The 114,807-nt window shown below is 74.8% G+C and carries 100 protein-coding genes and 2 pseudogenes (1 of these 102 only partly in view); 64 read left to right on the top strand and 38 right to left on the bottom strand.

Annotated elements, in window-relative coordinates; translation table 11 throughout:
* Nucleotides 1-3,133, bottom strand: partial view of a non-ribosomal peptide synthetase gene (locus F8568_RS16145; RefSeq protein WP_151594363.1) — the start only. 6,440 nt of this gene lie to the left of the window's left edge; only the first 3,133 of its 9,573 coding nucleotides appear in the window; its start codon is at nt 3,131-3,133; its stop codon lies off the left edge, out of view.
* A 505-nt stretch (nt 3,134-3,638) separates the two neighbouring features.
* On the bottom strand, nt 3,639-5,153 hold the full coding sequence (locus F8568_RS16140; protein WP_151594362.1) for an amino acid adenylation domain-containing protein: 1,515 nt from the start codon (nt 5,151-5,153) through the stop codon (nt 3,639-3,641).
* A gap of 244 nt (nt 5,154-5,397) precedes the next feature.
* Between F8568_RS16140 and sbnA the strand changes: the two genes are divergently transcribed.
* Both sbnA and sbnB read left to right on the top strand, forming a co-directional pair.
* Complete coding sequence (sbnA, locus tag F8568_RS16135) at nt 5,398-6,387, top strand: 2,3-diaminopropionate biosynthesis protein SbnA (RefSeq protein WP_151594361.1); 990 nt, start codon at nt 5,398-5,400, stop codon at nt 6,385-6,387.
* A 29-nt stretch (nt 6,388-6,416) separates the two neighbouring features.
* Nucleotides 6,417-7,442, top strand: coding sequence for a 2,3-diaminopropionate biosynthesis protein SbnB (gene sbnB / locus F8568_RS16130; protein ID WP_151594360.1), 1,026 nt, complete (start codon nt 6,417-6,419; stop codon nt 7,440-7,442).
* Between the two features lie 22 nt (nt 7,443-7,464).
* On the opposite strand, the gene F8568_RS16125 is transcribed toward sbnB, so the two are convergent.
* Complete coding sequence (locus F8568_RS16125; protein ID WP_151594359.1) at nt 7,465-8,043, bottom strand: Uma2 family endonuclease; 579 nt, start codon at nt 8,041-8,043, stop codon at nt 7,465-7,467.
* Nucleotides 8,044-8,205: 162 nt separating this feature from the next.
* Here F8568_RS16125 and F8568_RS16120 point away from each other — a divergent pair, with 162 nt between their 5' ends.
* Together F8568_RS16120 and F8568_RS16115 are read left to right on the top strand one after the other, a co-directional pair.
* The gene (locus tag F8568_RS16120; protein WP_151594358.1) at nt 8,206-8,448 is read left to right on the top strand and encodes a hypothetical protein; all 243 of its coding nucleotides are present in this window, start codon (nt 8,206-8,208) and stop codon (nt 8,446-8,448) included.
* Nucleotides 8,449-8,550: 102 nt separating this feature from the next.
* Complete coding sequence (locus F8568_RS16115; protein ID WP_151594357.1) at nt 8,551-9,642, top strand: acyl-CoA dehydrogenase family protein; 1,092 nt, start codon at nt 8,551-8,553, stop codon at nt 9,640-9,642.
* Here the strand turns inward: F8568_RS16115 and F8568_RS16110 are convergent.
* Nucleotides 9,626-10,036 (bottom strand): DUF2000 domain-containing protein, encoded by a 411-nt coding sequence (locus tag F8568_RS16110; protein WP_151594356.1) that lies wholly within the window; start codon nt 10,034-10,036, stop codon nt 9,626-9,628. The genes F8568_RS16115 and F8568_RS16110 overlap by 17 nt on opposite strands.
* Nucleotides 10,037-10,104: 68 nt before the next feature.
* Here F8568_RS16110 and F8568_RS16105 point away from each other — a divergent pair, with 68 nt between their 5' ends.
* Nucleotides 10,105-10,911, top strand: a complete 807-nt coding sequence (locus F8568_RS16105) for an AraC family transcriptional regulator (RefSeq protein WP_328600904.1) — start codon at nt 10,105-10,107, stop codon at nt 10,909-10,911.
* A gap of 15 nt (nt 10,912-10,926) precedes the next feature.
* Nucleotides 10,927-11,925 (top strand): ADP-ribosylglycohydrolase family protein, encoded by a 999-nt coding sequence (locus F8568_RS16100; protein ID WP_236008803.1) that lies wholly within the window; start codon nt 10,927-10,929, stop codon nt 11,923-11,925.
* Here the strand turns inward: F8568_RS16100 and F8568_RS16095 are convergent.
* Nucleotides 11,922-12,350, bottom strand: a complete 429-nt coding sequence (locus F8568_RS16095) for a TIGR03668 family PPOX class F420-dependent oxidoreductase (protein WP_151594355.1) — start codon at nt 12,348-12,350, stop codon at nt 11,922-11,924. The genes F8568_RS16100 and F8568_RS16095 overlap by 4 nt on opposite strands.
* 238 nt (nt 12,351-12,588) lie before the next feature.
* On the opposite strand from F8568_RS16095, the gene F8568_RS49595 reads away from it, so the two are divergent.
* The gene (locus F8568_RS49595; protein WP_268896270.1) at nt 12,589-12,717 is read left to right on the top strand and encodes a hypothetical protein; all 129 of its coding nucleotides are present in this window, start codon (nt 12,589-12,591) and stop codon (nt 12,715-12,717) included.
* Here the strand turns inward: F8568_RS49595 and F8568_RS16090 are convergent.
* A complete protein-coding gene (locus tag F8568_RS16090; protein ID WP_151594354.1) occupies nt 12,707-13,501 on the bottom strand; it encodes an enoyl-CoA hydratase in 795 nt (264 codons plus the stop codon). The two genes, F8568_RS49595 and F8568_RS16090, sit on opposite strands and share 11 nt — an antisense overlap.
* 78 nt (nt 13,502-13,579) lie before the next feature.
* Nucleotides 13,580-14,224, bottom strand: a complete 645-nt coding sequence (locus F8568_RS16085; RefSeq protein ID WP_151594353.1) for a class II aldolase/adducin family protein — start codon at nt 14,222-14,224, stop codon at nt 13,580-13,582.
* 73 nt (nt 14,225-14,297) lie between these two features.
* Here F8568_RS16085 and F8568_RS16080 point away from each other — a divergent pair, with 73 nt between their 5' ends.
* On the top strand, nt 14,298-15,218 hold the full coding sequence (locus tag F8568_RS16080; protein WP_151594352.1) for a carbohydrate kinase family protein: 921 nt from the start codon (nt 14,298-14,300) through the stop codon (nt 15,216-15,218).
* 52 nt (nt 15,219-15,270) lie between these two features.
* Here the strand turns inward: F8568_RS16080 and F8568_RS16075 are convergent, their stop codons facing one another.
* Together F8568_RS16075 and F8568_RS16070 are read right to left on the bottom strand one after the other, a co-directional pair.
* Nucleotides 15,271-16,812 carry an AMP-binding protein gene (locus F8568_RS16075; protein ID WP_151594351.1) on the bottom strand — a complete coding sequence of 514 codons (1,542 nt, stop codon included), beginning with the start codon at nt 16,810-16,812 and terminating at the stop codon, nt 15,271-15,273.
* A gap of 75 nt (nt 16,813-16,887) precedes the next feature.
* Nucleotides 16,888-17,526 carry an ACT domain-containing protein gene (locus F8568_RS16070; protein ID WP_151594350.1) on the bottom strand — a complete coding sequence of 213 codons (639 nt, stop codon included), beginning with the start codon at nt 17,524-17,526 and terminating at the stop codon, nt 16,888-16,890.
* A gap of 182 nt (nt 17,527-17,708) precedes the next feature.
* On the opposite strand from F8568_RS16070, the gene F8568_RS16065 reads away from it, so the two are divergent.
* The 9 genes from F8568_RS16065 (at nt 17,709) to F8568_RS16025 (ending at nt 29,905) form a co-directional block, all read left to right on the top strand.
* Nucleotides 17,709-18,494, top strand: coding sequence for a nucleotide exchange factor GrpE (locus F8568_RS16065; protein WP_328600903.1), 786 nt, complete (start codon nt 17,709-17,711; stop codon nt 18,492-18,494).
* A 7-nt stretch (nt 18,495-18,501) separates the two neighbouring features.
* A complete protein-coding gene (locus F8568_RS16060) occupies nt 18,502-20,085 on the top strand; it encodes an Hsp70 family protein (RefSeq protein WP_151594349.1) in 1,584 nt (527 codons plus the stop codon).
* 16 nt (nt 20,086-20,101) lie between these two features.
* A complete protein-coding gene (locus F8568_RS16055; RefSeq protein ID WP_151594348.1) occupies nt 20,102-22,783 on the top strand; it encodes a hypothetical protein in 2,682 nt (893 codons plus the stop codon).
* The gene (locus F8568_RS16050) at nt 22,783-24,027 is read left to right on the top strand and encodes a TRAFAC clade GTPase domain-containing protein (RefSeq protein WP_151594347.1); all 1,245 of its coding nucleotides are present in this window, start codon (nt 22,783-22,785) and stop codon (nt 24,025-24,027) included. The genes F8568_RS16055 and F8568_RS16050 overlap by 1 nt, the downstream gene beginning before the upstream one ends.
* A gap of 2 nt (nt 24,028-24,029) precedes the next feature.
* Complete coding sequence (locus F8568_RS16045) at nt 24,030-26,378, top strand: GAP1-N2 domain-containing protein (RefSeq protein ID WP_151594346.1); 2,349 nt, start codon at nt 24,030-24,032, stop codon at nt 26,376-26,378.
* 4 nt (nt 26,379-26,382) lie between these two features.
* Nucleotides 26,383-28,107: a TRAFAC clade GTPase domain-containing protein gene (locus F8568_RS16040; protein WP_151594345.1), complete on the top strand. Its 1,725-nt coding sequence runs from the start codon at nt 26,383-26,385 to the stop codon at nt 28,105-28,107.
* Nucleotides 28,108-28,244: 137 nt separating this feature from the next.
* A complete protein-coding gene (locus F8568_RS16035) occupies nt 28,245-28,853 on the top strand; it encodes a malonic semialdehyde reductase (protein WP_151594344.1) in 609 nt (202 codons plus the stop codon).
* Complete coding sequence (locus tag F8568_RS16030) at nt 28,846-28,983, top strand: hypothetical protein (RefSeq protein ID WP_160573637.1); 138 nt, start codon at nt 28,846-28,848, stop codon at nt 28,981-28,983. The genes F8568_RS16035 and F8568_RS16030 overlap by 8 nt, the downstream gene beginning before the upstream one ends.
* Before the next feature lie 19 nt (nt 28,984-29,002).
* Nucleotides 29,003-29,905, top strand: a complete 903-nt coding sequence (locus tag F8568_RS16025; protein ID WP_151594343.1) for an LLM class flavin-dependent oxidoreductase — start codon at nt 29,003-29,005, stop codon at nt 29,903-29,905.
* Here the strand turns inward: F8568_RS16025 and F8568_RS16020 are convergent.
* Nucleotides 29,902-30,531, bottom strand: a complete 630-nt coding sequence (locus F8568_RS16020; RefSeq protein ID WP_151594342.1) for a TetR/AcrR family transcriptional regulator — start codon at nt 30,529-30,531, stop codon at nt 29,902-29,904. The genes F8568_RS16025 and F8568_RS16020 overlap by 4 nt on opposite strands.
* Nucleotides 30,532-30,632: 101 nt before the next feature.
* On the opposite strand from F8568_RS16020, the gene F8568_RS16015 reads away from it, so the two are divergent.
* From F8568_RS16015 to F8568_RS46805, 5 genes are all read left to right on the top strand, one after another.
* Nucleotides 30,633-31,613, top strand: coding sequence for a phosphotriesterase family protein (locus F8568_RS16015; protein WP_151594341.1), 981 nt, complete (start codon nt 30,633-30,635; stop codon nt 31,611-31,613).
* 136 nt (nt 31,614-31,749) lie between these two features.
* A complete protein-coding gene (locus F8568_RS16010) occupies nt 31,750-32,835 on the top strand; it encodes a S1C family serine protease (RefSeq protein ID WP_328600902.1) in 1,086 nt (361 codons plus the stop codon).
* Between the two features lie 108 nt (nt 32,836-32,943).
* Complete coding sequence (locus F8568_RS16005; RefSeq protein WP_151594340.1) at nt 32,944-35,220, top strand: FdhF/YdeP family oxidoreductase; 2,277 nt, start codon at nt 32,944-32,946, stop codon at nt 35,218-35,220.
* 75 nt (nt 35,221-35,295) lie between these two features.
* Nucleotides 35,296-35,949 carry a DUF1707 domain-containing protein gene (locus F8568_RS16000; protein WP_236008801.1) on the top strand — a complete coding sequence of 218 codons (654 nt, stop codon included), beginning with the start codon at nt 35,296-35,298 and terminating at the stop codon, nt 35,947-35,949.
* Between the two features lie 161 nt (nt 35,950-36,110).
* Entirely contained in the window at nt 36,111-36,305 is a 195-nt protein-coding gene (locus F8568_RS46805; RefSeq protein ID WP_202125010.1) for a hypothetical protein, read from the top strand.
* On the opposite strand, the gene F8568_RS15990 is transcribed toward F8568_RS46805, so the two are convergent.
* Entirely contained in the window at nt 36,295-36,990 is a 696-nt protein-coding gene (locus tag F8568_RS15990) for a TetR/AcrR family transcriptional regulator (protein WP_151594339.1), read from the bottom strand. The genes F8568_RS46805 and F8568_RS15990 overlap by 11 nt on opposite strands.
* Before the next feature lie 163 nt (nt 36,991-37,153).
* Here F8568_RS15990 and F8568_RS15985 point away from each other — a divergent pair, with 163 nt between their 5' ends.
* Entirely contained in the window at nt 37,154-38,167 is a 1,014-nt protein-coding gene (locus F8568_RS15985) for an alcohol dehydrogenase catalytic domain-containing protein (protein WP_151594338.1), read from the top strand.
* Here F8568_RS15985 and F8568_RS15980 read toward each other — a convergent pair.
* Both F8568_RS15980 and F8568_RS15975 read right to left on the bottom strand, forming a co-directional pair.
* The gene (locus tag F8568_RS15980) at nt 38,154-39,548 is read right to left on the bottom strand and encodes an amidase (protein ID WP_151594337.1); all 1,395 of its coding nucleotides are present in this window, start codon (nt 39,546-39,548) and stop codon (nt 38,154-38,156) included. The two genes, F8568_RS15985 and F8568_RS15980, sit on opposite strands and share 14 nt — an antisense overlap.
* Before the next feature lie 5 nt (nt 39,549-39,553).
* Entirely contained in the window at nt 39,554-40,582 is a 1,029-nt protein-coding gene (locus F8568_RS15975; RefSeq protein WP_151594336.1) for a D-2-hydroxyacid dehydrogenase, read from the bottom strand.
* Nucleotides 40,583-40,841: 259 nt separating this feature from the next.
* On the opposite strand from F8568_RS15975, the gene F8568_RS15970 reads away from it, so the two are divergent.
* From F8568_RS15970 to F8568_RS15945, 6 genes are all read left to right on the top strand, one after another.
* Nucleotides 40,842-41,324 (top strand): DUF3830 family protein, encoded by a 483-nt coding sequence (locus tag F8568_RS15970; protein WP_151594449.1) that lies wholly within the window; start codon nt 40,842-40,844, stop codon nt 41,322-41,324.
* Between the two features lie 16 nt (nt 41,325-41,340).
* A complete protein-coding gene (locus tag F8568_RS15965; protein WP_151594335.1) occupies nt 41,341-42,102 on the top strand; it encodes a maleate cis-trans isomerase family protein in 762 nt (253 codons plus the stop codon).
* A 35-nt stretch (nt 42,103-42,137) separates the two neighbouring features.
* A complete protein-coding gene (locus tag F8568_RS15960; RefSeq protein ID WP_160573636.1) occupies nt 42,138-42,977 on the top strand; it encodes a maleate cis-trans isomerase family protein in 840 nt (279 codons plus the stop codon).
* Between the two features lie 16 nt (nt 42,978-42,993).
* The gene (locus F8568_RS15955; protein WP_151594334.1) at nt 42,994-43,653 is read left to right on the top strand and encodes a GntR family transcriptional regulator; all 660 of its coding nucleotides are present in this window, start codon (nt 42,994-42,996) and stop codon (nt 43,651-43,653) included.
* A 69-nt stretch (nt 43,654-43,722) separates the two neighbouring features.
* Nucleotides 43,723-45,000: an aspartate aminotransferase family protein gene (locus F8568_RS15950; protein WP_151594333.1), complete on the top strand. Its 1,278-nt coding sequence runs from the start codon at nt 43,723-43,725 to the stop codon at nt 44,998-45,000.
* A 23-nt stretch (nt 45,001-45,023) separates the two neighbouring features.
* Nucleotides 45,024-45,716, top strand: coding sequence for a TetR/AcrR family transcriptional regulator (locus F8568_RS15945; protein WP_151594332.1), 693 nt, complete (start codon nt 45,024-45,026; stop codon nt 45,714-45,716).
* Nucleotides 45,717-45,795: 79 nt separating this feature from the next.
* Here the strand turns inward: F8568_RS15945 and F8568_RS15940 are convergent, their stop codons facing one another.
* Both F8568_RS15940 and F8568_RS15935 read right to left on the bottom strand, forming a co-directional pair.
* The gene (locus F8568_RS15940) at nt 45,796-46,653 is read right to left on the bottom strand and encodes an esterase/lipase family protein (protein WP_151594331.1); all 858 of its coding nucleotides are present in this window, start codon (nt 46,651-46,653) and stop codon (nt 45,796-45,798) included.
* Nucleotides 46,654-46,907: 254 nt separating this feature from the next.
* Nucleotides 46,908-47,567 (bottom strand): TetR/AcrR family transcriptional regulator, encoded by a 660-nt coding sequence (locus tag F8568_RS15935; RefSeq protein ID WP_151594330.1) that lies wholly within the window; start codon nt 47,565-47,567, stop codon nt 46,908-46,910.
* Between the two features lie 54 nt (nt 47,568-47,621).
* Between F8568_RS15935 and F8568_RS15930 the strand changes: the two genes are divergently transcribed.
* Nucleotides 47,622-49,094 (top strand): MFS transporter, encoded by a 1,473-nt coding sequence (locus F8568_RS15930; RefSeq protein ID WP_151594329.1) that lies wholly within the window; start codon nt 47,622-47,624, stop codon nt 49,092-49,094.
* Between the two features lie 83 nt (nt 49,095-49,177).
* Nucleotides 49,178-49,645 (top strand): hypothetical protein, encoded by a 468-nt coding sequence (locus F8568_RS15925; protein WP_151594328.1) that lies wholly within the window; start codon nt 49,178-49,180, stop codon nt 49,643-49,645.
* A 48-nt stretch (nt 49,646-49,693) separates the two neighbouring features.
* On the opposite strand, the gene F8568_RS15920 is transcribed toward F8568_RS15925, so the two are convergent.
* Together F8568_RS15920 and F8568_RS15915 are read right to left on the bottom strand one after the other, a co-directional pair.
* Nucleotides 49,694-50,836 (bottom strand): CaiB/BaiF CoA transferase family protein, encoded by a 1,143-nt coding sequence (locus tag F8568_RS15920; protein ID WP_151594327.1) that lies wholly within the window; start codon nt 50,834-50,836, stop codon nt 49,694-49,696.
* A gap of 118 nt (nt 50,837-50,954) precedes the next feature.
* Nucleotides 50,955-52,463 carry a hypothetical protein gene (locus F8568_RS15915; RefSeq protein WP_151594326.1) on the bottom strand — a complete coding sequence of 503 codons (1,509 nt, stop codon included), beginning with the start codon at nt 52,461-52,463 and terminating at the stop codon, nt 50,955-50,957.
* A 239-nt stretch (nt 52,464-52,702) separates the two neighbouring features.
* On the opposite strand from F8568_RS15915, the gene F8568_RS15910 reads away from it, so the two are divergent.
* Nucleotides 52,703-53,152, top strand: a complete 450-nt coding sequence (locus F8568_RS15910) for a hypothetical protein (RefSeq protein WP_151594325.1) — start codon at nt 52,703-52,705, stop codon at nt 53,150-53,152.
* Nucleotides 53,153-53,174: 22 nt separating this feature from the next.
* Here F8568_RS15910 and F8568_RS15905 read toward each other — a convergent pair whose 3' ends face one another.
* From F8568_RS15905 to F8568_RS15895, 3 genes are all read right to left on the bottom strand, one after another.
* Nucleotides 53,175-54,245 carry a threonine ammonia-lyase gene (locus tag F8568_RS15905; protein WP_202125009.1) on the bottom strand — a complete coding sequence of 357 codons (1,071 nt, stop codon included), beginning with the start codon at nt 54,243-54,245 and terminating at the stop codon, nt 53,175-53,177.
* 17 nt (nt 54,246-54,262) lie between these two features.
* Entirely contained in the window at nt 54,263-54,814 is a 552-nt protein-coding gene (locus F8568_RS15900) for a DUF4129 domain-containing protein (RefSeq protein WP_151594324.1), read from the bottom strand.
* A 130-nt stretch (nt 54,815-54,944) separates the two neighbouring features.
* On the bottom strand, nt 54,945-55,211 hold the full coding sequence (locus F8568_RS15895) for a hypothetical protein (RefSeq protein ID WP_151594323.1): 267 nt from the start codon (nt 55,209-55,211) through the stop codon (nt 54,945-54,947).
* A 424-nt stretch (nt 55,212-55,635) separates the two neighbouring features.
* Here F8568_RS15895 and F8568_RS15890 point away from each other — a divergent pair, with 424 nt between their 5' ends.
* The 6 genes from F8568_RS15890 to F8568_RS15865 all read left to right on the top strand — a co-directional run bounded on the left by F8568_RS15890 (nt 55,636) and on the right by F8568_RS15865 (nt 63,871).
* Nucleotides 55,636-56,382 carry a M50 family metallopeptidase gene (locus tag F8568_RS15890; RefSeq protein WP_151594322.1) on the top strand — a complete coding sequence of 249 codons (747 nt, stop codon included), beginning with the start codon at nt 55,636-55,638 and terminating at the stop codon, nt 56,380-56,382.
* Between the two features lie 68 nt (nt 56,383-56,450).
* A complete protein-coding gene (locus F8568_RS15885) occupies nt 56,451-57,749 on the top strand; it encodes an SWIM zinc finger family protein (protein WP_151594321.1) in 1,299 nt (432 codons plus the stop codon).
* On the top strand, nt 57,746-59,326 hold the full coding sequence (locus F8568_RS15880) for a DUF5691 domain-containing protein (protein WP_151594320.1): 1,581 nt from the start codon (nt 57,746-57,748) through the stop codon (nt 59,324-59,326). Before F8568_RS15885 ends, F8568_RS15880 begins: the two co-directional genes overlap by 4 nt.
* Complete coding sequence (locus F8568_RS15875) at nt 59,323-60,432, top strand: ATP-binding protein (protein ID WP_151594319.1); 1,110 nt, start codon at nt 59,323-59,325, stop codon at nt 60,430-60,432. The genes F8568_RS15880 and F8568_RS15875 overlap by 4 nt, the downstream gene beginning before the upstream one ends.
* Nucleotides 60,429-62,666: a DUF5682 family protein gene (locus F8568_RS15870; RefSeq protein WP_151594318.1), complete on the top strand. Its 2,238-nt coding sequence runs from the start codon at nt 60,429-60,431 to the stop codon at nt 62,664-62,666. Before F8568_RS15875 ends, F8568_RS15870 begins: the two co-directional genes overlap by 4 nt.
* 62 nt (nt 62,667-62,728) lie before the next feature.
* The gene (locus tag F8568_RS15865) at nt 62,729-63,871 is read left to right on the top strand and encodes a VWA domain-containing protein (RefSeq protein ID WP_151594447.1); all 1,143 of its coding nucleotides are present in this window, start codon (nt 62,729-62,731) and stop codon (nt 63,869-63,871) included.
* A 17-nt stretch (nt 63,872-63,888) separates the two neighbouring features.
* Here F8568_RS15865 and F8568_RS48150 read toward each other — a convergent pair whose 3' ends face one another.
* Entirely contained in the window at nt 63,889-65,628 is a 1,740-nt protein-coding gene (locus tag F8568_RS48150) for a serine/threonine-protein kinase (RefSeq protein WP_151594317.1), read from the bottom strand.
* A 133-nt stretch (nt 65,629-65,761) separates the two neighbouring features.
* On the opposite strand from F8568_RS48150, the gene F8568_RS15855 reads away from it, so the two are divergent.
* Genes F8568_RS15855 through F8568_RS15845 form a run of 3 tightly spaced genes read left to right on the top strand, consistent with a single transcriptional unit; the run spans nt 65,762 to nt 68,342 of the window.
* A complete protein-coding gene (locus F8568_RS15855; protein WP_151594316.1) occupies nt 65,762-66,910 on the top strand; it encodes a DUF6777 domain-containing protein in 1,149 nt (382 codons plus the stop codon).
* Nucleotides 66,911-66,933: 23 nt separating this feature from the next.
* Nucleotides 66,934-67,323 (top strand): ArsR/SmtB family transcription factor, encoded by a 390-nt coding sequence (locus F8568_RS15850; protein ID WP_151594315.1) that lies wholly within the window; start codon nt 66,934-66,936, stop codon nt 67,321-67,323.
* Nucleotides 67,320-68,342: a cation diffusion facilitator family transporter gene (locus F8568_RS15845; protein ID WP_151594314.1), complete on the top strand. Its 1,023-nt coding sequence runs from the start codon at nt 67,320-67,322 to the stop codon at nt 68,340-68,342. The genes F8568_RS15850 and F8568_RS15845 overlap by 4 nt, the downstream gene beginning before the upstream one ends.
* Before the next feature lie 22 nt (nt 68,343-68,364).
* On the opposite strand, the gene F8568_RS15840 is transcribed toward F8568_RS15845, so the two are convergent.
* Both F8568_RS15840 and F8568_RS15835 read right to left on the bottom strand, forming a co-directional pair.
* Nucleotides 68,365-69,252 (bottom strand): amidohydrolase family protein, encoded by an 888-nt coding sequence (locus F8568_RS15840; protein WP_151594313.1) that lies wholly within the window; start codon nt 69,250-69,252, stop codon nt 68,365-68,367.
* Nucleotides 69,253-69,293: 41 nt separating this feature from the next.
* On the bottom strand, nt 69,294-70,223 hold the full coding sequence (locus tag F8568_RS15835) for an alpha/beta hydrolase (protein ID WP_160573635.1): 930 nt from the start codon (nt 70,221-70,223) through the stop codon (nt 69,294-69,296).
* 165 nt (nt 70,224-70,388) lie between these two features.
* Here F8568_RS15835 and F8568_RS15830 point away from each other — a divergent pair, with 165 nt between their 5' ends.
* Nucleotides 70,389-71,375 carry a diacylglycerol/lipid kinase family protein gene (locus F8568_RS15830; protein ID WP_151594311.1) on the top strand — a complete coding sequence of 329 codons (987 nt, stop codon included), beginning with the start codon at nt 70,389-70,391 and terminating at the stop codon, nt 71,373-71,375.
* A gap of 29 nt (nt 71,376-71,404) precedes the next feature.
* Here the strand turns inward: F8568_RS15830 and F8568_RS15825 are convergent, their stop codons facing one another.
* From F8568_RS15825 to F8568_RS15800, 6 genes and pseudogenes are all read right to left on the bottom strand, one after another.
* Entirely contained in the window at nt 71,405-71,962 is a 558-nt protein-coding gene (locus tag F8568_RS15825) for a PadR family transcriptional regulator (protein ID WP_236008800.1), read from the bottom strand.
* A 69-nt stretch (nt 71,963-72,031) separates the two neighbouring features.
* A complete protein-coding gene (locus tag F8568_RS15820) occupies nt 72,032-72,172 on the bottom strand; it encodes a hypothetical protein (protein ID WP_407924470.1) in 141 nt (46 codons plus the stop codon).
* Between the two features lie 342 nt (nt 72,173-72,514).
* Nucleotides 72,515-74,845, bottom strand: a complete 2,331-nt coding sequence (locus F8568_RS15815) for a DUF4132 domain-containing protein (RefSeq protein ID WP_151594310.1) — start codon at nt 74,843-74,845, stop codon at nt 72,515-72,517.
* Complete coding sequence (locus F8568_RS15810; protein WP_151594309.1) at nt 74,842-76,350, bottom strand: DUF4132 domain-containing protein; 1,509 nt, start codon at nt 76,348-76,350, stop codon at nt 74,842-74,844. Before F8568_RS15810 ends, F8568_RS15815 begins: the two co-directional genes overlap by 4 nt.
* A gap of 50 nt (nt 76,351-76,400) precedes the next feature.
* Nucleotides 76,401-76,750, bottom strand: a pseudogene (locus tag F8568_RS51465) (DUF7737 domain-containing protein).
* Nucleotides 76,686-76,853, bottom strand: coding sequence for a hypothetical protein (locus F8568_RS15800; protein WP_160573633.1), 168 nt, complete (start codon nt 76,851-76,853; stop codon nt 76,686-76,688). The pseudogene F8568_RS51465 and the gene F8568_RS15800 overlap by 65 nt, the downstream one beginning before the upstream one ends.
* 467 nt (nt 76,854-77,320) lie before the next feature.
* Between F8568_RS15800 and F8568_RS15795 the strand changes: the two genes are divergently transcribed.
* From F8568_RS15795 to F8568_RS15770, 6 genes are all read left to right on the top strand, one after another.
* Nucleotides 77,321-78,778, top strand: a complete 1,458-nt coding sequence (locus tag F8568_RS15795) for a flavin-containing monooxygenase (RefSeq protein ID WP_151594308.1) — start codon at nt 77,321-77,323, stop codon at nt 78,776-78,778.
* A gap of 22 nt (nt 78,779-78,800) precedes the next feature.
* The gene (locus F8568_RS15790; protein ID WP_151594307.1) at nt 78,801-79,568 is read left to right on the top strand and encodes an SDR family NAD(P)-dependent oxidoreductase; all 768 of its coding nucleotides are present in this window, start codon (nt 78,801-78,803) and stop codon (nt 79,566-79,568) included.
* 123 nt (nt 79,569-79,691) lie between these two features.
* Nucleotides 79,692-80,648, top strand: a complete 957-nt coding sequence (locus tag F8568_RS15785) for a DMT family transporter (protein WP_151594306.1) — start codon at nt 79,692-79,694, stop codon at nt 80,646-80,648.
* A 17-nt stretch (nt 80,649-80,665) separates the two neighbouring features.
* The gene (locus F8568_RS15780) at nt 80,666-81,487 is read left to right on the top strand and encodes a serine protease (RefSeq protein ID WP_151594305.1); all 822 of its coding nucleotides are present in this window, start codon (nt 80,666-80,668) and stop codon (nt 81,485-81,487) included.
* 81 nt (nt 81,488-81,568) lie between these two features.
* Complete coding sequence (locus F8568_RS15775; RefSeq protein WP_151594304.1) at nt 81,569-82,477, top strand: NAD-dependent epimerase/dehydratase family protein; 909 nt, start codon at nt 81,569-81,571, stop codon at nt 82,475-82,477.
* A 10-nt stretch (nt 82,478-82,487) separates the two neighbouring features.
* The gene (locus F8568_RS15770; RefSeq protein ID WP_151594303.1) at nt 82,488-82,808 is read left to right on the top strand and encodes a GroES family chaperonin; all 321 of its coding nucleotides are present in this window, start codon (nt 82,488-82,490) and stop codon (nt 82,806-82,808) included.
* Nucleotides 82,809-83,042: 234 nt separating this feature from the next.
* Here the strand turns inward: F8568_RS15770 and F8568_RS15765 are convergent, their stop codons facing one another.
* The 3 genes from F8568_RS15765 to F8568_RS15755 form a co-directional block, all read right to left on the bottom strand.
* Complete coding sequence (locus F8568_RS15765; RefSeq protein ID WP_151594302.1) at nt 83,043-84,464, bottom strand: amidase; 1,422 nt, start codon at nt 84,462-84,464, stop codon at nt 83,043-83,045.
* A gap of 153 nt (nt 84,465-84,617) precedes the next feature.
* Nucleotides 84,618-85,370 carry a hypothetical protein gene (locus F8568_RS15760; protein WP_151594301.1) on the bottom strand — a complete coding sequence of 251 codons (753 nt, stop codon included), beginning with the start codon at nt 85,368-85,370 and terminating at the stop codon, nt 84,618-84,620.
* Between the two features lie 86 nt (nt 85,371-85,456).
* Nucleotides 85,457-85,654: a hypothetical protein gene (locus F8568_RS15755; protein ID WP_151594300.1), complete on the bottom strand. Its 198-nt coding sequence runs from the start codon at nt 85,652-85,654 to the stop codon at nt 85,457-85,459.
* Nucleotides 85,655-85,876: 222 nt separating this feature from the next.
* Between F8568_RS15755 and F8568_RS15750 the strand changes: the two genes are divergently transcribed.
* The 4 genes from F8568_RS15750 to F8568_RS15735 all read left to right on the top strand — a co-directional run bounded on the left by F8568_RS15750 (nt 85,877) and on the right by F8568_RS15735 (nt 90,871).
* Nucleotides 85,877-86,794 (top strand): hypothetical protein, encoded by a 918-nt coding sequence (locus tag F8568_RS15750; RefSeq protein WP_151594299.1) that lies wholly within the window; start codon nt 85,877-85,879, stop codon nt 86,792-86,794.
* Nucleotides 86,795-86,926: 132 nt separating this feature from the next.
* Nucleotides 86,927-89,401, top strand: coding sequence for an ATP-binding protein (locus F8568_RS15745; RefSeq protein ID WP_151594298.1), 2,475 nt, complete (start codon nt 86,927-86,929; stop codon nt 89,399-89,401).
* 149 nt (nt 89,402-89,550) lie between these two features.
* Nucleotides 89,551-89,919 (top strand): PH domain-containing protein, encoded by a 369-nt coding sequence (locus F8568_RS15740; protein WP_151541748.1) that lies wholly within the window; start codon nt 89,551-89,553, stop codon nt 89,917-89,919.
* Nucleotides 89,920-90,079: 160 nt separating this feature from the next.
* On the top strand, nt 90,080-90,871 hold the full coding sequence (locus F8568_RS15735; RefSeq protein WP_151594297.1) for an SAM-dependent methyltransferase: 792 nt from the start codon (nt 90,080-90,082) through the stop codon (nt 90,869-90,871).
* Nucleotides 90,872-90,903: 32 nt separating this feature from the next.
* On the opposite strand, the gene F8568_RS15730 is transcribed toward F8568_RS15735, so the two are convergent.
* Nucleotides 90,904-93,927: an AAA family ATPase gene (locus F8568_RS15730; RefSeq protein WP_151594296.1), complete on the bottom strand. Its 3,024-nt coding sequence runs from the start codon at nt 93,925-93,927 to the stop codon at nt 90,904-90,906.
* Complete coding sequence (locus F8568_RS15725; RefSeq protein ID WP_151594295.1) at nt 93,924-95,054, bottom strand: exonuclease SbcCD subunit D; 1,131 nt, start codon at nt 95,052-95,054, stop codon at nt 93,924-93,926. Before F8568_RS15725 ends, F8568_RS15730 begins: the two co-directional genes overlap by 4 nt.
* Nucleotides 95,055-95,491: 437 nt before the next feature.
* Between F8568_RS15725 and F8568_RS15720 the strand changes: the two genes are divergently transcribed.
* From F8568_RS15720 to F8568_RS15665, 12 genes are all read left to right on the top strand, one after another.
* Entirely contained in the window at nt 95,492-96,175 is a 684-nt protein-coding gene (locus F8568_RS15720; protein WP_151594294.1) for a RibD family protein, read from the top strand.
* Between the two features lie 7 nt (nt 96,176-96,182).
* On the top strand, nt 96,183-96,617 hold the full coding sequence (locus F8568_RS15715) for a deaminase (protein WP_151594445.1): 435 nt from the start codon (nt 96,183-96,185) through the stop codon (nt 96,615-96,617).
* Between the two features lie 122 nt (nt 96,618-96,739).
* A complete protein-coding gene (locus F8568_RS15710) occupies nt 96,740-98,173 on the top strand; it encodes an aldehyde dehydrogenase (protein WP_151594293.1) in 1,434 nt (477 codons plus the stop codon).
* A 184-nt stretch (nt 98,174-98,357) separates the two neighbouring features.
* Nucleotides 98,358-99,272, top strand: coding sequence for an ABC transporter ATP-binding protein (locus tag F8568_RS15705; RefSeq protein ID WP_151594292.1), 915 nt, complete (start codon nt 98,358-98,360; stop codon nt 99,270-99,272).
* 13 nt (nt 99,273-99,285) lie between these two features.
* Entirely contained in the window at nt 99,286-100,020 is a 735-nt protein-coding gene (locus F8568_RS15700; protein ID WP_151594291.1) for an ABC transporter permease, read from the top strand.
* A 1-nt stretch (nt 100,021) separates the two neighbouring features.
* On the top strand, nt 100,022-101,281 hold the full coding sequence (locus tag F8568_RS15695; protein ID WP_151594290.1) for a sensor histidine kinase: 1,260 nt from the start codon (nt 100,022-100,024) through the stop codon (nt 101,279-101,281).
* Nucleotides 101,278-101,949 (top strand): response regulator, encoded by a 672-nt coding sequence (locus F8568_RS15690; RefSeq protein WP_151594289.1) that lies wholly within the window; start codon nt 101,278-101,280, stop codon nt 101,947-101,949. Before F8568_RS15695 ends, F8568_RS15690 begins: the two co-directional genes overlap by 4 nt.
* A 204-nt stretch (nt 101,950-102,153) precedes the next feature.
* Nucleotides 102,154-103,359, top strand: coding sequence for a hypothetical protein (locus tag F8568_RS15685; RefSeq protein ID WP_151594288.1), 1,206 nt, complete (start codon nt 102,154-102,156; stop codon nt 103,357-103,359).
* Between the two features lie 2 nt (nt 103,360-103,361).
* A complete protein-coding gene (locus F8568_RS48145; protein WP_236008799.1) occupies nt 103,362-104,201 on the top strand; it encodes a hypothetical protein in 840 nt (279 codons plus the stop codon).
* Nucleotides 104,194-104,850, top strand: coding sequence for a DprA-like winged helix domain-containing protein (locus tag F8568_RS15675; protein ID WP_151594287.1), 657 nt, complete (start codon nt 104,194-104,196; stop codon nt 104,848-104,850). The genes F8568_RS48145 and F8568_RS15675 overlap by 8 nt, the downstream gene beginning before the upstream one ends.
* Entirely contained in the window at nt 104,847-108,017 is a 3,171-nt protein-coding gene (locus F8568_RS15670; RefSeq protein WP_202125008.1) for a coiled-coil domain-containing protein, read from the top strand. The genes F8568_RS15675 and F8568_RS15670 overlap by 4 nt, the downstream gene beginning before the upstream one ends.
* Before the next feature lie 42 nt (nt 108,018-108,059).
* On the top strand, nt 108,060-110,225 hold the full coding sequence (locus F8568_RS15665; RefSeq protein ID WP_151594286.1) for a hypothetical protein: 2,166 nt from the start codon (nt 108,060-108,062) through the stop codon (nt 110,223-110,225).
* A gap of 56 nt (nt 110,226-110,281) precedes the next feature.
* Here the strand turns inward: F8568_RS15665 and F8568_RS15660 are convergent, their stop codons facing one another.
* From F8568_RS15660 to iolD, 4 genes and pseudogenes are all read right to left on the bottom strand, one after another.
* On the bottom strand, nt 110,282-111,130 hold the full coding sequence (locus tag F8568_RS15660; protein ID WP_151594285.1) for an ATP-binding cassette domain-containing protein: 849 nt from the start codon (nt 111,128-111,130) through the stop codon (nt 110,282-110,284).
* Nucleotides 111,127-111,945: pseudogene (locus tag F8568_RS15655) on the bottom strand (ABC transporter permease). The gene F8568_RS15660 and the pseudogene F8568_RS15655 overlap by 4 nt, the downstream one beginning before the upstream one ends.
* A 230-nt stretch (nt 111,946-112,175) precedes the next feature.
* The gene (locus F8568_RS15650) at nt 112,176-113,177 is read right to left on the bottom strand and encodes a sugar ABC transporter substrate-binding protein (protein WP_328600900.1); all 1,002 of its coding nucleotides are present in this window, start codon (nt 113,175-113,177) and stop codon (nt 112,176-112,178) included.
* 62 nt (nt 113,178-113,239) lie between these two features.
* Nucleotides 113,240-114,807 (bottom strand): 3D-(3,5/4)-trihydroxycyclohexane-1,2-dione acylhydrolase (decyclizing) (gene iolD / locus F8568_RS15645; RefSeq protein WP_151594283.1); only part of this gene is annotated, 1,568 nt, incomplete at its 5' end.

Below are 114,807 nucleotides of genomic sequence, written 5' to 3'. Positions count from 1 at the left end.
GGTCGGGCCGCTCCATCGGCCGCACCGCCGGGCGCCGGGCGTCCGGCGCGGACGCGGCGATCCGCTCGGCGAGGCCCGCCACGGTCGGCGTCTCGAACAGCGCCCGGACGGGCAGCTCCACGCCGAGCGCGGCGCGCGCCCGCGCCACGACGCGGGTGGCCTTCAGCGAGTCGCCGCCGTGGTCGAAGAACCCGTCGTCGACGCCGATCCGCTCCACCCCGAGGACGTCGGCGACGATGCCGGCGAGGATCTCCTCGCGGGCGTCGCGCGGCGCGCGCGCGGACTCCGGCGCGGCGAGGTCGGGCTCGGGCAGCGCGGCCCGGTCGAGCTTCCCGGCCGGGTTGAGCGGCATGGCGTCCAGCACCACGATCGCGGACGGCACCATGTAGCCGGGCAGCGTCCGCCCGGCGAACTCGCGGAGGGCGGCGGGCTCGGGCGGGCCGCCCGCGGCGCCCACCACGTAGCCGACGAGGACGGTGTCGCCGGCGGCGTCGCGGCGCGCGACGACGACGCTCTGCGCCACGCCGGGATGCGCGGCGAGCACCGCCTCGATCTCGCCCAGCTCGATGCGGAAGCCGCGGACCTTCACCTGGTGGTCGAGGCGGCCGAGGTACTCCAGGTGCCCGTCGCGGTTCCAGCGGGCGAGGTCGCCCGTCCGGTACATCCGCTCGCCGGGCCCGCCGAACGGGCAGGCCACGAACCGGTCGGCGGTCAGCGACGGGCGGTGCAGGTACCCGCGCGACAGGCCGACGCCGGCCAGGTACAGCTCGCCGGGGACGCCGACGGGGACGGGCCGCAGCCGATCGTCCAGCACGTACGTGCGGGTGTTGGCCAGCGGCCCGCCGATGGGCGCGACCGCGGCTTCGTTGCCGTCGTCGAACCAGCCGGTCACGACGACCGTCGTCTCGGTCGGGCCGTAGATGTTGGAGATCCGCGCGTCCGGCAGCAGCGCCCGGACGTCCTTCAGCAGCCGCGGCGGCATCGCCTCGCCGCCGAGCGCCATGTCCTGGACGTCGAGCCGGAAGCCGCCGCGTCCGAGCAGCGCCGACATCGCCGACGGCACGCCGCCGATCAGCGAGCCCGACCAGCCGCCGCGCTCGGCGACCTCCAGCAGGTCGCGGACGACCTCGATCTCGCCGCCGACCGTCAGCGGGACCAGCCATTCGAGCACCGACAGGTCGAAGTTCAGCGACGTGGCGAACAGCACGCGGCGCAGCCGGCCGGCCCCGTAGGCCGCGAGCGCGCGGGCCTGGAAGCCGGCGAAGTTCTCATGCGAGATCGGGACGCCCTTCGGACGCCCCGTCGACCCCGAGGTGTAGATGATGTAGGCGAGGTTGCCGGGGCGCAGCGGCCGGACGCGCTCCGCGTCGGTCACGTTCTCGGCGGAGAGGCCACCGAGGTCGAGGGCGTCGAGCTCGACGCGCGGGGTGCCGCCGGGCAGCTCGGCGGAGCGCGTCGTGATGACGCAGGCGGGCGCGGCGTCGTCCAGCATGTAGGCGATCCGGTCCGCCGGGTAGGACAGGTCGATCGGCTGGTAGGCGGCGCCCGCCTTCAGCACGGCCAGCGCCGCGACGACGAGGTTCTCGTCGCGCGGGAGGGCGAGCGCGACGAAGTCCTCCGCGCCGACGCCGCGCGCGACGAGGTGCCGGGCGAGCCGGTTGGCGCGGGCGTTCAGGTCGGCGTAGGAGAGCCGCACGTCGCCGGCGACCACGGCCGTCCGGTCGGGGGTCCGCGCCGCCTGCGCCTCGATGAGGTCCGGGGCGACGCCGGGCGCGACCGGGTACGCCGTGTCGTTCCACTCGCGCAGGACGAGGTCGCGCTCGGCGCCGTCCAGCAGCTCCACGTCCCGCAGCGGGGTCGACGGGTCGACCTCGCCCAGCGTGCGCATGAACCGGATGTAGCGCCGGTGGTGCGCGGCGACCTGCTCCTCGGTGTACAGGTCGGGGTGCGCCTCGAAGTCGATGCGGGTCCCGGCGCCGTCGAGGTTGTCGTAGATGTTGATCGCGAGGTCGTCGATCGGGCCGATCGTGAGGGCGTGCATCCGCGCCGGCAGCCCGGCGAAGTCGAGCCGGTAGTCGAACGCCATGATGTTGATGACGGGCCCGTAGAGCCGGCGGCGCTCGCCGAGCAGCTTCAGGTCGCGCAGCAGGTCCTCGCGGCGGTACCGCTGGTGCCGCAGCGCCCGCGCGCTCGCCCGCGTCGCCGCGCGGACCAGCTCGTCGACCGTCATGTCCGGCCGGACCCGCACGCGCAGCGGGAGGATCGTCGACAGCATCGCCGGCGTCTCCCGGGCGATCTGCGTGGTGCGTCCGCTGACCGCGAGGCCGAGGATGACGTCCTCGGTGCCGGTCATCCGCGCCACGTAGGCGGCGGTCGCCGCGATCGCCAGGCCCTGCGTGGCGGTGCGGAGCCGGCGCGCGCCGGCCGCGAGCGCCGCCGACTGCTCCGGCGGGACGACCTCGACCCGGCTGATGAAGTCGGCGGTCGGCTCGGCCATGTCGTCGGCCAGGCTCACCGCGACCGGCTTGTCGGCGAACCGCTCCGTCCAGTACGCGCGGTCCCGCTCGAAGCGCTCCGACGCCCGGTACTCCTCCTCCTCGGCGAGGACGCGGCGGTAGTCCCCCAGCTCCGCCGGGACGTACTCGCCGCCGTTCGCCAGCGAGGTGTACACCTCCGCGGCCCGGTGCATGATCAGCGGGCCGCTGTGGCCGTCCTGGATCGCGTGGTGCGTGCGGATGAACCACCGGTGCAGGACGGGCGAGAGCCGCAGCATCGCCGTGACGAACAGCCGCTCGCCGTCCAGCGGCAGCGGCTCGGCCATCCGCGCCCTCATCCACGCCCGCGCCGCCGCGTCCGGGTCCGCCTCGCCGGACAGGTCCACCAGCGGGACCGAGACGCTCGCCTCCGGGTCGAGGACCTGCCGCACCGCCCCGTCCCGCTCGGCGAACCGGGCGTGCAGCGCGAGCACCTCGTGCGCACCGATCCGCGCCACCCGGTCGAAGAGTTCGTAGTCGAGCGGGCCCTCGATCTCGATGTACTGCGCGATATGGATCGGCGTTTCGGGCGCCAGCTGCTGCGCGTACCAGACGCTCTGCTGAGCGGCCGATAGAGGAACATACTCGGTGGACGACATCAAGCGGTGCTTTCCCGGTCGAAGGGGGTTTGCTTTGTGCCAGGCATCGGCGGCCGCAAGGCGCCGGCGGGCGGAAATTCAAAGGAAATGACCAAGAACTGATCGGGCTGCTCCCCGTCCCCTTTCACCCGAGTCCCTTCCGGGAACGCGGCGGCGCGCGGACCCGGGGAACGACGCCCCGTGGTCCCGCTGATACAGAGCGCCGCCGCTTTCCGCCCTCGACCGGGACCCGCCCCGCGACCCATCGTCCTACTCAGGAGTAGCGGGGCCACAGTTAACCAGCCTGTCACATGCCTCGCAATCCCCTCGAAAGTAGAACTTGGCCTCGCCAATTGCTCACGGGAGTGACAAAAGACCCGGTCACCGGCATGGACGGTCGCGGACCGGACGCTCACCCGATGACAAAGGTTGGCAACCGAATCCGGACAATGCGATTACGCTGTGTTAAATGATCTCCGTTCGGGCGGTGCCGGCGGCCTTGCCGGCGACCTTGCCGGCACCGCCGCTACCTGGCCGGGTACTCGTGCGCGACGACCGCCGCCGCGCGCACCCCGGGGTGCCGCTGCAGCACCGCCTCGATCTCGCCCAGCTCCATCCGCACGCCGGAGATCTTCACCTGCCGGTCGACGCGGCCCAGGTACTGCAGGGTGGGCCGGTCCTCGCCGCCCGCCCCGGCGGGCAGCAGCCGCACCGCGTCGCCCGTCCGGTAGAGCCGCCCCGTCGGCGACGGGCCGAACGGGTCCCGGTAGAACGCCTCCCGGGTGCGCTCGCCATCGCCCAGGTAGCCGCGGCCGACGGCGACGCCGCCGACGAACAGCTCGCCGGTCTCGCCGACGTCGCACGCCGTCCACGTGCCGTCGCCGCACTCCCGCAGGACGTGCAGGCGGGCGTTGACGACGGGGGTGCCGATCGGCAGCCGCAGCAGGTCCAGGTCCCCGGCGGTCACCGTGTGGTGGGTGACGTCGTCGGAGCACTCGGTGGGGCCGTAGGCGTTGAGCAGCCGCGCGTGCGGCATCGCCGCCAGCCAGCGGCGCGCCAGCTCGGCGGGCAGCTCCTCGCCCGTCGCGATCATCCAGCGCAGCCCGGCGAGTCCGCTCTCCGGGCCGCCGGGCAGGTCGTCCAGCAGGTGCCGGACCATGGTCGGGACCAGCTCGACGACGGTGATGCCCCGCTCGTCCACCGCCCGCGCGAACGCGACCGGGTCGTGCGCGACGCCGTCGCCGACCACCTCCACCCGGCCGCCGACCAGCAGCGGGGACAGCATCTGCCAGATCGAGATGTCGAAGCCGAGCGGCGCGGTGAACGCGACGGCGTCGTCCCCGGTCAGCCCCAGGTCGACGATCTTGGCCCAGAGGTGGTTGACCATCCCCTGGTGCTCGACGACCGCGCCCTTCGGCCGGCCCGTGGACCCCGAGGTGAACAGCACGTACCGGGGACGGTCCAGGCCGGGCAGGCGCGGCTCGCCCGCCCACGGCTCCAGGCCCGCCGCGTCCGCCGCGCGCAGCACCCGGCACCCGGCCGCCGCCGCGCCCTCCAGCAGCGCCGGCGCGTCGCCGCCCTCGTCGACCGCCACCAGCACCGACGCGCCCGCCTGGTCGAGGACGTCGCGGACGCGCCCGGCCGGCCACGTCTCGTCGGCCGGCACGTACAGCGCGCCGACCAGCTCGATCGCCAGGAACGCCGCCACCACCGCGGCGCAGCGCCCGCCGCCGACCCCGACCACCGTGCCGGGCTCGACACCCGCGCCCTCCAGCAGCGCGGCGAGCCGGCGCGCCTGCACCGCGAGCTCCGCGTACGACAGCGACCGGGTCCGGTCGGCCACCGCGGGCCGGTCCCGCTCGGCGGCGAACCGCTCCACCCGGGTGATCAGCGGATCGGCCAGGTCGACGCCGTGCTCGCGCACCAGGCCGTGCCGCGCCGCCAGCTCCCGCGCCCGGTCCGCCTCGCCGGCGGGCACGGCGAGGGCGGGCAGGCCGTCCAGGGCGAGCAGCCGATCCACGGCCGGACCGCGAGCGCTCATCTTCACTCTCCGTGATGTCGTTCTTCTCCACCGTCATCGGCAAAAGAAGTGGGGCCCATAGCTTATGTCCGGCTCCGGTCGGCGCCGCTCCGGATTGCGTAGATTGGACCCTACTCGCAGGTAATCGGGGGTTGCGACGGAACATGCCCGAAGGTACGGTGAGGCTCCGCCATGGTCTGGCGTGAGGTCCGCGGCGACTTCGGGGGAAGATGAGGGAATTGTTTCTTCAGTCCAGGGTGACTCCGTGCCGATAATCACCTCGCCGCAGGATTTCAATGTCGACGACCTTTACGTCGATCTGCGCCGCGTCATCGACCGCCCGCTCTTCCTCAAATGCGAGGGATTCAATTTCGCCGGCTCGGTGAAACTGAAGGCGGCGGCCGCGATGGTGGAGGCCGCCGAGCGGGAGGGCGTGCTGTCCCCCGGCTCGACGATCGTCGAGTCGTCCTCCGGCAACCTCGGCATCGCGCTCAGCCTCATCGCCGCCGACCGCGGCCTGCGGTTCGTCTGCGTCACCGACCCGCGCTGCAACCCAGCCTCGGTGCGGGTCATGCGCGCGCTCGGCGCCGAGGTCCGCGTCGTCGCCGACAAGGATGCCAACGGCGGCTACCTCGGCGGCCGCATCAAGTACGTCCGGGACCTGTGCGCGTCCGGCGACGGGTACGTCTGGCTGAACCAGTACGCCAACCGCAACAACTGGCTCGCCCACTACCGCGGGACCGCGCCGGCGATCGACAGGCAGTTCCCCGACCTGGAGGTCCTCTTCGTCGGGGCGGGCACCACCGGCACCCTCATGGGCTGCGCCCGCTACTTCCGCGAGCACGGCCGCCCCGTCACGATCGTCGCGGTCGACGCGGTCGGCTCGGTGACCTTCGGCGGCATCCCCGAGCAGCGCATGGTGCCCGGCCTCGGCACCAGCGCCAAGCCCGCCCTCGTCGACGAGTCCTACATCGACGACGTCGTCCACGTCGCCGAGCCCGACACCATCCGCACGGTGCACGCGCTGTCCGCGCGCGGGTTCCTGTTCGGCGGCTCGACCGGCACCGTGGTGTCCGGCGCGTCCCGCTGGCTGGAGGCCAAGTACCCCGGCGAGGAGCCCGTCGCCGTCGCCATCGCCCCCGACCTCGGCGAACGCTACCTCGACTCCATCTACGACGAGGGCTGGCTCGGCGAGCACTTCGGCGAACTGCTCGCCGACCTCGATCTCCCGGCCGCCGGTATTCTCGGCGTCTGATCATCCCGAAAAGGACACGGAGTTCCCCCATGACGCAGGCCCCCACGTTCGCCGTGATCTCCGGCGCCCAGGTCCACGACGCGATCGCCGGGCGCGAGGAGCAGGTCATCGGCATGGTCGAGGCGGCCTACCGGCTGCACGGCGAGGGGGCCACCGTCAACCCCGACTCCTACTTCCTGCGCTTCCCGGACCGGCCGGCCGACCGGATCATCGCGCTGCCCGCCTCCGTCAAGGGCGACGTGGACGTGCACGGCATCAAGTGGATCTCCAGCTTCCCCGGCAACGTCGCGAACGGGATCCCCCGCGCGTCCGCCGTGCTGATCCTCAACGACGCCGAGACCGGCTACCCGTTCGCGTGCCTGGAGAGCTCCATCATCTCCGCCGCCCGGACCGCCGCGTCGGCGTCACTCGCCGCCGCGACCCTCGCCGACAAGCGCGGCGACCGTCCCCGCAAGGTCGGCTTCATCGGCGTCGGCCTCATCGCCCGGTACATCCACACCTACCTGGCCGGCAACGGCTTCGCGTTCGACGAGCTCGGGATCCACGACCTGTCCCGCGAGCACGCCGAGGGCTTCAAGGGCTACCTCGAACGCTCCGAGAAGGGCGCGGTCACGATCCACGACTCGGCGGAGTCGCTGATCCGCTCGTCCGACCTGGTCGTCTTCGCGACCGTCGCGGGCGAGCCGCACGTCACCGACCCGGCCTGGTTCGCGCACAACCCGCTCGTCCTGCACGTGTCGCTGCGCGACCTCTCCCCCGAGATCATCCTGTCCGCGTACAACGTCGTGGACGACGTCGAGCACTGCATGAAGGCCAACACGTCCCCGCACCTGGCCGAGCAGAAGGTGGGCAACCGCGACTTCGTCGCCGGCACCCTCTACGACGTCCTCACCGGCGCCACCACCCCGCCCGCCGACAAGCCGACGGTCTTCTCCCCGTTCGGCCTCGGCGTCCTCGACCTCGCCGTCGCCAAGTACGTCCACGACCAGGTCACCGCCGCCGGCACCCTGCACACGATCCCCGATTTCTTCCACGAGATGAAGCGCTACGGCTGACCCCGCCCGGCGGCCCGCCAGCTCATGCGAACTCGGACGTGTCCAGCTCGAACCCGAACGGCTCCGGCAATGCCAGCCCCTTGCCGAACGGCACGCTGTTCGTCTGCCCGTAGTCCCTCTCGTCCGGCTCACTGAACAGTGTCGCTCTCTGTTCTCCGCGATCTACCAGGAGGTACAACGGGATACCGGCTCTCGCATACGCGCGTCGCTTGTTCACCCGATCCCGCTCAGGGTGGGACGAGGTGACCTCAAGGACGAGGCACACGCGGTCTGGCCGACTCCATGATTCCTCATCGTCGAAGGCATCGACCTCGGCCAGAGCGAAGGTGCCATCCGGGATCACATGGCTGTCCGGACCCTGCGCAGCAGCGGGTACGACCAGCCCACGGTTGGCGGCGAAGTCCAGATCGGCCGAGCTCCGGCGCGCGACTTGGCGGGCGAACCTGCCGATGTTCCTTTCGTGTCTGCCACCGGGGGGCGGGGTCACGATGATCTCCCCGTCGATCAGCTCGGCTCGGAAGCCCTCGGGGGTGTCGAGAGCAAGAAAACCCTCTAGGAGCGGGTCTCCATCGATAAAAGGCTCATGGGCCATCACAGTCATGCCCTGCTCCTTTCCTCGCGAGCGAGTATATGAGCGGAGCGCCACCCTTCGCATACGGATCGTGGTCGTCGGCACGTTCGTCCTCAGCCTACGATCCCCGCGCGCCGGCGTCCGCACACTCGCCGGGCAATTAGATCGGCGGGGAGCGGGCACGGTTTCGCCATGGACGAGCGAGACGATCCGCGTGGGGACGTTCAGGAGCTGAGCGACTTCGAGCTGGCGGTGTACGAGACCGTGGCGGAGATCGACGTCGAGGGCCGCGCGGCCGACTTCGAGACGATCGAGCGGCTGATGGAGGCGCCCGAGGAGGATCTCTGGGCCGCGCTGGGCCACCTGGTGTCGGTCAACCACCTGCACTCGACCCCGGAGGGCTACGTCCTCGGCCCGCACGACTGGGACGCGTGACCGGCGGGGCGTCCCGGTGAGCGGGAGAGGCGGGGCCCCGCGAGGGTGCGGGACGGGAGGATGGTCGACCGTCGTACACGTGCGCCGCAGGGAGGCCGCCGGATGGAGCTCGTCGTCACCGAGGAACAGCGGGAGCTGCGCGACGCGCTGCGGCGGTTCTTCGCCGACCGGTCGCCGTCCGCCGAGGTGCGGCGGCTGATGGAGACGGCCGAGGGCTACGACCCGGAGATGTGGGCGCGGATGGCCGAGCAGCTCGGGCTGCAGGGCCTGGCGATCCCGGAGGAGCACGGCGGCGCGGGCTTCGGCGTGCGGGAGCTGGCCGTCGTGTTCGAGGAGATGGGGCGGGCGGTCGTGTGCGCGCCGTTCCTCGCGACGATCACCGCGGCGGCGGCGCTCCGCGCCGGGGACGGCGGGCACGACCTGCTGCCCGGCATCGCGGACGGCACCACGATCGCGACCCTCGCCGTCGCCGAAGAGGGCGGTGGCTGGGAGCTCGACGCCATGCGGACGCGGGCCGAGGGCGGTGTTCTGCGCGGGACCAAGAGCTTCGTGGTGGACGGGTGCCTCGCCGGGCTCCTGCTCGTGGCGGCCCGCGACGGCGATGAGGTCGGCCTCTACGCGGTGGACGCCGGCGCCGAGGGCATGGCCAGGACGCCCCTGCCGACGCTCGACCAGACGCGCAAGCTGGCCCGGGTCGGGTTCGACGGGACGCCGGCGCGCCGGGTCGGCGGCGCGGACGCGGTCCGGTACGCCCTCGACGTCGCGGCGGTGGTGCTGGCGGCCGAGCAGCTCGGCGGCGCGCAGCGGACGCTGGACATGACCGTCGAGTACGCGAAGGTGCGGCACCAGTTCGGCCGCCCGATCGGCTCGTTCCAGGCGGTCAAGCACCGGTGCGCGGACATGTTCGTGCTGGTGGAGTCGGCGCGGTCGGCGGTGCTGAACGCGGCGGCCGCCGCCGACGAGAGCCCGGAGGAGCTGCCGCGGGCGGCGGCGCTGGCGAAGGCGTACTGCTCGGACGCGTTCTTCCACACGGCGGGCGAGGCGATCCAACTGCACGGCGGCATCGGGTTCACCTGGGAGCACGACGCGCACCTGTACTTCAAGCGGGCGCAGTCGTCGCGGCAGCTGTTCGGGTCGCCGGACGCGCACCGCGCGCGGCTCGCCGCGCTCGCCGGCATCACGGGTGCAGCCTGAGCCCCTTCAGGGCCTTGTCCACGCCGTTCTTCGGGCCGTGGACGGCGAACCCGACGAGCGGCATGTCCTCGGCGGCGACGGCGCGGACGGTGGCGCGGTTGGCCTCGTCGTGCCCGGTCTTGAACATGTCCTCGATGTAGACGGCGATGTCCATGCCGCGGGCGAGGGCGCGCGCGTGGGCGGCCTTGATGGCCTCGGCATCGGCCTCGTAGACGAGGACGGGCTGGCGGAACATCGCGAGGTAGGTGTTGCCGGACGCGTCCTCGTAGGGGTCGCCGATCACGCCGGGCACTCCCCCGGCCACCGCGCTCGCCAGGAACGCGGTGACGTTGAGCCGCTGCCAGGCGGCCAGGTCGTCGCGGACCACGATGCCGATCTTGGTGTCGAAGCGCATGCCGTCCAGGCTGGCGGGCCGGGCGGCCGGCCGTCTTGAACGCTCGTGCGCCGCGCCAGAATGAAGGCGTGGACTGGAGCAGGTACTGGCGGTCGCCGGACCGCCCGCTGGAGGCGATGCACGCGCATTTCGAGCGGCACCGCTACCACCGGCACAGCCACGAGACGTACTCGTTCGGCGTGACCGAGGACGGCTACCAGGCGTTCAAGTGCCGGGGCGGCGCCCACACGAGCGCCGCCGGGATGGTCATCGCGTTCAACCCGGACGACCCGCACGACGGCCGCCCGGCGGACGCGCTCGGCTTCACCTACCGCATCGTGCACATCGGCCCGAAGCTGGTCGCGGGGGTGCTGGCCGACATCGGGGGGCGTCCGGCGGGGCTGCCGCTGTTCGACGCCCCGGTGGTCGGCGATCCCGTCCTCGCCCGGAACCTGCGGGCCCTGCACGGCGCGCTGCTGGGCGGGGCGCCCGCGCTGCGCCGGGACGAGCTGCTCACGGCGGCGGTCGGCGCGATGGTGAACCGCGCCGCGTCCGGGCGGCTGCGCGTCGGGCCGTCGTCGGGTGCCGCCGCGCGCGCCCGGCGCCGCCTGGAGGAGCGCTACCTGGACGACATCGGGGCCGACGAGCTGGCCGAGGCGGCGGGGTGCAGCAGGTTCGCGCTGTACCGGGCGTTCCGCCGCGCGTACGGGATGGCGCCGAGCGACTACCAGCGGCAGCTGCGGCTGCGCGCGGCGCGGGCGAGGCTGGCGCGCGGGGAGCCGGTCGGGGAGGTCGCCGCGGCGACGGGGTTCGCCGACCAGAGCCATCTGACGCGCTGGTTCGTCCGCTGCTACGCGATGACGCCCGGGAAGTACCGTGCCGCCTGCGGCGATTGAGGGACAATGTCGCCCATGATGCGGGCAAGCGGAGCGATGTTCGGGCTGGCGTACGGGGACTCTCTGGGCGCGCCCACCGAGTTCCTCGACATGAAGCAGATCCTGCGGCGGTTCGGCGAGCACGGCCCGACGCAGCTGAACGGCGATCCCGCGCTCGTCACCGACGACACGCAGATGGCGATCGCGGTCGGCCTCGCCCTGCTGGACGCCCTGGCGGACCCGCCGCTCACCCCCGATCTCGTCGCGCCGCTGTGGCGGCGGCGGTTCGTGGACTGGCTGAACAGCCCCGACAACAACCGCGCCCCGGGCCACACGTGCCTGCGCGCCTGCGAGGGCCTGGCGGCCGGGCGGCCGTGGGTGGAGGCGACCGTCGCGGGATCCAAGGGCTGCGGCGCGAACATGCGGGTGGCGCCGGTCGGGCTCGTACCGGGCCTGACGGACGAGACGCGCGCCGGCGCGTCCCAGCTGCAGGCGGCGATGACGCACGGGCATCCGACGGGGCTCGCGGCGAGCGAGCTGACCGCGTTCGCCGTCCGGTGGCTGGCCGACGGCATGGCGCCCGCCGACCTGCCCGCCGCGCTGCGCGCCCGCTGCCACGAGCAGCGCGCCGTCTACCACGAGCGGTGGCTCGGCACGCTGTGGCAGCAGCCCGGCATGGACGAGCCGGAGACGTTCATCGCGCGCGGCTGGGACGAGTGCCTCGACGTCCTCGACCGGCTCGACGAGGCCGTGGCGCGGGGCGACCGCGCGTCCGACCCGTGCGAGATCACCGGCGCCGGCTGGTGCGCGGAGGAGGCCCTCGCCACCGGCCTGCTGTGCTTCCTGCTGTTCCCGGACGAGCCCGTCGAGGCGATCTGGCGCGGCGCCGCGAGCTCCGGCGACTCCGACTCGATCGCGTGCCTGGCGGGCGCGTTCGCGGGCGCGCACCTCGGCATGGACGCCTGGCCGGGCGAGTGGGCCGGGCGGATCGAGTACGCGGACCGGCTGGCCAGGCTCGGCAGCGCCTGGGATTAGTGCAGGGGCGTGGCGGTCCAGCCCGTACAGGCGTCGATGGTGATCGCGATGACCGGGCCCTCGGGCGGGCGGTCCCGGTACTGGGCGTACCGGGCGGCCAGGAGCCGGACGGGCTCGGCGCGGCGCGCGTCGTCCTCGACCACGGCGGCGTGGCCGTCGACGCGGACCCACCAGAGCCGGTCCCAGTCGTCCTCGTAGTGGTCGGCGAGCAGCGCGACCCGCGGATTGGCGCGGACGTCGGCCAGCCTCCGCAGGTCCCGCGTGCTCTTCGGCTTGTGGTCGACGGCGGTGTAGACCGACCCGCGGTGCACGGCGAACGTGACGGGCACCAGGCGCGGGCGGCCGTCCTCCCCGACGGTGGCGAGCCGCGCGACGGGGACGCTCGCGAGCAGCCGGCGGGCGTCGTCCGGTGAGAGCTTGGGCACGGGTGCAGCCTGTCACGGCGCGACCCCGGTTCCCAGGCTCCCCCGCGCGGGCGAGGCGGATCACCCGCGGGCGGGAGGCGCGCGGGAGCGCCGCCCGGAAGGTTCGGACCCGTGGAAACGATCTTCAGGCGGTGGCCGGCGTGGGCCGGGTACGCGGGCGGCGGGTGGGCGGCCGGCGCGGCGGCGCTCGCCCTGTACTGGGCCGCCGGCGTCCCGGGACCTCCCGCACGACGGGCTCATGAGCGGATGGTCCGGGTGGACGGTCGCCGCGTGCGGGATCGGCGCGTTCGGCGGCTACGGGCTCGCGCTCGGCGCCGCCGCACTGTCCTACCAGCGCCGCACGCGCCCGGGCTGCGTCAGTCCTTGAAGTCGGGCGGCCGGTTCTGCTTGCGCGCCGCGATGGCCTCGTCGAAGTTCCGCGTGGTGAGCCGGACGTACAGCTGCCCGAGGCCCTCCTGTCCCATGTGCGCGTCGAGGCTCGACGCGTCCAGCCCCGACCACAGCGACCGCTTGGTCAGCTCGACGCCGGGACGGCTGAACCCGGCGATCCGCTCGGCGAGGTCGTAGCAGGCGCCGAGCAGCTTGTCGCCCGGGACGGTGCGGGAGACCAGCCCGATCCGCTCGGCCTCGGCGGCGTCCACGTCCCGGCCCGACAGCATGATCTCGAACGCGCGGGACGCGCCGATCGCGCGCGGCAGCAGGTAGCTGAGGCCGAGCTCGCTCGCGGTCAGCCCGTTGTTGATGCCGGCGGCGCGGAACAGCGCGGTCTCGGACGCCAGCCGGATGTCGGCGGCCAGGCTCAGGCACAGGCCGCCGCCGATCGCCGGCCCGTTGACCGCCGCGATCACCGGCTGGTGGACGCGGCGCATCGCGCGGACGACGTCGTCGAGCAGCTCCATCGAGCGCAGCGCGATCGTCGGCAGCGTCAGCCCGTCGATGCCGGGCGGCGCGCCCGCCGACTCCAGGTCGGCGCCGGAGCAGAAGCCGCGCCCGGCGCCGGTGACGATGACGGCGCGGACGCCGTTGTCGCGGCTCACCTCCTCGAGGGCCTCGCGGAAGGGCACCATGACGTCGAACGCCATCGCGTTCATCCGCTCGGGCCGGTTGAGGGTGATGAGCGCTACGTGCGGGCGCGGCTTGTCGATGAGCACGACGGGCGGTCGGTCGGAGTCGGTTGGTCGGGGCGAGTACGGCAACGTGACCTCCCGGTGTGCCTAGCAAGCGCTAGGTTACACAGCCGGGAAGTCCGGCGGCGTGAGGCCCCGCTCGACCACCTTCGCCAGCTGCCCGTCCGTCAGGATCCGCGGCTCGCCGATCATCTTCGCCCGCACGTACACCCCGCACAGCCACTCCAGCAGCCGCGCGTTCTCGAACGCCTCGTCCAGGTCGCGGCCGATCGTGACGCCGCCGTGGTTGGCCATCAGCGCGGCGCGCTTGCCGCCCTCCATCGCGGCCCGGACGTTCTCGGCCAGCTCCGGCGTCCCGTAGGTGGCGTACTCGGCGACCTTCACCACGCCGCCCAGCAGCAGCGTGTTGTAGTGGATCGGCGGCAGCTCGGCCATCGTCGTCGCGACGACGGCGCCGTACGTCGAGTGCGTGTGGACGACCGCCGCCGCGGGCGTCTCGTGGTACAGCGCCAGATGCATCGGCGTCTCCGACGACGGCGCCCGGTCGCCCTCGACGAGCCGGGCGTCCAGGTTCACGACCGGGCAGTCCTCCGGCCGCATCCGGTCGAGCATCATCCCGCCCGGCGTCACCGCCACCAGGTCCCCCGACCGCACGCTGACGTTTCCCGACGCGCCGGTCACCAGGCCCGTCTCGGCCAGCCTGCGGCCCACCGCGCACAGCGCGCGCCGCTCGTCCTCCAGCAACATGCGAATCCCTCTCACGTTCTCGGCCCTGCCCGTCGTACGCTACGGCCCTGACGATCACGAGGGAGAACCCGGCATGGCAACTGTGGTCACCGTCGGCGCGCACATCCTGGACGTGCTGGCCCGCCCCGTGGAGGGCATCCCCGACGGCCAGGACACCGTGGTCGTCGACCAGATCAGGGTGACCGCGGCCGGCGCCGCCGCCGGGACCGCGGTCGCGCTCGCCCGGCTCGGCAACCGGGTCGTCTCGGTCGGCGCGATCGGCGACGACGACCTCGGCGACCTGCTCGTCACGATCATGAACCGGAACGGGGTGGACGTCACCGGCCTCGTCCGCCGCACCGCCGAGCAGACCAGCGCGTCGATCCTGCCGATCCGCCCGGACGGCGGCCGGCCGAGCTTCCACGTCCCCGGCGCGAACCTCACCCTCACCGCGCACGCGGTCGAGCCCGGCCTGCTCGCCGCCGCGAACTTCGTCCACCTCGGCGGCCCCGACGTCACGTTCGGGCTGAACGACCCGGAGTTCTTCGCCGCCCTCGACGCCGCCCGCGCGGCCGGCACCGTCGTCACCATGGACCTGCTGTCCAACCTGCCCGACCTGGTGCGCGGCGCCGCCGCGTTCCTGCCGCACGTCGACCACTTCCTGCCCAACGAGGAGCAGGCCGCCGCGATGACCGGCGAGGACGACCCCGAGAAGGCCGCCCGCGCCCTGCTCGCCGAGGGCCCCCGCTCGGTCGTCGTGACGCTCGGCGCCGAGGGCAGCCTCGTCGCCACCGCGGACGGCGTGCACCGGCTGCCCGCCCTGCCCGTCGAGGTCGTCGACACCACCGGCTGCGGCGACGCCTACTGCGCCGGGTTCCTCACCGGCCTCGGCCAGGGCAGGGACGTCCTCGAAGCGGCCCGCTGGGGCACCGCCGCCGCCGCGACCGTCGCCCAGGGCCTCGGCTCCGACGCCGGCCTCACCGACCTCGACACCGTCCTGACCCTGCTCCGTTGACTTGCGGCGAGTCGTCGTTATGACGGCGCTGATAACGACGACTCGCCGCAAGTCAACGAGCGGTCTGCCAGTAGGGGTCGCGGAGGAGGCGCTTGTAGAGCTTGCCGGTGGGGGTGCGCGGCATCGCGTCGACGAAGTCGACCGAGCGCGGCGCCTTGTAGCCGGCGAGCGACGCGCGGACGTGCGCGATCAGCTCGTCCGCGAGCGCGGCGGACGGCTCGGCGCCGTCCGCGAGCTCGACGGCGGCCTTCACCTGCTCGCCGAACTCCTCGTCCGGCACGCCGAACACCGCCACGTCCCGGACCGCCGGATGGGTGATCAGCACGCCCTCGACCTCGGCCGGGTAGATGTTCACCCCGCCGCTGATGATCATGTCGATGACCCGGTCGGCGAGGAACAGGTAGCCGTCCTCGTCGAGGTATCCGGCGTCGCCGGTGGTGAACAGGCCGTCCGCGCGGTGCACCGAGCGGGTCTTCTCCTCGTCGCCCCAGTACTCCACGTCGTCGCCGCTGGCGTAGCGGAACCAGATCTGGCCGCGCTCGCCCGGCGCGGCGGGCTCGCCGTCCTCGCGCAGGACGTGCACCTCGGTCGTGGCCAGCGGGCGGCCGACGCTGCCGGGCCGCTCCAGCCACTCCGACGCGGTGATGACGCTGTTCACCGACGCCTCCGTCGACCCGTAGTACTCGTGCACGATCGGGCCGAACCAGTCGATCATCGCGCGCTTGACGTCCGGGGAGCACGGCGCGGCGCCGTGCCAGACCGCCTTCAGGCTGGAGCCGTCGAACGCCTTGCGGGTCGCCTCGTCCAGCCGCAGCAGCCGGACGAACTGGGTCGGCACCAGGTGGACGTTCGTGATCGCGTGGTCGTCGAGGAGCCGCAGCGTCTCGGCGGCGTCGAAGCCGCGGCGCATCACCACCGACCGCCCGCCGAGCAGGAACACGTGCGACCACAGCCACTGCGCCGAGTGGTAGACGGGCCCGACGAGCAGGGTGCGGCCGTTCTCGGGAATCTGCAGCACGCCCGCCATCGCCTCGCCGAGCAGCCGCGCGTTCTCGATCGGGCCGCCCGCGCCGGTGAGCTTGCGGGTGACGCCCTTGGGGCGGCCGGTGGTGCCGGAGGTGTAGAACATCGGCAGCCCGGTGGACGGGTCGGCGATCTCCTCCTGCGCGCCCGTCGCGAGGAACTCCTCGTACGGGGTGAAGCCGTCGACCGGCTCGCCGAACGCGATGCGCGCCCTGAGGTCAAGCCCGGCGGACGCCTCGCGCGCGACGTCGGCGAAGGCGTCCTCGGTGAACAGCACGCGCGCCCCGGCGTCCTCGAGGACGTAGCGCAGCTCGTCGGCGGTCCAGTGCCAGTTGACCAGCACGTAGCGCAGGCCGATGTGGCCGGCGGCGCACATGGCCTCGAAGAACTCGCGGCGGTTGCCCGAGTGGATCGCGATCACGTCGCCGGTGGCCGCTCCCAGGCCGCGCAGCGCGTTCGCCAGCCGGTCGGTCCTGGCGTCCAGCTCGCGCCAGGTGGTGGTGCCGCGCTCGTCGGTCAGCGCGGGCTCGTCCGGACGGGCGTCGGCGTGCGGGCGGAGCAGTTCGGCCATCGGTCGCCTCCTGGAACGGGACAAATCCTAGAATCCGACTCTAGAACTATCCCCGCCGCGATGGCCAGGGGCAGGTCACGAGGTCCGGACGAGATCGGTGGCCAGCACCGCCTCCGCCGCGTTCACCAGCTGCTCCAGCCGCAGCACCTCCGTCCGGTGGAACGGCGGCGCGCCCCTGCGGGCGACGACCAGCGCGGCGCGGCCCGCCGACAGCGGGCAGACCGCGTACTCGGTGCCGTCCGTCCCGGTGAAGGCGCGCGGGCGCAGCGGCGGCAGCACCGGCAGCTCGGTGCCGGTCAGCCCGCCGACGCTCGCGTGCACCAGCACCGCGGTGTCCTGCTCCCCCACCTCGGCGATCCCCGCCCAGTCGGCGCTGAGGATGCCCGGCACGGCGTCGGCCAGCGTCGCCGCGCCGCGCTCGGGCACCGCCGCGACCTGCCCGATCAGGGCGGCGTCCGGGAAGGCGCCCTGCGGCTCGACGGTCGGCCAGATGCCGACGATCTCCACCCCGTTGACCGAGCCGAGCCCGTCGCGCAGCCGCTCGACGCCCGCGCCCGCGGGCCACGTGACGGTGAAGTCGTCCAGGGCCCGCCCGTTGTCACGTTCCAGCACCGCCATCTGCGCGACGTCGGCGCCCGCGGCGCCCAGCGTGCGCGCCACCTGGCCCAGCGAGCCCGGGCGGTCGGGCAGCCGGACGCGTATCCGCAGCAACATCGCCACCTCCTTGTTCCCGTCGGTGCGTCCAGTCTCCGGAAGACGCATTTCCCACGTGTTACCCATTCGTGTCGACGCGAAGAAGTCGATGCTGGAACGGCGGGGAGGCGTCAAACTAGAGTCCAATGAAGGTCAACAGCAGACCTATCGCCTCTGCCGCCTCATCATTAAGGTGACTGCACGTGTCGAGCGACGGGGATCGCACAGTCAACGACGGGGCCGACTCCGGCATGGACGGCGCCGCGCCGGCGGCCGGCGGCGTCTCCGCGCCCGCGGCGACGGCGCACGCCGGGGCGGTGAACGGGGAGGCCGCGCCCGGTGAGGCCGCGCGGACGGCCGCGTTCGAGGCCGGGATCAGGGACGCCCTGGCGGCACTGACCGCGCGGCTGGACCGCGAGCACGAGCGCGCCGCGCACCGCGAGGCGGTCATCGACCGGCTGCACGAGGAGAACCAGCGGCTGCGGCGCGGGGAGCTGCAGGCGATGCTGGAGCCCGTGCGGGCCGCGCTGTACCGGCTGCACGACCAGGCGCGCCGGGAGGCCGGCCGGCTGGCGGGGCCGGGCGCCGCCGAGCCGCCCGACCCGGTCCGCACGGCCGGGCTGTTCAGCGCGGTCGCCGACGACGTCGCCGACGCGCTCGCCCGGCTCGGCGTCGAGCGGTTCACCGTGCGGCCCGGCGAGCCGTACGACGCGTCCCGGCACCGGCCCGTCGCCGTCACCCCGGTCGCCGACCCGGGCCGCGACGGCCTGGTGACCGGCGTGCAGGCGGACGGCTTCGAGCAGAGCGGCAAGGTGCTGCGCAAGGCGGCGGTCAGCGTCGGCCGGCTCGACCGCACCGCGAACGGCACCGCCGACGGCGCCGGCACCGCCGCGAACGGCACCGCGGACACGGCGCGGGCCGGGGCGGGCCGCCACGCCGCGGCCGGCCGCGGCGAGACGACGAACAACCGACTCGGCACCGATGGGTGAGAGGGACATGACCGTCTACGGGATCGACCTGGGAACCACGTACTCCTGCATTGCCTCCATCGACGACGTGGGGCGCCCGGCGGTCCTGCGGAACCTGGAGGGCACCGACACCACGCCTTCGGTGGTGTACTTCGAGAGCGGCGAGAACGTCGTCGTCGGCGCCACCGCGAAGGACACCGCGGTGCTGGAGCCCGACAACGTCGTCAGCCTCATCAAGCGCGACATGGGCCGGGACGTGACGCGCCCGATCCACGGGATCGACTTCACCCCCGAGGAGCTGTCGGCGTTCATCCTGCTGAAGCTCGCGACGGACGCGCGGACGACGACGGGCGAGGAGACCCGCGACGTCGTCATCACCGTCCCGGCGTACTTCGGCGCGGCCGAGCGCGACGCGACCCGCAAGGCGGGCCGGATCGCGGGGCTGAACGTCATCGACATCGTGTCCGAGCCGATCGCCGCCGCGATCACCTACGGGGTGCTGAACCCCGACGCCGACCGGACGATCCTGGTCTACGACCTCGGCGGCGGCACGTTCGACACGACCGTCATCGCGCTGCGCGACGGGCACATCGAGGTGATCTGCACCGACGGCGACCACGAGCTCGGCGGCGCCGACTGGGACGCGCGGCTGGTGGAGTACCTGGCCGAGCGGTTCCGCGCCGAGCACCCCGACGCGGGCGATCCGCTCGACGACAAGCAGACCGAGCAGCAGCTGCGCCGCGACGCCGAGGACGCCAAGAAGGCGCTCACGACCCGCACCGCGCACACCGTCCGGGTGATGCACGCCGGGCGGGTCGCGGCGATCGAGGTGACGCGGGAGAAGCTGGAGGAGCTGACCCAGGACCTCCTCGACCGCACCGTGGAGATCACCGGGCGGACGCTGTCGACCGCCGCCGAGAAGGGCGTGCACGACTACGACGACCTGGTGCTGGTCGGCGGGTCGACGAAGATGCCGGTGGTCGCGGCGCGGCTGGAGACCGAGCTCGGGATGTCGCCCCGGCTGCAGGACCCGGACCTCGCCGTCGCCAAGGGCGCCGCGCTGTACGCGTTCGAGGAGACCTACCGGCGGCTGATGCGCGAGGGCGCGGCCGAGCGCGCCGCGGAGATGGCGAGCCGGGCGGGGCTGTCGGCCGAGCAGCAGAAGCAGATCGCCGGGCGGCAGATCCGCACGGTCGCCTCGCACGCGTTCGGCATCGTGGTCGTCGACCGCGACTCCGGCGCCGAGCACGTCGCGCACCTCGTGCACGCCAACGACGAGCTGCCCGCCGCCCGCACCGAGGACTTCTTCACCGTCTACGACGACCAGACCTCCGCCGACGTCCGGGTGATGGAGCAGGCGGGCAGCGTCGAGTCCGCCGAGCTGATCGACAACACCGAGATCGCGACCGGGGAGATCCGCGTCCCGCCGGGCAAGAAGGCGGGCTGGCCGATCGGGGTGACGTTCGCGCTCGACGCGTCCGGGCTGCTGAACGTGACGGCGGTGGAGAAGGAGTCCGGCGAGCGGCTGGAGCTGAAGGTGGACGTCGGGGGGATGTCGGAGGAGGACGTCGAGCGCTCCCGCAAGGCCCTCTCCCGGGTGCAGGTGAGCTGAGGGCCGGCGCGCCGCGGTGACGTTCGACGAGGAGTACCGGCGGGAGGTGCTGGAGCCGGCGCGGGCCGCGGGCGACCAGCCGCCCGAGGACCTGCGCGTCCGGTACGCGCTGGCCGACCCGCTGACCGGGCCGGGCGTCGAGGCGCGGGTGAAGCAGGTGCGGCAGTGCTGGCGGCGGGCGCGCGGCCAGCTGAAGTACCGCAAGCTGATCGACCGGCTGGAGGCCGAGCACCGGGAGCTGGCGCCGCTGTTCACCGCCGCCGGGCGCGGCGACCTGCGGGCGCTGCAGGAGCGCCTCGCGGGCGGCCGTGAGCGCGGCGAGCGGCGCCGCGCGCAGGCCCGCGCCGGCCTGGCGGACGCGGCCGGGTTCCTGCGCATGGTGACGCCCGCCGAGGTCGATTCGATCGCCCGGACGGGCGGGATCGCGCGCGCCGAGCTGGAGGCGGCCGCGACCGCCGAGGGGATCGCCGTCCGCGAGCCGGACCCGCTGCCGTCCGCCGCGCCGTACGCGGCGTACCGGAAGGTGCGCGAGTCGCTCGGCGTGCTGGGCAAGCGGCACCTGGCCGACTTCCTGTTCGGCGCGCGGATCGCGGGGCCGATCCGGGTGCTGGACGGGTTCGCCGCGCCCGCGGCGCCCGGCGCGCCCGGCGCGTCGGCGCTGCGCGGCGGGACGCTGCTGCTCGACGCGGACGCGGTCGCCGCCGCCGGGGACGAGTGGGCGCGCCGCAGCCGCGACACGAGCACCACGCACGCCGGGACGGTCCTCGCGGCGCTGCGGTCGGGCGCCGACCTGGCCGAACTCGTCCGGTACGACATCGTGGACCGGCTGCGGGAGCGGTTCCGGCAGCGCGCGTCCGAGCGGGCGCTGCTGCGGCACGCGACCGAGGAGCTCGGCGTGCACGCCGAGGACGCGCGGCGGCTGGTGTTCGCGGTGGTCCGGGAGACCGGGCCGGGCGGCGGCCTGGCCGGGCGGCTGCGCGCGCTGCTGGACGCGGGCGAGGTGTACGCGGCGGCGGAGCTGGCGGACGCGGCGGCGGAGCTGGCGGACGCGTCCGGCGTCCCGGCCGCCGCGGAGGGCGAGCCGTCCGAGGAGGAGGTGCTGGCGGCCGAGGCCCGGCACCGCCTCGACACCGCGCTGCGGCTGCGCGAGACGGCCGCCGCCGAACCGGACCCGGACCGGGCGTGGCGGCTGCTCGCCGACGCGCTGCGGCTCGTCCGCGACCTGCCCGGCGCCCGCGACCACCAGCGGCGGCTGCCGCCGAGGCCGGTCCCGGCGCTGCGCGCCGACGTCGACGCGGGCGAGGGCGGCGCCGTCGTGCGGCTGTCGTGGGAGGCGTCGCCGTCGACCGGCGGCGAGGTCGGCTACCGGCTCGTGCGGCGGACCGGCCGGCCGCCGCGCGGCGCCGGCGACGGTGAGGCGGTCAACGGGGAGCGCGACGAGCTGCCGCCGGTGAACGTCCCGCTGTACTACGCCGCCATCGCGGTGCGCGGCGACGCCGCCGCGCCGCCCGCCGTCGCCGGGCCGATCGTGGTGCGGCCGGAGCCGGGCGAGGTCGAGCTGCTGTCCGGGGACGGGCAGGTCACCGGCCGGTGGCGGTGCCCGGCGGAGGCGGCGCGGGTCGCCGTCGTCCGCGACGGGACGCCGGTGCGGGCGGGCCGCGACGGGTTCCGCGAGCGGGTGCCGAACGGCCGCACCCACCACTACCTGATCAGGGCCGTCTACCTGGACGCGGCGGGCCGCGAGGTCGCCACGCCGGGCGTGCGGGCGTCGGTGACGCCGAGCGCGCCGCCGGAACCGGTGTACGAGCTGTCCGCCGAGCCCGACCCGGCCGACCCGGGCCTGCTGCGGGTGCGGTTCGCGCCGCCCGCGCACGGGACGGTGGAGCTGGTGCTGTCGGCGGGGCCGCCGCCGTGGCCGCGCAGCGCGCTGGTCCCGGTGGAGGAGGTGCGGCGGGAGACGCGGCGGCTCGCGGGCGCGCCGGCGGCGGGCGGGCTCGCGGTGCGGCCCGGCGCGGGCGGCTGGGTGCTCGCCGTGACCGTCGCGGAGGGCACCGCCGCGATCGGCGCGTACCACCGGTACGTGAACCTGCCGCCGCCGCGCCGGCTCGTCGTCGAGCGGCGCGGCGACCACGTGCACGTCGGGTTCGACTGGCCGCCGGACGTCGCCGAGGTCGACCTCGTCTACCGGATCGGCCGCGACCCGCTCCGCTCGTCCTCGGCCGACGACGGGGACGAGCGGCGCGCGACCGTCACCCGCGCCGCCTACGACACGCAGGGCGGCGTCCGGCTGCCCGTCCCCGAGGACGAGCCGGTCGAGCTGGCCGTCGCGGCGGCCGGCACGGTCGGCGGGACGCGGGTGACCGGCCCGCCGGTGACCGCCGAGGTCGCGGCGCGCACCGTCGTCCGCTACGACCTGGAGAGGTCCGGGCCGCCGTGGCGGCGGTCGCTGACGCTGCGGCTCACCTGCGCGCGTCCGCTGCGGGTGGCGCGGCTGTCGCTGGTGCTGCGGCGCGGCCGGGTGATGCCGCACCGGGCGGGCGACGGCGAGACGCTCGGCACGTGGGAGCAGGTGCCGGTGCCGGGCGAGCTGTCGGTGGCCGTCCCGGACGCGTCCGCGCCGTACTGGCTGCGCTGCTTCGCCGAGGATGATGTCATCGAACTCACCGATCCCCCGATCCGCCGACTCCAGGTCCCGTGATGACCAGACCCCTCGCCCGGCTGCCGGGCGCGCCCGCGCGGCTGTTCCCGCGGCACGGCGTCACCTGCCCGTACTGCTTCGCGTCCGTCGCGCCGCAGCGGATCCTGTTCCGCTGCCGCGGGCAGGCGGGGCGGCGGCAGGGCTGCGCGCCCGTCCTCGACGAGAAGCTGGCCGCCTACACGGGGTCGACGGCGGGCGCGTCGCTGCCGCCGGTGTTCGCCGCGCCGGGCCGCAAGGGGCGCGCCGACTGCCCCGAGTGCGGCGTCCCGACGGGGAACCGCGCGTGCCCGGAGTGCCACAACCCGCTGCCGTCGGCGTACTGCGACTCCCCCGGCCGGATCGTCGCGCTGGTCGGCGCGAAGAACGCCGGCAAGAGCACCTACATCGCGGTGCTGCTGCACGAGCTGATGAACCGGGTCGGCACGGAGCTGGACGCCTCGCTCGTCGCGTGCGACGACCGGACCATCGAGCGCTACAAGCGCGACTTCGCGCGGCCGCTGCTGGAGGAGCGGCGGCTGCTGCCGACCACCGCGAGCGCCGCGACGGGCCCGCGCGAGCCCCTCGTCTACCTGCTGACGCGGACGCGGCGGGGCCGCTGGTCGCGCGCGCGCAACGACTCGCTCGCGCTGGTGCTGTTCGACACCGCCGGCGAGGACCTGCGCAGCCGCGAGGCCACCGACCTGCACCTGCGCTACCTCGAAGCGGCGGACGCGATCATCTTCCTGGTCGACCCGCTGGAGCTGCCCGGCGCGCGCGCCGGTATCTCCGACACCGTCCCGGAGCCGCGCGGGCCCGGCGACGGCCCCGGCGGCGAGCCGCTGGACATCATCGCGCGGGTCACCGACGTGCTGCGGCAGCGGCACGGCACCCGTCCCGGCGAGCCGCTGCCGGTGCCGGTCGCGGTCGCCCTCACCAAGATCGACGCGCTGCGCCCGGACCTGCTGCGGCAGTCGGCGCTGCGCCGCTCCCCGTCCGGCACGGGCGTGCTGGACCTCGACGACCGCGACGCGGTGGACGAGCAGGTCCGGGCGCTGCTGCACGACTGGCAGGCCGGGCAGCTCGACACCTACCTCGGGCAGCAGTACGCCGAGCACGCGCTGTTCGGGGTGTCGGCGCTCGGCGGCGTCCCCGAGGACGGCCGGGTCGGTGCGGGCGGCGTCCGGCCGCACCGCGCCGAGGACCCGCTGCTGTGGCTGCTGTACCGGTTCGGGATGCTCGACGGCGTCCGTCCCGGAGGTGCGTGACGGTGGCGTGGCAGCTGCACTACACCTCCGCGCGGCGCGGGCCCACCGGGCGGGCCGGGTTCCAGTTCGTCGCCGAGACGCCCGGCCTGCCGGACGGGGTGCGCGCGGCGGTCACGCCGTACCTGTCGTACCGTCCGCCGCCGGACGCGCCGCTGTCCCCCGACGACGCCGAGCTGGCCGGTTTCCCCGTCTCGCTGCTGTACGACCGGGTCGACGGCCGCCCGCTGCTGCTGCGCTGCCGCTACCTCGGCCGCGACTACTCCGGCCGGTACGGCAACTTCTTCGCGCACGCGGTGGTCGCCGACGACGACGAGCTGGAGGGGCTGCGTCCCGCCGAGCTGTGGCACGCGCCGCTGTGGGCGCCGCTGCCCGGCGACGGCGACCTCGGCGAGCTGGACGACCTCGCGCCGGGCGCCGCGCTCGACCCCGAGTCGCTCGCGGCGTGGCTCGCCGGGTCCGGGCCGCCCGACGCGTACGGCACGCTCGCGCGGCTGGTCGACGCGGTCGCCGGCGTCCTCGGCCGGGGCCACGGCCGGATCGTGCTGGTCGCCGCCGACGTCGAGCTGATCGCCCGCTGGATCGCGGTGGTGTCGTACTCGCTGCCAGTCGCGGCGGCGGCGCGGCTGTCGTTCGTCACCTACACCGCCGACCCCGACGGCGCCGCGCAGCGCCTCGTCGGCACCACCCCGGACGTGTGGAACGCGGTGCGGCACCACGCGTCCCACGCGCTGGCCGTCGATCTGCGGGCCGGTCTCGGCGGCGGCGACGGGACGTCCCGCTTCGCGCGGACCGTCGCGGCGTGCTGGCACGACGCCGACTTCGCCGCGCTCGACGCGCTCGGCGAGCTCGCGCCGCTGGACGGCGCGGCGCCGTCCGGGCCTGCGAAGCCGTCCGGCCCTTCGGCGCTGGACGGCGCCGCGACCCTGCTCGCGCTGTGCCGGCGCGACGGGCCGGTCACGGCGGCCGAGGAGGGCGCGGCGGCGGCGCTGCTGTCGCGACCCGGAGCGGCCGTCCCCGAGTGGGTCTGGCGCGACCTGGCACCGGGCGTCGCCTCCATGGGCCTGGAGCTGGCGCTCGCCGTCCACGAGCGCGCCCTCGCGTCGGGCGCGACCGGCGTCGCGCGGGAGTGCGCGGCGCGGATCGCGGTGCTGGCCCTGTCCGACCCCGCCGCGCGGGACCGGATGCCCGAGCTGCCGGAGCGCGCCGGCGAGCTGGAGCCGCGCGTGGCGCAGGCGCTCGCGGACGCCCCCGACCTGGCCGAGGTCGCCGCGGTCGCGGCCGTCGCGGTGCGCGCCGGCACCCGTCTCGACCTGGACGAACTCGCGACCGCCGCCGCGCGGCGGGCCCGTCTCGGCGCCGCCGGACTGCCCGCCGCCCACCGCGCCTGTCCGGCGGAGGCCCGCGCGGCGCTGCTGGACGGCGCCGTCCGGGGCCTCGCCGAAGCGGCGGCCCGCGACCGCGCCGCCGCGCTCACCCCGGGCACCTGCGACCTGCTCTACGAGCACGCCGCCGAGCGCCTGCGCGCCGTCCCCGAGGTCGCCGTGCCGGTCCTCGTCTCGATCGGCCGCCGGTACCGTCCACGCCGCATCGCGGTCACCGGTGAGCTGCTCCGGCTGACCGGCGCCTCCACGGCACGGGATGCGGACGCCGGCGCGGCGCTCGCCGAGGTGTGGGCCGCGGCGCCGTCCGCGGCCGAGTGCGCCGACCTGCTCGACGCGTTCGGCACCGACCTGGCGGACGTCCCCGCGTTGGCCGCCCTGCCGTCACGGACGTTCGAGACCCTCGGCCACGACGCCCTCGCCGACGCGCAGAGCCTGCGGCTCGCAGCGCGCGTGCCGGCGGTGCTGCCCGGCGGGCGGGCCGCCGCGGACGCCGCCGCCGTCCGCGCCTACGCCGACGCGATCACCGCCTCCCGGCCCGACGAGGCGGCCCGCGCCATGGACGCGCTGGCGGGCGCCCGCCGCGCGTCCGCGCGGCTCACCGGCGAGGCGTTCGAGGCGGCCGCGCGGCGCCTGTGCCGCCGCCCGCCGGCGTTCCGCGCGGCGCTGCTCGGCGCGGTGCCGCCGCCCGTCCGGGCCCGGATCGCCGGGTGCTGGACCGCCGAGCTGCCCGCCCGCGCCCGCGCCGGCCGCGCCCAGCTGCGCGGCGCCGGCGTCGAGCGGCGCAACGACCTGATCGAGATCGTGCTGCGGCTGCGGGCGCGCGGGATCACCGAACCGGACCTGGAGGCCTGGGCGCGCGGAGCCGCGGGCCGCTGGCTCGCCGGCCGGCAGCTCGACGCGCGCCTGGCCGGCCGGCCGGAGCTGCGCGCCGCGCTGAGGGACCTCCTCGCCGGGGACGAGGGGAGGTGAGCCCGTGCAGATCCTGATCATGCTGCTGCTGGTCGCCGTGTGGGCCGGCGTGATGTTCCTCGGGTTCTGGTACGTGTTCCCGGTGCTGTTCCCCGCGACGCTGATCGTCGCGGGCGCCGCCGCGCTCGGCGTCTACTACCTGAACGCGTGCCGCACGCTCGCCCCGTCCACCCTCGACGGGCCGTCCCCCGTCGCCTCGCCCGACGTCGCGTACCGCAACTACCTGCTGGTCCAGGTGTGGCGGGACTGGTGGACGATCAGCCGGACCGTCGTCCCGCAGGTGTACCGGATCGCGTCGGGGACCGTCGTGCGGCTGACCCGGACGCTGCTCGGCGGCCCGTGGGGGTTCTTCGCGTTCCCGTTCTGGCTGGCGCTGTGCGCGGGGATCGTCGCGGCGGCCGTCCCGGCGGCGGCGTTCGTGCTGGCGCTGACGATCCTGTACGGGGTCGTCGCGGCCGTCGGGCTGGCGGCGTGGCTGGCGTGCGTGCTGCTCCTCGCGGCCGTCGAGCGGGTCTTCATGGCGTACGGGCGGATCCTGCAGACCTGCCCGCACCCGTTCTGCTACGAGCGGATCGGCCTGCCCGAGTACGAGTGCCCGGGATGCGGCGCCCGGCACCGGCGCCTGACGCCCGGGGCGGCCGGGGCGTTCCGGCACGTGTGCCGGTGCGGCGCGCGGCTGCCCACGACCGTCCCGCTCGGGCGGTTCCGGCTCGCCGCGTACTGCCCGCACTGCGGCGGGCGCCTGCCCGAGCGGATCGGGCGCGTCCGCGTCGAGCCGCTGCCGTTCGTCGGCGGGCCCGCCGCGGGCAAGACCACGTTCATGTTCCTCGGCATACGGGCGCTGCACGCGCGCGCCCGGTCCGTGCAGGGGCGGCTGGCGTTCGTGGAGCAGCGGCACGCGCAGGCGTACGCGGGCGCGATCCGCGAGTTCCAGCGCGGCGGGCGGCCCGCCAAGACCGGCCCCGAGCTGCCGCTCGCGACCATGGTGGACGTCGACCTGCCCGGCCGCGCCCGCCGCATCCTGTACCTGTTCGACCCGGCAGGCGAGCACTACACGGGCGCGACCGAGGTCGAGTCGCTGCGCTACCTCGACCACGGCGAGGCGCTGCTGTTCGTCGTGGACCCGTTCGCGCTGCCGCAGGTCCGCCGGTCCCTCGGCGCGGACGAGCGGGACCTCGTCGACCGGGCCGCCGCCTCGTCGGAGGAGGACCCGGCCGACACCCTCCAGCGGGTCCTGAACGACCTGCGCTCCCGTCCCGACCAGGGCCGGCAGAAGCGCGTCGCGGTCATCGTCACCAAGGCCGACCTGCTCGTCCGCACCGAGATCGGCCGCTGCCTCGGCCACGACGGCGACGTCCGGGCCTGGCTCGGCGGCGTCGGGCTCGGCAACACCGTCCGGACCCTCGACCAGGTCGCCGGGCAGGTCCGCTACCTCGCCTCCGGCCTTTCCACCGATCCCGCGGAGGTCGCCGACCTGCTCGGCTGGGCGTCCGGGCTCGCGCCCGCCGCGCCGTCCGGCGGCGACCACCCGCTCACCGCGGGCGACGCGCAGGAGGTCCCCGGCACCGCGCCGCTGCGCGCCCCCTGGCCGGTCCGCGGCCGGGGCTCGGGCCGCGTCCCCGCGGGCTACCAGGCCGGACGCTGGGCCGTGCTGTGCGGGCTGTCGGTGCTCACCGTCGCGACCGTCACCGGCGCCGTGGTGGCCGCCGCCGAGCGGTTCCCGTACTGAACCGGCGGCTGGTGAACGCCGTGCCCGGCTGTGACGCATCGCACTCCCTGACACGGCAGATAACGGTGCGTCGCCCGGTTACACCCTCTCGGAGCCGGAGATCCAGCGGCTCCCCCAGCCGAACGAGAGGTGAAGCCATGACGACCATCGCGCCCGAGGGGCTGCTGGCCATCGACGCGTCCGCCCAGGACCTGCTGTTCCGCGAGGCCCGCACCGCCAACACGTTCAGCGCCGAGCCGGTGAGCGACGAGCAGCTCCGCGCGATCTACGACCTCGTCAAATGGGCGCCGACCGCGATGAACGCCCAGCCGCTGCGCCTCGTCGCCGTCCGCACCCCCGAGGCGCGCGAGCGGCTCGTGCCGCTGATGTCCGAGGGCAACCGCGCCAAGACCGCGTCCGCGCCGCTCACCCTCATCGTCGCCGCCGACGAGGACTTCCACGAGCACCTCCCGGTCACCTTCCCGCACCGGGAGGGCGCCCGCGAGGCGATGCACGCCAACCCCGGCCGTCCCGCCATGGCCCGTTTCAACGCCTCCATCCAGCTCGGCTACCTGATCCTCGGCATCCGCGCCGCCGGCCTCGCCGCGGGCCCGATGGCCGGCTTCGACGCCGCCGCCGTGGAGAAGGAGTTCCTGGACGGCAACCAGCGCGCCATCGCCGTCGTCAACGCCGGCAAGCCCGGCTCCGACGCCTGGTTCCCCCGCAACCCCCGCCTCGACTTCGAGCAGGCGGTGAAGCTTGTCTGACCCCGGCGCCCGGACGGCCGCGCCCGCGGCCGTCCGGGCCGACCGGCGGCTCGTGCTGATCGTGGTGCTGGCCCTGCTCGCCGCCGCCGTCGCCGCGGTCACGCCGCCGAGGGTTGCGTCAGCGAACTGACCGTGCGTACGGTCGGGACGTGATCGTTCGCATCGGCATGGCACCCGCGTCCGGCGAGCTCGGCCCGGACTCCCTGACCGCCCTCGCCCGCGGCCTCGAACGCGAGGGCTTCGACTCGTTGTGGGTGTCCGAGCGGGCGTCCGGGTGGGGGCTCGACCCCGTCGTCGTGCTCACGCACGCGGCGGCGCTGACGTCCCGGATCAAGCTCGGCACCGCCGTGATGACGGTGCCGGGCCGCGCCCCCGCCCTGCTCGCCAAGGAGCTGGCCTCGCTGGACGTGCTGTCGCGCGGCCGGCTGCTGCCCGCGTTCGGGCTCGGCCAGCGGCTGCCCGCCGAGCAGCAGGCGTTCGGCGTCCGCCGGGAGGAGCGCGCCGAGATCTTCGAGGAGGCGCTGCCGCTGCTGCGCCGCTTCTGGGCCGGCGGCGCCGTCGTCCACCACGGGCCGCGCTTCCGCTACGACGGCCTGCGGATCCTGCCGCGCCCCGTCAAGGGCGGCTTCGACGTGTGGATGGGCGGGACGTCGGACGCGGAGCTGCGCCGCACCGGACGGCTGTCGGACGGCTGGCTCGCCGCGTTCACCACGCCCGCCGAGGCCGAGCGCGGCCGGATCGCGGTGCAGGACGCCGCCGCTGCCGCCGGGCGCGAGATCGAGGAGGAGCACTTCGGCGCCGTCGTGCCGTACCGGCGCGGCCCCCTGCCGGACGAGGCGGCCGCCCGGTTCGCGCGCGTCCGCAGGGTGAGCGGCCCGGCCGACCCCGCCGACGTCGTCCCCGACCTCGACGGCCTGGAGGCGCACCTCAAGCGGCTGATCGAGGCGGGCCTGTCGAAGTTCGTCCTCGCCCCGCTCACCGCACCGGACGACTGGGACGCCGAACTCGCCGATGTCCGCGACGCCGCGCTCCCCCTCCAGACCCGCCGTTAGTCGAGGGCGGCCAGGATGAAGTCGGCGACCTCGGCGGCCAGCTCGGCGGCGGGCTTCGGGCCGTCGGCGCGGTACCAGCGCGGGAGCTGGTTGACCATGCCGAGCGCGACGATCGTGACGGTGTCGGCGGGCGTCGGGGTGGTGAACGAGCCGTCCCGCTTGCCCTGCTCGACCAGGCCGCGGAAGGTGTTGTGGTAGCGGCGGCGGTCGGCGCGGACGGCGTGCATGCGGGCGTCGTCGAGCCGGTGCGACTCCCGGCTGAACACCTTCGCCTCGTCGATGTGCTCGGCGGTGCTGAGGATCAGCCCCGTCAGCACCTTGCGGACGGCCTCGCGCGGCGGCAGCCCCTCGGCGAGGACGGCGTCGAGGTCGGCGAGCTGCCGGGCGATCAGCGAGTGGTAGATCTCGTAGAGCAGCGCGTCCTTGGAGTCGAAGTAGTGGTAGAGGGCGCCCTTGGTGACCTCGGCGGCCTCGACGATGCCCTGCACGGACGTCCCGTCGAAGCCGCGCTCGGCGAACAGCCGCAGCGCCGCGTCCAGGATGCGCCGCTCGACGGGGCTGCGCCGGACCGGCGCGCCGTCCGCGCCGCCGTCCGCCGCGGCGTCCGTAGGCTGGGTCTCGGTCATCGGCGTTCCTCCCATTGACGCGCCCGCGTCCATGGACATAGCTTGCCAGAAACCGACCGGTCGGTATGCACCTGTCCCGCCTGGATCGAGGGAGCCCCCTGATGCCCGCTGTCGAGACCGTCCGCGGACCCGTCGAGGTCGACGCCCTGGGCCGCACGTTCATGCACGAGCACGTCTTCTGCCTCGGCACCGAGCACGTCGAGAACTACGGCGCCGGCGACTGGTGGGACGAGGAGGAGAAGGTCGCCGACGCGGTGGCCAAGCTGCGGGAGCTGCCCGCGCGCGGCATCACCACGATCGCCGACCCGACCGTGTGGGGGCTCGGGCGCTACATCCCGCGCATACAGCGGATCGCCGCGCAGGTGCCCGAGCTCAACATCATCGCGGCCACCGGGATCTACACCTACAACGACCTGCCGTTCCAGTTCCACCACCGCGGGCCGGGCACGCTGATGGACGACGGCCCCGACCCGATGATCGAGTACTTCGTCCGCGACCTGACGCAGGGCATCGCCGGCACCGGGGTGAAGGCCGCGTTCCTCAAGTGCGCGATCGACGCCCCGGGCCTCACCCCGGGCGTGGAGCGGGTGCTGCGGGCGGTGGCGCGCGCGCACCGCGAGACGGGCGCCCCGGTGACGGTGCACACCGAGAGCTCGATCCACGCCGGCCGGAAGGTCGTGGAGATCCTCGGCAAGGAGGGCGTCGACCTCAGCAAGGTCGTCATCGGGCACGCCGGGGACAGCAACGACCTCGACTACCTGATGGAACTGGCCGACACCGGCGCGATCCTCGGCATGGACCGGTTCGGGCTGGACGTCATCAACCCGACCGCCGACCGGGTCCGCACGGTCGTGGCGCTGTGCGAGCGCGGCTACGCCGACCGGATGGTGCTCAGCCACGACGCGAGCTGCTTCATCGACTGGTTCGGGCCCGACCCGGCGACCGTGCCGGCGTTCGCGCCGAACTGGAACTACCGCCACATCAGCGACGACGTGCTGCCCGCGCTGCGCGAGGCGGGCGTGCCGGACGGGCAGATCGACCAGATGCTCGTCGGGAACCCGCGCCGGTACTTCGCCCCCTGACGGCGCGCGCCACCGGACGGACGGCGGCCTGAGGCGCCGTTCCACCAGCGGTCGTCCCTGGGATGGTCAAGAACCCGTCTCAAGGACTAATCCCCTCGGATCGGGAATCATGGGAGGAAACTGCTAGGAGGCGCCGGTGAACGAGGTCTTCGAGCATCGCGGTCTCCGCTCCGCGATTCCCCTGCTGCTGGCCGCGCTGCTCGCCCTCGTCGCGCCCGGCTGCCAGGCCCTCGACCGCGGCGCGGGCCCCGAGGACGTCCCCCCGCCGGTCAAGACGCCGGTCGCCGAGCACGAGAAGCCGAGCGGGCGGCGCCCCGGCGTCGTCAACATCGACACCGAGCAGGGCCTGAACAGCACCCGCGCCGCCGGCACCGGGATCGTCATGGACCCCTCCGGGCTCGTGCTGACCAACAACCACGTCATCCAGGGCGCCACCACCATCAAGGGCACCGACACCGACAACCGGCGCTCCTACACCGCGCAGATCGTCGGCTACGACCGGCAGAGCGACGTCGCGGTGATCCGGCTGTACGGCGCGGCCCGGCTGAAGGCCGCCGTGTTCGGCGACCCGTCCACGGTGGGCGTCGGCGACCCGGTCACCGCCGTCGGCAACGCCGGCGGCAAGGGCGGCACCCCGACCGTCGTCACCGGCAAGGTCACCTCCCTCGACCAGACCGTCACCGCCCGCGACGACAGCGACGGCACCTCCGAGCGGCTCACCGGCATGATCGAGACGAGCGCGCCGATCCGGCCGGGCGACTCCGGCGGCCCGCTGCTGAACACCCGCGGCCGGGTCATCGGCATCAACACCGCGGCGTCCGCGTCGTTCACCGTCGGCAAGTCCAAGCCGAAGGGCACCCACCGCGGCTACGCCATCCCGTCCGACCGGGCCCTCGCGATCGCCCGCCAGATCGCCCGCGGCCAGGCGTCGGCGACCGTGCACATCGGCCGGACCGCCATGCTCGGAGTGAAGGTCCGCTCCGGCGGCACCCAGGGCGCCCAGGTCGTCGAGGTCGTGCCCGGCACCCCGGCCGACGAGGCGGGCGTCCCGGTCGGCGCCACGATCATCTCGCTCGGCGGCGCCGCGGTCGACTCGCCCACCACGCTCACCGGGCTGATGCTCGCCCACCATCCCGGCGAGACCGTCCGGATGGAGTGGTTCACCGCGCAGGGCGCGCGGACGGCCGCCATGCTCCGCCTGGCCGACGGCCCGCCGCAGTAGCGGGCGGCACAGTAGCCGGCGGCGCGCTTCCATTGGGCGCAAGTCGACGGCGCCGGACGGCCTCGGGCGTGCGAGAGTGGAAGCACCCCGATCGCGAGGATGTGAACGATGACCCGCCAGGCGCCCGCCGATGACTTCGACGACACCGGGATGCGCGTGTCGGAACCGAAGACGTGGGCGGCCGGCGTCCCCGGCGTGACCGCGGCGCTGCGCCAGTCCTACGACCAGATGGGCGTCCGCCGGACGGCGCTGACGCTGCTGCGCGTCAACCAGAAGCGGGGGTTCGACTGCCCCGGCTGCGCGTGGCCGGAGGGCGACCACCGGCACGTCGCCGAGTTCTGCGAGAACGGCGCCAAGGCCGTCGCGGAGGAGGCGACGGCGCGGCGCGTCACCCGCGAGTTCTTCGCCGCGCACACCGTCGGCGAGCTGGCGGAACGCTCCGACCACTGGCTGGGGCAGCAGGGCCGGCTGACCGAGCCGATGATCAAGCGCGCCGGGTCCGCGCACTACGAGCCGGTGTCGTGGGACGAGGCGTTCGGGCTGCTGGCGTCGGAGCTGACCGCGCTGGACTCCCCCGACGAGGCCGTCTTCTACACCTCGGGGCGCACCAGCAACGAGGCCGCGTTCGCCTACCAGCTGTTCGCCCGCGCCTTCGGCACGAACAACCTGCCCGACTGCAGCAACATGTGCCACGAGTCGTCGGGGTCGGCGCTCGGCGAGACGATCGGCATCGGCAAGGGCTCGGTCCTCCTCGACGACCTGTACAAGGCCGATCTGATCTTCGTGGTCGGGCAGAACCCCGGCACCAACCACCCGCGGATGCTGTCCGCACTGGAACAGGCCAAGAAGGAGGGCGCCCGGATCGTCGCGGTGAACCCGCTGCCCGAGGCGGGGCTGATGCGGTTCAAGAACCCGCAGCGGCCGTCCGGCGTCACGGGGCGCGGCACCGCGCTCGCCGACCGGTTCCTGCAGATCCGGCTGAACGGCGATCTCGCGCTGTTCCAGGCGCTCAACCGGATGCTCCTGGAGTCCGACGCCCCGGGCGCGCTCGACCGGGAGTTCCTCGACGCGCACACGCACGGGTTCGAGGCGTTCGACAAGCACGTCCGCGGCCTGGACTGGGACGACGTGCTGGAGGCGACCGGGCTGACCCGCGGCGAGATCGCCGCGACGCTCGGCGACGTGCTCGCCTCCAAGCGGATCGTGGTGTGCTGGGCGATGGGCCTCACCCAGCACCGCAACTCGGTGCCGACGATCCGCGAGGTCGTCAACTTCCTGCTGCTGCGCGGCAACATCGGCCGTCCCGGCGCGGGCGTCTGCCCGGTCCGCGGCCACTCCAACGTCCAGGGCGACCGGACGATGGGCATCTACGAGAAGCCCAGGCCCGAGTTCCTCGACGCGCTCGCCGCGGAGTTCGCGTTCGAGCCGCCGCGCGAGCACGGCCTCGACACCGTCGACGCGATCCGCGCCATGCGCGACGGCAAGGCGAAGGTGTTCTTCGGGATGGGCGGCAACTTCGTCCGCGCCACGCCCGACTCCGCCGTCACCGAGCGGGCGCTGCGCTCCTGCCGGCTCACCGCGCAGGTGTCGACGAAGCTGAACCGCTCGCACGCGGTGACCGGCGAGCTCGCCCTGATCCTGCCGACGCTCGGCCGCACCGAGCGCGACGAGCAGGCGTCCGGGCCGCAGTTCGTCTCCGTCGAGGACTCGATGGGCATGGTGCACGCCTCCCGGGGGCGCCTCGCCCCCGCCTCCGAGCACCTGCTGTCGGAGGTCGCGATCGTCTGCCGGCTCGCGAAGGCGACGCTCCCCGGTTCCGGCATCGGCTGGGACGCGATGGAGCGCGACTACGACGTCATCCGCGACCACGTGTCCCGCGTCGTCCCCGGCTTCGCCGATTACAACGCGCGCGTCCGCGAGCCCGGCGGCTTCACGCTCCCGCACGCGCCCCGCGACGAGCGCCGCTTCCCGACCGCGACCGGCAAGGCGAACCTGACGGTGAACGAGCTGGAGGTGCTGCGCGTCCCGGAGGGCCGGCTGCTGCTCCAGACCGTCCGCAGCCACGACCAGTACAACACCACCATCTACGGCCTGGACGACCGCTACCGCGGCATCAAGGCGGGCCGCCGCGTCGTGTTCGTCAACCCCGACGACCTGTCCGCCCTCGGCGTCGCCGACGGCGCCACGGTCGACCTGGTGTCGGAGTGGTCCGACGGCGTGGAGCGCCGGGCGCCCGCGTTCCGCGTCGTCGCCTACCCGACCGCCCGCGGCTGCGCCGCCGCGTACTTCCCGGAGACGAACGTGCTCGTCCCGCTCGACAGCACCGCCGAGGTCAGCAACACCCCGACCTCCAAGTCCGTGATCATCCGCCTGGTCCCGGGCTGACCGGCGCCTGGAGCGGAAGGCGACGAGAGTGTCGCCACAGGACACCGCGAGCCCTTGCTGGTCTAGTCTCGACGCATGACGAACCTGCCGGAACACGCCGGTACGCCGGAAATGCGAGCCGGTGACTCCGACCGGGACCGGGTCGCGCAGGTGCTGCGCGACGCGGCCGGCGAGGGACGGCTCACGCTCGAGGAGCTCGACGAGCGGCTGGACGCGGTGTACGCGGCGAAGACCTACGCCGAGCTGGAGCCGCTCACCCGCGACCTGCCCGCGGCCGTGACGTCCGCCGCGCCCGCTCCCCACACCGGCGCCGACTGGCGCCCGGTCGACGGCGCCCCGTCCTGGTCGACCGGCATCGGCGTCATGAGCGGCTTCACCCGGACCGGCGTGTGGAACGTCCCCCGCGCGTTCACCGCGTTCGCGTTCTGGGGCGGCGGCAAGATCGACCTGCGCGAGGCCCGCTTCACCGAGGGCGAGGTCACGATCCGCGCGTTCGCCCTCATGGGCGGCGTCGAGGTCATCGCGCCCGAGGACATCACCGTCCACGTCAAGGGCATCGGCATCATGGGCGGCTTCGACCACGGCGCGAGCGCCGCCGGCGTGCCCGGCTCCCCCACGGTCGTCGTGAAGGGCTTCGCGTTCTGGGGCGGCGTCGACGTCAAACGCCGCGCCCGCCGCCGCGAGAAGAAGCTCCGCAAGGAACTCAAGAACCGCGAACCCGGCGATTGAGCACTTCCGAGCGCACCTCGGCAGCACGCCCGGCACCTACCGCCGCGCCTTCGGCGGAACCCGCCGACCGGACCGCCCGGAGATCGGAATATCGTAATCTGGAAATCGACTTTCCGGCACCGTAGTGTCGCGTTGTGCGCTTCGGAATCAGCGTTCCCAACGTGGACGAGTTCGCGGACCCGCGCCGGGTCGCGGAGCCGGCACGCCGTGCCGAGGCCGCCGGGTGGGACGGGTTCTTCGTCTGGGACCACGCCGTCTTCCCCCGCCGCCCTGCGGCGCACCGAGGCCGGCCCGCCGCGGTGAACCACCCGCGACGACGGCCGGCCGCGCGGGCCGCGGTGGACGTCAGCCGGTGAGGCGGTCGAGCCATTCGGCGAGGAGGGCGGCCTCGGCGGGGCTGAAGCCGGACGGGGGGCCGGCCGACAGGGCGGCGCGGAGCGCGAGCGCGGAGGCGGCGCGGGCATCGGGGGAAGCGGGCCCGGCCGAGGGGTCCTTCGGGACGGTCACGGCGGCGAGGACGGCCTCGCGGGTGCGGGCCGACAGGCCGCCGCCGTCGTCGCCGTTCGCGACCAGGAAGAGGACGACGCCGACGCTCGCGGCCTGGATCATCCGCGCCGCGGTCTCCACGGGGACGCGGAGGCGGCCCGCGCGGGCGACGGCGCCGACCAGGCCGAGCAGGATCGCGTAGGCCTCGTCCGCGGCGGGCGGGGTGCGCGGCGAGCCGTAGATCAGCGCGTAGACGGCCGGGTGCGACACGCCGAACTCGACGTGCAGGTCCCAGCCGTGGCGCAGGTCGTCGACCGGGTCGCCGGTGCCGGGCTGGGCGCGCTTGCTCGCCAGGTACTCCTCGAGCCCGTGCGCGGCGACCGCGTCCAGGAGCCCCTGCTTGTCGCCAAAGTGGTGGTAGAGGGTGGGCGCGCCGACGCCGGCGGCGGCGCAGACGGCCCGGGTGGAGACGGGCTCGCCGCCGGACTCGGCGACCAGCCGGGCGGCCGCCCGCAGGATGCGGTCCCGCCCGTCGGTGTCCTTCTGCACGCCCACAACAGCGATGCTACATAACTTCGGTGAGCGCCGTTAGGCGCGGTTGACCTGGGCATATCAGGATTCGGACCCCCAGCGTGCTGTAGCGGCACTATAGGAGCGGGTATATCGTTGGTTCTGGCGGTCGCGATCCGGCCGTCCCCGTCTACGAGAGGAACGCGAGATGCGCACCGCCGTTCTCACCGAACAGGGCAAGCCGCTGGAGGTCGTCGAGCGGGAGACGCCCGCGCCCGGCCCCGGCGAGATCCTCGTCAAGGTCACCGCCTGCGGGATGTGCTTCTCCGAGGTCGGGCTGGTGCACGGGAACTACCCGTCCGCGCGGTTCCCGACCGTGCCCGGGCACGAGATCAGCGGCGTCGTCGCCGAGCTGGGACCGGGCGTCGAGTGGCCCGCGCCGGGCACGCCGGTGGGCGGCCAGTGGATCTACGGCTCGTGCGGGCGCTGCGACCAGTGCGTGCGCGGCGACCAGATCCTGTGCACCGGCGCGCCCCGGCGCGTCACCGGGATCACCGACGACGGCGGGTACGCCGAGTACTACATCGCCCGCGCCGGGTTCGTCACGCCGCTGCCGGACGGCCTGGACCCGGTCGCCGCGGCGCCGCTGATGTGCGCCGGGATCACCGCGTTCAACGGGCTGCGGCACGCGGGCGCGGCGGCCGGGTCGCGCGTCGCGGTGCTCGGCACCGGCGGCGTCGGGGAGATGGCGATCCGGTTCGCGGCCGCGATGGGCGCCCGCGTCGCGGCGGTGTCCCGGTCGCGCCGCGCCGAGGACGAGACGCGCCGGCGGGGCGCCGAGCACTACGTCGCGACGGACGAGCAGGACGCGGCCGAGGCGCTGCGGAGCTGGGGCGGAGCCGACGTCATCGTGAACACCACGCCGAGCACCGCGCCCGCGCAGGCGGCCCTCGGCGGCCTCGCGCCGGACGGCACCCTGCTGGTTCTCGGCGTCGGCGCCGAGAACCTCGCGGTGCCGCCCGGCGCGCTCGTGATGAACCGGGTGCGGGTGATGGGCAGCCCGTCGGGGTCCCCGCACGACCTGCGCGACACCCTCGCGTTCGCCGCCGCGCACGGGATCGTCCCGGACGTCACGCCGGTCACGCTGGACGAGGCGCCCGGCGTCCTCACCACGATGGTCGAGGGCCGGCACCACGGCCGCTCCGTGATCACGTTCGGGTGAGCCGCTTCCACGGCCGCGCCCGCTCGTAGCCGCGGCAGGCGGCCATGACCAGGGCGTCGGCGTGCCGGGCGCCGACGACCTGGAGGCCGATGGGCAGCCCGTCCGCGGTGAACCCGCACGGCAGGCTCGCGGCGGGCTGCTGGGTCATGTTGAACGGGTAGGTGAACGGCGTCCAGGACGTCCAGCGGGGGGACGGCGAGCCGGGCGGCGCCTCGAGGCCGGCCTCGAACGCGGCGATCGGCATGGTCGGGGTGAGGAGAAGGTCGTAGCGCTCGTGGAACAGGCCCATGAGGCGGCCGAGCTCCATGCGGCGCGCGGTCGCGGCGAGGTACTCGACGGCCGTGTAGCGGGCGCCCTGCTCGCAGATCTCGCGCAGGCCCGGGTCGAGGCGCGCGCGCTGCCCGGCGGTGAGGTGCTCGACGACCTTCGCGGCGCCGGCGAACCAGAGCACCTCGAAGTCGGCGACGGGGTCGGCGAAGCCCGGGTCGGCCTGCTCGACCTTGGCGCCGAGTTCGGTGAACGCCTCGGCCGCGGCGGCCACCGCGGCCGCCACCTCCGGGTCGACGCGGGCGAAGCCGAGGTCGGGGCTGAAGGCGACGCGCAGGCCCGTGAGGTCGTCCGGGCCGCCACCGGTGAACGGCGCGGCCGGCGGCGCCAGGGCCGACCAGTCCCGGGCGTCGGCGCCGCAGACCGCGTCGAGCAGCAGTTCCGCGTCCGCGACGGTGTTGGTCATCGGGCCGGTGTGCGCGAGCGTGCCGAACGGGCTGGCCGGGTAGTGCGGGATGCGGCCGTAGGTCGGCTTGATGGTGAAGGTGCCGGTGAACGCGGCGGGGATGCGGACCGAGCCGCCGCCGTCGGTGCCGAGCGCGAGCGGCGCCATGCCCGCCGCGACGGCCGCCGCCGCGCCGCCGCTCGACCCGCCGGGCGTGCGGGACGCGTCCCACGGGTTGCGGGTGACGCCGGTGAGCGGGTTGTCGGTGACGCCCTTCCACGCGAACTCCGGCGTGGTCGTCTTGCCGGCGAACACCGCGCCCCGCTCGCGCAGCCGCGCGACGGCCGGGGAGTCCTCCGTCCAGGGCCCGGCGGGGTCGATCGTGGTGGACCCGCGCAGCGTCGGCCAGCCCCGGGTGAGCAGCACGTCCTTGATCGAGACGGGCACGCCGTCGAGCGCCCCGAGGGTCTCGCCGCGCCGCCACCGTTCGGCGGACGCGCGCGCCATCTCCATCGTGGTGTCCGGGTCGACCAGGCAGAACGCGTTGAGCTCCGGGTCGTCCCGGTCGATCCGCGCGAGGACGGCCGCGGCGGCCTCGACGGGCGAGAGGGCCTTCGCCCGGTACGCCTCCAGCAACTCGGCGGCGGTCAGGTCTGCCGCGTCCGTCATGGCCGTTACCTCCTCTGCCCGGCGTACGGGGTCCGTGCGGCGCCGGTGTCCGGGCGCGCGTAGCCCAGCCGCTTGTCGACGACGTTGCGCAGCTCGCGGCCGCGGACGAACCGGTCGAGGTTGTCGGTGAACAGCCGGACCAACTCGGCGCGCCAGCCGGTCACGTCCCCCGACATGTGCGGCGAGACGATCACGTTGGGCATGGTCCACAGCGGCGAGGACGGCGCGAGCGGCTCGTCGACGAACACGTCGAGCGCCGCGCCCGCGATGCGGCCCGCGCGCAGCGCCTCGACCAGGTCGTCCTCGGCGACCAGCGGCCCGCGCCCGACATTGATCAGCCGCGCGGACGGCCGCATCCGGGCGAGCGCCGCCGCGTCGATCATGTTCCGGGTGGCGGCGGTGAGCGGCGCGGCGAGGACGACGTAGTCCGCGTCGCCGAGCGCGGCGGGCAGCCGTTCCGGCGGGTGGACGAGCCCGAAGTCGGGGTCGCCGTCGCGGGCGGTGCGGCCGGCGCCCGTCACGTGCAGCCCGGCGGCGGTGAGCCGGCGGGCGACGGCGCGGCCGATCGGGCCGGTGCCGACCACCAGCGCGCGGGCCCCGGTGATCCGTTCGGTCTCGCGGTGCCGCCACACGCGCTCGTCCTGGAGCCGGACGGTGGTGTGCAGGTCCTTGGCGAACGCCAGCACGAGCCCGAGGACGTACTCGGCGATCGGCTCGTCGAAGACCCCTCGCGAATTGGTGACGATGGTGTTGCCTTCGACCAGGCCGGGGAACAGCAGCCGGTCGACTCCGGCGCTCGCGATGTGCACCCAGCGGGGGCCGCCCTCACGCGGCCACGCCGCCGCCGGCGCGTCCGACCAGAAGTCCCACACGAAGAGCGCGTCGCAGCCGGGAAGGGCGCCCGCGAGCTGGGATTCGCGCACGTAGACGACGTGCGCGAGGCGTTCGGCGGCCGCCATCGCGGGCGGCGGGACGTCGCCGCGGAGCACCACCACGCGCGGCGGCTCACCGGGGACGTTCGGACCTTGCTCCATCGGCGGCCACTTTCGGTGTTCGGGATTTAACGCGAAGGCAACGCGGAGGGGCATTGACACGCTAGGAACGCTTCGTAGGATTGTCAACAATCAGCGGGGACGAACCGCCAGGTGGCCGCGCTGATCGTGCTGCAAGACCGTCGCAACCGTTTCGCCCAAGGCCAGGACGCGTCCCAGAGCGCTCTAACGCAAGAGTCCTTTCGGGTGGCGACGCTCTCGCCCACCCCTGTCCACGGGAAGGTCCGGCATGGCCAAGCTCATGACCATCTCACTGGAGAAGCGCGGCGTGTCCTGCGTCGCCGAGCTCCTGGAGAAGGACGCGCCGCGCACCTGCGAGGCGGTATGGCGCGGCCTGCCCCTCGGAGGGGACGCGTACCACGCCAAGTACGCGCGCAACGAGGTCTACACGATGGTGGAGCGGTTCGCCGAGGAGGAGGTCGGCCTGGAGAACCCGACCGTGACGCCGATCCCCGGCGACGTCGTCTACTTCTCCTTCCCCGGCGGGATGCTCGACCGGGCGTTCAAGGAGGAGAAGAACATCCACGGGCTGCCCGGCGTCATCGACCTCGCGATCTTCTACGGCCGCAACAACCTGCTGCTGAACGGGGACGTCGGCTGGGTGCCCGGCAACGTGTACGCGACGATCACCGAGGGCCTCGACCGGATGGCCGAGGCGTGCAACGACGTCTGGCGGTCCGGCGCCGTCGGCGAGCGCCTGGTCTACCGCCGGCACGAGTCCTAGAGCGGCGGCCGCGCAGATGGCATTCGACCCCACGCTGGTCGTCGGGCCCGAACTGGTCGCGCAGCAGGGCATCGGCGTGGTCGCGCCGTTCGACTTCGCGCTCGACCGCGAGCTGTGGCGGTGGACGCCCGACGACGTGTCGCTGTTCATGACCCGGCTGCCGTACGTCCCGGTGCCGGTGACCGTCGAGATGGCCTCGGCGCTGTCGGACCACTCGATCGTCCGGCAGGCGACCCGCGACGTGCTCGCCCCCGAGCCGCTCGCGGTCGCCTACGCCTGCGCGTCCGGCAGCTTCATCCGCGGCAGGGCCGGCGAGCTGGCGCTGCACCGGACGATGACCGAGGCGGGCGCGCCCGCGGTGGCCACCACGTCGGGCGCGCTGGTGGAGTCGCTGCGGCTGCTGAACGCGGGCCGGATCGCGGTGGTGACCCCGTACATCGACGCGGTCACCGAGCGGCTGGTCTCCTTCCTCCGCGAGCACGGCGTCGAGGTGGTGTCGTCGGTCGGGATGGGGCTGCTCGGCCACATCTGGAAGGTCGGCTACGGCGAGATCGTGAGCGCGGTGTCGACGGTGGACCGGCCGGAGGCCGAGGCGGTGTTCATCAGCTGCACCAACGTGCCGACCTACGACATCATCGCCCCGCTGGAACAGATGATCGGCAAGCCGGTGCTGACCGCCAACCAGGTCACCATGTGCTCGGCGCTGCGCGCGATGGGCCGCTCGGCGGCCGGCCCGGGGCAGTGGCTGGTGCAGCTCGGCCGTCCGACGGCGGCCTGACCCCGATGATCGAGGAAGGTAGGATTGTCGACAACATGCAGCGAAACGGTCCCGCCGCGGGGTTCCTCTACCCGGGCTACAGCGCCGAGGACGACTACCCCGCGATCGAGCGCGTGCTGCGGGAGTCGGGAGCGGGCGACGTCCGCCTGCCGGTCGTGCACACCCTGATGCGCGAGGACGCCCACCGGGTCGACGCGCTGCTGGACATCGGCGGCGACGACGTGCTCGGCGAGGGCGCCCGCGAGCTGCGCGCGCTGGGCGTGCGGGCCGCCGTGTGGGCGTGCACGAGCGGCAGCTTCGTGTTCGGCTGGGACGGCGCCGCCGCGCAGGTCCGCGCCGTCGGCGAGGCCGCCGGCGTGCCCGCGTCCAGCACGTCGTTCGCGTTCGTGCACGCGGCGCGCGCGCTCGGCCTGCGCCGGGTCGCCGTGGCCGCGACCTATCCGGCCGACGTCGCCGAGCGGTTCGGCGCGTTCCTCGGCCACGCCGGCATCGAGGTGGTGGCGCTGTCCTGCCGGGGCATCGTCACCGCCGCCGAGGTCGGCACCCTCCGCCGCGACGAGGTGCTGGAGTTCGCCGCGGCCAACGACCATCCCGACGCCGAGGCGGTGCTGGTGCCCGACACCGCGCTGCACACCGTGTGCTGGCTCGACGAGCTGGAGGAGCGGGTCGGCAAGCCGGTGCTCACCGCCAACCAGGTGAGCGTGTGGGAGGGGCTGCGGCTCGCCGCCGGCCCGGCCGGGCTCGCGCCGCGCGCCGGGCTCGGCCGGCTGTTCGCCGTCCCCGCCCCGGCACCGGGGCCGGTACCGCCCGCGAGGGGACGGCCTCCCGCGCCCCTCGGGCCGGCCCCGTCGGGATCGCATCCCTGGCAGCTATGACGAAAGGGGCCCGCCGATGGGCCGGTTGGGTGAGCTGGAACCCGTCCCGCGCAGGTCGACGGTCGAGATCGTGTCCGACGAGCTGCGCTCGGCGATCATGTACGGGGCGCTGGAGCCGGGCGCGCAGCTCGGCGAGGCGGAGCTGGCCGCGCGGCTCGGCATCAGCCGCGGCCCGCTGCGCGAGGCGATGCAGCGCCTCGTCCAGGAGGGGCTGCTGGTCAGCGAGCCGCACCGCGGGCTCTTCGTGATCACCCTGGACCAGGGCGACGTCGAGGACGTCTACCTCACCCGGCTGGCGATCGAGCGGGCCGCCTGCCAGCTGATCATGCAGCGCAACCGGGGCGAGGCGGTCGCGCGGCTCACCGAGGCGCTGGAGGCGCTGATCGGGGCGGCGCGCGAGCGCGACCGGGTCAAGATGAGCGACGCCGACCAGGCGTTCCACGAGGTGCTGGTCAGCTCGTCCGGCAGCCCCCGGCTGGAGCGGATGGCGGCCACTCTGCTGGTGGAGACGCGGATGTGCCTGAACGCGCTGCAGGAGACCTATCCCGAGCCGTCCGAGTTGGTCGAGGAGCACCGCCGGCTGGTGGACGCGATCGGCGACGGCGAGGAGGAGCGGCTGCTGCAGCTGATCGAGGAGCACATGACCGACTCGATCAGGCGGCTGCGCGCCTCGTAGGGGGTCCCCTGGACAACGGGTCCGGGGCGACCTAGCGTGCAGATTGTCGACAATCTACCGGAGGACGCGATGGCTCAGCTCTCACCCCTGCTCAAGCAGGCCACCCCCGTCCTGGCCGAACGCGGCGAGGGCGTGTACCTCTACGACGCCGGCGGCCGCCGCCACCTGGACTTCACCGCCGGCATCGGCGTCACCAACACCGGGCACTGCCATCCGCGCGTCGTCGAGGCGGCGCGCGCGCAGGTCGGCACGCTGATCCACGGGCAGTACACGACGGTGATGCACCGGCCGCTGCTGCGCCTGGTGGAGGCGCTCGGCGACGTCCTGCCGGACGGCCTGGACACCCTGTTCTTCCTCAACAGCGGCAGCGAGGCCGTCGAGGCGTCCATCCGGCTGGCCCGGCACGCGACCGGACGGCAGAACATCGTCGTCTTCCACGGCTCGTTCCACGGGCGGACGATGGGCGCCGCCGCCCTCACCACCGCGGGCACCAAGTTCCGCGCGGCCATCGGCCCGCTGATGCCGGGTGTCGCCGTCGCGCCGTTCCCGCAGGCCTACCGGTACGGGTGGGACGAGGACGAGGCGACCCGGTTCGCGCTGCGCGAGCTGGACTACGTGCTCGCGACGTCCAGCCCGGTGTCCGACACCGCCGCGTTCGTCGTCGAGCCGGTGCTCGGCGAGGGCGGCTACATCCCGGCTCCGCCCGCCTTCCTGGAGGGGCTGCGCGAGCGCGCCGACCGGCACGGGATCCTGCTGGTCGTCGACGAGGTGCAGACCGGCTACGGCCGGACGGGCCGGTTCTGGGGCCACCAGCACGCCGCGATCCGTCCCGACGTGCTGATCACCGCGAAGGGCCTGGCCAGCGGGTTCCCGCTGTCGGCGATCGCGGCGCCGGCGGCGCTGATGGGCAAGGCCTGGCCGGGGTCGCAGGGCGGCACCTACGGCGGCAACGCGGTCGCGTGCGCCGCCGCGCTCGCCACCCTGGAGGTCATCCGGGACGAGAACCTGGTCGAGAACGCGGCGGTGCTCGGCGCCCGGCTGAACGAGGGCCTGCGCAAGGCCGCGGCCGACCATCCGGAGATCGGCGACGTGCGCGGCCTCGGGCTGATGCAGGCCTGCGAGTTCAGCACGCCGGACGGCGAGCCCGACCCGGCCGCCGCCCAGCGCGCCCACGCCGCCGCCGCGGAGCGGGGCCTGCTGCTGCTCACCTGCGGCGCGTTCGGCAACGTCGTCCGGATGATCCCGCCGCTGGTGGTGGACGCGTCGCAGATCGACGACGCCCTCGCGCTGTGGTCGGACGCGCTCGGCGACGCCGCGGCGCACGGTGCGGCAGAACGCGACACATAGCATGGACGTGCTATAAAAGGAGGGTGCCGAAGATCGTCGATCCCGAGGCCCGCCGCCGCGAGGTGGCCGAGGCCGTCTTCCGGGTCGCCCGCCGGGACGGCCTGGAGCAGGCGTCGCTGCGCAACGTCGCCGCCGAGGCGGGCCTCGCCATCGGGTCCGTCCGGCACTACTTCGGCGGCCAGGCCGACATCATGATCTTCGCGATGCGCTACTTCGCCGAGCGGGCCGCCGAGCGGCTGCGGCTGCGCGCGGGCCGGCTCGCCGTCCCCGACCCGGCCGCGCCGCCCGCCGAGCACGCCGCCGCGCTGGAGGCGCTGTTCGCCGAGCTGCTCCCCTTCGACGCCGAGCGGCGTGAGGAGGCCGAGGTGTGGCTGGCGTTCAGCGTCGGCGCCCGCACCCGGCCCGAGCTGCGGCCGCTCGCGGCGCAGATGCACGGCGACCTGCGCTCGGTCGCGCTGCGCGTGCTGCGGTCGGCCGGCCGGGTCGGCGTCCTGCGGCCGGGGTTGGACCTGGAAGCCGAGGCCGCGCGGGTGCACGCGCTGGTGGACGGGCTCACCCTGCACGCCGTCCTGGAGCCGGAGAGCACCGGCCCGGCGGAGATGCGGACGGTGCTGCGCCGGCACGTCGGCGAGCTCACCGGCCTTCCCGCCGCGGACCTGCCCGCGCCGCCCGACCTGGCCGACCTGCGCACCGGACCGGGCCGCGACGCCTGCTAGCGAAACGGCTCGCGCTTTGAATACCGAACGGCGCCCGGCGGTGAAAGGGGAAACCGCCGGGCGCCGTGTTCCGGGAACGTCAGCCGAGCGGGTTGCCGCAGTCGATGGGCCAGTACGGGCCCCAGATGTCGAGCGAGTTCTCCACGAACTTGATCATGACCGGGTCGAACGCGATGCCGACGTGCGCGTTGGTGTCGTTCGCGCACTTGTCCTGCAGCAGCACGTTCTGCGCGTTGGAGCCGTTCAGGAACTCCGAGGTGTACGGCGTGACGACCTCGTCGTACTTGGTGGACAGCACGATGTACTGCACGCCGGGCACCGTGTCGCCGCCCGCGTTCAGGTTCTTCAGGAAGTCGGAGTCGGTGATCTGCTCGCCGGCCGCCGGCGCGGCCTTCACCACGGCCTGCGTGATGCCGAGCAGGCTGCCGAGCTCCACCAGCCCGTCCAGGTTCGTCCCGTGGTTGGACGGCACGATGCCGATCAGCTTGTTGACCTTCGCCGCGCCGCCGAGGAACTTCAGGTAGTAGCGCGGCATCATCCCGCCCTGGGAGTGCCCGACCATGTCGACCTTCGAGGCGCCGGTCGCGGCCAGCACCTTGTCGACGAACGCCGACAGCTGGCCCGCGGACGCGGCGATCTCACCGGTGCCCTGGATCGGGGCGTCCGGCGCGCCGCCGTAGTTGAGCGCGTAGACGCAGTAGCCGGCCTTCTTCAGCGCGGGCGAGAGCTTCTGCCAGTTGAACGCCATGTTCTCGAAAGTGCCGTGCACCAGCACCACCGGGCGGGGGTGCAGGAACGACGGTTTGCAGTTCCAGTCATTGGCTCCGTCCGGGCTCGTCTCCGCGTGGGCGGCGGGCGCGAGCACGGACGTCAGCCCGAGGGCGGTGGGGATCGCCGCGGCGATGACGGCCCAGGACTTGAGTCGCCTGAAACGCATGTTCATCTCCCTGGAAGCGGGCACGCCGAACAGTGGCCGGAACCCGGGAAGCGGGAATGCGGGTTCCGGCCGCGAATCGTCGTGAGGTCGGGGGTGGGGGTGGGTGCGGCCGCATTGATCAGCTGAGGTGCTGACAAGGTACGGCCGCATTTCCGCGCGGTCTTGTGGCGCGACTCGTCAATCGCCCGGAGGAATTGTCAGGCGGCTCACAACCGGGCCCGCGCGCGCCTTCCGACCCGCGGCCCAGGGCCTTTTCACGGTGCGCCGACGAGCCCGTCCACCAGCGCGCGCAGGCCGTCGGCGTAGGTGTCCTGCGCGGTCAGCTCGGCCCAGCGGTCCGCGACCTCCGCCAGGCGCGGCAGCTCGGCGGCGTCGATGCCGGCGAACACCCGCTCGCGGTAGGTCGGCCGGTCGTCGCCGGCCCGCCGCCGTGCCGCCGCGGCCCGCACGATGATCTCCCCGGCGGTGTAGTACCAGATCGCCCGGTAGGCGTGGACGGCCCGCTCGGGGCCCAGCCCGCACCCCTCCAGGCCGTCCAGGATCTGCTCGACGAACCACAGCGCCGACCGGCCGAGCAGGTCGTCGGCGGTGAGCACCTCCGCGATCCAGGGGCAGGCGGCGAGCGTCCCGCGGATCGCGGTCGCCGCGGCCACCACCCGCGCGCGGGGATCGGCGGGCAGCTCGGGCTCGCGCGCCATCCGCGCGGCGTAGTCGTCCAGCAGCAGGACGAGCAGCTGCTCCTTGTCGCGGACGTGGTGGTACAGCGCCATCGGCGTGCTGCCGATCTCCTTGGCGAGCCGCCGCATCGTCAGCCGGTCCACGCCCTCGGCGTCCACGATCCGGCGCGCGGTCTCGACGATCTCGGCGCGGGAGATCCGGGGCGGCCTGCCCCGCTGGGCGGACGGTTGCGGCATGCCCCCATCATCGCGGACTGGACGGCCGAGCCCGCCGCGGGTTACTTTCTATACATGTATAAAAAAGAACGGGCCCGCCCCTGGGCGGTGCTGGCGGCGGCCTGCGTCGCCCAGTTCGTCTTCGCGCTCGACATGGCCGTGATGAACGTCGCGCTCCCGGCGATCAGGACGGCCCTCGGCTTCGCACCGGTCGGCCTGTCCTGGGTCGTCCACGTCTACGCGCTCGGCTTCGGCGGGTTCCTGCTGCTCGGCGGCCGGGCCTGCGACCTGTACGGACGGCGCCGGATGTTCGTCCTCGGCCTGGCCGCGTTCGGGCTCTGCTCGCTCGCCGGCGGGCTCGCCCAGGCGCCGTGGCAGCTCGTCGCGGCGCGCGCCGGCCAGGGCCTCGGCGCCGCCGCCGCGGCCCCGGCCTCGCTGGCCCTGCTGACCACCACGTTCACCGAGGGCCGCGCGCGGGTGCGCGCCCTCGGCGTCTGGAGCGCCATGAACGCGGCGGGCGGCGCCCTCGGCGTCCTCGCGGGCGGCGTGCTCACCGAGTACGCGGGCTGGCGGTGGGTGATGCTGGTCAACCTGCCGTTCGTCGCCCTCGCCCTCGCGCTCGTCCCGGTGGGCGTGCCCGCGCACGCCCGCACGGGCCCGCGCGAGCGGATGGACGTCCCCGGCGCCCTGCTGGCGACCGCCGGTTTCGGACTGCTCGTCTTCGGCGTGGTACGCACCGACGCCATCGGCTGGACGGCCCCGGCGACCTTCGCCTGCCTCGCCGCCGCGGCCCTGCTCCTCGCCGCCTTCGTCGCCGTGGAGACCCGGGTGCGCGCGCCGCTCGTCCGGCTCGGCCTGCTGCGCGGCCGGTGGGTGGCGGGCGCGAACCTGATCGTCTTCCTCGCGGCGGCCGGCCAGTTCGCCGCGTTCTACTTCGTCTCCCTCTACATGCAGCAGGTGCTGCACATGGGCGCCGCCGAGACCGGCCTGGCCTTCCTGCCCTTCTCGACGGGCGTCGTGCTCGGCACGCTGCTCGCGACCCGGGTCGCCGGGAACCGCTCGCCCCGCGCGGCGCTGATCCCCGGCAGCCTGCTCGCCGCCGCCGGCCTGGCCTGGTTCACCCGGATCAGCCCGGACGGCGGCTTCCTCACCGACGTGCTCGGGCCGTCCGTCGTCGGCAGCATCGGCATCGGGCTCGTCCTGGCCCCGGTCGCCGCCGCCGCGACCACCGGCGTCGCGGCCCGGGAGGCCGGCATGGCCTCGGGGCTGCTCAACAGCTCCCGCCAGCTCGGCGGCTGCGTCGGCCTCGCCGCCCTCGCCACCGTCGCCGCCCACCACACCGGCGACGCGGCCTCCCCGTCCGCCCTGAACGGCGGCTACGCGCTGAGCCTCACCGTCTCCGCGGCCCTGTTCGTCCTGGCCGCCCTCGTGGCGCTGGCCCTCCCCCGCGGCAGCTCGTCCAGCGGAGCGAAAGAGCCGGTAGCCGACAAACGTGATGAGATTTCTGTCGGGTTTAGAGTCGCAAACCGCGAAAAGTCAGTCACTTAATGTAATCGACCGTCACCAGGGGCACCGGATCGCTAACTTTCCGTGTCGAGATGCGATCCCCCCGCGCAGAAGGGAAGAATGACGTGACGGCGACGGTGGACGAGCGGATCACGAAACTGGAGGACCGCGTGACCGATCTGGAGACCTGGGCGGGCCCCGGCCAGGCATCGGCCCTCAGCGAGAACGTCCGCGCCCTGCGCACGGACATGCGGCAGGTCAAGGGCGACATCGCGAAGATCCAGAAGACCCTGGAGCAGCACAGCCTCCAGTTCAACAAGATCGGCGCCCGACTGGACCGGGTGGATGCCCGGTTCGACCAGACGGACGCCCGATTCGACCGCATGGACGCTCGCCTCGACCAGACGGACGCCCGATTCGACCGCATGGACGCTCGCCTCGACCGGATGGACGCCCGGTTCGAGCAGGTGGACGCCCGGTTCGACGGCATGACCGGCAGGCTCGACACCATGGACGGCAGGCTCGATCGCGTGGAGAACCTGCTCGGGCTCATCGTGACCCACCTGGGCGTGCCCGACCCCGCAGGCGGTTGACGCGGCGAGGGTGCCCGGCCGGTGGGGTCGGGCACCCTCTCGCGGGTGTCAGGCCTGGGCGACGGCGCCGGCGGCGAGGAGGGCGTCGACGTCGGTGAAGCCGAGGTCCTCCAGGACGGCGCGGGTCTGGCCGCCGGGCAGGACGGGCAGGCCGTCGGTGTCGGTGGCGGTGCGGGAGAACCGCGGCGCCGGGGCGGGCTGGCGGTGGCCGGCGCGCTCGGGGAAGACGTCGCGGGCGGTGTTGAAGGGGTGCTCCATTGCCTCGTTCATCGACAGGACGGGCGCCACGCACGCGTCGCTCGGCATGAAGACCTCGGTCCACTCGTCGCGGGTCTTCGCCTTGAAGGCCGCGGCGAAGCGCTCGCGCATCTCGGGCCAGCGGGCGCGGTCGTACTGCTCGGGCAGGCCCTCGGTGTCGACGCCGAGGCGGCGGACGAACTCGGCGTAGAACTGGGGCTCGATCGCGCCGACCGCCATGTGCTTGCCGTCGGCGGTCTCGTACACGTCGTACCAGGGGGCGCCGGTGTCGAGCATGTTGACGCCGCGCTGGTCCTGCCAGATGCCGCCGGCGAGGAAGCCGTGGATGAAGGTGGACAGGTGGGCTGTGCCGTCCACGATGGCGGTGTCGACGACCTGGCCCTGCCCGCTGGTCTTGGCCTCCAGCAGGGCGGACAGGACGCCGACGACGAGGTACATGCTGCCGCCGGCGAAGTCGCCGAGCAGGTTCAGCGGGACCTGCGGCGGGCCGCCCGCGCGACCGATGGCGTGCAGCGCGCCGGTGATGGCGATGTAGCCGATGTCGTGGCCGGCGGTGTGCGCCAGCGGGCCCTGCTGGCCCCAACCGGTCATCCGGCCGTAGACGAGGCGCGGATTGCGGGCGAGGCAGTCGTCCGGGCCGATGCCGAGGCGCTCGGTGACGCCGGGCCGGAACCCCTCGATCAGGACGTCGGACCGCTCCACGAGCCGGAGCACGACGTCCTTGCCCTTCTCGCTCTTGAGGTCGATGGCGATCGAGCGCTTGCCCCGATTGCTGAACTCGGTGCCGCCGGTGGCGGCGTCCCCCACCGCGGACGCGCGGTCGACGCGGATGACGTCGGCGCCGAGATCGGCGAGCAGCATCGCGGCGAACGGTCCCGGCCCGATCCCGGCCAGCTCGATCACGCGCACTCCGGAGAGCGGCCCCTTGCCCATCTGCAGCCCCTTTCGGTCCCACCTGTGTCCGCCGGGTGGCCGCCCCTGGGCGGCGCTGAATCCCGTTCGGGAACCCTAGTGTGCCCGATCGCGGTAAGCGGGTTCTGACCGCCCCCGTTCAGCGGGACGCGGCGGTGACCGCGACGGGGACGTTCGGGCGGCGCTCCGGCCGGGCGACGAGCAGCCCGTGCTCGGTGGACGCGGGGCCGAGCGGTCCCTTCGCCCGCGGGACGAGCCCGGACGCGGCGGCGGCGAGGTAGTACCAGCGGCCCGACGGCGACCGCCACCAGGTGCCCGACACCGGGCGCCGGGCGTCGCAGCCGCCGGTGTCGCGGGGCCGGTCGGCGACGAGCGTGGACGTGCCGGCCTGGCCGCCGTCGGCGTAGGTCGTCCGGGTGCAGTACCAGCCGGCGGGCGCGCCGCCGTGCGGGAGCGTGCCGGACCAGAACTCCCAGGCCATGGCGGCGGTGACGGGCCGCGCCCGCGGCGGTTCGAGGCAGCCGAGGCGGTTCCAGGCCCGCACCGCGCCGGGGCCGAGGCGGGCGGGCGGGGCGGGCCGTCCGGCGGGCTCGTAGGCGGGCGAGCGGTAGGTGAGGACGGCGGCGCGCGGGCCGCCGAGGTAGCCGAGCGTGCGGTCGCCGAGGTGGAACAGCGGGCCGCGGCCGCAGGGGGTGCGGGCGGGCGGGGGCGCGACGACGCCGTCGCGGGCGGGGAGCGCGGCGCCCGCGAGGGTGCGGGGCGCCGGGTCCCAGGGGGCGAGGAGGTAGCGTCCGCCGCCGAGGGCGATCGGGGCGGACGGGTCGGTGCCGATGGTGACGACGTCCAGGCCGGGCGGGGTGTAGCGGGCGACGCGGTCGCCGCGCCGCATCAGCGCGACGGGCGCGCCGCCGGCGTGCCCCGCGTAGAGGAGCTGCGCGGTGCCGCCGCCGGGCCCCCGGTCACCGCCGGCGGTGGCCCATGCGGCGGCGGCGCGGTCGAGGAACGCGCGGTCGCCGGTGAGGTCGCCGCGCGCGGGCCAGGCGTCCAGGGTGCGGGCGCCGTGCGTCCAGCCGGCCGGCGGGGCCGCGGCGAGCCGCAGCGCCGGGGCGCCGGGGCGGACGGCGCCGGGCCGGGCCCCGGTGTGGATCAGCACGCCGACCAGGGCGGCGGTGAGGGCGGCGGCGGTCGCCAGCGGCAGCACCGAGCGGGTCCGGACGGGGCGCAGGTGCGCGGGGTCGAAGTGCTCGGCGCGGCGCGGGACGGGGATCGAGACCGCGCACGCGGCGTCGATGACGGGCCACGGGTCGCGCACCCGCAGCTCGCGGAGCTGGTCGCGGACGGCGTACTTCGGCAGGCCCTCGATGCGCAGCAGCACGTAGGCGACGCGGACGTACGGGTCGAGCTCGGCGAGCGCGGCGGTCAGCGCCGGGTCGGGCAGCCGGGCGGGCAGCGCGCGCAGCCAGGGGCCGAGGCCGATCTGCAGGCGGCGGGACGGGCGGAGCGCGCGGCGCAGCACGCGGGTGCGGCGGCGGGCGAGGCCGGGCGCGGTGCGGTCGCGGGGGCCGCGGGCGGTGGCGTCCACGATCCGGCGGGCGACCGCCAGCCGGTAGACGCGCTTTCCGCGCCCGGGAAGCACGAAATACGCCATTCGGACGAGATTTCCGTAATGCGATTTCCTGGGCGGCGATTCCTGCGCCGGCTGCGCGATGACGTCCTCCGTCACGGCGGGCCCCTCCACCTTCCGTTCCCTGGCACGGCGTTCCTCGCACCGCGGAGACCGAGGTTATGCGGCACCGGCGCGCGGTGGGACGGAATTGGGGCAACGATGAGGAAAGCCAAAAGAAATGTCATCCTATTTCCGGTCCCGTTCGGGCTGGGCGGGTCGTCGTGGCCGCCGCCGCCGGACAGGGCCAGCGCGCCGACGCCGAGCGCCGCCCCGCCGGCGAGCGCGACCGCTGCCGCGATGACGCGAGCAGCCCGCCCGCCGGTTCGCGGCCGAGCGCCGGCGGCGGCGAGCAGCCGCCGACCGAGGCGCAGCTCGCGGCCGCCCGGCCCCGCCGCCTGGCCGCCCGCGCGGTGGGCCGTACGGCGGTCCTCACCTGGACGCTGCCGGAGGGGGCGCGCGGGCTGCCGCTGCTCGTCCGGCAGCAGCCCGCCGGGAGCGCCCCGGTCCAGTCGGCCGCGGCGAACTCGCGCTCGTTCACCGTCCCCGGGCCGAAACCGAAGGTGCGCTACTGCTTCAAGGTCGGCGCGGTGGTCCGGCTCCGGCAGGGCAAGGCGCCGGACGTGGCGTGGTCGCCGCCCGCGTGCGTCCACAAACCCCGCACCGCGCCCTGACCCGCCCGCACCGCCGGCGCGCTCAGGGCTCTTGGAGGGCGCCGGTGTAGGTCGGGACGGTGATGTTGCGGCCGGACACGACCACGACCGGCCGTCCGACGATCTCGACCTTTCCGGCCAGCACCGCCGCGACGCCCGCCGCGCCCGCGCCCTCGGCGACCAGGCCGTGCTCGGCGAACAGCCAACGCAGCGCGGTGCGGATCTCGGCGTCGGTGACGGCGGTCAGCGCCGCGCCCGTCCCGATCACCTCCGGCGTCACGCAGCCGGCCTCCAGGTTGCCGGGCAGCCCGTCGGCGAACGTCTCGCCGACCTCCACCTCGACCACCCGCCCGGCCGCGACCGACGCCGACACGCCGCGCGACACCGCCGACTCCACCCCGGCGATCCGCACGCCGCCGCGCTCGCGCGCCCACAGGCTGAGCCCGGCGAGCAGCCCGCCGCCGCCGACCGGCGCGACCACCGTGAGCGGGCCGTCCGCCTGCGCGTCCAGCTCCCGGCCGATGGTGCCCTGCCCGGCGATGACCGCCGGGTCGTTGTAGGGCGAGACGTAGTGGCCGGGCAGCGTCATCGCGTGCGCCTCGGCCTCGTCGTAGGTGTCGCCGTGCTGGACGAGCCGGACGGGGAACGCGCCGATCCGGTCCACCTTCACCTGCGACGCCCGCGTCGAGACCACCACCGTCACGTCCGCGCCGGACCGCGCCGCCGCGTACCCCATGCCGAGGCCGTGGTTGCCGGCGCTCGCGGTGACGGCGGGCGTCCCGTCCGGCAGCGCCGCGACGGCGGCGAGCGCGCCGCGCACCTTGAACGAGCCGGTCGGCTGGAACGTCTCCAGCTTCAGCAGCGCGTCCGGTGCGAGGCCGGACGGGACGGCGGGCGTCGGCGCGAGCACCCCGGACACCGCCTCCCAGGCCAGCTCCAGATCGAGCGAGCCCGGCACGCGGACCCGGCGGGCCGTCACGAGCCGTCCCCCGGAATAGAGGGGCGCCGCCGCTCCGGGCGTACGGTCACCGCCGCGCCGGAAGACCTTCTCCACCACCGCATGCGGCCACGGTATATCGATCATGCCGGACGGCACGCCGTGCCCGTCCTCCACGCGGAACGGGAAGGCGGTCAGCGCCCCGCGACGTCTTGGCGCGCGGGTCGCGGAGCGAGCGCGGGTGCAGCCGGCGGCGGAGCCGGCGCAGCCGCCCGGCCTTCGCGGTGACGAGCCGTCCGAGCTGGTCGGTGGTGCCAGGCCCGGTCGGCGGCGTTCGGGTCCGGGCGGGACGCGGCGAACCGGCTGCGGTTGACCAGGTCGGCGAGCGGGCCGAGGTGCCCGCGGGCGTCCTCGCCGACCTCGGCCGCGCCGAACCCGGCGACCTCGTGCGCGGTGAGCGTGCGGGCGGTGGACAGGCCGACGTCCGCGAGGTGGTCGAGCGCCTGGTGCCAGGCGCCGGTGATGCGGTCGCCGGGGTCGCCGGTCCGGCGGCGCCTGCGGCGCAGGGCGGGCGCGAGCAGGACGGCCGTCAGGTACGCGACCGCCAGCGCGGCGGCCGCGATCGACGCGTACACCGCGCCGCCGACACGGCCGCCGTCCCCCGCCCCAGCGGCGTCAGCACGAGGTGGCGCTGCTGGCGGGCGCGCCGACGGGTGCGCGATCACCGGCACCGCGAGGGCCGTCACGTCCTCCGGGACGAGGGAGGACCGGCCTGGCGCGCTGCTGGAGCTGCTGCCGCCGGTGATGGGCCGTGACGACCTCGCCCGACAGTACCGCCGTCCCGTCCTGGACGATCTTGATGTGGTGGCCGCGCGTCTACGGGACGACGGCGGCCTTCCCGTCGACCTTGCCGGCCAGCCCGTTGGCGTGCACGACGAGGCCCTTCGCGCCGACGCTGAGCCAGGCGCCGGCGTCGGCGAGCCTGTACTTGGCGCTCGCCGTCCCGACGCCGTAGACGAGCGCGCTCACGCAGAGCAGGCCGACCAGGCCGGCCGCGAGCTGGCCGGTCAGCCGGTCGCGCCGGAAATGCCGCAGCGGCCCGCGCGGGCCCGCGTCCCGCGCGGGCGATCGATCCCCGCTCAATCCCCGTCACCTCTCGTCGCGCCGGGGCCACCCGCTCCGGAACTCGCGGTGGCACGCTGCGGCCGGCGCCAACCCCCGCCGCGCCGCCGACGGTGCCGGCGGGCGGGGCCCTGCCCTCGGCGCCGGAAGCGAGCCTGGGAACCTCGGCGCGAAGGGCACCCTAACGATTGCGCGGGCCACACGATAACGGGATTCGTCACATCTCACCTGGCGAATCGCGATACTGCGCGGGTTACGCGACAGTAGGCGTGACGTGGATCACCCGCTGCCGAGCGGCGGGTCGAGACCCGGCACCGACCGGACGAGTCGTCCGATGTCGGTCCCCGGCGGTCATCGCCCGATCCCTGGCGTCGCGAACCGAACGCGAACGTTATCCCCGACGTCCTAAGGTTGGGCATCCCCGACCGACGACCCCGAGGTGGACGTGGAACACGCAAGCATCGCCGACCTGTGGAACCGCGTGACGGGAACGCAGCCGGACCCCCCGTGGTGGCTGGTCGTCCTCGTCGGCGCCGTCGCCCTCGGCGCGGTGCTGCACGGCCCCACCTGGCGGATCGCGCGCAACACGGTGACGATCGCGCACGAGGGCGGGCACGCGCTGATCGCCCTCGTCACCGGCCGCAAGCTGGACGGCATCAAACTGCACTCCGACACCTCCGGCGTCACCGTCTCGCGCGGCAAGCCGCACGGCCCCGGCATGATCTTCACCGCGATGGCCGGGTACACGACGCCGCCGCTGCTCGGCCTGTTCTTCGCGCTGCTGCTCGCCGCCGGCCGCATCACGCTGATGCTCTGGTTCACCCTCGCCCTGCTCGCCGCGATGCTGGTGATGATCCGCAACGCCTACGGCGCGCTGTCGGTCGTCGCGACCGGCGCGGTCGTGTTCCTGGTGTCCTGGTTCGGCAGCGCCGAGGTGCAGGCCGGCTTCGCCTACCTCGCGGCCTGGTTCCTGCTGCTCGCCGCGACCCGGCCGGTGATCGAGCTGCAGCGGATGCGCACCCGGCACATGGCGCCGAGCTCCGACGCCGACCAGCTCGCGCACCTCACCGGCGTGCCGGGCCTGGCCTGGGTCTCGCTGTTCGGCGCCACCGCGCTCGTCGCCCTCCTCGCCGGCGGCGCCCTGCTGTTCCCCGACGTCTCCGTGCACCTGCCCACGCTCCCCGGCCAGTGAGCGGGCGGCCCGCCCGCCGCGCGGGACGTCCCGCTGAGAATGTCGGACGGGGCGGATAGTTTCGGGGAGTGAGCGGTCGATGGGATCGGGGGCGGGTCGCCGCGCTGGCACCGGACGCGGCGGCCGCGAAGGCGGCCGGCGGTGTCGCCCGGCCGGCCAAGTGGGGCGGGACGGGCTGCGACGGCGAGGCCGTCTGGGGCGAGTGCCAGGGCAGCGGCGCGAGCGCCTACCGGGCGTGCGCCGACCTGGCCGGTCCGGCGTTCCGCTGCTCGTGCCCGAGTCGCAAGATCCCGTGCAAGCACGTCCTGGGGCTGCTGCTCCTGTGGTCGGACGGCGCGGTCGCGGGCGGTCCGCGGCCCGGCTGGGCGGCGGAGTGGATCGAGCAGCGGCGTGAGCGGGAGGGGAAGGCGCGCGAGCGCAAGGCCGCGGGCGCGGCGAAGGCGCGCGATCCGAAGACGGTGGAGCGGCGCGAGCGGCGCGTCGAGGACGGCCTCGCCGAGCTCGACCAGTGGCTGCGCGACCAGGTGGCGCACGGGCTCGCGCAGGCGGAGAAGGCGCCCTACGGGCTGTGGGACGACGCCGCGCGGCGGCTCGTCGACGCGCAGGCGGGTGCGTTGTCGGGGCAGGTCAGGGCGCTGGCGGCGATCCCCCGGCAGCCGGGGTGGCCCGACCGGCTGCTGGAGGAGTACGCGCTGCTGCGGCTGCTCGTCCGGGCGTACCGGCGGCGCGGCGAGCTGCCCGAGGGGCTGCGCGACACGGTGCGTTCGCGGGTCGGGTTCACCGTCGCGCAGGACGATGTGCTGGGTCATGGGGAGCGCGTCCGTGACCGCTGGTGCGTGACGGGGTCGCGCGACACCGTGCAGGACCAGCTCACCACCCGGCGGGTCTGGCTGCGGGGCCGCGAGAGCGGGCGCCCGGCGCTCGTGCTGTCGTTCGCGGCGCCCGGCGCGGTGCTGGACTCCTCGCTGGCCGTCGGCACCGAGGTCGACGCCGAGCTGGCGTTCTATCCGGGCGCCCGGCCGCTGCGGGCGCTGGTCGCCGAGCGGCATGGCCCGGCGGTCCCGGCGACGCCCGGCGGGACGTCCGTCGCCGGGTTCCTGGACGACCACGCGGCGGCGGTGGCGAGCGATCCGTGGCTGGAGCGCTGGCCCGCGACGCTGGAACGGGTGCGGCTCGCCCGTGGTGAGGGCGGCGACCTGCACGTGATCGACGAGGCGGGCGATGCGCTGCCGCTGCGGACGGCCGATCCCTGGCGGCTGCTGGCGGTGTCCGGCGGCGGGCCCGTCACGCTCGCCGGGGAGTGGACGCCTGAGGGGCTGCGGCCGCTGACCGCCTGGCAGGCCGACGAGGGAGCGGTGCCGCTGTGAACGGCTGGAACGAGCACGTCACCGCGGCGCTGCTCGGCACCGAGCGCCGCGACCCGCCCGTCCTGCCCGAGGCACCGGACGGCGGGGACGCCGACAAGGCGGGCCGGCTGCTGGACCAGGCCGCCCTGCTGGCCGTCGCGCGGCGGGCCGGGCGCCTCCCCGGGCGCGGGGCCGCCGAGGCGATCGCCCCGGCGCCCGGCGAGGAGGCGCCGGTCGTGCCGCCCGCGGCGGCCGAGCGGCTCGGCCGGATCCTGCGCGGCGAGCACGTCGAGGTGCTGCCCGAGTGGCTGGACGCGGCGGCGGCGCACGGGTGGCGGGTGCCCGCGCGGCTGCTGCCCGACCTGCTCGAGCGCGGCCGGGGCGACCGGATGCTGCGGCCGTCGATCGGCCGCGCGGCCGGGCGCCGCGGCGTGTGGCTGGCCCTGCGCAACACCGACTGGGCCTACCTGGTCGGCGCGGGCGGCGACCCGGGCGGCGGCGCCGAGGTCTGGGAGACCGGCACCCGCAACCAGCGGGCCGCGCACCTGACCGCGCTGCGCCGCCGCGACCCCGCAGCCGCGCGCGAGGCGCTGCGGGAGACGTGGGCGAAGGAGCCCGCGCCCGACCGCGCCGCCTTCCTCGCCACGTTCCGGACCGGGCTGTCGCCCGACGACGAGGAGTTCCTGGAATCGGCCCTGGAGGACCGCGGCAAGGACGTCCGGCAGCTCGCCGCCGACCTGCTCGCGAGGCTGCCCGGCTCCGCGTACGGGGAGCGGATGGCCGCGCGGGCCCGCGCCTGCCTGACCCCCCGGCGGCGCACCGTGCGGGGCCGCGAGCAGACGTGGATCATGGTCGAGCCGCCGGCCGCGCACGATGAGGACCTGGCGCGCGACGGCGTCCCGTTCCATCCCGGCGGGTCGTTCGCGCCCGGCGGCGGGGGCCGCCCGGTGGGCACGCGGGCGGCCTGGCTGCGCGAGATCCTCGCCCGCACGCCGCTCGGCACCTGGACGGACCTGTTCGGGCTGCCGCCGATGGAGATCGTGTGCCTGCCCGTGGCGGGGGCCGGGGCGTCCGAGGGGCGGTCCGGCCGCGACGAGCACGACGGCGACGCCCGGGACGTGCACATCGGATGGGCGCGGGCCGCGCTCAAGCAGCACGACGCCGAGTGGGCGCGCGCGCTGCTGAAGGGCGGGGTCATGGTCGACGAGCCGGGCGCGCTCGCCGACCTGCTCGCGGTGCTGCCCGCCGGCGAGCGGGACGCCGCGGCGGCGGGGCTGATCCGCTGGGTGGAGGGCCGGTCGGAGCTGCCGCCCATCCTGGAGCGGGTCCCCGGCCCGTGGACCGGCGACCTCGCCGCCGCCGTGGTCGGCACGCTCGCCGCGTCCGCCGGCCGGCCGACCCGCCGCGACGAGCACGCCCTGACCCAGCTGTGCCGGCTCGCCGAGCGGCGACTCGACCCGTCCGCCGCGTCCCGGCTGGAGGACCTGCTCGCCCGCCGCCCGCCCGGGGAGGCGGCCCGGGCCGTGCCGCGCGCCGTCCCGGCCCTGCTCACCACCCTGCGCTTCCGTGCCGAGATGCTGAAGGAGCTCGCCCCGTGACCGAACCCGTGACCGGAGACCCCGTGCCCGCCGGGGTGCTGCGACCGCACGCCGAGCAGGAGTACGCCGGCGAGCTGGCCCGGCTGGCCGAGCACGACGACCGGCCCCGCCCGCCGGGCTGGCGGCTGTCGCCGTGGGCCGTCACGACGTACCTGCTCGGCGGGGAGCTGCCCGACGGGACGATCGTCTCGCCGAAGTACGTGGGCCGGCGGCGGCTGATGGAGGTCGCGGTGGCGACGCTGGCGACCGACCGGGCGCTGCTGCTGCTCGGCGTCCCCGGCACCGCGAAGACGTGGGTGTCGGAGCATCTCGCGGCGGCGATCAGCGGCGACTCGACGCTGCTGGTGCAGGGCACGGCCGGCACGGCGGAGGAGGCGATCCGCTACGGCTGGAACTACGCGCGGCTGCTCGCGGAGGGCCCGTCGGAGAAGGCGCTGGTCGAGAGCCCGCTGATGCGGGCGATGCGGCGCGGGTCGGTGGCGCGGATCGAGGAGCTGACCCGGATGCCGTCCGACGTCCAGGACGCCCTGATCACGGTGCTGTCGGAGAAGACGCTGCCGGTCCCGGAGCTGAGCACCGAGGTGCAGGCGCGCAAGGGGTTCACCGTCATCGCGACCGCGAACGACCGCGATCGGGGCGTGAACGAGCTGTCCAGCGCGCTGCGGCGGCGGTTCAACACGGTGGTGCTGCCGCTGCCCGACACCGTCGAGGACGAGGTCGACATCGTCTCCCGCCGCGTCGAGCGGATCGGCGCGTCGCTGGAGCTGCCGCAGGCCCCGGCGGGCCTGGAGGAGATCCGCCGGGTGGTGACCGTGTTCCGGGAGCTGCGCTCCGGGCTCACCGCCGACGGCCGCACCCAGTTGAAGTCGCCGAGCGGGACGCTCAGCACCGCCGAGGCCATCTCGGTGATCACCAGCGGGCTGGCCCTCGCCGCGCACTTCGGCGACGGGGTGCTGCGCGCGGCGGACGTCGCTGGCGGGCTCGTCGGCGCCGTCGTCCAGGACCCGGTGTCGGACCGGGTGGTGTGGCAGGAGTACCTGGAGGCCGTCGTCCGGGACCGGCCGGAGTGGCGTGACTTCTACCGCGCCTGCCGGGAGGTGTCTTGACGGCCGGACGGGTCGAGGTCTTCGGGATCCGCCACCACGGTCCCGGCTCGGCGCGCGCGCTTCGCGGCGCGCTGGAGGAGTTCGGTCCCGACGCGATCCTGATCGAGGGGCCGCCGGAGGCCGACGGGATCGTGGAGCTGGCCGGCGACCCCGGCATGGTCCCGCCGGTCGCGCTGCTGGCCTACTCCCCCGCCGGGACGTCCGGCGCCCCGGCGCGCGAGGACGGCCGGAGGGCCGCGTTCTGGCCGTTCGCGGAGTTCAGCCCGGAGTGGCAGGCGATCCGGTACGGGCTGGCGGCGGGCGCGGCCGTCCGGTTCTGCGACCTGCCCGCCGCGCACCAGCTCGTCCCGCCGGAGCAGGCGGAGGACACGGAGAAGCAGGCGGAGGACGTCCGGCTCGATCCGCTCGGGACGCTGGCGAAGGCCGCGGGCTACGACGACGCCGAACGCTGGTGGGACGACGTGGTCGAGCACCGCCATGAGGGCCCCTCGCCGTTCCCGGCGATCGCCGAGGCCATGGCCGAGCTGCGCGAGCGGGTCGGGCCGTCCCGCGTCGACCGGCGCGAGGAGCAGCGCGAGGCCCACATGCGCCGGACGGTCCGCCGCGCCCGCAAGGAGGGGTTCGAGCGGATCGCGGTGGTCTGCGGCGCCTGGCACGTCCCGGCGCTGACGGCGAAGGTGCCCGCGGCGCACGACGACCGGATGCTGCGCGGGCTGCCGAAGACGAAGATCGCGATGACGTGGGTGCCGTGGACGCACGGGCGGCTGGCGGGCCGCTCCGGCTACGGCGCGGGCGTCCGCTCCCCCGGCTGGTACCACCACCTGTTCGCGGCGCCGGACCGGCCGGTCGAGCGCTGGCTCGCCGCCGCCGCGCGGCTGCTGCGCGAGGAGGACCTGCACGTCTCGTCCGCGCACGTGATCGAGGCGGTCCGGCTGGCCGAGACGCTCGCCGCGCTGCGCGACCGCCCCCTCGCCGGGCTGGACGAGGTCACCGAGGCGACCCGCGCGGTGCTGTGCGAGGGCGCCGAGCTGCCCGTCGAGCTGATCCGCACGCGGATGGTCGTCGGGGAACGGCTCGGCGCCGTCCCGGACCGGACGCCGATGGTGCCGCTCCAGCGCGACCTGCAGGCCGAGCAGCGGCGGCTGCGGCTCAAGCCGTCCGCGCTCGAACGCGAGCAGGACCTCGACCTGCGCAAGCCCACCGACCTTCAGCGCAGCCGGCTGCTGCACCGGCTCCGGCTGCTGGACGTCGACTGGGGCGTGCCCGCGGAGAGCCGGTCGAAGGGGACGTTCCGGGAGACCTGGACGCTGATGTGGCGGCCCGAGTTCGACGTCGAGCTGATCGAGGCGAGCGCGTGGGGCACGACCGTGCGGGACGCGACCACGGCCCGCGCGGAGGCGCTGGCCGCCGGCGCCGCGGCGCTGCCGGACCTGACGTCCGTCGCGGAGCGCTGCCTGCTCGCCGACCTCGGCGACGCGCTGCCGACCGTGATGCGGGCCCTCGCCGACCGGGCCGCGCTCGACACCGACGTCGCGCACCTGATGGCGGCGCTGCCCGCGCTCGTGCGGGCGCTGCGCTACGGGGACGTTCGCGGCACCGCGACGGGTCCGCTGCGCACGGTCGTCGACGGCCTGGTCGTCCGGATCTGCGTCGGCCTGCCGCCCGCCGTGTCCGGCCTCGACGACGACGCGGCCCGCGACTTCCTCGGCCACGTCGACGCCGTGCACGGCGCCCTCGCCCTGCTCGCCGACGAGGCGCACCTCGACCGCTGGCGCGCCGCACTGAAGGCGCTGATCGCCCGGCCGGAGACCCTGCACGGGCTGCTCGAGGGCCGCGTCACCCGGCTGCTGCTCGACGCGGGCCGGCTGGACGACGTCCCCGCCCGGATGGCCCGCGCCGTGTCGGTGGGCGCCGCGCCCGCCCGCGCCGCCGCCTGGGTCGAGGGATTCCTGTCCGGCGGCGGGCTCGTCCTCGTGCACGACGAGGAGCTGCTCCGGCTGGTCGACGGCTGGATCGCGGGGCTGCCCGCCGACGCGTTCACCGACGTCCTGCCGCTGCTGCGGCGCACGTTCGGCGCGTACGCGGCGGCGGAGCGGCGCACGATCGGCGAGCGGGTCCGCCGCGCGGGCGCGGGCGCCGGGCCGCCGCGCCCGCCCGCCGGCGACGTCGACGAGAAACGCGCGGCGCCCGCCGTCGCGACGGCCCTGCGCGTGCTCGGCTGGGAGGCCCCGTGAACGACGAGACCGCACACGACGAAACCGCGGGCGAGGGCGCCGCGGACGGCGATCGCGAGCGGATGCGGCGCTGGCGGCTGGTGCTCGGCGGCGAGCGGACCGACGGCACCGGAGTGTCCCTGACCGGCGACGACGCCCGGATGGACGCGGCGCTGGAGAAGCTCTACGGGGCGGGCGAGGCGGCCGGCGGGCGGGCCCGCCCGGGCCGCCGCGGCGCCGGCCTCGGCGACTCCGCCCCGTCGGTCGCCCGCTGGCTCGGCGACATCCGCGCCTACTTCCCGTCCACCGTCGTCCAGGTGATGCAGAAGGACGCGATCGAGCGGCTCGACCTCACCCGGCTGCTGCTGGAGCCGGAGATGCTGGAGGCCGTCGAACCGGACGTGCACCTGGTCGGGACGCTGCTGTCGCTGAACAAGGTCATGCCGGACCGGGCGCGGGAGTCGGCGCGCGCCGTCGTCCGCAAGGTCGTCGGCGAGCTGGAGCGGCGGCTCGCGCAGCGGACCCGCGCGGCGGTCGGCGGCGCCCTCGACCGGTCCGCGCGGGTGGCCCGGCCGAAGCGGCTCGCCGACGTCGACTGGGACCGGACGATCCGCGCGAACCTGCGGCACTACCTGCCCGAGCACGGCACGCTCGTGCCGGAGCGGATGATCGGGTACGGGCGGCGCCGGCAGGCGGTGCAGCGGGACGTGGTCCTCGCGATCGACCAGAGCGGCTCGATGGCGGCGTCGGTGGTGTACGCGAGCGTGTTCGGCGCCGTGCTGGCCTCGATGCGGTCGCTGCGGACGTCCCTGGTGGCGTTCGACACCGCCGTCGTCGACCTGAGCGACCACCTGCACGACCCGGTCGAGGTGCTGTTCGGGACGCGGCTCGGCGGCGGCACCGACATCGACCGCGCGGTCGCGTACTGCCAGGGCCTCGTGACCCGGCCGAACGACACGATCCTGGTGCTGGTCAGCGACCTGTACGAGGGCGGCGACCGGGACGGGATGCTGCGGCGGGTCGCGGCGCTGACGGCTGCCGGCGTGCAGGTCGTCGTGCTGCTCGCGCTGTCGGACGACGGCGCGCCGGGCTACGACCACGACAACGCCGCGGCCCTCGCGGCGCTGGGCGTCCCGGCGTTCGCCTGTACCCCGGACGCCTTCCCCGACCTGATGGCGGCGGCGATCGAGCGCCGCGACCTCGGTGAGTGGGCGGAGCGGCGCTGATCAGGAGACCCGGCTGATCAGGAAGCCCAGAGGCCCTGGGCGAGCAGGACCACCACCAGCGCGGTGAGGGCGGCGTGCCCGGCGAGCGCGGCCGGATCCACGTGGACCAGCGCGCCCCATCCCGCCCACATCGCGACGCGGGCGATCCGCGCGGCCACGACCGTCCACGCCGCCGCCCGGCTGCCCCGCCACGCGACGATCACCGCGACCAGGGTGACGACCGCGACCAGCGTGAACGAGCCCGCGACCACCGGCAGGAGCGCGGCCCGGTGGCCGCTGCTGAGCGACGGCCGGGCGATCAGGATCGCGAGCACGACGACGTCGAGCGCGGCGAGCAGAGCCGCCAGCACCAGGCCGGTGACGACCCCCGGCCCGCGCCGCAGCCGCCGGTACGTCCGCGCGGGCCGCGGGGCCGGGTGCTCGGGCCGTCCGTGGCCGGCGACCGGGCTCGCGTAGCCGGGCGGCTGTTGAGGTGCGGGTGGTTCCTGGTGCCAGAGAGGCCGCTGATGGTTCAGAGGCTGCGGATACGGCGGGTGGCCGGGATGCCCGGACGGCGCGGGGTGAAGCGCGGACGCGGTTTCCGCGTCCGGCCCCGGCAGGCCCCGGACCCGGGGCGCGGCGGGCGCGGCGGCTTCGGTCGAGCCGGGGCCGGTGCCGAAGCCGGCGGCGGTCGGCGCCTCCGCGACGCCGTGCGCTCCCGGCGGTGATCCGTTGGCGTCCGCGCCGGTGGCGGCCCCCGCGGTACCGCGCCACGCGGCACCGGACTGGCCGACGCCCGGCCGTCCGCCGTCGGTCTGAGCGGCACCGGGCTGAGCGGCACCGGGCTGAGCGGGGTCGGGGCGGGCGGCGCCGGTCCAGGTGGTGGTCGGGGGCTCCGGGGGGACCTCCGTGCCCGGGGCCGCGGACGGTTCGAGGCGCGGGTGCGGCGGTCCCGGACGGTCCCCGAGGAGCCGGAGCAGGACGTCCTCGGAGGTGGGACGGGCCTTGGGGTCCTTGGCGAGGCAGGCGGCGGCGACCTCGGCGATCGGGCCCGGCAGCGCGCCGAGGTCGGGCGCCTCGTGCATGATCCGGTACATCACGGCGGGCAGCGCGCCGCCCGCGAACGGGTCGCGGCCGGTGGCGGCGAACAGCAGCGTGGCCGCCCAGGCGAACAGGTCGGTGGCGGGCGACACCCGGCCCGCGAACTGCTCGGGCGCCATGTAGGCGGGGGTCCCGACGACCTGGCTGGTCATCGTCGCGCCGGCGTCGAACGCGCGGGCGATGCCGAAGTCGATCACGCGCGGCCCGTCCAGGCCCATCAGCACGTTCTGCGGCTTGAAGTCGCGGTGCACGACGCCCGCGCGGTGGATCGCGGTGAGCGCGGTGACCGTGCCGATCGCGAGCCGGTCCAGGTCGGCGCCGGTGCGCGGGCCCTGCTCGAGCACGAGTTCGCGCAGCGACCGGCCCGGCACGTACTCGCTGACGATGTAGGGGCGGTCGCCGTCCATGTCGGCGGCGAGCACCTGCGCGGTGCAGAACCCGGCGACCCGCTGCAGCAGCGCCAGCTCGCGGACGAAGCGGCCGCGCGCGGCGGCGTTGCCGAGCAGCTGGGCGTGCAGCAGCTTGACGGCGACGCGCGGCGGGGCGCCGGACGGGGCGCCGCCGGCGGGCCGGCCGAGGTAGACCACCCCTTGGCCGCCGGTGCCGAGGCGCCCGAGGATCTCGTAGCCGCCGAGGCGGGTGGGATCCGCGGCGGTGAGGGGAAGCGGGCTCGCCATTGTGACCCCCGTCAGGTTCCCGTAATACCGGCCGCCGGCCGGCCGCGAGAATTCCGTGATTTCCCGGGCACTAATCGGCGCCGCCCGGCATCCAAGAGTATAGGTACGCAGCACCCGGAGCGGGAGACGACGCATGCTCGAGATCAATTCACGAATGGTGCGGGGGCGCATTTCGATCATGGCGGCCGGCGCGCTGGTGCTGGCGGCGGGGACGCTGTCGGGCTGCGGGGACGCGGGGGCGACCATCACCCGGCTGACCGTGGGCTCGCCGGGCCGCGACCCGTACAGACTCGCCTCGAACACCGACCAGATGAAGGTGGCGCCGCGCCCGGCGCGCGGCGGCACGAAGGACGGCGACGCGCCCGGCCTGTACGGCGGGACGCGCCGGATCTCGAGCTGCGACCAGCGCGCGCTCGTCGAGTTCCTGCTGGCCAACCCGGACAAGGCGCGCGCGTGGGCGGGCGTGCTGGGCATCCCGGTGAGCGACATCCGGCGGTACGTGTCGCGGCTGACGCCGGTGCTGCTGCGCACCGACACGCTCGTGACCAACCACGGCTACCGGGACGGGAGGGCGACGAGCGCGGCAGCCGTCCTCCAGGCCGGAATGGGGGTCCTGGTCAATGGTTACGGCGTTCCCACGGTGAAGTGCAATTGCGGTAATCCGCTGACCGCGCCGGAACACAAGATCAATACGTCGAACGCGCGGTACAGTGGCCGAAAGTGGCCGGGATTCGAGAAGCGGAACGTGACTCGGATTCGGCCGCGGGATTCCCGCAAGGGCACGATCACGGTCTTCGTGCTCGTCGATCCGGGCGCCACGATGGGCTTCGAGCGGCCGCGCGCGACGGCGGGCGACGAGGACGGGCTTCCGGAGCCGCTGCCGCCCACCGAGACGGCGCCGCCGAGCGACTCCCCCGCGCCGGTCGATTCGGGCGACGGGTCCTCCGGTTCCCCCGTTCCGGGCGACGACTCGCCGCCTCCGGGGTCGCCGGAGCCGGGGATCTCCGAGCCGGGCACGCCCGGCGCCGGGTCTCCGGGGCCGGAAATCTCGCAGCCGGGGGTGTCGCCCGGCGGCGAACCGGGCACGGGCACCACCACCGGCACCGGCACCGGCACCGGCACCGGCACCGGCGACGGATCAGGCGGCGACGGCTCGGGCACCGGATCAAGCGGCACGGACGGCCCCACCGGCGGGGCCGGGACGCCCGGCGAGGAGCCGGAGAGCCCGGTGATCTCGATGGCGCCGTCCGGCGAACCTGCGGGATCGCCGCCGGCGTTCTGACCGGTGATGCTACATTTGCACATATGAGCAGTGCTTCAGATGTCGTCCCCGCGGAGGCATGCGCCGTCCGCGTGGTCGACGCCGAGAAGGTCGCCCTCGTCTCCGCGTCGATGCCGGGCGCGGAGGCGGTCGGGGAGCTCGCGCAGGTGTTCGGGCTGCTGTCCGACCCCGGTCGGCTCCGGGTGATCACCGCGCTGCTCGAGGGGGGAGAGATGTGCGTGTGCGACATCGCGGCGTCCTGCGGGCAGTCGGAGTCGTCGGTGTCGCACGCGCTGCGCCTGCTGCGCGCCAACCGCGTGGTCCGGGTCCGCCGGGCCGGCCGGATGGCCTACTACCGGCTCGACGACTCGCACGTCCGGATGCTGCTCGATCTCGCCCTCGCCCACGTCGGCCACGGGGAGGAAGGCGCATGACGGCCAAGCCGGAGCACGAACCGGAGCAGCACGGGCACGGGCACGGCCATGGCCACGGGCTCGGGCACGGCGTCTCCGCGAACGCGGACCGCAGGCTGCTCGGCGGCGCCCTCGCGCTGATCGTCGCCTACATGGCGGGCGAGGTCGCGATCGGCCTGCTCGCCGGGTCGCTGGCCCTGCTCTCCGACGCCGCGCACATGCTGACCGACGCGTTCGCGATCGCGCTGGCGCTGGTCGCGATGCGGATCGCGACGCGCCCGCCGCAGGGCGGCTTCACCTTCGGGATGCGCCGCGCGGAGATCCTCTCGGCGCAGCTGAACGGGCTGACGCTCATCCTGCTGGCGGCGTTCTTCGTCTACGAGGGCGTCCACCGGCTGATCAGCCCGCCGGACGTCGAGGGCCGGTTCGTGCTCTGGACGGCCCTCGTCGGCATCGTGGTCAACCTCGCCGCGACCTGGCTGCTGAGCCGCGCGAACCGGACGAGCCTGAACGTCGAGGGCGCGTTCCAGCACATCCTGAACGACCTGTTCGCGTTCATCTGCACCGCCATCGCGGGCCTGGTGGTGTGGACGACCGGGTTCGCGCGGGCGGACGCGATCGCGTCGCTGGTGGTGGCGGCGCTGATGCTGAAGGCCGGTTACCGGCTGCTGCGGGACGCGGGGCGGGTGCTGATGGAGGCCGCCCCGGCGGGCATCGACCCGTCCGAGCTGGGCGCCCGGCTGGCGGAGCGGCCGTGCGTGGAGGAGGTGCACGACCTGCACGTGTGGGAGGTCGGGTCCGGCTATCCGGCGCTGTCGGCGCACGTGCTGGTGGACACCGAGGGCGACTGCCACGCCGTCCGCCGCGACATGCAGGACCTGCTGCGCGACGCGTACGGGATCACCCACACGACACTGGAGGTGGATCACGTGGACGGCCCGTCCCGGCACGGGCACTGCGAGGACTCGCACGGCCCCCGGCACATGGGCGAGGCCGGCCGTCCGCACGAGCACGCGGGCTCGGCCCCCTGCGACCACTGACCGGAACCGGACCGCCAGCCGTTCAGAGGCCGAAGAGTCCGGCGGCGGCGTCCCAGCAGACGGCGCGGAGCCAGTCGTCGCCGAGGCCGAGGGCGGCCAGCGCCTCCAGCTGGTGGGCGTACTCGTAGGGGATGTTGGGGAAGTCGGTGCCGAGCAGGATCCGGCCCTCCAGGCCGAGGTCGCGGAGCCGCGGCAGGAGCGCCTCGGGGAACGCGCCGAGCCCGCCGGCGAACCGGGTGAAGGTCATCGTCGTGTCCAGGCGGACGCCGGCGTACCGGTCGGCGAGGGCGAAGAACCCGTCGAACTCGGGCGCGCCGAGGTGCGCGATGATCGCGTTGAGGCGGGGGTGGCGGGCGAGGACGCCGGCGAACGGCCCGGGACCGGTGAACCCGTTGGCGACCGGGCCGGATCCCGCGTGGACCAGGGCGGGCACCCCGGCCTCGGCGAGGACGCCCCACACCTCGTCCAGCTCCTTGGCCCGGGGGTCGAACCCGCCGACCTGCAAGTGGACCTTGAACACGCGGGCGCCGGACTCCAGGGCGCGCCGCACGTAGCCGGCCGCGCCCGGCTCGGGGTAGAACGTCGCGGTCTGCAGGCATTCGGGGACGCGGGCGGCGAACTCGGCGCCCCAGTCGTTCAGCGGCTCCGCCATGCCGGGCCGGTGCGGGTACGCGAGCGCGGTGAACGCGCGGACGCCGAGGCCGCGCAGGAACGCCAGCCGCTCCTCCTCCGAGTCCCGGTAGCGGATCGGCCACTCCGTGCCGATCAGCGGGCCGGCGTCGTCGAAGTACGCCCAGACCGCGCTCATCAGCCGCGGCGGCATGAAGTGGACGTGCGCGTCGACGAGGCCGGGCAGCCCGAGCGCCTGCCAGAACGCGGGGACGGCGGAATCCGAACGAGGTTCAGTCACGCCCCGACCCTAGCCGGACGCCCTTCGGGCCGCCGTAGGCGCTAGCCGATCGCGGCCAGCAGGGCGGGCAGCGCGTCGCGCAGCTCGCGCCGCCAGTACGGCCAGGTGTGGGTGCCGCGGTAGAAGTGCGTGGAGATCGGGATGCCGAGCTTCTTCAGCTTGCCCGCGAACTCGCGGCTGACGGCGCCGGCGAGCGCCTCGACCACGTCGGGGCCGGTGCCGGGCCTCGGGTCGTAGGGGCCGGGCCGCCCGTCCCCGGCGCTGACGTGCAGGCGGACGCCGGCGAGGCGGTCGGCGAGGTCGAACGGGTTGTGCTGCCGCCACACGACGCGCTGCTCGTCGGGGTCGCCCCACACGTCGGTCCAGTCGCGGGCGGGCTCGGCGATCGCGACGGTCAGCTCGACCAGGTCGGCGACGTCGAGCCCGCGCGGGTCGCGGTGCAGGGTGTGCACGGGGCCGCTGAACGACGCGGCGGCGCGGAACAGCCCGCGGTGCCGGGCCGCGTAGGCGAGCGCGCCCATGCCGCCGGTCCCGTTCCCGGCGACCGCGCGCCGCGTCCCGGCGCGGTATCCGCGTTCGAGTATCTGGCGCAGCTCCGCCAGATGGAACGTCTCCCACTTCGGCGCCCCGCCGTCGCCGCGATTCCACCAGTCGGTGTAATTCCCGCAGCGGCCACCGTCCGGCATGGCGACGATCACATCGCCGTCCCCGACCAGTTCCTCGACGCCGCCGTGGTCGGTCCAGGCGGTGTGCCCGGCGCCGGAGCCGTGCAGCAGCCACAGCACCGGCCAGGTCCGGGAAGCGTCCCGTGACCAGCCCGGCGGCAGCAGCAGCCGGACGTGCGCGGCGGCGGTGAGGACGGGCGAGCGGACCGTGAGGTCCAGGACGCGGTCGCGGGGCCGGTGCTCGCCGACGACGGTCGCGCCGTCGTCGGCGGGTGCTGCGGACGGGGCGGCGCCCCCGGTGGCCATGGACATATTTTCCGTCCCGGTCATTCAGCTGTGGTTCACCGGTAATGTCCCCACTTCCGACCATGTTTCAACGCGAAGTAATGGGTTTATAAAGCAGCGGACCGGGGCCGCCTGGACGGCCGCCGGGTAGGGTGGCGCGAACGAGCGGAGGGCGGCCGAGTCGGGATGCGGAGCAAAGCGGAGCTGGAGTCGGCGATCGGCAAGGGCGGCCGCGCGGTCCTGGTGATCAACTCGCGGTCGCGGCGGGGCCGCCGGCTGTACGGCCGGGCGCGCCGCCTGCTGGACGAGGCGGGGCTCGCCTTCGACCAGGTCTTCCCGGTGACCGATCCGACCCGGCTGCGCGAGCTGTTCGGCGACGTGCTGGCGCTGGAGCCCGACCTGGTCGTGGTCGGCGGCGGGGACGGGACGGTCGCCGAGGCGGTCGGGCATCTCGCGCACCGCGACATCGCGCTCGGCGTGCTGCCGCTCGGCACCACCAACAACTTCGCGCGCAGCCTGGAGCTGCCGCTGGACCTGCCGGGCGCGGTCCGGACCGTCGCGGTCGGCGGGCCGGGCGGCGGGAAGGTCGCCGACGTGGACGTCGGCTGGTTCGAGAGCACCGGCGACCCGCAGGGCGAGGGGCCGGGCACGGGCCGCGAGCACATCTTCGCGAACATGGTCAGCCTCGGCCTGTCGGTGCGGGTCGCGGGGAAGGTGCCGCACCTGCTCAAGCGGTACCTGGGCCGTCCCGCGTACGCGCTGACGGCGGCGGGGCTGCTGCCCCGGCACCGGGCGTTCACGGCGCGGATCACGATCGGCGGCGAGACGACGACGCTGCGGACGCACCAGCTGAACGTCGCGAACGGCGCGCACCACAGCGGGCAGCGGATCGCCCGCGACGCGAGCCCCGACGACCGGCTGCTGGCCGTCTACCGGCTGGGCGACGAGCGGCGGCTGCGGCTGGCGTCCGCGACGGCCCGGCACGTGCTGACCGGCCCGTGGCGGACGCTGGACGAGGACGCGTTCCTCACCACCGCGCACGTGGAGATCGACACGGACCCGCCGCTGCAGGTCGACGTGGACGGCGAGGTCCGCGGCCGGACGCCGGTGACGATCCGGTTGCACGGCAACGCGCTGCGCGTGATCGTCCCGCAGACGTTCGACGACACCTGATCCGCCGCCCGCCGCGGCCCGGAACGGGTCTAGCGCTCGTCGGCCATGACGTAGTCGCCGGCCTCCAGCCGCTCGATGAGGCCGCGCGCCCACCGCATCGCCGAGTCGGCGGAGTGCACCCACCAGCCGAGCAGCTCGTGCAGGTGCGCGGGGTCCACCGGCGCCTCGTACAGCGGCATGACGTTGGCGCGCCGGGCGGCGAGGCCGTCCAGCCGCTGCCGCAGCAGCTCGATCGCCTCCGGGCGGGTCAGCTCGGCCAGGAAGGCGAGCCCGGCCGTCAGCATCTCCGGGTGCCGGACGTCCACCGTCGAGATCGCGCAGCGCAGCAGCCGGAAGAACTCCTCGCGGCCCGCGTCGGTGATCTCGTAGTCGGTGTGCGGCGGCCCGGCGTCGCTCTCCTCCACGTCGTGGGCGAGGAGCAGGCCCTCCTTGGCCAGCTGCCGCAGCGCGTGGTAGATCGAACCCGGGTTCACGTGGGCCCACTCGTCCGAGCCCCAGGAGATCAGCTCCCGGCGGACCTCGTACCCGTGGGCGCAGCCGAACCGCCGCACCCCGCCGAGGACCAGCAGCCGCGTCGCCGACATCATCACCCTTCCCTGATCGAGCCGACGTTCAGGGTAGAGCCTGCGGCGGGCCCCCGGCGTCGCGGGCCGCGCTCAGGCGCGCAGCTCGGCGAGGTCCGCGGCGGTGAGCGCCAGCTCCGCGGCGGCCATGTTCTCCTCCAGGTGCGCCGGTGACCCGGTGCCGGGGATCGCGAGCATCACCGGCGACAGCGCCAGCAGGCCCGCGAGCAGCACCTGCGGGACGGTGGCGCCGCGGCGGGCCGCGTCGAGATCGCCAAGGGCGGCGCGCGCGTGCGGATCCGCACCACGCCGCTGCCGCCCGAGACGATCATCGTGGACCGGCGCACCGCGATCCTCGCCGGACCGCCGCGGAGCGGGGTGCGCGAGTACACCGTCGTCCGGGTCAGCCCAGCAGGCCGAGCTCCTGCGCGCGCAGCCCCGCCTGGAACCGGGACCCGGCGTCGCTGTCCTGGGCGACCTGGGAGACCTCCGCCGACCTCGCCGACTACCGGCGCGAGCGGCCGCCCGCGGCGACGGGCGTGCCGGTCGCGGTCTCGTCGCGGAACGTCACGGCGGTCATCGGGCGCCTCCCTTGAGCTGGGCGAGGATGGACTCGTCGGTGATCGCGCGGTCGGCGGCGAGCAGGAACGCCTTGCTGAGGATCAGCGACAGCCGGGCGTCCTCGAACGGCAGGAACACCGTGCCGCCGGCCGCGCGGCCGGCCGGGACGATGCACAGGTAGGCGTCGTCCGGCTCCATCAGGATGTTCGCCGACCCCAGATGGATCTTGTAGGTGCGCAGGTCGCCGCGGACGACCAGGAACCGGCCGTCCAGGGAGCAGCGGTCGGCGATCTTCGTGCGCGGCAGGATCCGCTCCAGCGCGTCGCGGCGGGACGCGGCGCTCTCGGTCAGCTCCGCGAACCCGGACCGCTCCCAGTACCGGCGCGGCTCGCCGTCGCCGCGCCACTCCGGGTCGGCGGCGATCGAGGTGACGCCGACGAAGAGGTCGACGTCCCGCATCGTCTCGCTGAACACCAGCGGCGGGACCTCCGCCAGCGGCGCGTCCCGCCAGGCGCCGCCGTCGCGGCGCGCGAACGCGACCCGGTCGGTGCCGGCGAGGACCATCTCGTCCTGCCAGTCGGCGAGGACGTGCGCGAACCTCACCCGCCACTCCCCCGCCGCCAGCACCCGCACCGCCTCGTCCTCGTCGCCGCCGTCCCACGGGCCGAGCAGCCGGCTCGTCCAGCCGCGCGCCCGGAACAGCGCGAACATCTTGCGGTAGTGGACGAGATGCGCGGCGAACCGGTTGGAGTGGGTGCGGGTCTCCTCCTCGGCCGGGGTCAGCAGGTACACCTCGCGGAAGGCCTGCTTCAACGGCTGCCGGATGCGCCGGTCGATGAGCAGGTCGCGCCAGGCGCGCACCTCGTCCGGGGACGAGCGGAGCGGATGCCACAGCCGGACGCCCGCCGCGTCGGGCGCGTCCGGGACGCCGCCGGTCTCGGGGAGCACCGCCCGCCAGGCCCCCGGCGCTTCCTCGACCTCCCAGATCAGCCGCCGGACGGTCGGGCCCGCGACCGGGTGCCGGGCCAGCCCGTCCCGCCACCGGCCGAACTCGTGGACGGCGCCCACCGTGTACCCGCCCTCCAGAGCCCGGACGAGGGTCGTCAGGTGCGCGCCGGCCCGCTTGACGAGCTCGCGCAGCTCCTTGAGCTCGGCCTTGTGGTCGCGGCGGACGGCCGCGGGCACGCCCTTGAGCGCCTTCCCGTCCTTCTCGAAAACCAGTTCCGCCTTCTCGCCGGCGGTGACGACGGCCGTGTACGCGCCGAGGACGCGGCGGTGCGCGCCGTCCGGGCCGAAACCGAGGTCCGGCAGGCGTAGCGCGACCTCGGTCCGTTCCGCGAGCGCCGCCTCGATCTTCTTCAGCATCTTGTCGAGCTGCTTCGGCACCCCGGCGTGCCGGACCGAGCCGCGGACCGTCCGGATCGTGGTGACCAGCTCGGGGATCGGGAAGTCCTGCGCGGCGCGGACGATCTCGTACAGCAGCGCCTGCGACGGCAGCGTCCTCGCCTGCGTCGGCGCGACGGACACGTCCGGCAGCAGGCGGGCGAGCAGGGCGGGCAGCCACGGCTCGTCCCGCAGCAGCGCGATCCGGGCGGCGTGCCCGAGCGCGGTCACCTCCCCGGACGCGAACGCCTTGTCGGCCCGGTAGGGGACGGTCCCGTCCTGGATCGCGCGGGCCCGCTCGGCCGCCGCCTCCAGGGCACGGCGTGCGAACGCGGCGTACGCCGGGATGCCCGCGGCCTTCTCGGCGGCGTCCGGCGCGGTCGGCGGGGAGGTGTAGGACGTGTCGGCGGAGAACTCGGCCACGACCACGCGCTCCCGCGGGGTGAGCGCGGCGATGACGTCGATCTCGTCGCGCGCGATCGGGCCGCCGCCGTGCCCCAGCCGTTCCACGACCTCGCGCAGCAGATCGGCGCCCGCGACACCGGCGACCGCCAGCAGCGCGTACGGCTGGTCCAGGCGCCCTTCGCCCAGCAGGAACCGGACGAGCGCGCGTGCCTGGCCGGCGACGTCCGGCCACGGCCCGGTGCAGCGCAGCAGCGCCCCGGCGCCGAGCCGCACGTCGGCCCATTCGCGCTTCTCCAGGCCCTGGACGAGCGCGTCGAACATGCGGCGGCACGCGTCCGGGGTGTACCGCGGCTGGCGCTCCTTCGCGGCGCCCTCGACCGCGAAGCGGACGCGCGTCGAGACGAACGGATCTCCCGGCGCCGAGTACGCGGCGGGCAGGAGCGTGCCGAGCTCCTCGTCGGAGACCAGGGACAGGTCGGGGTACCCGCTCAGGAACTCCTCGTCCTGCGGCGCGGGATCGGTCATCGCACGCAGCAGCCGGGCCGCCAGGCCGTTCATCCGGTGCCCTCCCTGATCCGCCGCAGTAGCGACTCGTCGGCGATCTTGTGGTCGGCGGCGAGCAGGCTCGCCTTGGTGAGGATCGACGACAGCCGCTCGTCCTCGAACGGCAGGAACAGCCCGGACTGCCCCTTGCGGCGCGCCGGCACGATCCGCAGCGGCGTCCCGTCCGGCTCCATCCGCACGTGCCCGGTGCCGAGGTGGATCCGGTAGGCGCGCAGCTCGCCCCGGACGGCGAGGAACCGGTCGTCCAATGCGCACCGGTCGGCGATCTTCGTGCGCGGCAGGACCCGCTCCAGCGCGGCGCGCCGCACCTCCGCCGCCGCGCCCGGTCGGCCGAACGCCGCCTCCCGCCGGTAGTGCAGGTGGTGGCGGTCCTCGCCGTCCGGCCAGTCCGGGTCCGCGGCGATCGACGCCGCGTCCACGAACAGGCCGACGTCGCGCATCGCCTCGCTGAACACCAGCGGCGGCGCGTCGGCGAGCCGCGCGCGGCTCCAGTGCCGGCGGTCCCGGCGCTCGAACCGCACCTGGCCGGTGACGACGCGGTCCCCCTGGCCCGCCGCCTCGGCCGGGTCGTAGCGCAGCACCGCGCGCCACCCGCCGCCGAGGACGCGCCGCGCCGCCGCCGGGGCACCGCCGTGCAACCGGCCCCGGTGGTCGGGCCGCCAGCCGCGCTCGCGGAACAGCTCCCGCAGCCGCGCGTACCGGACGATGTGCCCGGCGAACCGGTCCGAGCGGGCCGCGCCCTCCTCGTCGGGGCCGAGCATGCACACCTCCCGGAAGGCCTGTTTGAACGCCTGCACCATCCGGTTGTCCACCACGAAGTCGCGCCACGCCCGCACCACGCCGGGCCGCGCCCGCGCCGGATGCCACAGCCGCACCCGCGCGCCGTCCGCCGGGACGGGCAGCGCCCGCCCGTCGACCGTCACCAGCACCCGCTCGCCGGGCGTCGCCGCGTGCCAGATCCCGCCGGAGTCCTGGAACTCCCAGATCAGGCCGCGGGCGACGGCGCCGCTCACCGGGTGGTCGAGCCACTCCCGCCGCCACGCGCCGTGCCGCCACGACCGGCCGTCCTCCGCCATCAGCGCCTCGGCGCGGGCCCGCTCGTCGGCGAGGGTGCCGCGCACGCCCTTCGCTAGGGCCTTCAGCTCCCTGATCTCCGCGGCGTGCGGGACCTTCAGCGCCCCGGGAACGGTCGGCAGCGGGTACCCGTTCGCGCCGACGTAGGTCAGCCGCACGGTCAGCGGGTCCTCGATCGCGAGGACGGCCTGGTAGCCGCCGACGTCGCGGGCGAGGGACCCGTCCCCGCCGAGGCCGTACGCGGGGACGCCGGGGTCATCGGGGCCGTCCGGCGCACCGCCGCCGTCGTCGGGGGGCGGGGCCGCCGCGGGTCCGGCCCACGTCGCCGCGGGCCGCTTCCCGGCGGGCCGCTTCCTCGTGGGCCGGTCCTTCGTGGGCCAGGGGCCGTCGAGCGCGGTGAGGCGCGCCCGGAGGTCGTCGAACATGTCGCGATCTTGGCAGATCGTCCCGCCCGAGCCGGGCCTTTCGGCAAGGATCACCGTGCCGGGGACAGCTGGCGCAGGATCGTCTCGTCGGTGATCCTCGCGTCGGCGGCCAGCAGGAACGCCTTGCTGAGGATCAGCGAGAGCCGCTCGTCCTCGAACGGCAGGAACACCGTGCCCCCGCTCCGGCCGCCCCGCACGATGCACAGTACGCGCCGTCCGGCTCCATCAGGGCGTTCGCCGAGCTTAGATGGATCCGGTAGGTGCGCAGGTCGCCGCGGACGACCAGGTACCGCTCTGAACACCAGCGGCGGGCTGCGCCGACAACCCACGCGACCTTACTTGCTCGTACAGGAGTTTCTGCAGGCCACTTCGGGAAAGACCTTCCGTTCGAAGGCGACACGGGACACCTTCCGGGATGCAGCGTTGCAGGCGCGCAAGGTTTCCATTAGGGCCGCCGCCTGTTCAGGCGTTGGCAGCAACTTCACCCGCACCACGATCTTCACAGTCGGTGATCATAACATTACTCAAATGTGACGGCGTGCAGGACGGACATGTCGCGCCCGTGGCGCCACAGCGGCGAGTCGTCGTGGCAGCCGGCCAGCATGAGGGCGAGCAGCGCGGCCCTGGCGTCGGCGCCCGCGCAGCCTTCCAGCCACCGGATCAGCTCGTCCCGGACGGCCGTCTCCTCGGCGGCGAACGCCGGATGGTCCTGCGGGGCCTTCGCGGGGTCCCAGATGTTCCTGCGCGCCCGGTCGAGCAGGTCGACGAGCCCGCGGGCGCGGTCGAGGGCGGCGAGGCGGCGCCGTCGAGGGCGTCTCCCTTGCGCGCCGCCGCCACGAGGGTGTCGTAGAGCATGGCCGCGAGGGTGCCAGGGGCGACCGAAAAAACCGGCGATCGGGGCGTCTGGTCAGTGACCTTACGGTCACCTACGCTCGGGGATACCGGGACAGAACGAGATTCGGGACGGCCCATGGCGCACAGCGTGGTGATCATCGGAAGCGGGTTCGGCGGCATCGGGATGGCGATCCGGCTGCGGGAGGCCGGCGTCCACGACGTGGTGGTCCTGGAGAAGGCCGACGGGCTCGGCGGCACCTGGCGCGACAACACCTACCCCGGCGCGGCCTGCGACGTGCCGTCCCACCTGTACTCGTTCTCCTTCGAGCGCAAGACCGACTGGACGCGCCGGTTCCCACCGCAGCCGGAGATCCTCGACTACCTGTGGCACTGCGCCCGCAAGTACGGCCTGCTCGGCCGGATCCGGTTCGGCACCGAGGTGACCGAGGCGCGGTTCGACGAGGACGCGGCGCTGTGGCGGGTGTCCACGACGACCGGCGAGCTGGACGCGCGGGTGCTGGTGTCGGCGTGCGGGCAGCTCAACCGGCCCGCGCTCCCGCCGATCGAGGGCCGCGAGTCGTTCGGCGGGCCGAGCTTCCACTCCTCCCGCTGGGACCATGGCACCGACCTGCGCGGCAAGCGGGTCGCGCTGGTCGGCACGGGCGCGAGCGCGATCCAGATCGTCCCGGAGATCGCGAAGGAGGCGGCGGAGCTGCGGCTGTTCCAGCGGTCCGCGCCGTACGTGATCGAGAAGCCGGACCGGCCGTACCGGGCGTGGGAGAAGGCCGTCCTGCGGACGGTGCCCGGCGCGTACGCGCTGAGCCGTGCCCGGATCTACACGATGTTCGAGTCGCGGGCCCTCGGCTTCGTCAAGTACCCGAAGCTGATGGGGGTCATGGAGAAGGGCTTCCGCAAGCACCTGGAGGAGCAGGTCGCCGACCCGGCGCTGCGCGGCCGGCTCGTCCCGGGATACCGGATGGGATGCAAGCGAATCCTGCTGTCCGACACCTACTATCCGGCGCTGAACAGGCCGAACGTCGACCTGATCACCGAGCCGATCGAGCGCGTCACGCCGTCCGGCATCGCGACGGCGCGCGAGCACTACGACGTGGACGTGATCGTCTACGCGACCGGGTTCCAGTCCACCGACTTCCTGTCCCCGATGAAGATCGTCGGACGGGACGGGCGGGAGCTGAACGAGGCGTGGCGGGACGGCGCGCAGGCGCACCTCGGCATCACCGTCAGCGGCTTCCCCAACCTGTTCCTGCTGTACGGGCCGTACACGAACCTGGGCCACAACTCGATCATCTACATGCTGGAGTCGCAGTTCCGGTACGTCCTCGGCTGCGTGGAGGCGCTGCGCCGGCACGGCCTGGACTGGATCGACGTGAAGCCGGACGTGCAGGACGCCTTCACCCGCGAGATGCGCGAGCGGATGCGCACCACGGTGTGGGAGGCGGGCTGCCAGAGCTGGTACATGACCGCCGACGGCAAGGTCGTCAACAACTGGCCCGGCTTCACCTTCGCCTACCGCAACGCGACCCGCCGCCCCGACCCGCGGCACTTCACCGCGCGCAGGGCTACCGCCCGGTAGCCGGCAGGCTAGGCTCGCGGGCATGCCGACCGCCTTCATCACCGGCGCGACCGCGGGCATCGGCGCCGCGTTCGCCCGCCGCCTCGCCTCCGACGGGTTCGACCTGGTGCTGCTCGCCCGCGACACCGAGCGGCTGGAGCGCGCCGCCGGCGGGCTGCGCGACCGGTACGGGGTGCGCGCCGGGACGCTGACCGCCGACCTCGCCACCGAGGCGGGCCTCGCCGCCGCCGAGGAGCGCGCCCGCAAGGACGTCGACCTGCTGGTCAACAACGCGGGGTTCGGCCACAACGGCGTGTTCCTCGACGTGCCGGTCGCGGACGAGATCACGATGCTGAAGGTGCACTGCGAGGCCGTCCTGCGGCTCACCCACGCGGCGCTGCCCGGGATGCTGGAGCGCGGCCGGGGCGGGATCGTCAACGTCGCGTCGGTCGCGGCGTTCGCGACGCGCGGCACCTACGGCGCGTCCAAGGCGTGGGCGGTCAACTTCAGCCAGGGCGTGGCCGCCGACATCCGGGGCCGCTCGCGCGGGCGCGTCCGGGTGATGGCGCTGTGCCCCGGCTTCACCCGCACCGAGTTCCACCAGCGGGCGAACATGGACATGTCCGGCCTGCCGGAGTTCATGTGGCTGAAGGACGCCGACGTCGTCGACGCGGCGCTGCGCGACCTGCGGCGCGGCGTGCAGGTCAGCGTGCCCGGCGCGCAGTACAAGGCGATCGTCGGGCTCAGCCGGCTGGTACCGCGCGGCCTGGTCGCGCGGCTGTCGTCCGACACGGGCCGTCACTACGATTGATCATGTAGTCAAGCGTCACGGTCTTGTCACGGGGAGTCCGGCACGGCATGTTGGACTTCCGGTGGTTCTCAGGCGCGCGGAACCCCGGGCCCGCCCGCCCGCAATCCGCCGAGAGGTCCCCCGATGGGTCACGACCTGGGTTACGCCGCCCTCGCTCTGATCGCGACCACCGTCTACTACATCGCCTTCCTCGTCTTCCGTGTCTCCGCGCGCCGGATGGAGCCGCTGAGGGGAAGCCGCCCGTTCCGCGTCGCCCGGCTCATGCTCACCGACCCGGTGTGGCTGGGCGGCGGGCTGCTGCTGTTCCTCGGCCTCGGCTACGAGGTGGTGGCGTTCCAGCAGCTGCCGCTCGCCGTCGCGCAGCCGATCTTCGCGGTCAGCCTGGTGCTCCTCGTCGGGTACGCCGCGCTGTTCCTCGGCGAGCGGCTCAGCCTCCGGGAGTGGGCCAGCGTCGCGCTGTTCGTGTCGGCGACCGTGCTGATCGGGCTGTCGGCGACCGGTGGCGGCACCCCGGCGGCGCACGCCACGCTCGCCGGCACGCTCGAGTCCCCCTGGACGATGGCGGCGATCTGCGCGCCCGCCGTGATCATCGCCGGGCTGGTGTGGCTGGTCGGCGACCGGCGCGCCGGCGGCCGGCACGCCCGCAAGCTCGCCGGGGTCGCCTACGGCATCGGCGCGGGCGCCTGCGCGGGGCTCGCCGAGGCCGGCGTCCGCGGCATCTCCCTCGTCTACGCCGACACCGGGAGCCCGCTCGCCGTGCTGGAGTCGGCGTACCCGTACCTGACGCTCGGGCTGGCCGCGATCGCGCTCGGGCAGCTGCAGATCGCCCTGCAGCGCTGCCGCGTCGCGATCGTCGCGGTCGTGCTGACCGTCGTCGGCCGCGCCTACCTCATCGTCAGCAGCACCGTCCTGTTCGGCGAGGAGTGGCCCCGGGACGCGCTGCCGTTCCTGCTGCGGGCCGGCGGTTTCGTGCTTGCGCTGGCCGCGCTGGCGGCCTTCCCCCGGTACGAGGACCCCGGCGCCGCCGCGGCGCTGCCGGCCCGGGCGGCGCACCGCAAGGGCGTGCGCGCCCTCCCTTGATCCCTTACATTGCCGGGATGGCCCCCTTCTCCCCCTCGCCGGCGGGGGCGGCGCCCCGGCGGACACGCGCCCGGCGGACGAGGCCGGGCCGGGCCCTCGTCGCGGCGGCGCTCGCCGCGGCCGGCCTCGGCGCCGCCCTGCTGCCCCTCGCCGCCTCCCCCGCGTCCGCCGTGGTCGGCGGCGCGCCCGCGTCCGCCGCCTCCTACCCGTGGCTCGCCGCCGTCGGCTCGCCGGTCTTCTTCGTCCGCCCGGCGGGCCAGTTCTGCGGCGGCGTCCTGATCGGGCCGGACCGGCTGCTCACCGCCGGGCACTGCGTGTCGGTGCTGCGCGGCGTGCCCGGCCTGCTCAAGGTCACCTTCGGCCGCGACGACCTGTCCGGCGGCGGCGGCGAGAGCGTGGCGGTGACGTCGGTGAAGCTGCACCCGAAGTACAGCGAGACCTCGTTCAAGGGCGAGACGGTCAGCCACCACGACCTCGCCGTCCTCACCCTGGCCCGGCGGGTCGACCGGCCGACCGTCCCGCTCGGCTCCCCCGGGTCCGCGACGAGCGGCGTGGTGGCCGGCTGGGGCACCACGTCCGAGTCCGACTGGTTCAACACCCGGCTGCGCGCCGCGCAGGTGCCGCTGCCCGGCGACGCCGCCTGCAAGAAGGTCTACGGCGGCTCCTACGACGCGTCCGACATGGCGTGCGCCGGGTCGCCGAAGGCGGACACCTGCCAGTTCGACAGCGGCGGGCCGCTGCTGGCGGGCGGCCGCGTCGTCGCCCTCACCTCCTGGGCGTACGGCTGCGCCAAGCCCGGCTACCCAGGCGTCTACACCCGCGTCACCGACCTGCCCTAGCCCCCCTGCCCGCGGGCGCGGTCCGACCGGAAGCGGGCAGGCATTGGCGCCGCGGTCCCGTCTCCGGCGATGCTGTGACCCATGCGCGTATTGGTGACGGGGGCGGCGGGTTACATCGGGTACGCGGTGGCGCGGCGGCTGGTGGCCGCCGGGCACGACGTCGACGGGCTCGTGCGGCGGGACGCCGAACTGCCCGCCGGGGTCCGGGCCGTCCGCGGCGACGTCCTGCACCCGGCGTCGCTGCCGTCCGGGACGTACGAAGGGATATGCCATCTCGCGGCGCTGACCCGCGTCCGCGAGTCCTTCCGGGAGCCGCTGCGCTTCTTCACCGCCAACGTGCAGGGCACGGTCAACGTGCTGCACGCCGCCGCTGGGGCGCGCGTGGTGTTCGGGTCGACCGCGGCGGTGTACGGGACGCCCGAGCGGCAGCCGATCCCCGAGACGGAGGCGACCGCGCCGTCCAACCCGTACGGGGCGTCGAAGCTGGCCGCCGAGCAGGCCGTCCGGTACCACGCCCGGACCGGCGCGATCGGCGCGGTGGTGCTGCGCACCTTCAACGTCGCGGGCTCGGTGGACGGCCGGATCGACCCGGACGAGACCCGGCTGATCCCGAAGGCGCTCGCGGTGGCCGCGGGCCGCGCGCCCCGGCTGGAGATCAACGGCGACGGGCTGGCCGTCCGCGAGTTCCTGCACGTGGACGATCTCGCCGCCGCCTACGTCGCCGCGCTGGAGGCGGTCCGCCTCGGCGAGGACCGGGTCTACAACGTCGGCAGCGGCACCGGGACGGCCGTCCACGAGGTCGTCGCGGCGGTCGAGAAGGCGACCGGGCGGCCGGTCCCGACGCTGCGCCGGCCGCCGCAGCCGGAGCCGCCGGTGCTGCTCTGCGACGCCGCCGCGATCCGCGCCGAGCTCGGCTGGCGGCCGGAGCGGTCCGCGCTGCCGGAGATCATCGAGGACGCGTGGGCCGCCCTCACCCGCGAGGACGGATAAACTCTCCAGCGTGTCCGACCCGAAGTTCGAAGTCCAGATGCTGCACGACCGTGTCATGATCAAAGTCGAGAAGGACGCCGGCGAGCGCCGCAGCACTTCCGGCATCGTGATCCCGGCGACCGTCGAGCGGGCCAACCGCCTCGTCTGGGGCGAGGTGTGCGGGGTCGGCCACCACGTCCGCACGGTCAAGGTCGGCGACCGCGTCCTGTTCCACCCCGGCGACCAGTACGAGGTCGAGATCCAGGGCGAGAACTACCTGGTGATGCGGGAACGCGACCTGCACGCCGTCGCCAACGAGCGTCCCGAGCACGGCACCGGCCTCTATCTGTGAACCGGCGGGGTCTAGGCCACCGGGGTGCCGTAGACGCTGACCTCGGTGAGGTGGAAGGTGAAGTCGGCGGTGTTGCCGAGGCCGACGACGCGGATGAAGCGGGCCTTCGCCTCGGTGTTCATCGTGTCGCCCGCGTCGGTCGCGGGGGCGGCTGGCGCTCGACGAGGTCTGGGGGCGGCTGCCGGTCTGACGGGGCGTTTCAGGCCCCCGGCCGGGCGGCTGCCCGGCGCGGCGTCACCACTCGGGAGGCCGGTGGCCGTCCCACGGCGCGGCCGCCTCGACCTGCGCGCAGAGCGCGAGGAGGCCGGCCTCTCCGGCGGGCCGCCCGACCAGGCTCACGCCGACCGGCAGCCCGTCCCCGGTGCGGTGCAGCGGGAGGTTGGCGACGGGCTGGCCGGTCATGTTGTAGACGCTGGTGAACGCGCTGAACGCGCTCTGCCGGCGGAGGTTGTCGAGCGGTTCGGCGTCCTTCTCGTCGAAGTACTCGACCGGCTGCGGCAGCGCCGCCAGCGTCGGCGTCAGGACGGCGTCGTAGCGGGCCGTCGCCTCGATGGACGCGCGGGCGGCGCGCTGCATCCCGCCGACCGCGGCGGCGAAAGCGGCGCCGTCGATGCGGCGGCCGTACTCGCGCCAGGCGCGGGTCACCGGCCGCAGCACCTCCTCCGCGTCCGCGTCGACGGCGTACCCGAGCGACTGCACGCCCCAGACCTTGACGAAGAGGTCGGAGGCCTCGGGCCCGAAGGGCGTGGGGATGTCCTCGACCTCGTGTCCGAGGCCTTCGAGCACCCGGGAGGCGTGCTCCCACGCGTCGATGCAGGCCGGGTCGACGTCGACGCCGGACGCGGCGGGCTTCGCGTAGCGGCCGATGCGCAGCCGTCCGGGCTCGCGGCCGGCGTGGCCGAGGAAGGTCTCGCCGGCCGGCAGCGGCGGCGCCCAGTGCGGGTCGCCGGGCATCGGCACGGCCATCAGGTCGAGCATCGCGGCGGCGTCCCGGACGGTCCGCGCGAGCGGGCCCTGGACGGCGAGGCCGCTCACGTCGGCGGCGTCCGGGCCGGGGCTGATCCGGCCCCGGGACGTCTTGAGCCCGAACAGGCCGCAGGAGCTCGCCGGAATCCGGATGGAGCCGCCGCCGTCGCTGCCGTGCGCGACGGGCGCGAGGCCGAGCGCCACGGCGGCGGCCGCGCCGCCGCTGGAGCCGCCGGCCCCGCGGGCGCGGTCCCACGGGTTGCGCGCCGGGCCGGCCAGGTCGTTGTCGGTGTAGCAGCAGAGCCCGAACTCGGGGGTGTTGGTCTTGCCGAGGCTGATCATGCCGCCGCGGCGCAGCAGCGTGACGACGTGCGCGTCGCGTTCGGGGACGTGACCGGCGTAGGCCCGGGAGCCGTAGGCGGTGGGCACGCCGGCGGTCGGCGTCAGATCCTTGATCGCGGTGGGCACTCCGGACAGCGGTGCCGGGGGCTCTCCCGCGGCCGTCCCGCCGGTCATCGCTTCGGCCTGCGCGACCGCCTGGTCCGCCGTGACGGTGACGAAGGCGCCGTAGCGCTCGTTCAGCCGCTCGATGCGGGCCAGGTAGTGGCGGACCAGCTCGGCGGGGGCGACCTCGCCCGTGCGCACCGCCGCGGCCTGTTCGAGCGCGGTGAGTTCGTGCAGTTGCGTCATGCGCCCCTTCTCTCCGCGGCGGGAGGCGGCGTCCGCCCCGCGATGCACACGATCACCGCCACCCTAATACCGACCAGTCGGTATGTCATGGGGTGCGGATCGCCGCGACCACCGGGCGAGGCCCGGATCAGGCCATACGGGAGTCGGCCGTGGTCAGGGCCGGATGGAGGGGCGGCCCGCGATCAGGTCGCCCACCGCGGTGGCGAGCCGCTGGACGGGGCGCCGGTACCGGCGCTCGCGGGCCACCGCGCGCCGCTCCTTGCGCGAGCCCGGCTTGTAGCGGCGCCGCGCCCACGGCGACCCGGGGCGGGCCAGCCGGATCGCCCCGACCAGCGCCACGAACCCGATGAACAGGCCGATCAGCCCCGTCCAGGTCTTGCCCTTGAGCAGCGCGATGACGGCGAGGCCGAGATCGATCAGCAGCACCGCCGCGAACTCCCACCCGCCGCTCGCGTCGTCGCCGCCGGCGAAGGAGTCCGCGCCCAGCGGGCGCAGCCCGAGCAGCAGCAGCCCGCACAGCGCCACCGTCACGAACACGACCTCGACCGACAGCCGCCCCTGCTCGGTCCAGTAGACGTCCTTCAGGTGGAACACCAGCGCGAACTCGTCCAGGACCAGCGCCGTCCCCGCGCCGAACAGGGCCGCGGACGCCGCCGCCCAGCCGGACGAGTCGTCGGTCACCGCGAGCCCGCCGATCCCGCCGACGCACACGAACACCAGGCCGAACACGACATGGTGGATATGCCGGCCGCCGGGCGTGACGTTCCCCGGCCACCACCGCACCCGCTTGCGGATCATCCGGACGCTGAAGCGGATGAACAGGAACGCCGCGATGAACGCCACGAAGAAGCAGAAGAGCCGGAGCCGTCCGGTGTCGGCGATCTCCCGGGTGAACCACGCGCCCATGCCGGGCACGTTCCCCGTCCCGCGCAAAGGCAGGGAAGGCCGCAGGTGAAGGCGCGGTCGCGGCGGGCCGGGCCGCCGCGACCGCCTCACTTGCCGGGCTGCGGCGTCTTGCAGTGGACCTTCGGGTTCGCGCCCACGTAGTTGAGCGGGCCGGCCACGATCGTGACGAGGACCGTGCCGACCTTGGCGCAACTGGCCTTCCGGTCGTCGTAGTAGTGCCGCTGGCCGGCGGCGATGGCACCGATGACCAGCCAGATCAGGACGATGGCCGTTCCGACGCGCACGGCAGCCTCCGGGGGGACGTGGCCGCCGGTTCTCCTGGTCGGTCCATGATCGGCGGCCGGGGGTGCCGTGGGTGTGCCCGCCAAGGGCCGGACCTAACGCGCCCAGCGGAAATGTGCCGCCGTCTACACCGTCCGGCACATGCGGCGGTCCGGCCGGCGAACGTAGCGTCAGCGGCGTCATCGGGTCCCACGGGGGGCACCCGACATGGCGGAGGAAGCACCATGGACAACTCTGTGACGACCAGGGGGAACGAGTACGCGGGGGTCCTGCTCCTGCTGCTGCGCCGCTACGCGGCGAACCTGCCGGACGGGCGGCGCAACGACGTCGACCGGACCCTCTCGGCGGCGCTGGACCGGATCCCGGAATCGCGGGCCGCGATCGCCGGGATGGTCGCCAAGGCCGACGCGCTGCCGCAGGACCGCAAGCGCGCCCTGTTCGGCGGCACGCACGCCTTCCAGCCCGTCGCCACCGCGGTGAGCGCTCCGGAACTGGAGCAGGTCATCGGGCGGCTCGGCGGCCGCAAGACGCCGCCGGCGACGAGCAGGCCGAGCGCACACAAGTACGACCTGCGGTTCTCGCACATGATCTGCGACGACGAGAGCAACCCCGAATCATTCGGCAAGGACGAGCCCTACGAGATCATCAGCATGATCACGCAGGCGCAGATGGAGGCCGGCACGCCCGCGCGCAGCGTGCGGACGCCGGTGTACAAGACCAACGAGGGCGACCGCGCGCCCGCGTCGGGCTCGGAGGACCTGCGACTGTGGGGCGTCGGCGCCCCGGCGGTCATCGACTCCGACCTGCTGGTCACGGTGGTCCACGTGGAGCACGACATGGGCAACATCTCCAAGATCGTGACGGACATCACCGCGGTGGTCACCGCCGCCGCCGTGGCGGCCAAGGCCGCCAAGCAGGACCTGATCGCGGTCGCCCTCGGCATCGTCGCCAGCCTCGGCGGGCTCGTCACCGCCCTCGCCGCCGACGACCCGGTGGGCGAGCCGCAGCAGCTGCTGCTGAGCCAGGCGGACGCGGACGCCTTCACCAAGGACGCGGCGCAGGTGACCCTGCCCGCGCTGCGGTTCAACGGGGGCGACTCCAACGGGGTCTACCGGTCGTTCCTGACGCTGCGCCGGACCTGATTCAGTACCGGTCCCGGCCTCCGCACCGGCCGGGCACGGCCGCCTTCGGCCGTGCCCGGCCGGTGCATCTGGCCGGAGCGGGCCGCCGCTGCCAGACTTCTGCACAGGGGTCCACGACGCACGGCGGGACGCATGACGCAGGGCTCGGGGCCGGGCCGCCACAACCTGCCGGCGGAGACGACCCGCTTCGTCGGGCGGGAGCGCGAGATGGCCGAGCTGGCCGCGCTCCTGCCCGGCGAGCGGCTCGTCACGCTGGCGGGCCCGGGCGGGATCGGCAAGACGCGGCTGGCGCGGCACCTGGCCGCCGGGGTGGCCGGCCGGTTCCCCGGCGGGGCATGGCTGGTGCCGCTCGCCGACGTGCGCGACGCCCGGCTGGTGCCGCAGGCCGTGGCGGCGGCCGTCGGCGTCGCGGAGGAGCCGGGACGGCCGCCGGCCGACACGCTGCTCGCCGCGCTGCGCGCCCGCGGAATGCTGCTCGTCCTCGACAACTGCGAGCACCTGGTGGAGGGCTGCGCGGTGTTCGCGCACCGGCTGCTCGGCGACTGCCCGGCGCTGCACGTGCTGGCCACGAGCCGCGAGCCGCTGCGCCTCCCGGGCGAGGTGGTGCGGCGGGTGCCGCCGCTGGACCTGCCCGCCGAGTCCGTCACGGACGTGGACCGGATCGGCGGGCACGCGGCGATCCGGCTGTTCGCCGAGCGGGCCGCCGCCGCGCGCCCCGGCTTCGGGCTGACCAGCGGCAACGCGCCGGTGGTCGTGCGGCTCGCCCGCGGCCTGGACGGGATGCCGCTCGCGCTGGAGCTGGCCGCCGCCCGGGTCGCCTTCCTGACCGTCGAGCAGATCGCCGACCGGCTGGACGAGCGGTTCCGGCTGCTGGTGCGGGGCAGCAGGACCGCGGCGGCGCGGCAGCGGACGCTGCGCGCCACCGTCGACTGGAGCCACGACCTGCTGGGCCCCGACGAGCGCGTGCTGCTGCGGCGGCTGTCGGTGTTCGCGGGCGGCTGGACGCTGGAGTCCGCCGAGCGGGTGTGCGGCGACGGGCTCGACGTGCTGGACGTCCTCGGCGACCTGGCGGCCAAGTCGCTGGTGGTGACCGACGAGCCGGCGCGGCACCGGCTGCTGGAGACCATCCGGCACTACGCCGCCGAGCGCCTCGCCGCCTCCGGCGAGGCGGACGCGATCACCGCCCGGCACCGGGGCCACATGGTGGAGCTGGCGGAGCGGCTGGAGCGGGACGGCTGGCTCGACCCGTTCGTGGCGTGGGAGCGCCGCCTCGCCGCGTTCGAGTCCGTCAAGGCCGAGTCGGAGAACTTCCGCGCCGCGTTCGACGCCGCGACGCGGGCCGGGGACGTCCGCGCCGGGCTGCGGCTGTGCACGTCGCTGCGCTGGTACTGGCTGATCCAGGGGCGGGTGGCCGAGGGCGTCTCGTGGTTCGAGCGCTGCTTCGCCCTGCCCGGCCCGGTGGAGCCCGAGGTACGGGCGCGCGCGTGCCGCGCGTACGGCGAGGTCTGCTACGACCACGGCGACTACGACGAGGCCAGGGCCCGGGTCGGCGAAGCGCGGGAGGCGTTCCAAGCGCTGGGCGACCGGGCGGGCGTGGACGGCTGCCTCACGACACTGGCGCTCATCGGCATGCGCTGCGGAGACGACGCGGACGCCGAGACCGTCCTGGACGGGGTCCGGCGGCGCGCGCACACGGGCGGCGAGCCGTTCAACGAGGCGCTCGCCCTCTCCGCGCTCGCGGCCCTGTCGGCGCGGCACGGACGGCTGCGGACCGCGACGCGGTTCAACGAGGAGTCGCTGGCCGTCTTCCGCCGGATGGGCCACCTCGGGCTGGCGGCGAACACGCTGATCGGGCTCGGCCTCATCGCGCTCGTCCAGGGCGACCCGGAACGCGCGGCGCGGCTCTACCGCGAGGCGCACGCCATCGTCGGCGACCCGGACGGGCTGCGCCCGCAGCGGGCCCGCTGCCTGGCCGGGCTCGGCGCCGCCGCCACCGCGCTCGGCGACCTCGGCGCCGCCCGGCGCCACCTGGACGAGAGCCTGCGCCTCACCGCGCTCACCGGGCGGCGCAACGCCATCGCGCGCGTGCTGGAACTGTGCGCGGCGCTGGCCCTGCGCGAGGGCGGCGCCGCCCGCGCGGTCGAGCTGCTGGGCGCGGCGTCGGCGCTGCGGGAGAGGGCGGGCGTCCCCGCGTCGCCGTCCGCCGGGGCGCGCCAGGAGACGCTGCTGGAGGACGCCCGGACCCGGCTCGGCCCGCCGGCGGTCGCGCACCTGTGGGCGCGGGGCCGGGCCATGGAGATGGACGAGGCGATCGCCCGCGCCACCGCGCCTACCGATTCGCCGGAGGCGGGGACGGACGCCCCGCCGGGCGCGGGCACGCGTCCGGTGCGTCCCGCGAGCACGCTCACACCACGCGAACTGGAGGTGGCGGCGCTGCTCGCCGCCGGGCTGACCAACCGGGAGATCGCCGCGGAGCTCGTCATCAGCCCCGGGACGGCCGGGCGGCACGTGGCCAACATCCTCGGCAAGCTCGGGTTCGGGTCGCGCGCCCAGGTGGCCGCGTGGTGGGCGGCGCGGCACCGCGACGCCCCGGAGCCGGACGCCTGAGCGAGCCGGGCGGCGGGAAGCCCGGACGGCGCGAAGCCCGGGCCCCGGGAACGGCGGGCGGTCTACGCTCGTCGAAACGTGTCGGACCACCCACGAGCACTCGCACCACCCACGAGCGCTCGGACCACCAGCGAGCAGGGGAGACGGACATGGGCGACGGCGTCGAGCACGACAGGTCGGGCCAGCTCAAGCAGATCGAGAGCGGGCTGCTGCCCGGCGAGCAGGTCATCGCGGTCTACGACGCGATCGGCACCGGCACCGGGTTCGTCGGCCTCACCGACCGGCGCGTGATCATCCAGGACAAGAGCTTCGCCGGCAAGAAGTACGCGATCACCAGCATCCCCTACTCCAAGATCACTTCGGTCAGCGTGGTCAGCAACAAGTCGTGGGCGGGGCCCTACTTCTCCTCCGGCTCGATCGCGATCAACGTCGGGACCATCTCCTACGAGGTCGAGTTCCGCGGCGCCGACAAGAGCCACCACGTGCACAACGTGATCCTGGACTTCATCTCCCGCTGACCCGCCGCGCCGGGCCCGTGCCCGATCCCGGGAGGCCGGGCGCGGGCATCCGGGCCCCGGTCAATGGTGGCTTTCCGCGACAGTGGACCAGCGTACGGTGATCGAGATCCACTAGAGTGGAGGCTCCTCGACCCACCCCGCTCCCAGTCGAGGGGAGACGATGACAGATCGCCTGTCCCCCGGTCCCGGCTCCCCGGGCGCCGCCCTCAACCGCATCTACGACTACTCGCTCGGCGGCAAGGACAACTACTGCGCCGACCGCGAAGTCGCCATCGAGGCGTTCGGCTCCTTCCGCGCCGCCCGGCTGCTGCCCCGCGAGAACCGCAAGTTCCTGCGCCGCGCCGTCCGCCACATGCTGGACGAGGGCGTCCGGCAGTTCCTCGACGTCGGCTGCGGCCTGCCCGGGAAGGGCAACGTGCACGAGGTCGTGCACGCCCGCGACGCCGCCGGCCGCGTCGTGTACGTCGACAACGACCGCGTCGCCGTCGTCCACTACCAGGCGCTGCTGCACGCCGTGCCGAACGCGACGGCGGTGCACGGCGACGCCCGCAAACCGCACGCGGTCCTCGCCGACCCGGAGGTCACCGCGCTCATCGACCTGCGCCGCCCGGTCGGCGTGCTGATGACCGCGACGCTCGACGCGATCCTCGACGAGGAGGACCCGGAAGGCATCGTCCGCGCGTTCACCGACGCGATGGCGCCCGGCTCGCACCTCGCGATCTGCGACTTCACCGACGACGCGATGACGTCCTGCGAGCGCGCCCTGCAGGACCGGATCGTCGCCGACGCCGGGCTGGTGTTCACCTCGCGCTCCCGGTCCCGGATCGCCGCGTTCTTCGACGGCCTCGATCTGGTCGAGCCCGGCCTCGTGCCCGCGCCCGAATGGCGCCCCGACCGCCCGCACGAGCCGGCGACGGGCTGGCTGGTCGCGGGCGTCGGCCGCAAACCCTGACCCCGCGGCGGCCGGAGCCGCCGAGGGTTCGCTTAGACGACGATGCGGGCGGTGGAGCCGCCGCGCTCCTTGGTGACGCGGAGCTGCGCCGGGATCCGCGCCCGCAGCTCCGCGACGTGGCTGACGATGCCGACGGCGCGGCCGCCGTCGCGCAGGCCGTCCAGCACGTCCATCACCTCGTCGAGGGTGTCCTCGTCGAGGCTGCCGAAGCCCTCGTCGACGAACAGCGTGCCGATCTCCGCGCCGCCCGCCTCCGCGGTGACGACGTCGGCGAGGCCGAGCGCCAGCGACAGCGAGCAGATGAACGACTCGCCGCCCGACAGCGTCACCGGGTCGCGGTCCAGGCCCGTCCACGCGTCGGCGACGCGCAGCCCGAGCCCGCCCGCGCCGTGGCTGCGGTCGCCCGCCGCCTTGTCGGTGGTGTGCACGAGCGCGTAGCGGCCGCCCGACATCCGGTCGAGCCGCTCGTTCGCGGCGGCCACGACCTGCTCCAGCCGCGCGGCCAGCACGTACGCCGACAGCGACATCGAGCGCCGGTTCGCGGCGTGCTTGCCGGACGTCAGCCCGGCGAGCCGCTCGGCGACCCGGTACCGCTCCGCTGCCGGACGCCAGTCACGGACGGCGGCGCCGAGGTCGGCGCGCAGCCGCGCGAGCCGCTCGCAGCGGTGCCGGGCCCGGTCGGCGGCGGACGCGGCACCGGTCCTGGCGTCCTCCGCCTCCGCGAGGGCCGCCTCGAGCGCGTCCAGGTCGGGCGCGGGCCCGGCGGCGGCCTCCGCCAGCGCCCGGTCGGCGAGCAGGTCGCGGACGAGGGCCTCCTCGTCGTCGAAGCGGCGGAGCCGGTCGCGCAGCGCGGCCTGGTCCTCGTCCGGCATCGCGGCGGCGAGCACCTCCTCCGGCGTGCGGAAACCCTCCTCCTCCGCGGTGGCCTTGGCCTGCGCGCGAGCGGCGGCGAGCTCCTCGGCGGCGCGGTCGGCCTCCCGGAGCGCGTCCATCGCCTCGGCCAGCGCGCCGGCCTCGCGGCCGAGCCGGTCGATGCGCGCCTCCAGGGTCGGGTCGGTGCCGCGCGCCTCGTCCAGCGCCGCGCGCAGCCGCTTCTCCTCGGCGTCGAGCTCCGCGCGCCGGGTGCGGTTCTCGGTCAGCGCGCGGACGTTGCCGTCCCGGGCGTCGCGGACGCGTTCGAGCTCCCGCTCGTCGCGGTGCACTTCGCTCTCCAGCCGGTCGGCCTCCGCGGCCCGCGCCGTCGCCGCGGCGAGCAGGTCCTCCGCCTCCGCCAGGTCTGCGGCGAGGGCGTCGGCCGCCGCCTCGCCGACGGTCTCCAGCAGGCCGTCGCGCTCGGTGCGCAACGCCTCCACCCGGCGCGCCGCGTCCTCCCGGACGTGCTGCGCGCGGTCGGCGGCGGCCTGCGCCTCGTCGACCTGCTCCTCCGTCGGGATCAGCGCCAGCGAGGTGACCGGGGCCGGATGCTCGGTGGAGCCGCAGACCCGGCAGGGCTCGCCGTCCGCCAGCTCCTCGGCGAGGACGGCCGCCATCCCGTCGAGCCGCGCCTGCCGCAGGTCGAGGACGTGCTGCCGGGCGTCCTGCGCGGCGTCGACCGCGTCGCGGTGCGCGGCCTCCGCCTCGCCGAGCAGGTGCCCGACCTGGTCGCGGCGGTGCGCCGCGTCGAGCCGGCGGCGCGCCTCGGCGACCGCGGCCTCGGCTCCCGGACGGCCCGCCGCGGCGATCCGCGCCTCGTCCAGCTCGGCGCGCCGCGCCTCGACGACGCCGGGCAGCTCGGCGAGCGCCGCGGCGATCCGCGCCTCCTCCGGCTCGAGGCGCTCCAGCTCGCGCTCCAGCTCCGCCCGCTCGGCCTCCAGCTCGGCGAGCCGCGCGGCCTCCTGCCTGCGGTCCGCCAGCTTCGCCATCTCGTCGCGGCGCGCCCGCTCGGCCTTCGCCAGGACGTCCTCGGACGCGCTCGGCGGAAGCAGCGCCCCGACCCGGGACCGGGTCTCCTCGGCCCACCGGCGCGCCTGGACCGCGCGGACATGCCGGTCCTGCACGGCGCGCACCAGCGGCACGACCCGGTCGGCGCGCGCGGCGGCGTCGAGCTCCGACGCCAGCCGCGACCGCTCCTCCGCGCGCGCGGTGAGCGCGTCACGGCGCGCCAGCGCGTCGGCGTGCCGCCGCCGCCGATCCGCCACCTCCCGCCCGGCCTCCAGCGCCTCGCGCGCCGCCCGCACCGCCGCGTCCGCCTCGTCGCGCAGCCGGTCGGCGACCGCGCGGACGTCGGCGTGCTCGCCCGCCAGCTCCGCCGCCCACGCCGGCAGCACCTCCACATCGGCGGCCCGCTCCGGGACCTGCTCGCCCCGGCGCGGCGCCGGAACCGCCGGACGCTCACCGTGCGGCGCCACCGAGCCGGTCGCCTCCGCCACCCGGTCCGCGATCGAGGACGCCGCGGCGGCCAGCTCGGCCGCCTCCCGGCCCGTCGCGGCCCGCCGATCCGCCAGCCACTTCTCGACCTGCGCGAACACCTCCGTCGCGAACAGCCGCTCCAGCACCTTGCGGCGCTCGTCCGCGCCCGCCCGCAGGAACCCCGCGAACTCGCCCTGCGGCAGCAGCGCCACCTGGCAGAACTGCGCCGCGTTCATCCCGAGCAGCCGCGAGATCAGGTCGCCCGCCTCGTCCAGCCGGGTGGTGAGCCCCGTCCAGCCGCCGCGCTCGAACTCCTCCAGGATCACCTTCGCGTGCTCGGTCGTCGTCCCGGACCCGCGCAGCTTCGGCCGCTCCCACGCCGGCGACCGCGTCACCCGCAGCCGGCGGCCCCGGATCGTCGTCTCCAGCACCACGCGCGGCCCCGCGCCCGGCGCCGCGTGGTCGCTGCGCAGCCCCTTCACCGCGTTCCGCACGCCCGGGACCTGCCCGTACAGCGCGAAGCACACCGCGTCCAGGATGCTCGTCTTCCCCGCGCCCGTCCGGCCCTGGATGAGGAACAGCCCCGCGTCCGACAGCGCGTCGAAGTCGATCTCCTCCGTCCCGGAGAACGGGCCGAACGCGGCGACCTCCAGCCGGTGGAGCCTCACGCCAGCGCCTCCTTCCGGCGGCAGTGCTCGAACGCCTCGTCCAGCAGCGCGCGCTCCGCCTCCGTCGCGGGCCCGTCGGTCACCTCCGCGACGAAGTCGCCGGCGATCTCGGACTCCGACCGCTCGCGGACCCGCTCCGTCCAGGTGCGGGCGTCGTCGGTGCCGCCGCCCTCGGGCTCGAACCCGAGCACCAGCGCGTACGGGAAGCGGCGGCGCAGCCGCTCCATCGCCGCCGACGGTCGGCGCTCGTCGGTCAGCGTGATCTGAAGCCAGCGGTCCTCGTACCTCTCGAACTCCGCACCCGTCAGCAGGTCGTCGATGCGGCCCCTGACACGCGCCAGCCGCCGCGGCACGGGCGCCTCCACGAACTCCGCGCTCACCCCGTCCGCGCGCAGATCGACGAGCCACGACCCCTTGACGTGATGCTCCTCGGAGAACGAGTACGCCAGCGGCGACCCCGAATAGCGGACCCGGTCCGTGATCGCCCAGCGGCCGTGCAGATGCCCGAGCGCCGCGTAGTCGACGCCGTCGAACACCGACGCCGCAACCTGCGCCGAACCGCCCACCGAGATGTCGCGCTCGCTCTCGCTGCTCTCACCGCCCGTCACGAACGCGTGCGCCAGCACCACCGAACGCAGCCCGGGACGCTCCGCCGCGTCCGCGCGGACCCGCCGCATCGCCTCGGTGAGCGCCGCCGCATGCGTCCGCTCCTCCAGCTCCCACGGATGCCGCACCAGCTCCGGCTCCAGATACGGGATGCCGTAGATCGCCGCGTCGCCGACGACGACCGGCTCCCCCACGCGCGCGAAATCGGTGCGGACGTGCACGCCCGCGCCGTCCATCAACGCCGACCCGAACCCGAGCCGCCGCGCCGAGTCGTGATTCCCCGCGATCAGCACAACCCGCGTCAGCTCCGCGAGCCGCGCCAGCGCCTCATCGCACAACCGCACCGCGTCGACCGCCGGCAGCGCCCGGTCATAGACGTCGCCCGACACGAGCACACAGTCGACCCGCTGCTCGCGCACCGTCGCGACGAGGTCGTCGACGAACGCCGCCTGCGCGGCCAGCAGATCCTCGCGGTGAAACGATCTGCCCAGATGCCAGTCGGAGGTGTGCAGGATTCGCATGTCGCAGCAACCATAGGCAGCCCGTCCGACACATCCGGCGCAGAAACGCCGTGTTGGCTTCAATCCCGGCCCAAGGGCCTCGCCTAGCGGCTCGGCCCTTGACCGGTATTGGGCGAGCGCGCACTCGCTTCGCGAGCTTCCCGGTGGGGGCTCGCCTCCGGCATCGCCCCCACCGCTCAGATAACGCGCTCGCGCGCAAGCTCAGCTCACCGCACTTTTACCGACTCGCCCCTGGCATCGCGTCCCTCGACCAACTGACGGATCCGCGCGGCAGGCCAGCCAGGACCTCCCGCGTGGTGGGTCGGCCAGGAGCGCCCGGGTGCCGGGCTCGCCTCGGCTTCGCCTGCGGGCTTGGCTCGGCTTCGCGTCTGTCGGTCGGCTGGCGTGCCTTGGGCGCCTTGGTTCGGGGGTGGGGCGGCAGGTTCTAGGCTGGGGCGGTGGGTGATCGTCCTTACGTGCTGCTGAGCTGCGCGATGTCGGTCGACGGGTACATCGACGACGCGGCGCCCGAACGGCTGCGGCTGTCCAGCGCCGCGGACTTCGACCGGGTCGACGCGGTGCGCGCCGGCTGCGACGCGATCCTCGTCGGTGCCGGGACCGTGCGGGCCGACGACCCGAAGCTGCTGATCCGCTCGCAGGCGCGGCGGGAGCGGCGGGCCTCCCGGGGGCTGCCGCCCGACCTCACCAAGGTGACGCTGACGTGGAGTGGCGACCTCGATCCGGGCGCGCGGTTCTTCACCACGGGCGAGTCGCCGAAGCTGGTGTACGCGCCGTCCGGGACGGCCGCGGAGCTCGCGGGGCGGCTGGACGGGCTGGGCGAGGTCGTCGACGCGGGCGAGCCGCTGGAGCTGCCGGTGGTGCTGGCCGACCTGTCCGCGCGGGGCGTGCGGCGGCTCATGGTGGAGGGCGGCGGCGCGATCCACACGCTGTTCCTCACGTCGGGGCTGGCGGACGAGCTGCAGCTGGTCGTGGCGCCGTTCTTCGTCGGGGACCCGTCGGCGCCGCGGTTCGTCCGGTCGGGGGTGTTCCCGCAGTCGCCGGAGCGGCCGATGCGGCTGGCGGAGATCACCCGGATCGGCGACCTCGCGCTGCTGCGGTACCTGGCGGGCGAGCGTGTCTGACGCGGTCATGGACGACGCCGGGTGGCTGGCGCTGGCCTGCGACCTGGCGACGCTGTGCCCGCCGTCCCGGACGGCGTTCTCGGTGGGCGCGGTGATCGTCGGCGCGGACGGCCGGGAGATCGCGCGCGGGCACTCGCGGGAGGCCGACCCGCACGACCACGCGGAGGAGGCGGCGATCGCCAAGTCCGGCGGGGTGCTCGCGGGCGCGACCGTCTACAGCTCGCTGGAGCCGTGCGGGAACCGCGCGTCGCGGCCGCGGCCGTGCGCCGAGCTGATCGTCGCGGCGGGGGCGCGGCGGGTGGTGTTCGCGTGGCGGGAGCCGTCGCTGTTCGTCGCCGGCACGGGCGCGGAGATCCTGGCGGCGGCGGGCGTGGAGCTGGTGGAACTGCCCGAGCTGGCGGACGCGGCGCGCGAGCCGAACGCGCACCTGCTCGCCGGATGAGACTCTAGTCTCATTTCTCTTGCCAACCCCCCTCGGCCGCATGCGATGCTGAGCCAAGCAAGCATTCGGTCAGCGGATGCGCTCCGGACTCTCCGCGGACCCCCGGCAGGAGGCACTTCAGCATGCGCGAGCACGATCGGCTGTTCATCGGCGGCGAGTGGACGGCACCGGCCGGCACCGGCACCATCGACGTCATCTCCCCGCACACCGAGGAGGTCATCGGCCGGGTGCCGGACGGCACCGAGGCCGACATGGACGCGGCGGTCGCCGCCGCCCGGCGGGCGTTCGACGAGGGCCCGTGGCCGCGGATGACGCCGGCCGAGCGCGCCGAGAAGGTCGGCAGGCTGTCGGCGATCTACGCCGAGCGGCAGCAGCAGATGGCCGACCTCGTCACCGCCGAGATGGGCTCGCCGATCCTGTTCTCGGTGTTCGGGCAGGCCGCGATCCCGCAGATGGTGCTGCAGTACTACGTCGACCTCGCCGGCACCTACGCGTGGGAGGACGAGCGGCCCGGCATGCTCGGCCCCGTCACCGTCACCCGCGAGCCGGTCGGCGTCGTCGCCGCGATCGTGCCGTGGAACGTGCCGCAGTTCACGTTGATGCTCAAGCTCGCGCCCGCGCTGATCGCCGGCTGCACCGTCGTCGCCAAGCCGTCCCCCGAGACGCCGCTCGACAGCTACCTGCTGGCCGAGTGGATCAAGGAGGCGGGCATCCCGGACGGTGTCGTCAACATCGTCCCGGCGGGCCGCGAGGTCGGCGCCTACCTCGTCGCGCACCCTGGCGTCGACAAGGTCTCCTTCACCGGCTCCACCGCCGCCGGACGCAAGATCGGCGCGGTGTGCGGGGAGCAGCTCAAGCGGGTCACCCTGGAGCTCGGCGGCAAGTCCGCCGCGATCGTGCTCGACGACGCCGACCTCGCCTCCACCATCGAGGGCTTCAAGATGGCCTCGCTGATGAACAACGGCGAGGCGTGCGCCGCGCAGACCCGGATCCTCGCGTCCCGCCGCCGCTACGACGAGGTCGCCGACGCGCTGGCGACCATGGTCGGCGGCCTCACCGTCGGCGACCCGGCCGACTACTCCAGCGAGATCGGCCCGCTGGTCGCCAGGCGCCAGCAGGAGCGCGTGGAGAACTACATCCGGATCGGCCAGGACGAGGGCGCCAAGATCATCACCGGCGGGCTGAACCGGCCGCACGACCGCGGCTGGTACGTCGCCCCGACCGTGTTCGGCGACGTCCGCAACGACATGCGGATCGCCCGCGAGGAGATCTTCGGCCCGGTGCTCGTCCTGATCCCCTACGAGGACGAGGAGGACGCCGTCCGGATCGCCAACGACAGCGACTACGGCCTCGGCGGCTCCGTCTGGACCGGCGACGTCGACCACGGCGTCGAGGTCGCCCGCCGCATCCGCACCGGCAGCTGCGGCGTCAACCTCTACAGCCTCGACCCCAACACCCCGTTCGGCGGCTTCAAGAACAGCGGCCTCGGCCGCGAGCTCGGCCCCGAGGGCCTGCACGCCTACCTGGAGCACAAGTCCATCCCGCGTCCGTCCTGACGCTCCCCCCGAACCCGCGTGCCGTCCCGTGAGCGCCTGCACGGGACGGCACGCGACGTCTCCGCCCCATCCACCGATCGGCTGATGCGGCGGATCAGCCGGGGCGTGGCCGGTCGGCCGATGCCCCGGCGAGGGCAGCTCCGCGAGCCTTGAGGTCGTAGCGAGACGACCTGAGGAGCACGCGTTGGCGATCATCGAGGTGAACGGCCTCAGCAAACGGTACGGCGGCCGCACCGCCCTGGACGGGGTGTCGTTCTCCGTCGAGGAGGGCGAGATCTTCGGCATCCTCGGCCCGAACGGGGCCGGGAAGACCACGGCGGTGGAGTGCCTGGAGGGACTGCGCCGCCCCGACTCCGGCACGGTCCGCGTCCTCGGGCTGGACCCGCAGGCCGACGGGCGGGAACTGCACCAGCGGATCGGCGTGCAGCTCCAGCAGACCGGCCTGCCCGGGTCGATCAGGGTCCGGGAGGCGCTCGAACTGTACGCCTCGTTCTACGACTCCCCCCGCGACCCCGGCGAGCTGCTCGCCCAGTGGGACCTGGAGGACAAGCGGGACGCCCGGGTCCGCAAGCTGTCCGGCGGGCAGGCCCAGCGGCTGTACATCGCGCTCGCGCTCGTCGGCGCGCCCCGCGTCGCGTTCCTCGACGAGCTGACCACCGGCCTGGACCCGCAGGCCCGCCGCTCCACCTGGGAGCTGATCCGCCGGATCCGCGACGAGGGCGTCACCGTCGTGCTGATCAGCCACTTCATGGACGAGGCGGAGGAGCTGTGCGACCGGCTCGCCGTGTTCGACTCCGGCCGGATCGTCGCCACCGGCTCCCCGGGAGGCCTCATCGAGCAGGCCACCGGGGGCGGCGGCCGGATGCGCTTCCGCCCCGTCGGCGAGCTGGACCTCGCGCTGCTGGCCGGCGTGCCCGGCGTCACCGACGTCCGGCGGTCCGGGACGCACGTGACCGTCAGCGGACGCGGCGACTTCGCCACCGCCGTCACCTCCGTCCTCGCCCGCAACCACATCGTGGTCGCCGATCTGCGCATCGACCAGAGCACCCTCGACGACGCCTACCTCGCCCTGACCGGCGGGGCCCCCGCCCGCGACTGAAGGAGCCGCAGACATGTTCGGCAAGATCCTGGCCATCGAGTTCCGGCTGCGGATGCGCGAGGTGCTCACCCCCGCGTTCGCCGTCGCCCTCCCCCTCGCGCTGCTGTTCGGCTTCGGGCTGATGCCCGACGCCACGAAGCCGGCCAAGGACCTCGGCGGGGAGAGCCTCGCCGAGTACATGGCGGTCCTCGGCACCGGGATCGCGTTCGCGATCCTCAGCCTGATGATGCTGCCCGGCGTGCTGTCGGACTACCGCGAGCGCGGCGTGCTGCGCCGGATGCGCGCCACCCCCGTCCGGCCGTCCGCCCTGCTCACCGCCCAGCTGGTCATCAACGCGGGCGCCGGGGCGGTGACCGCCGCGATCATGATCGGGGTCGGCGCCGCCGCCTTCGGCACCCCCGCTCCGCGCGGCTTCGGATGGTTCCTGCTCGCCGCCGCGCTGTGCCTGTGGGAGCTCCTCGCGATCGGCTCGCTGATCACCGCCGTCTCCCCGAACGCGCGGGCCGGCAACGCGATCGGGTCGGTACTGTTCTTCCCCAGCATGTTCTTCGCGGGCGTCTACTTCCCCTACGACAAGATGCCGCACACGCTGCAGCGGATCTGCGACTGCACCCCGCTCGGCGCCGGCATCAGAACGATGCGGGACGCCTGGCTGGGCCATGCGCCCCACCCGTACCAGCTGGTGATAATGGCGGGGTACGCGGTGGTCGCGACCGCGGCCGCCGCCCGGCTCTTCCGGTGGGAGTGACGTGCCAGACCCGCAGTACGGCCTCGAGGCCTGGGAGCGCCGGGAGAAGATCGCCCTGAGGGTCGTCCCGTACGTCTCGCTCGGCCTGGCGACGGCGCTGGGGCTGCTCGTGGACCACGGGTCGCCCGGCCGGATCGCGCTCCAGCTCGGGCTGAGCGGGGCGGCGATCGCCCTGGTGACCTGGGTGGCCGTCCTGCATCAGGACTGGATGGAGCGGCCCCGCGTCGCGGGCGCCTACTTCGTCGTCCTGCTCACCCTGATCGGCGCGCTGATCTCGATGAACGGGATGTACGGGTTCACGGTCATGACCGGGTACATGCACGCGTTCTGGCTGGGGCGCCGCTGGCGGGCCGTCGCCGTGATCGCCTGCGCCGCGCTCGGCGCCGCGGCGCAGATGGGCGGGCTCGGCAGCATCGGCCGCGGGACGCTGCTCGTCTACCTCCTCGTCTTCGGGGTGAACGTGCTGCTGGCGGGCGGGATCACGCTGTTCGCCTGGCGGTTGAGCGAGGAGGCCGACCGGCGCAGGGACGTCATCGCCGAGCTCGCCGACGCCAACGCGAAGCTGGAGGCGGCGCTGGAGGAGAACGCCGGCCTGCACGCCCAGCTCCTCGCGCAGGCCCGCGAGGCGGGCGTGCACGACGAGCGGCAGCGGATGGCCGGCGAGATCCACGACACCATCGCGCAGGGCCTGGCCGGCGTCGTCACCCAGTTGCAGGCAGCCCGGCAGGCCCGCGAACGCGAACGCGACTGGGAACGGCACCTCGACGTCGCGCAGCAGCTGGCGCGCGACAGCCTCGCCGAGGCCCGGCGGTCCGTGCAGGCGCTGCGGCCGCAGTCGCTGGAGGAGTCCGCGCTGCCGGAGGCGCTCGCCGAGGTCGCCGGCCGCTGGACCGCCCTGCACGGCGTTCCCGCCGAGGTCAGGACCACCGGTACCGTACGGATCATGCACCCGGAGGTCGAGGGCACGCTGTTGCGCACCGCGCAGGAGGCGCTGGCGAACGTCGCCAAGCACGCCGGCGCGTCCCGCGTCGCGCTGACCCTGTCGTACATGGGCGACCTGATCACCCTGGACGTCCGCGACGACGGCACCGGGTTCGCGCCCGACCGCGTCAGGCCGTCCGCGGGCGGCGGATACGGCCTCACCGCGATGCGCCGCCGGGTCGCCCGCGTCGCCGGGACGCTGGAGATCGAGTCCGAGCCGGGCGCCGGCACCGCGATCTCCGCGAGCGTCCCCGCCGTCCCGATGGGCGACGCCGGATGACCGGCGACACGATCACCCTGCTCATCGCCGACGACCATCCGGTGGTGCGCGACGGGCTGCGCGGCATGTTCACCGGGGAGCCCGGCTTCGAGGTGCTCGCCGAGGCCGCCGACGGCGCCGAGGCGGTGCGGCTGGCCGAGTCCCTCCGCCCCGACGTCGTCCTGATGGACCTGCGGATGCCCGGCACCGACGGCGTCACCGCCATCACCCGGATGGCGGAACGCGGACTGCCCGCCCGCATCCTCGTCCTGACCACCTACGACACCGACAGCGACGTGCTGCCCGCGATCGAGGCGGGCGCCACCGGGTACCTGCTGAAGGACGCCCTCCAGGACGAGCTGTTCCGCGCGGTCCGCGCGGCGGCGCGCGGCGAGTCCGTGCTGTCGCCGTCGGTGGCGGCGCGGTTGATGGACCGGATGCGCACCGCCGCCGCCCGTCCCGCCGGCCCGCGCGGCGACGAGCCGCTCAGCCCCCGCGAGCTGGAGGTCCTCGGCCTGGTCGCGCGCGGCAGCACCAACCGGGAGGCCGCCGCCCGGCTGTTCATCAGCGAGGCCACCGTCAAGACCCACCTGCTGCACATCTACGGCAAGCTCGGCGTGAACGACCGCGCCGCCGCGGTCGCCGCCGCCTTCAACCGGGGCCTGCTCCAACCGGGCGCCTCCTCCTGACCACCTCATCGGCCCACGCCCCGGCCCCGCGTTCCAGCCCTCGGGCCCGCTGCGTCCGTGCCCTGGCGCGGCGCGCGGAATTCGGGTCGCTGTGAATGCGTCATCGCCGTGCGTGCTCCGTCCGCGGTTCCGGGGCCCCGTTTCGGCGGGCCGTCGCGCCGCCGATTCCACCTTGGGCGCCGAGGGGCCGTACCGTAGTGCGCCGTGTCCACCGCCTCCGAGAACCCGGCCGCCAGCCTCGACGACGTGCTGGTCGGCGAGGCCGTGCTGGGCGTGTACCGGCAGATGTTCGCGGCGCTGGCGCGCGACAGCGGCGCCGTGGTGGACGACCCCGAGCTGGTGGACGTCGCCGAGACGCTGCTCGCCGCGTTCGCCGACGCGGGCGAGGACGGGCTGAGCCGGGAGCAGATGCGGTACGTGTGCCGCCGGTACCCGTCGGAGGTGTTCGAGAACCGGCTGCGGGTGCTGAAGGGGCTCGGCGCCGTCCGGGAGGTGTTCCCCAAGCCGAACCAGCTGCGCTACCGGGCGTCGTTCACCAGCGTGGTCGGGCTGATGTTCGTCCGGCGGATGATGCTGGACGGCGGGCAGAGCGAGATGCACCGGCTCCTCGCGCTCGAGCAGCTGAACGTCGCCGACCCGCGGATGACGCCCGAGCAGGCGCGGGCGGGCGCGGAGGGCCTGGCCCGCGCGTTCCGGCTGTGGAGCGTCGAGCTCGTCACCCTCACCAACGGGACGATCGAGGAGCTGCGGGAGCAGGCGCCGAAGCTGTGGGGCACCGAGGAGATCCTGCTGCGCGCCGAGCGGCTGCACGGGGCGATCCTGCGGCGGTGGCCGCAGCTCGACCGCACCTGCACGGACCTGCGCGCCGCCATCTACGCCTACGGCGACGCGTCGCGCCGCGCGGCCGCGCGGCTGACCGACTCCGCGGGCACGACCCGCAACCTCACCCTCCTTCCGCCCGAGACGTGGCGCACCTTCGCGCGCACCGCCGGCCGGGAGGAGCTGGCGGCGGTCCTCGACGGCTTCGTGTTCGACGCGGCCGCGCCGTGGCACGAGCCGTCCGCCGTCGTGACCGCCGTGGAGGACGGGCCGCGCGCGACCCCGCCCCGGCCCGCTCCGCCGCGGCCGTCCGTCCCGGACACGGGCCTGTCGGACGACACCGGCTCCGACGCCACGGCGATGGAACGGCTGCGCGCCATGGCGGAGGAGGTCCTGCGCGGGCGCGACCGGGTCGCCGTGCACGAGGTCCTCGCGCAGGACTGGGTGACCGCCCGCCGGACCCTGGCCGACCTGTCGTCCGCTCATCTGCACCCCGAGCTGCCGTACCGGCTCGTCTGGTCGGACGGCCTGGACGTCCGCCCGGACGGCGCGCCCACCTGGGTGACGCCCGGATGGTTCGAGAGGACGTGACCGTGGACCCGCAGGTACTCGCGCGGGCCCGCGCCCGCGTGCTCGGCGCCCCGTCGGTCGCCGCGGCCGATCCGGTGCCGGCGGGCACGGCCGCGGCCGCGGACGGCGACCGGGTGTGGCTGCTGCCGGTGTGGCCGGACGGCGCCACGCCCGCGCTCCTGGAGGAGTACCAGACCGCGCCCATGCCGCTGGACCGCGCGGGCCAGGCGCGCCGCGTCCTCGCCGCCGCGCTGCGCTGCTGCTGGACCCGCCTGGACGACGCCCCGTGGCCGGGTACGCCGTCCACGGTCGCGGCCGTCCTGGACGTGTACGCGGGCATGTCCCGGGGGGACGCGGACCTGGCGCGCCGCTGGGCCACCGGCGAGCTGCGCCGGCTGGCCGACACCGGGTGGCTCCTCCTCGACGAGGGCTCCGGCGGGCAGGGCGGCACGGTCCGTCCGGGCCCCCGGATCTCTCTGTGGGCCGAGCACACGCTGTCGTCCCTGCGCTCGCTGTTGCACCGCCTCCCCGAGCCTCCGCGCCCAGCCCCGGAGACTCACGCCCAGGATCCCCTTGAGGCACCCCCGGCAGTCCCGCCGCCCCGCCCTGCCGAACCGGCCGAACCGGCCGGCACCGGAGCGAGCGTGGACGAAGCGGCGGCTGGGGAGCCTCCGCGGTCGGGGGGTGAACGTGCGCCATCCGTACCTCCTGTGGTGTTCAGGTCACCTTCCGTGAACGAGCCTGCCGCGGCCCCGGCACCACCGGCGGAAAAATCTTCAACTGTGGATAACCCGGTGCAGGCGGGTCCCGGCGAGGCTCGGCCGGGCTCCGGAGACGACCCCTCCGGGAGCGGCGGTGAGTGAGCTGTTCGAGGGGCTGCTGCGCGGTTATGACGAGCGGCGGCGGGCGGAGCTCGTCGCGGCGTACATGGCGGTGGAGCATGCGGCGGAGCCGGTGCCGGAGGTGCGGTTCCCGGCGCTGCGGGAGCCGGCGCTGCGGCGCACGGTCGAGGAGATGCTGGCGCTGAGCGGCCGGACGCTGGTCCGGTCGGAGCAGACGTCGTGGATCTCGGGCTACCGGGACGACGTCGCGGCGGAGCTGGCGAAGGACGAGGAGTGCGTGCCGCCCGTCCAGGAGCGGGCCGTGCTGGCGCTGGTGCTGATCCATTCGGTGGCGATCCCGCGGGCGGCGGGGCTGCTGGAGGACGACTCGTGGCTGTCGCCGTACCCGACGCCGGCGGAGGAGCTGAGGCGGCGCACGCAGCTGCCCGTCGGGGAGCTGGACGCGGCGCTGCGGCGGCTGCGGCTGGCGGGGCTGGTGTCGCAGGTCAAGGCGGGCGCGGACGACTCCGGCGGGTTCGTGCCGGGGCCGCAGTTCCACCGGCTGACGCCGGCGGCGCGCCGCCGGCTGCAGGAGGAGCTGATCCTCGCCGCGGGGCCGGACTCGCCGCTGGCGGCGGCGATCCGGGCGCGGCGGCGGGGGCGGGAACGCGAGCAGGGGGAGAGCGAATGACGGCCGTGCTGGAGCCGCTGGTGCCGGGGCCCGTCCGGGACGCGGTGAACCTCGTCGGCGACCGGACGCTGGTGGCGGTGCAGGCGGTGAACATCTCGCGGCTGTCGACGCATCCGGTGCCGACGGTGCCGGGGACGCTGATCGTGGTGGCGGGGCAGGGCCCGAAGGACTCCAACGGGGCGGGCAAGTCGTCGTTCATCGCGGCGATCACGGCGCTGCTGGGCGACGAGCAGTGGCGGTTCGCGTCCGGCGCGCGGGCGGTGGCGGAGCTGCTGTTCAACGCGGAGCTGGCGGCGCAGGGCGACAGCCGGTGGGCGAGCGCCGACCACGGGTACATCGTGGGCGTCTTCGACTACGCCGAGCCCGTCGAGGCCGAAGGCGAGCCCGAGGCCGATGGCGAGAATAAGACCGAGGACGAGACCGCGCTGACGGTGTGGCTGCGGGTGAACGCGGACGCGCCGCACCTGGAGATCCGCTGGCAGGAGGGCGTGTACCTGGCGTCGGCGCCGTCGGAGGCGGGGCGGGTGGCGCTCGCGGACCGGCTGTGGGCGAGCCTGCCGCGCAGCGCGGGCCGCCGCGACCTGGTGGCGAAGGACCTGGGCCGCGTCCTGTACGGCGGGCAGGTGCGGTGCGTGTCGTTCCTGTCGACGTCGGTGCGGTCGAAGGTCGCGACGAACCTGCTGTCGCAGCCGCTGAACGAGATCAGCCCGGAGCGGATCTTCAGCGCGATCGCGGCGCTGACAGGCCTGGACCGGGAGCTGGAGGCGGAGCGCAAGTCGCGGGCGGAGGAGCACCGCGAGCGGGCGAAGGCGGCGGAGGCGGCGGACCGGCTCGCGGAGTGGGAGCGGGAGGCGGCGTCGCTGCTGAAGACGTTCGACCGGCGCGACCGCGCGCGCGAGGAGGTGGCGGCGGCGCTGCGGCACTGGCGGACGCGGCAGGCGCGGCTGCTGGCGGACGCGGCGCAGGCCGACGCGGCGCACGCCGCCGAGCAGGAGGGGCTGCGCGCCGAGGCCGCGGAGCTGGCGGCCGCGGCGAAGGCGGCGGAGCGGGAGATCGAGCAGCTCACCGGCGGTGCGCTGGACGCGCGGCTCGGCGAGGCGGGCGCGGCGCTGGCGGAGCTGAAGGGGCAGGCCGACCAGCTCGGCGCGGACAAGGCGGTCGCCCGCAACCGGCTGGAGGAGCTGCGCCGGCAGGTGTCGGCGCTGGAGGAGCGGCGGCGGGAGGCCGACGGGCGCGACGGCGCCGCCGCGAAGGCGGAGCTTGCGGACGCGGAGGCGCGCCGGGACGAGGCGCAGCAGGAGTTCGGGATGGCGCGCGGCGCGCTCGCGCGGGCGGAGCGGTCGCTGGCGGAGGCGGAGGCGGGCGAGAGCAGCGCGCCCGCGCAGATCAGGGCGCTGGCCGCGGCCGGGATCGCGGCGGTGGGGCTGCTGGACGCGGTGGAACTGGCGGAGGACGTGCGGGATCGCTGGGAGGCGGCGCTGTGGCCGTACCGGGAGGCGGTGGTGGTCGGGACGTCCGAGCTGGACGCGGCCGCGGACGCGCTGAAGGGGCTGCCCGGTTCGATGATCGTCCCGGCGGACGGGGAGCTGGACCCGGGCGGTGCGCCGGTGCCGGGGCATCCGGAGGGCGTCCGGTGCGCGCTGCCGCTGACGCGCTTCTTCGGCGCCTTCGACGGCGACGGGAGGGGCGTCGTCATCGTCGGCGGCTTCCCCGAGCCGGTGACGGGCCGGGTGGCGCGGGTGCAGGCGGCGCGGGCCGCGCTGGAGGCGGCGAAGGAGGCGCTGGAGAACGCCCGGCAGGCCACGTCCGACGCGGCCGCGGACGTGGCGCGGGCGGGACGGCGGCTCGCGGGGGCGCGCGCGGCGGACGAGCTGGACGCCGTCCAGGAGCGGATGGCCGAGCTGCGGGCGCGGCTGGAGGAGCTGGCGAGCAGCGAGTCGAAGCTGGGGCCGCGCCTCGGATCGGCGGAGCAGGCCGTGCGGCGGCTCCAGGCGAAGGCGGACACGCGCGCGCTGGAGGTGGACCGGCTGCGCGGCCGCAAGGAGGCGCACGATCGGGACCGCGACCGGGTGCGGCGCAAGGCGGCGGAGCTGGCCGACAAGCGCGCGGCGCTCGGCATCGAGGAACTGGAGAAGGAGTGGGGCGGGTCTAGGGACGGTGCGGCCGAGTGGCTGTCCGGCCTCGACGACGACGAGCGGACGTGGACGCCGGCCGAGTGGTGGCACACCGCCGAGAAGCACCTGTCGGAGGCGCTGCGGCGGGTGTTCCCCGACGGGCCGTCCGATGAGGACATGCCGGAGGAGACGCGGTTCCTGCTGCGGGAGCGCGCCGAGGGCGAGGGCCGCCGCACCGACCGGGAGCAGGCGACGTTCCTGCGGCTGGCGAAGTCGCTGGAGGGCTATCTGCGGCGCCAGGAGGACTACGAGAAGCACCAGCGGCGGCAGATCGAGGTACAGCTGTCGGGACGCCGCGCCGACCTGGAGAAGGCGCGCAAGGGCGCGATGGAGGCGGCGGGTGCCGCGGAGGCGCACCGGACCGCGCTGACGGCGGCGATCCGGGCGCGCCTGCAGCGGGTCTCGGAGGAGTTCGAGAAGCTCGACCTCGCCTACGGCGGCTATGGCGCGACGCTGGAGTTCCCTACGCCGGAGCAGCCGGGCGACCCGGAGCAGGAGTGGCGCTGGCGGGTGACGCCGAAGTGGCGGCGCTCCGACGGGCAGCGCTACGTCCCGTACAACCGGCGGGCGAACACCGCGCTGATGGACGAGAAGGCGGTCAAGCTGGTGTGCGCGGCGGCGCTGGCCAGTTCCGGTGGCGGGCGGCTCTGCCTGGTGCTGGACGAGCTGGGCCGCAACCTCGGCAAGGAGCACCGCAAGGAGGCCGTCGCGCTGTTCCGCAAGATCGGCGAGACGCACGGCATCACGGTGATCGGCGCGCTGCAGGACGACATGGAGCCGTACGCGATCGACGCCTGCGGGCAGTACGTGAAGCTGCGCCGCTCGTCGGACACGATGCCGTACAACGAGCCGCCGGTCGTGGTGGGCTACGACGAGCACGAGCCGCGGGTCCGGAAGCTGGCGGAGGCCATCACCCGCGCCCGGGGCGAAGTCACCGGCGCACCGGCCGAGGCCGCCGGCGCGTCGGCGGAGGCCAGCGGCGAAGCGCCGTAAATCATGTGAAAGCCGGGCGGCGGATCCGGCAGGCTGCGCGGCATGCGCGCTGACGAGCTGCTGACCGAAGTCGAACCGCTGCCGTTCGCGGAGCGCTGCCGCCGGCTGGCGGACCTGCGCGGGCGGGCCGGCGCGCCGGAGCTCGCGGAACTGCTCGGCAAGCTGGCGGACCGCGGCCACTACGAGCGGTCGCTGGGCCTGTTCATCGCGTCGGCCGTGCGGGACGAGGCGTCGCTCGCGCACATCGCCCGCGCCATGCGGGACACCGACGCCGAGCTGGCGTGCTGGGCGATCCGGCTGGCGGTCCGGCACGGGACCGGCCCGGAGCCGTTCCTCGCCGGGCTCGATGACGCGCCCGCGGCGATCCGGGCGCAGATCTACGAGGCCGTCCGCAAGTGGCGGCGCACGGACCTGGCGGACGCGCTCGCCGGACCGGTCGCGGACCGATGGGGCGTGGAGGAGGCCGCCGCGCTGCTGCCGGCCTGCGGTGCCGAGGTAGTGGCGGAGCGGATCGACGCGGCTGAACGCGCCGTCCCGAACTGGGCGTCGCTCGGCCGCGCGCACCCCGGCGTCATGCTGGACCACGCGGAGCGGCGGCTCGCTCCCCCGGGCACCCGCGCCGAGCGCGTCGAGCGGGTCGTGGCGAAGGACGCGTCAGCCGTCGCGATCCCGGCCGTACTGGCCGCGATCGCCCGCGAGCGCACCGACCTGCTGCACCTTGTCCTCGGCGGGACGACACCGCCGGGACGGTTCCAGCGTCCGGACGTCACCTACGTCCCGCACATGACGGCGGCATGGATGCGCCGGTGGACGTCCCGGCAGCGCGAGGCCTACCTCCGCCTGCTGGCCCGGGTCGCGGGCGACGAGCAGCAGCCGGGCGACGAACGGGCGCGCGCGATCCGGACCATCGGCACGGTCCCCGGCGTGGACGCGGCGCGGCTGCGCCCCTACCTCGACTCGGGCGACGACCGGATCCTCCGCACGGCGCTGACCGCGATCGCGTGGACGGCGTCGCCGCAGGCCGTCCTGCCCGACCTGCTCGCGCACGCCGCCACGGACCACGCGCACGTCGCGATGTACGCGTCGACCCGTGCGGCCCGCTTCGTCAAGCCCTCGGAGCTGGCGGCGCTGCCCGTCCCGGCGCTCCGCGAAGGCAAGATCACCGCACGCAAGGAGGCGCTGCGGATCCTGCTGCACAACCGGGTGCCCGACGCCCTGGACCTGATCGCCGCCGCCTGGGACGACCCCGGCCAGCACCGCGACGTCCGCGCCGCGATCGCCTCCGCGCTCCGCCCGTACCTGGCCGAGCCGGTGGCGCGGCGGATCCTGACCGAGGCCGCCGGCGGCCCGCGCGACCTGGCTCGGCAGGTGCTCGGCACGCCGCCGCTGGCCGTCGAGGAGCGGTTCCGCGGCTTCTACGCCTCGCTGGTCATGCGGGTGGCGCGCTCCGGCGACACCGAGGCGCGCGACGCCGCGCTGCCGAACGTGCCGCAGTGGGCGCAGTGGGCGCCGGACGCCCCGGCGATGCTCGCCGGCCTCGTCACCGGCCTCGGCGCGTCCCCGAGCTGGCGGCCCGCGCTCGAGGCGCTGGTCGGCTGCGCCGTGGCCGGTTTCGGCGCCGCGGAGCTCGGTGCGGCGGCGGCCGAGCTGACCGCCGCGCCGGACGAGCCGAGCGCCGGCGCCGAGCGGGACCTGCCCGCGTTCCAGCGCCTGTCGGCGCTCGTCGACGCGGTGCGCGACGCCGCGAAGCGCGACCGCGACACCGCCGAGCGCGCCATCGCCGCCCTCGACGGCTGCCTCCCCCGCGACCTCGCCTGCGAGCTGGCCGCCGCGACGCTCCGCTGGGACGCGCCCGGGACCGCCACCGCACTGGACGCCCTCGCGGACCGCTGCACCGGCGGCGTCCTCGCGACCCAGCGGGTCGCCGAGGCCCTTGTCGCGTGGGCGGACGAGAGATGGCTCCGGTTCGCGAAGTACGCGCGCCTCCCCGCCGGCACGCCGGACCCCGAGACGGTCCTCCCCCACGCGGAACGCCTCGCGGCCCGCGGCGACCTCGCCGGCGGGCTGTTCGCCGCGGCGCTCGCCGGCGGCCACGCGCCCCGGGCCGGCTGGTCCGAGCCGTGGCGCGCCCTGCTGCGCGCACTGCGCGCCCACCCGGTTCCGGACGTGGCGTACACCGCCCGCCGCATCCACACCGCCGACGAGTGACCGCCACACGGCCGGCGCATGGCGGGCCGTCCGAGCGGCGGCCCGCCATGCCGTGATCAGTCGGTCTTGCGGAGCCGGTCGGCGCCCTCCGCCAGTTCCTTCGCGGCGCGCCTGCCCGAGCCGGACACGGCGGCGTCCAGCTCGTGCGCCAGCTCCTCCAGCTCGGCACCGCCCGCCATGAGCGCGGTCAGCTCCTCGCGGCTGATCTCCTCCTTGGTGCGGTACCCGATCGGGCGGCCCCGGTTGAGGATCAGGAAGCGGTCGCCGACCGGGTAGGCGTGGTGCGGGTTGTGGGTGATGAAGATGACCGCGAGGCCGCGCTCGCGCGCCTGCACGATGTAGCGCAGCACGGTCCCGGCCTGCTTCACGCCGAGCGCGGCCGTCGGCTCGTCCAGGACGAGGGCCTTCGCGCCGAAGTACACGGCGCGGGCGATCGCCACGCACTGCCGCTCGCCGCCCGACAGCGTGCCGATCGGCTGGTCGACGTCGCGCAGGTCGATGCCCATCGCCGCCATCTCGGCCTTGGTGGTGCGGCGCATGAACCCGATGTCCATGCGGCCGAACGCCTTGCGCCTCTCCGAGCCGAGGAAGAAGTTCCGCCAGACCGGCATCAGCGGGACGACCGCGAGGTCCTGGTAGACGGTCGCGATGCCGCGGTCGAGGGCCTCGCGCGGCGAGGAGAACGCCACCGGCTCGCCCTGCACCTCGTAGGTGCCGAGGTCGTGCCGGTGCAGCCCGGCGACGATCTTGATGAGGGTGGACTTGCCGGCGCCGTTGTCGCCGAGCACGCAGGTCACCTCGCCGGCGGACGCCTCCAGGTCGACGTCCCGCAGCGCGATGACGTTGCCGTAGTTCTTGCCGACGCCGGCCAGCCTGACCAGCGGCGCGCCCTTCGGGTCCGTCATGTCGACCGCTCCACTCTGCGCCGCACGACCAGGTTCACCACGGTGGCGATGAGCAGCATCGCGCCGAGGAAGAACCGGAACCAGTCCGGGTTCCACTCGGCGTACACGATGCCCTTGTTCACCATGCCGAAGATGAACGCGCCGATCGCCGCGCCGATCGCCGACCCGTAGCCGCCGGTCAGCAGGCAGCCGCCGATGACCGCGCAGATGATGTAGTTGAACTCGTTGCCGACGCCCTCGCCCGACTGGACGGTGGCGAACGCGAACACCAGGTGCATCCCGGAGAACCAGCCGCAGAACGCCACGCCCATGAACAGGCCGATCTTCGTGCGGGCGACCGGGACGCCGACCGCGCGGGCGCTGCCGGCCGCGCCGCCCACCGCGAAGATCCAGTTCCCGGCGCGGGTGCGCAGCAGGATCTAGGTCGCGATCGCGACGAACAGCAGCCACCAGAACACGGTGATCTTGACGTTGACGCCGCCGAGGTCGACGTCGGACGCGAACACCTTGCGGGCGCTGTCGAACCCGTCCATGTCCCGGACGGAGTCGGACGCGACGTTCCCGGTGACCGCCTTCGTCACGCCGAGGTTCGCGCCGGCCAGCATGAAGAACGTGGCGAGCGTGACGATGAAGCTCGGCAGGCCCGTCTTGATGTAGAGCAGGCCGTTCAGCGCCCCGATCGCCAGCGTCACGACGAGCGAGATGGCGACGCCGACCCACAGGTTCAGCGTCAGCTGGTAGCTGGCCAGCGCCGCGACGAGCGCCGCCGTCGTCACCAGCACCCCGGCGGACAGGTCGAACTCGCCGCCGATCATCAGCAGCGACACCCCGACCGCCATGATCCCGAACGTCGAGCTCGCGTACAGCACCGTCGAGAACGAGTCGGCCTGCAGGAACGCGTCGGCGACCAGCGAGAAGAACACGAACACCGCGACCGCGCCGAGCAGCGCGCCGAACTCGGGCCGGCGCAGCAGCCGCCGCAGCGGCGACTCCCGCGCCAGCCGCTCGTCCGGCACGGCCGCGGGCGGGCCGGCGACCGCCTGCGTCACCGCGTCCCCCGGACGGCGAAGCCCTCCAGCGAGGCGGCGTTGTCCTTGGTGACGATCGCGGGACCGGTCAGCACCGGGCGCCCGCCGCCGAGCACGTTGCCGTTGGTCCGGTAGAGCCACAGCTCGTCGACGGCCTCGTATCCCTGCAGGTAGGGCTGCTGGTCGACGGCGAACTGGATGTCACCGGACTTGATCGAGGCGATCAGGTCCTTGTTCAGGTCGAACGTGGCGACCTTGGCCTTGCTGCCCGTCTCCTTGACCGAGTCGACGGCGGTCGCGGCGAACGGGGCGCCGAGCGTCAGGATCCCGTCGATGTCCTTGTCCGACTGGAGCTTCGCGGTGATCGACGACTTCACCTGCGGCATGTCGCTGCCCTGCACGTACAGGTTCTGCAGCTGCCCGGAGAAGGTCTTCTTCGCGCCGGCGCAGCGGCTCTCCAGGCCGACGTTGCCCTGCTCGTGCACCACGCACAGCGCCTTCTTCACGCCGATCTTCGCCAGCTCCGTGCCGGCCGCCTCGCCCGCGATCGACTCGTCCTGCCCGAAGTGCGCGAGCGCGCCGAGCTTCGCCGAGTCCTCCGCGCCGGAGTTGATCGACACGACCGGGATCTTCGCCGCCGTGGCGCGGGCCAGCACATCCTTCATCGCGTCGGGCTTGGCGAGGGTGACGATGATGCCGTCGACCTTCTGGTCGATCGCGGTCTGGACGAGCTGCGCCTGCTTGCCCCCGTCGGGGTCGGCCGAGTACAGGAACTGGACGTTGTCCTTGGCGGCGGCCGCCTTCGCCCCCTTCTGGACGATGTCCCAGAAGGTGTCGCCGGGCGCCGAGTGGGTGACCATCGCGATCTTCAGCCGGGGACCGGCGCCGCCGGTCGCCTTCTCCTCGCCCTTCTTGCCGCCGGAGCTGCTGCACGCGCCGAGCGCCAGCAGCCCCGCCGCGGCCAGCACCGCGAGCCTTCTGACGGGTGCGCGGCCCTTGGCCGACGTTCGCGCGAACACGCCTTTCATATGGACGCTCTCCGATTTCTCCCCCGAGAAAGTGAGCCGGGACGAAGAGTTGATCACAGATGGCGGCGGCGCGACCAGACCTCCTTCTCATACCGGCCGCGCGCCTCGCGGGTGGAGTCGAGCGCGGACACCTCGGCGACCGGGACGTCCCACCACGCCTCGCTGCCGGGAGCGTCGGCCAGGGGGTCGGTCTCGATGTGCACGACGGTCGTCCGGTCGCTCCCGCGGGCGCGGCGCAGTGCCTCGCGCAGCTCCTTCACGCCGGACGCGCGGAGCACGTCGGCGCCGAGGCTGGCGGCGTTGGCGGCGAGGTCGACGGGGAGCGGGTCGCCGTCGAGCCCGGTGCCGGTGCGGGCGCGGTAGCGGGTGCCGAACCGCTGCGCGCCGACCGACTCCGACAGGTTCCCGATCGAGGCGTACCCGTGGTTCTGGACGAGGACGACGACCAGCTTCACGCCCTCGGCGACGGCGGTGGCGAGCTCCTGCGCCATCATCAGGTACGAGCCGTCGCCGACCATGACGAACACCTCGCGGGACGGGTCGGCCATCTTCACGCCGAGCCCGCCGGCGATCTCGTAGCCCATGCAGGAGTAGCCGTACTCGACGTGGTAGCCCTTCGGGTCGCTCGCCCGCCACAGCTTGTGCAGGTCGCCCGGCATCGAGCCCGCCGCGCACACGACCACGTCGCGGGGGCCGCTCACCTCGTTGACGGCGCCGATGACCTCCGACTGGGCGGGCAGCGGACGGTCCCGCACGGCGTACGCCTCGTCCACCACCGCGTTCCAGCGGGTCATGAGCGCGGTGGCCTCGTGCTTGTAGGCGGCCGGAACGGCGTAACCGTCGAGGGCGGCGTTCAGGCCGCGGATGCCTTCGCGGGCGTCCGCCACGACCATGGTGCCCGCGAGCTTGGCGGCGTCGAACCGCGCCACGTTGATGTTGACGAACCGCACGTCCGGGTTGGCGAACGCGCTATAGGACGCGGTGGTGAAGTCGCTGTAGCGGGTGCCGACGCCGATGACGACGTCGGCTTCCCGCGCCAGGGCGTTCGCGGCGGTCGTGCCGGTGGCGCCTATGGCACCGACCGACCGTTCGTGGTCCCAGGGAAGCGCGCCCTTGCCCGCCTGTGTCTCCGCGACGGGGATGCCGGTCCGTTCGGCGAACGCGCGCAGGTCGTCGGTGGCGCCGGAGTAGATGACGCCGCCGCCCGCCACGATGAGCGGACGTTCGGCCTTCTGCAGGATCGCGCACGCCTCGTCCAGCGCGGCCGGTTCCGGAAGCGCGCGCGGGATGCGCCAGACGCGCCGCGCGAACAGCTCGTCCGGCCAGTCGTACGCCTCGGCCTGGACGTCCTGGGGCAGCGCCAAGGTGACGGCGCCGGTCTCAGCGGGATCGGTGAGCACCCGCATCGCCGCCATGAGCGCGCTGGGGAGTTGCTCGGGACGGTTGATGCGGTCCCAGTACTTCGACACCGGCTTGAAGCAGTCGTTCACCGACACGTCGTAGGAGCGGGCGTCTTCGAGCTCCTGCAGCACCGGATTGGCCGGGCGCGTCGCGAAGACGTCCCCCGGCAGCAGCAGCACCGGCAGCCGGTTGACGGTCGCCAGAGCCGCGCCCGTGACCA

Source organism: Actinomadura physcomitrii (assembly GCF_008923205.2).
Taxonomy (GTDB): Bacteria; Actinomycetota; Actinomycetes; order Streptosporangiales; family Streptosporangiaceae; genus Spirillospora; species Spirillospora physcomitrii.
Note: the sequence above shows the minus strand (reverse complement) of the source record. Positions and strands in the feature narration are given on the sequence as shown.

Excerpts from the sequence above, each read along its gene's own strand:
- F8568_RS16140 (WP_151594362.1), bottom strand. The coding sequence starts at position 5,153 with ATGAGCGCTCGCGGTCCGGCCGTGGATCGGCTGCTCGCCCTGGACGGC.
- sbnB (WP_151594360.1), top strand. The coding sequence starts at position 6,417 with ATGACGCAGGCCCCCACGTTCGCCGTGATCTCCGGCGCCCAGGTCCAC.
- F8568_RS16125 (WP_151594359.1), bottom strand. The coding sequence starts at position 8,043 with ATGACTGTGATGGCCCATGAGCCTTTTATCGATGGAGACCCGCTCCTA.
- F8568_RS16120 (WP_151594358.1), top strand. The coding sequence starts at position 8,206 with ATGGACGAGCGAGACGATCCGCGTGGGGACGTTCAGGAGCTGAGCGAC.
- F8568_RS16115 (WP_151594357.1), top strand. The coding sequence starts at position 8,551 with ATGGAGCTCGTCGTCACCGAGGAACAGCGGGAGCTGCGCGACGCGCTG.
- F8568_RS16110 (WP_151594356.1), bottom strand. The coding sequence starts at position 10,036 with ATGCGCTTCGACACCAAGATCGGCATCGTGGTCCGCGACGACCTGGCC.
- F8568_RS16100 (WP_236008803.1), top strand. The coding sequence starts at position 10,927 with ATGATGCGGGCAAGCGGAGCGATGTTCGGGCTGGCGTACGGGGACTCT.
- F8568_RS49595 (WP_268896270.1), top strand. The coding sequence starts at position 12,589 with ATGAGCGGATGGTCCGGGTGGACGGTCGCCGCGTGCGGGATCGGCGCG.
- F8568_RS16085 (WP_151594353.1), bottom strand. The coding sequence starts at position 14,224 with ATGTTGCTGGAGGACGAGCGGCGCGCGCTGTGCGCGGTGGGCCGCAGG.
- F8568_RS16080 (WP_151594352.1), top strand. The coding sequence starts at position 14,298 with ATGGCAACTGTGGTCACCGTCGGCGCGCACATCCTGGACGTGCTGGCC.
- F8568_RS16075 (WP_151594351.1), bottom strand. The coding sequence starts at position 16,812 with ATGGCCGAACTGCTCCGCCCGCACGCCGACGCCCGTCCGGACGAGCCC.
- F8568_RS16070 (WP_151594350.1), bottom strand. The coding sequence starts at position 17,526 with ATGTTGCTGCGGATACGCGTCCGGCTGCCCGACCGCCCGGGCTCGCTG.
- F8568_RS16060 (WP_151594349.1), top strand. The coding sequence starts at position 18,502 with ATGACCGTCTACGGGATCGACCTGGGAACCACGTACTCCTGCATTGCC.
- F8568_RS16050 (WP_151594347.1), top strand. The coding sequence starts at position 22,783 with ATGACCAGACCCCTCGCCCGGCTGCCGGGCGCGCCCGCGCGGCTGTTC.
- F8568_RS16035 (WP_151594344.1), top strand. The coding sequence starts at position 28,245 with ATGACGACCATCGCGCCCGAGGGGCTGCTGGCCATCGACGCGTCCGCC.
- F8568_RS16020 (WP_151594342.1), bottom strand. The coding sequence starts at position 30,531 with ATGACCGAGACCCAGCCTACGGACGCCGCGGCGGACGGCGGCGCGGAC.
- F8568_RS16015 (WP_151594341.1), top strand. The coding sequence starts at position 30,633 with ATGCCCGCTGTCGAGACCGTCCGCGGACCCGTCGAGGTCGACGCCCTG.
- F8568_RS16005 (WP_151594340.1), top strand. The coding sequence starts at position 32,944 with ATGACCCGCCAGGCGCCCGCCGATGACTTCGACGACACCGGGATGCGC.
- F8568_RS16000 (WP_236008801.1), top strand. The coding sequence starts at position 35,296 with ATGACGAACCTGCCGGAACACGCCGGTACGCCGGAAATGCGAGCCGGT.
- F8568_RS15985 (WP_151594338.1), top strand. The coding sequence starts at position 37,154 with ATGCGCACCGCCGTTCTCACCGAACAGGGCAAGCCGCTGGAGGTCGTC.
- F8568_RS15980 (WP_151594337.1), bottom strand. The coding sequence starts at position 39,548 with ATGACGGACGCGGCAGACCTGACCGCCGCCGAGTTGCTGGAGGCGTAC.
- F8568_RS15975 (WP_151594336.1), bottom strand. The coding sequence starts at position 40,582 with ATGGAGCAAGGTCCGAACGTCCCCGGTGAGCCGCCGCGCGTGGTGGTG.
- F8568_RS15970 (WP_151594449.1), top strand. The coding sequence starts at position 40,842 with ATGACCATCTCACTGGAGAAGCGCGGCGTGTCCTGCGTCGCCGAGCTC.
- F8568_RS15965 (WP_151594335.1), top strand. The coding sequence starts at position 41,341 with ATGGCATTCGACCCCACGCTGGTCGTCGGGCCCGAACTGGTCGCGCAG.
- F8568_RS15960 (WP_160573636.1), top strand. The coding sequence starts at position 42,138 with ATGCAGCGAAACGGTCCCGCCGCGGGGTTCCTCTACCCGGGCTACAGC.
- F8568_RS15955 (WP_151594334.1), top strand. The coding sequence starts at position 42,994 with ATGGGCCGGTTGGGTGAGCTGGAACCCGTCCCGCGCAGGTCGACGGTC.
- F8568_RS15950 (WP_151594333.1), top strand. The coding sequence starts at position 43,723 with ATGGCTCAGCTCTCACCCCTGCTCAAGCAGGCCACCCCCGTCCTGGCC.
- F8568_RS15940 (WP_151594331.1), bottom strand. The coding sequence starts at position 46,653 with ATGCGTTTCAGGCGACTCAAGTCCTGGGCCGTCATCGCCGCGGCGATC.
- F8568_RS15935 (WP_151594330.1), bottom strand. The coding sequence starts at position 47,567 with ATGCCGCAACCGTCCGCCCAGCGGGGCAGGCCGCCCCGGATCTCCCGC.
- F8568_RS15930 (WP_151594329.1), top strand. The coding sequence starts at position 47,622 with ATGTATAAAAAAGAACGGGCCCGCCCCTGGGCGGTGCTGGCGGCGGCC.
- F8568_RS15920 (WP_151594327.1), bottom strand. The coding sequence starts at position 50,836 with ATGGGCAAGGGGCCGCTCTCCGGAGTGCGCGTGATCGAGCTGGCCGGG.
- F8568_RS15915 (WP_151594326.1), bottom strand. The coding sequence starts at position 52,463 with ATGGCGTATTTCGTGCTTCCCGGGCGCGGAAAGCGCGTCTACCGGCTG.
- F8568_RS15865 (WP_151594447.1), top strand. The coding sequence starts at position 62,729 with ATGCGGCGCTGGCGGCTGGTGCTCGGCGGCGAGCGGACCGACGGCACC.
- F8568_RS48150 (WP_151594317.1), bottom strand. The coding sequence starts at position 65,628 with ATGGCGAGCCCGCTTCCCCTCACCGCCGCGGATCCCACCCGCCTCGGC.
- F8568_RS15855 (WP_151594316.1), top strand. The coding sequence starts at position 65,762 with ATGCTCGAGATCAATTCACGAATGGTGCGGGGGCGCATTTCGATCATG.
- F8568_RS15850 (WP_151594315.1), top strand. The coding sequence starts at position 66,934 with ATGAGCAGTGCTTCAGATGTCGTCCCCGCGGAGGCATGCGCCGTCCGC.
- F8568_RS15845 (WP_151594314.1), top strand. The coding sequence starts at position 67,320 with ATGACGGCCAAGCCGGAGCACGAACCGGAGCAGCACGGGCACGGGCAC.
- F8568_RS15835 (WP_160573635.1), bottom strand. The coding sequence starts at position 70,223 with ATGGCCACCGGGGGCGCCGCCCCGTCCGCAGCACCCGCCGACGACGGC.
- F8568_RS15830 (WP_151594311.1), top strand. The coding sequence starts at position 70,389 with ATGCGGAGCAAAGCGGAGCTGGAGTCGGCGATCGGCAAGGGCGGCCGC.
- F8568_RS15825 (WP_236008800.1), bottom strand. The coding sequence starts at position 71,962 with ATGATGTCGGCGACGCGGCTGCTGGTCCTCGGCGGGGTGCGGCGGTTC.
- F8568_RS15815 (WP_151594310.1), bottom strand. The coding sequence starts at position 74,845 with ATGAACGGCCTGGCGGCCCGGCTGCTGCGTGCGATGACCGATCCCGCG.
- F8568_RS15810 (WP_151594309.1), bottom strand. The coding sequence starts at position 76,350 with ATGTTCGACGACCTCCGGGCGCGCCTCACCGCGCTCGACGGCCCCTGG.
- F8568_RS15795 (WP_151594308.1), top strand. The coding sequence starts at position 77,321 with ATGGCGCACAGCGTGGTGATCATCGGAAGCGGGTTCGGCGGCATCGGG.
- F8568_RS15790 (WP_151594307.1), top strand. The coding sequence starts at position 78,801 with ATGCCGACCGCCTTCATCACCGGCGCGACCGCGGGCATCGGCGCCGCG.
- F8568_RS15785 (WP_151594306.1), top strand. The coding sequence starts at position 79,692 with ATGGGTCACGACCTGGGTTACGCCGCCCTCGCTCTGATCGCGACCACC.
- F8568_RS15780 (WP_151594305.1), top strand. The coding sequence starts at position 80,666 with ATGGCCCCCTTCTCCCCCTCGCCGGCGGGGGCGGCGCCCCGGCGGACA.
- F8568_RS15775 (WP_151594304.1), top strand. The coding sequence starts at position 81,569 with ATGCGCGTATTGGTGACGGGGGCGGCGGGTTACATCGGGTACGCGGTG.
- F8568_RS15765 (WP_151594302.1), bottom strand. The coding sequence starts at position 84,464 with ATGACGCAACTGCACGAACTCACCGCGCTCGAACAGGCCGCGGCGGTG.
- F8568_RS15760 (WP_151594301.1), bottom strand. The coding sequence starts at position 85,370 with ATGGGCGCGTGGTTCACCCGGGAGATCGCCGACACCGGACGGCTCCGG.
- F8568_RS15750 (WP_151594299.1), top strand. The coding sequence starts at position 85,877 with ATGGACAACTCTGTGACGACCAGGGGGAACGAGTACGCGGGGGTCCTG.
- F8568_RS15745 (WP_151594298.1), top strand. The coding sequence starts at position 86,927 with ATGACGCAGGGCTCGGGGCCGGGCCGCCACAACCTGCCGGCGGAGACG.
- F8568_RS15740 (WP_151541748.1), top strand. The coding sequence starts at position 89,551 with ATGGGCGACGGCGTCGAGCACGACAGGTCGGGCCAGCTCAAGCAGATC.
- F8568_RS15735 (WP_151594297.1), top strand. The coding sequence starts at position 90,080 with ATGACAGATCGCCTGTCCCCCGGTCCCGGCTCCCCGGGCGCCGCCCTC.
- F8568_RS15725 (WP_151594295.1), bottom strand. The coding sequence starts at position 95,054 with ATGCGAATCCTGCACACCTCCGACTGGCATCTGGGCAGATCGTTTCAC.
- F8568_RS15715 (WP_151594445.1), top strand. The coding sequence starts at position 96,183 with ATGGACGACGCCGGGTGGCTGGCGCTGGCCTGCGACCTGGCGACGCTG.
- F8568_RS15710 (WP_151594293.1), top strand. The coding sequence starts at position 96,740 with ATGCGCGAGCACGATCGGCTGTTCATCGGCGGCGAGTGGACGGCACCG.
- F8568_RS15700 (WP_151594291.1), top strand. The coding sequence starts at position 99,286 with ATGTTCGGCAAGATCCTGGCCATCGAGTTCCGGCTGCGGATGCGCGAG.
- F8568_RS15690 (WP_151594289.1), top strand. The coding sequence starts at position 101,278 with ATGACCGGCGACACGATCACCCTGCTCATCGCCGACGACCATCCGGTG.
- F8568_RS15670 (WP_202125008.1), top strand. The coding sequence starts at position 104,847 with ATGACGGCCGTGCTGGAGCCGCTGGTGCCGGGGCCCGTCCGGGACGCG.
- F8568_RS15665 (WP_151594286.1), top strand. The coding sequence starts at position 108,060 with ATGCGCGCTGACGAGCTGCTGACCGAAGTCGAACCGCTGCCGTTCGCG.
- F8568_RS15660 (WP_151594285.1), bottom strand. The coding sequence starts at position 111,130 with ATGACGGACCCGAAGGGCGCGCCGCTGGTCAGGCTGGCCGGCGTCGGC.